We start from the raw sequence: 95,737 nt of genomic DNA, 5'->3' as shown, positions 1-95,737 counted from the left end.
TGGTCGTGGGGGATGACAAGATCATAAAGGGCGGCATAAGGACTGGGTTTCATGGACGGTCTGTCTGGCATCATGGTTATCCCTCCTTGAAGTTAAAACCAGTATACAACAAAAAAAGCACCAAATTTCTAAAATCAGAAATTTGATGCTTTTTCTTAGGGTTTTTCAGTGGCCTCAGAATCTCTCGACAGCCTTTTTTTATTTGTTATCGTACGCCCTTCATAAAGCGCTGGATTGTTGGAGAAGCAAAATACAAGACAATACTTAAAACGATAGAAGCTCCGCCGATCAATCCAAAATACATCATTTCATTTTCAGGCGTATAGAATTTCACCAGTTGCGCATTGATGGCCTGGGCAGCTGCATTTGACAGGAACCATAAGCTCATTGCTTGCGCTGAAAATGCAACAGGAGCCAATTTGGTTGTCGCAGATAAACCGACAGGCGATAAGCATAATTCGCCGAGAACAACAATCAAGTAACTAAGTACAAGCCATAAAGGATTGACTAATGTGTTTGAACCGCCAAAGTAAGCTGGCAGCAAAATGACCAGGAATGACAAACCGGCAAACAGCAACCCGAGTGAAAATTTTTGTGGAATGGACGGTTGGCGGCTGCCAAGTCGTACCCAAAGCCAAGCAAATACAGGAGCCAGTGTAATAATAAATAACGGATTCAATGATTGGAACCAAGCAGGGGAAATCGTAATGCCTGCGAATGATAAATCTGTCCGCGTGTCCGCATAAGCGGCAAGAATTGTTGACCCCTGCTCTTGGATCGCCCAGAACATCACTGATGCAATGAATAGCGGAATATACGCCAAGATGCGTGAGCGTTCAACTTCAGATGTCTTTTTGCTGCGGTACATAACAATAAAGTAAATAGTAGGGATTAAAATTCCCAGAACACCGACCGTGGCGATAAAGCTGTCAAATGTTAAAAAGCCGTATTGGATGCCAAAGTAAACGATGGCAGCAAGAGCAATAGCGCTGCTAATGAAGATTTTGATGAAGTTTTTCTTTTCAGCAGCAGACAAGGGACTGGCAATTACAGTGCCTGCAAGTCCAAGGTTTTTCTTTTTGGTAACAATAAACACGATAAGACCAAAGAGCATGCCGACTGCAGCAATGGCGAAACCGAGATGGAAATCGATATCCATACCTACTTTGCCGACAATTAATGGAGAAAGAAATGCGCCGAGATTGATTCCCATATAGAAAATGCTGAAGCCGGCATCGCGGCGTTCATCTTTTTCCGCGTAGACTTCACCAACAATACTGGAGACATTGGGTTTTAACAATCCTGTACCAAGGACTATCAACACCATTGAAACGAAAAACATGGACAGACTGCCTGGAATTGCCAATGCGATATGCCCAAGCATGATTAAAATACCACCATAGAAGACGGCCTTCGAAGTACCAAACACTCTATCGGCCAGCCAGCCTCCAATAATTCCGGACATATAAACCAAGGAACCGTAAATGGACATGATTGACAGTGCAAGCGTCTGGTCTAGTCCCAGTCCTCCCTGGGAAAGTTCGTAGTACATATAATATACAAGAATGGCTCTCATACCATAGTATGAAAACCGCTCCCAAAATTCTGTGAAGAATAATGTGAATAGTCCTTTAGGATGCCCGAAAAACCCTTTTTGCGGTACGCTGTTCACGATATCATGCTTTGTATAATGGTCAGACATTGTGCAACCTCCTTTTAATTTATATTAATATAATACTTTTTCTGGAATTGAAAATCAAAAATAATTTAAAAAATGAGTAAATAGTGGTTATTAAAGAGTAAATTTAAATTGTTTTAAAAATAGTAATTATTTAAAATGCTTTTTTAAAAAAGTTATAATCCATTTTACTTAACTTAAAGATAAAAAAAACGTTCTAAATTTAAGTCCAGCACAAGTAAAAAGAAAATAAATTGCAATATATATTATAAAAAAGTTAAATATTTACAATAAATTACATAATATAACTTTTTTTAACTAAATATTCACATTTTTTAAAAAGTATTATATAAATATATTGTGTTTATGCAGTGCATGCAGTATATTTTAAATAGTTAGAATTTTATAAAGAGAAAGCGGGAAAAGATATGGAATTATTAGCTGAAAAAATCAAAGGTCTTAGAGAACAGCAAGGGATGTCAGTGGAGGCTTTAGCTGAAGAATTAGGATTTGCGAAAAGTACAGTATGGGCATACGAGAGTGGCAAGAAACAAGTATCTGTCAGCCACCTTGCAATTATAGCTGATTATTTTAACGTCTCGGTCGATGGTTTGCTAGGACGTGTTGAACGAACTTTCAATGTAAATATACAAAATTCTTCTATATTAAATGAATATACTTTCTTATTAGATGACAAGCCATTAGATCAAGCAGAAATTGCAGAAGCCGCTTCTTATATCCAAGTCAAACGCCGGATGGGAAGCTATGGATCAACTTCGGTTTAAAGCGTCTCATTGCTTATTAGGAAAACGTGCCCGCCTCTGTTAATAGAGGCGGTTTTTTATTTATTTGATTCCTGTGTCCACCTGTATTAAGCAGGAGATTAGCAGGCGGATAAAGAAAACAATAAAACGACTATGCATAAAATTTCATGAGACAAATCCTATTAATTATTTTTATTTCTTCATTAAGAGCAGGTGATGTTATGGACAGATATGTATTATATGAAACTTATCGGTTGGGGATGTTAATTGGACATATCGAACCTGCAAAGTTTATAGAAGAAATCGATGAATTTATTGCTGCTACGGCGATTGAAGAAATTCCGCATGTTTTTTATGTGTTGTCACTGGCAAGCAATCGGAGGGTGATGATCGAGTTGTTGACGGATCTATCAAAAGGCGTGGACGAAGAATTGCCGAGCTTTATTGTTGCCGGGCTTTTGCATCGTGACCAGGACCGTTATACAGTCGAGGAACTTTACCATAAAATTGGGTTGCTGGCATCTTTGTTATCTGATCCTGATGGAGATGTGGCAGTGGAGTTCAGAGAGTTGAAGGAAGCATATGATGCAGCGCAAAAAGCCTACAGCCTCCGCTTCAAGCGGAAGAAAGCGAGAGAACGGATGCTTGCTAAAAATGAAAAAACTTTAAAAGATGCTTTGCAAAAATATGCGAGATATGCGGAAGAATTTGAAACAAGAGATTGGTGGCTCAGTTAACTCGGCATTGTTTAACTCGTCTGCCTAAGGGAAGTAAAGGGGGAGAAGTAATAAGTTAACAGGAGGCAGATTTGATGAGCAAAACGATTTTTATTACCGGAGCTGGAAGCGGTCTTGGAAAAGGTAAGGCAATCGGACTGGCCAAACAAGGGCATCGTGTGATTGCACCGGTGGAAATAGCATCGCAAGTCACGTCGTTAAGGGAATCGGCAAAGGCGGAAGGAGTGGAGCTTGAAGTATTCAAAATGGATATTACAAATCCGCGAGACCTTCTGCAGATGCTTGAATATGACTTTGACATATTTGTCGCAAACGCGGCAATCAATGAAGGCGGACCACTTGGAGAAGTGCCGATGGCCAATTTCCGGAAGTTGTTTGACGTAAATGTATTCGCGACACTTGAAACCGCTCAAATAGCCGCAAAGAAATTTGTGGAAAAGCGGAAAGGAAAAATCATATTCCTATCTTCAATGGCCGGAATTATGGCAACGCCTTATGTGGGTCCGTACACCGCCACAAAGCATGCCATTGAAGCAATTGCGACTACGATGCAAAAAGAGCTGGTTGAATTCGGTGTACAAGTCGCCACAATTAATCCAGGTGCTTTCGCTACAGGATTTAATGACCGAAGCGCCGAGGCAAAGTGGAAATGGTATGACGAAAACGTTCACTTCACGAAAAAAGATAGTATGGCTGAAGGGGATAAAGCACTTGAACAACAGTACGATCCTGCTGATATGATTGCGAAAATGGTTGAAATTATTCCGTTGGATTCCCATAAATTCCGGACGGCTTTTCCATCGGAAACGGAACAGCAGATGAAGGAAGAAGAAGCGAAACGCTGGGAAATGGAAATTTGAAGGAGTGGTTAAGGTGAACCGTGAAACAGAAATCCAACGCATCCTCGAGCAAGGAAAAACGGATTTGCACACGGCCTGCCGAATATTCGACGCATGTGAAACGACCGGTCTGGAAACGATGATTGGTACCTGGAGGGGGCGGGAGTTCCATACAGGCCATCCTTTAGACGGGGTATTAAAAAAACTGAACTGGTACGGCAAGGCATTTCACGATGCAGAAAATGTAGATCCTTTGTTATTTGAAGGGAAAAAAGGAAATGTGTTTGCGGTAGATCCGGTACCGCTGCTGGACAAGCGAAAGCTTATAAAAGCGGTTGGCGGGAAGGCACGCATGCGCATGATGGAATATCGCGGAGCCATGACTGCGACAATGATTTACGATAACTTGCCGATACATGACCATTTTCGGAAAGTGCACGACGGTTTGCTTTTTTGCATGATGGATTGGAAAACGGACAAACAGCCTTATTTCTTCCTACTGGAAAAAGTGGTATAAAAACTGCCCGACTCGTCGGGCGGTTTTTTAGTTTGAGTTGAATTTTGGAGAAAAGTTCGAAAGTCCTGAATTCCACTTTATCGGTTTTGGAGAAAGAAAAAGCAGGACAAAATGTGGTAAGCTGATGTATACGAAAGAAGTTTTAGGAGTGTTTAATTTTGTTGGAAGAAGCAAAAAAATTACTGCAGTCGTATTTCGGCTATGAAGCCTTCCGGACTGGCCAAGAACAAGCGATTTCGCAAGTTTTCGAGGGGCATAATTCGATTTGTGTGATGCCGACTGGCGGTGGAAAGTCAATGTGCTACCAAATTCCGGCTCTTGTAATGGAAGGGACGACAATCGTTATTTCCCCGCTTATCTCCTTGATGAAAGATCAAGTGGATGCACTAACGGCGGCTGGCATTCCGGCTGCTTATATCAACAGTTCGCTCGGTTTTGAAGAAGTCCGAGAAACTCTCCATAATGTGCAGCAAGGGACAGTCAAGTTGCTGTACATTGCTCCAGAACGGCTTGACTCCCAAATTTTTTTGGATGAATTACAGGGAGTTCATGTGCCGTTAATTGCAGTGGATGAAGCGCATTGTATTTCACAATGGGGCCATGATTTTCGTCCAAGCTACCGGTTGATTAGCCGGATGATGGAACTTTTCCCGAATAATCCAACGGTGCTGGCGCTTACTGCGACTGCGACACCGCAAGTCCGGGATGACATTTGCCGAATCTTAGGTATCGATAAAGAACATACGGTCATGACTGGATTCGAACGTGCGAACCTCACATTTTCGGTAGTGCGTGGACAAGACCGGGAACGATTTGTAAAAGATTATGTGGAAAAAAATAAAAAAGAAGCGGGCATCATTTATGCTGCGACCCGTAAGACCGTCGATTCGGTATATGAAATGCTGTTGAAAAAAGGCATTAAAGCGGCAAAGTACCATGCAGGTATGCCGGATGAAGAACGTAAAATCGGACAGGAACGCTTTTTGAATGATGAAGTGACGGTCATGGTCGCGACCAATGCTTTTGGCATGGGAATCGACAAATCGAATATTCGCTACGTCATTCATTACCAGTTGCCGAAAAACATGGAAAGTTATTATCAGGAAGCAGGACGTGCGGGGCGGGATGGGTTGCCAAGTGAATGTATTGTTTTATATGCCTCTCAGGATGTCCAGACCCAACGCTTTCTAATCGACCAAGCACAAGACCAAAGCCGTATTCCCGGTGAACTTGTAAAACTTCAAGGAATGATTGACTATTGCCATACGGAAAACTGTTTGCAGCAATTCATCATTTATTATTTCGGCGATACCGATGCTGAGCCGTGTGGACGGTGTGGAAACTGTCTGGATGAAAGGGAAAGCCTGGACGTTACAAAAGATGTCCAAATGGTATTATCCTGTGTTGTCCGGATGGGGCAAAAATTTGGCAAGATGCTGACGGCTCAAGTGCTGACTGGTTCACGCAATAAAAAAGTGATTGAATTCGGTTTTGATAAACTGTCGACGTACGGCATTTTGAAACATCAAAGCACGAAAGAAGTGTCTAACTTGATGGAATTTATGATTTCACAAGATTTGTTGGCTGTTGAGCAAGGGGCCTATCCAACGATTTATGTTCCGGATGGCGGGCGGGACGTGCTGCTTGGAAAAAGGCAGGTGCTCCGTAAAGGAGCGGTTGTCACCAAACAACTCTCGGAAAATGATCCGTTGTTTGAAGAGCTGCGGAAAGTTCGGAAGGAATTAGCGGACGAAGCGGGAGTGCCGCCGTTTGTCATTTTCTCGGATAAGACTTTGCAAGATATGTGTTTACGCAGGCCTCAAACACCTGCCAGCTTTTTGGAAGTCAATGGAGTAGGCGCCAATAAACTGGAGAAATACGGAGACGCCTTTTTAGAGGCGATCCGGTCATATGAAAAGTGAAACCTTAATAATTATGCATAAAAAACCCTATTTGCGAATAGGGTTTTTTTATTAAATAAAATACAGGGGATAGGACTTAGAAGCGCAATTAATCAAGGTTTTATTGAAAGCGTTTACATTAAATTTTTTATAAATTTTGTTATTTCACTTTTATATTTATTCAAAATCTGTGATATACTATTCAAAATTAAAATACTTTACTGAACTAAAGGAGGCGATTTGATGAAGAAGAAAGAGTATCCCGTCCGTCAGGGGCTTTACCATCCAGATCAAGAGCATGAAGCGTGTGGCATAGGAATGATTGCTAATATAAATGGTGAAAAATCGCATTCAATCGTACAAAACGCGATTAATATACTGTGTAATCTTGAACATCGAGGAGGCCAGTCTTCCGATACCAGTACAGGCGACGGGGCGGGAATTCTTACGCAAATCCCTCATCGTTTTTTCTTGAAACAATGTGAGAAAGAAGGCATCAAGCTTCCGGATGAAGGAAAGTATGGCGTCGGTATGGTCTTCATGCCGCAAGACTATGATCTGAGAATGAAAGCGAAAAAAATTGTTGAACGAATTACTGCCGAAGAAGGACAAGGTTGCTTGGGATGGCGTGCGGTTCCGGTAAATGATGCGTTTGTCGGTAAAGTGGCACAAAAAACCAAACCGGTTATACGCCAAATATTCATAAGCTCAGCGGAAGAACTTGCAGACCGAAAAGCTTTTGAGCGGAAACTGTATATCATCCGCAAGCGGATTGAGCAGGAAATGACAGGAAAAGAAGAATTTAAAGATGTGTATTTCAGCAGCTTGTCAGCTGGAACAATCGTTTATAAAGGAATGCTCATTCCAGAACAATTGGATTCATTTTATATCGATCTTAATCACCCTGAATTCAAATCAGCATTGGCACTCGTGCATTCCCGCTTTAGTACCAATACGTTCCCGAGCTGGCAGCGTTCCCACCCGAACCGCTACTCGATCCACAATGGGGAATTCAATACACTGCGCGGAAATGTAAACTGGATGAGAGCACGCCAAGCGATGTGCAGTTCACCATATTTCAACGAAAAAGATCTGCAGAAAGTTCTGCCGGTCATTGATGAAACAGGCAGCGATTCTTCGATGTTCGATAACTGTTTTGAATTTCTGCACTTGTCAGGACGCTCTCTTGCCCACACCGCCATGATGATGGTGCCTGAACCTTGGGTGAACGACCCGACAATCAAGCAGGAGAAAAAGGACTTCTATGAATTCCACAGCACTTTAATGGAACCTTGGGATGGTCCAGCCGCTTTGGTCTTTACAGACGGGAAGCAAATTGCTGCATGCCTTGACCGCAATGGTTTGCGGCCGGCACGTTATTATGTAACAAAAACAGGCATGATTGTCCTTGGTTCAGAAGTTGGAGCGTTGGATATTTTTGCGGACGATATTGTCTATAAAGACCGCCTGCAGCCAGGCAAGATGCTAGTGGTCGATTTAGAAGAAGGAAAAATCATTCCAGATGAGGAAATAAAATTGCAGATTGCTGCAGAATTCCCTTACAAAGACTGGGTTGAAAACAATATGGTCAACTTGGAAGATCTTCCGGAACCTGCATCAAAACTGAGTTATGACGTAACGGAAGAGTTGCTGGAACAGCAACAGGCTTTTGGTTATACCACAGAAGAATTGCAAAAAATCATCAAACCACTGGCAACCGAAGGGAAAGATCCGGTCGGTTCAATGGGCTATGACTCACCGCTTGCTGTACTGTCGAAAAAGCCGCAGCTTCTCTACAATTACTTCAAGCAATTGTTTGCTCAAGTTACGAATCCGCCGTTGGATGCCATAAGGGAGCATATCATTACTGCTGCGCGTACAACAATCGGCGCCGAAGGGAATCTGGTTCAGCCAGGACAGGAAAGCAGCTGCCATATTCGCTTGGAAACGCCAATCTTAACAAACCATCAATTAGAGGCAGTGCGCCAACAGAAGCTTAAAGAGTTCAAAGCCGTGACCTTGCCGATTTTGTTCCGGGCTGCTGGCGGACATGAAGCTATGGAACAGGAATTAGAGTTGCTGTTTGAGCAAGCGGACGCTGCACATAAGGATGGAGCGACTTTGATTATCTTGTCAGACCGTGGAGTGAACCGTGAATTTGCGGCCATTCCGGCACTGCTGGCTGTATCAGGCTTGCATCATCATTTGATCCGAAAAGGGGTACGGACAAAAGTCAGCCTGCTCCTTGAGTCGGCGGAACCGCGGGAAGTGCACCATTTTGCGGCACTTCTCGGCTATGGCGCTGAAGCCATTAATCCTTATTTGGCGTTCCGATCTATCGAAGATCTTGTTGCAATTGAAGATATCGTCGGTTTTACGTATGAAGAAGCGGAAAAAACCTACGTTAAGGGTGTCACCGATGGAATTGTGAAAGTATTATCGAAAATGGGGATATCCACAATCCAGAGTTATCGCGGCGCCCAGATTTTTGAAGCAGTCGGTATCCACATGGATGTTATCGACAAATACTTTACCCGTACGTCATCGCGTCTTGGCGGCATCGGCATTGATATCATTGCCAAAGAAGTACTGATGCGCCATGCACAAGCATACCCTGAACGGGACGGAGGAAACCGCGCGCTTTATGCGGGAGATGAATTCCAATACCGTGAAAAAGGCGAGGATCACCAATACAATCCAGTCACGATTCATACGCTTCAACAGGCTTGCCGCACCAATAATTACGAAGCGTTCCAAAAATACACGAAATTGCTGACGGATGAAAAAGCTAACCTGCAGTCGATCCGCGGCTTATTGTCCTTCAAAGAACGGACGCCTGTACCGATTGAAGAAGTGGAATCGATCGAGGAAATTTGCGCCCGCTTTAAAACAGGTGCCATGTCTTACGGATCCATCAGTTCGGAAGCTCATGAAGCACTGGCGATCGCCATGAACAGCATTGGCGGAAGAAGCAATTCCGGAGAAGGCGGCGAACAGCCATCGCGCTTTACGTTAGATGAAAATGGCGATAATCGCCGAAGCGCCATCAAGCAAGTGGCATCAGGCCGATTTGGGGTAACTAGCCACTATCTTGTTAATGCTGATGAAATCCAGATTAAAGTGGCACAAGGGGCAAAGCCGGGAGAAGGCGGTCATTTGCCGGGCAAAAAAGTTTATCCTTGGATTGCGGAAGTACGGGGGTCTACACCAGGAGTGGAATTGATCTCGCCGCCTCCTCACCACGATATCTATTCCATTGAGGATTTGGCGGAGCTGATTTTTAACTTGAAGAATGCCAATCCGTCCGCTCGTATCAGTGTCAAGCTTGTTTCAGCGGTGGGAGTCGGCACAATCGCTGCTGGTGTAGCAAAAGGCCGTGCAGATGTTGTATTGATCAGCGGCTATGACGGCGGAACCGGAGCAGCGCCTAAAACTAGTTTGAAACATACCGGCTTGCCTTGGGAAATCGGACTTGCGGAAACGCACCAGACACTGCTATTGAATGGTTTGCGCGACCGTATTGTTGTGGAAACGGATGGCAAGATGATGACCGGCCGCGACGTTGTGACAGCGGCTCTTCTTGGAGCGGAAGAATTCGGTTTTTCTACTGCGCCGCTTGTAGTGCTTGGCTGTGTCATGATGCGTGTCTGCCATTTGGATACTTGTCCGGTCGGCATTGCTACACAGAATCCGGAGCTGCGCAAAAAGTACATGGGTAATCCGGAACATGTTGCTAATTTCATGCGCTTTATCGCAAGGCAAACGCGCGAATTGATGGCGGAGCTTGGTTTCCGCACGATCAATGAAATGATTGGCAGAACGGATGTCCTTGAAGCGAATAAGGCTGTGAATCACTGGAAAGCTGGGGGTCTGGATTTGTCCGCGCTTCTTTATCAGCCGGATCTTCCGGAAAGTGTCGGCCGTTATGCCACCATCAAACAAGATCACGGCTTAAAACAGACGCTCGATTATCAAGAACTGTTGCCTCGCAGCAAAAAAGCGATCGAATCGGGCGAGCGGGTAGAAGTAACAACGGCCATTCGCAACATTCACCGGGCAACGGGAACCATTATCGGCAGTGCCATTTCCAAGCGATACGGGGCGGAAGGATTGCCTGAAGACACCATCAATTTCAACTTCCAAGGATCAGCAGGACAAGCATTTGGTGCTTTCATTCCAAAAGGGATGACATTGAAGCTGATTGGTGACGCCAATGACTTTGTGGGCAAGGGCTTGTCTGGAGGGAAAATCATTGTCTATCCGGCAAGTGATTCGACGTTCATTCCTGAGAAGAACACTATTATTGGAAACGTGGCCTTTTACGGGGCATCTTCTGGTGAAGCCTATATTTATGGAGTAGCTGGCGAGCGTTTTGCGGTCCGTAACAGCGGCGCCGATATTGTTGTTGAAGGCGTCGGCGATCACGGTTGTGAATATATGACGGGCGGCCGTGTTGCGATTCTTGGCAAAACCGGGAAAAACTTTGCGGCGGGTATGTCTGGCGGTGTTGCATATGTGCTTGACGAAGATGGAACATTCCCAGTACGCTGCAATCCGGAATTGGTTCATTTGCAGCCTCTTGCAGAACCTGCAGAAATCGAAGAGTTACGAAATATGATCGAAAAATACTCGCACTACACAAATAGCAAGAATGCTAAACGGATTTTGGAGCATTGGGAGATATTCTCTGCTAAATTCGTTCGGGTTATTCCAAAAGCGTATTTGAAAATCAATGACCGCATCAACAAACTGCAAAGCAGCGGCATGACAAAAATGGATGCTGAAATGGCAGCGTTCGAAGAAAGCAAAATGGCTGGAGCTGGGAAATAAAAGAACTTCTTTGGAGATTGCACTTTAGCTCTTTTAAAAGCTAGATTGAAATGGGGGGATATAATGGGAAAAGCGACTGGTTTTATGGAATACAATCGCCAGACATTCAAAGAGCGCAGTCCAGCAGAGCGGACTAAGGATTGGAACGATTACTCAGTGCCGTTGTCGGAGCAAGAAGTACAGGAACAGGGTGCCCGTTGTATGGATTGCGGCGTGCCAACGTGCCAATCAGGCATGGAAATAGACAGAACGACTACTGGCTGTCCGGTTTATCACCTGATTCCGGAATGGAATGACCTCGTATACCGTGGGCAATGGAAAGAAGCACTGCGCCGTGAACATGTAATGAACAATTTTCCTGAGTTCACGGGGCTTGCTTGTCCCGCCCCTTGTGAAAGTGCATGTGTTTTGGGAATTAATGAGCCGCCAGTAGCCATTAGAACGATTGAACGTTCAATTATCGAAAGAGGATTTGCAGAAGGCTGGGTTATTCCAGAACCACCGAAAACCCGAACTGGCAAAAAAGTTGCCGTCATCGGTTCAGGTCCTGCAGGTCTAGCAGCCGCCGCTCAATTGAATAAAGCTGGCCATTTGGTCACTGTTTTCGAAAGAAGCGATCGAGTGGGTGGATTGTTGACTTACGGAATTCCGGAGATGAAACTTTCTTATGACGTAGTCAAACGCCGTGTCGATATTTTAGAGCAAGAAGGCATCACTTTCCAAACAAATACGGAAGTAGGGAAAAACTATCCGGTCTCGGCATTACGCTCAGATTTTGATGCGGTTATTATGTGTACAGGCGCAACAGTCCATCGTGATATTAAAGTAGAAGGCCGAGAGCTTAAAGGCGTCGAATACGCAATGGATTTCCTTCATACAAGCACAAAAAGTTTGCTGGATTCGAATTTGGAAGATGGCAACTTTATTTCAGCGGAAGGAAAAGATGTTATTGTAATTGGAGGCGGAGATACAGGCACGGATTGCTTGGCAACTGCTGTACGCCAAAACTGCAAGAGTCTAGTCCAATTTGATGTCTATGATAAAAAAGGGGCAATCCGCGATGAAGTAGGAAACCCTTGGCCGCAATATCCGCAAATCCATCGGGTCGAATACGGCCAAAAAGAAGCAGCAGCTGTTTTTGGGGAAGATCCAAGAGCTTATGCCGTGATGACGAAGAAATTTGTCGGCGATGAAGATGGAAATGTAAAAGAAGTCCATACAGTCAATGTAAAATTGAAAATCGACGAACAGGGCAACCGCATCCGGGAAGAAATTCCTGGCACAGAAAAAGTATGGAAAGCGGACCTTGTGCTTTTAGCGATAGGATTCAGCGGTCCTCAACAACACCTTATTCAGCAATTGAATGTAGAAACTGAAGCTAATTCCACTGTTAAAGCGGAATACGGAAAATATACGACCAATGTGGAAGGGGTCTTCGCAGCGGGAGATATGCGCCGCGGCCAAAGCTTAATTGTCTGGGCGATAAACGAAGGACGCGAAGCTGCCCGTGAATGCGACCGTTTTCTCATGGGAGAAACTATACTGCCTTAAAGAGAACCAGGATAACTTCCTGGTTCTTTTTTAGAAAAACGGGATAAAACTATTATTCTGCTCTAAATTAAGAGAATATTTAGAAATAAGTTGTTCTTTATACCTAGTTCCTATATACTAATGATGAGTGAGGCAAGTTTTTGATATCCAAATAAAGACAATAAGGAAAATTTTGTTTTGATTCAAAAAAACATTGCATTCGCTACATCAAAGGAACTCAGGGAGGAAAAACATGTTTAAGAAAAGTTTTGTTGCTGTATTATTTTCTATTATTCTTGCTGTGATGGCCAGTACTTCAGTATTTGCAGAAGAACCAGCCAGTCCAGAGGTTGAAAAAACGTTAGTGAAGATTGAACAAACTAATAACAAGATTCATGCTGAAGTGGAAAAGACTCAAGTGAAAGCACAAGTTATGTACGAAAAATACCTTGAGAAATCAAATAACGAACAGGATGCTGCAAAGAAAAAGCAGTTGGCTAAAGAATACAATGAAGCTGCTAATGAGTTGATTGCCAAATTAGATGAAAAAACGCAAGAAATGACCCGTAAAGGAGTCGAAAAAGCAACTGCAGCTGGAATTAAAGTAGAAGTCGAGTGGGTTCTATTCCAATTTGCTGACCGTGAAGCTTACATTGATCCAATTATGGTAATTAGTTGGTAATTTCTTAGGAGCATTAGTTAGTGCGTATATAAATACTGTGCTAAAGTGAGTTTTTATATGCGCGTTGTTTTGGAAGGAAGTGCATTCATGAGAGGTTTAAGTATACTGAGAAAAGGATCTCTTGAAACAGTTAATAATGATTCAACGTCTCTAAGTTTACTTGGCCGTGGCAGCGGTATTGAAATGATGAAGCAATCTGTTCTCAAAGATACAATATTTATTCTATATCCAAGTGATGATGCTGACGTTCAGGAATTCTTTTATATATTAAATGGAGAAGTTGAAACGGAATTAGACGGAGAAAAAATTGAACTTGGTTCCGGTGATTTTTTTTCCGCTAATAATTTAGAATCTACTGTCCAGTTTATTGCAAAAACTGATGTAAATTTTTTATCTGTTTCTACTGCGCCTGTGTTTCATTATCTGAGCAGTGTAATTAATGCTTTACGAAAAATTGGAGAAGCTGTAGAAAGAAAAGATCCATATACCTTTCAACATAGTGCACGTGTTGCGCATTATGCTGTAAAAACTGCTTTAAATATGAAGTTGAGGAAAGAGCGAATGGATAATTTGTTTATTGCGTCTATCCTCCACGATATTGGAAAAGTTAACATCCCTGAAGAAGTTCTAAAAAAACCTTCAAAACTAACAGAAGAAGAATTTGCCTTAGTAAAAAAACATCCAGGAGATGGTGCTGCCATGATACGCGAAACCGCTTATGCTGATTTGGCAGATATTGTGGAGCAGCATCATGAGCGTATAAATGGCAGCGGTTATCCGTTCGGTCTAAAAGATGAAGACATTTTATTGGAAGCGAAAATCATTGGAGTAGCTGATACGTTTGATGCCATGACAGAAGACCGAGCTTATCGGAAAGCCTTTTCTCCTGAATATGCGATGGACGAGCTAAAACGGCTTGCTGGCATTCAATATGATGAAGAAGTTGTAAATGCTTTTGAGAAAGTTTTATACCAAGAAGGAAAACTCACCTAAGAATATCTTCACCTCAGACACCTTAACTTAATTTAAAGGTGTCTTTTATTTATACATGTTTAAAAACATCAACATTGGTCAATACTAAAACCATAGTGTAAACAAATTTGAGGAGGAGATTGGTATGGCTAGAAATAGCGGTGGTGGATTATTCAGCAAACTTGTGTTATTAGGTTTAGGTGCAGCAATTGGTGCAGCTATGACACAGCAAAAGACCAATACAGATGGAACTACAACTTCCCAAGCAAGCAACTTGAAAGAGAACGTTAAAAAAGGGTTGGATCGCTTTAACGAACAATCAGGCGGCATGGTTGATAAGGTGAAGCCAGGAGTATCAAAAGCGGTCGAAGCAGTTAAAAGCGCAATTGATAGCCAGCAAAAAATGATGGACAAAGAAAAAGATATGCTGGATAAAGCGAACCAGACGCTTCAAGATGATGTCGGCGGTTCTTCAAGCACAGATGCGAGCAGCTCAACTACCGGTACTTCAACTGGGACGTCTTCCACTTCCAAAACAGATACGACTACACCGAGTGGTGGAATCTACGGCGGCAGCACAGCATACACAGAGTCGTTGAAGAAAGATCTTTCGGATGATGATTCTTCAACTGGAAGCAATTCTTCTTCGAATAAATCTACATTTGATAAATAAAATAAGATATACTGAATATTAAGAAAAAGCTATCGCTCGTACGCTAAAGAGCTTTAGCTTTTTTCTCTATATACCGTTGTTTGAAAATTCCATAAACTACATAAGGAGGAATCACATGTTTAAAGGATATAAAACAAGTCCGTTTTTTGATGAAATGCTGACTTCGGAAGGAACACCAAAAACGCATTACCAAAAGTTCCATGAGATTCTCTCCCGGTTCAAAGAAGATGAATTGAAAGAAAAGCATGAAACAGCGCAACTCTCCTTTTTAAGGCAAGGCATTACTTTTACTGTTTATAACAACAATGTAGGGACGGAAAGGACCATGCCTTTTGATTTCGTGCCGATTATTATTCCTCCCGAGGAATGGAAGACGATCGAAAAAGGGATGATTCAACGTACGGAAGCCCTCAATCAATTTTTAGAAGATGTTTACCACGATCAGAATATCCTCAAAGATGGCATAATACCAAGAAGGCTCGTCGAAGAAAATCCATATTATTATGCGAAGCAAGTCCAAGGGGTCAACGTTCCGCTAAAAAACCATATTTTCTTGGCGGGAATTGATTTAATTCGAGACGAGTCCGGAAAATACCATGTTCTTGAAGATAATTTGCGGAATCCATCCGGGATGTCTTATGTTTACCAAAACCGCTATGTGATGCGCCAAGTATACCCTGAATTTTTCGCTAAGCATGCGGTGGAAACATTGGAACACCAATTGTCCTATCTATATGAAGCGATGCTCGACCATGCGCCTGAAGCAAAAAAAGATAAACCGTTCGCGGTGCTTTTGACGCCTGGCATGTACAATTCCGCTTATTACGATCATGTTTTTTTAGCCCAGCAGATGGGAGTCGATTTGGTCGAAGGCCGGGATCTGCTGGTCAGGGATAATATTGTTTATATGAAATCGATTCGCGGCTTAAAACGTGTTGATATAATTTATCGAAGAATAGATGATGACTTTCTGGACCCGGAAGCTTTTCGGGAAGATTCTGCTTTGGGAGTAGCAGGATTGCTGGAAGCTTATCGGCACGGAAACGTAGCTATTTTGAATGGCATCGGCAACGGAGTGGCTGATGACAAGGCTATCTATGCTTACGTTCCAGACATGATCCGATACTATTTGAACGAAGAGCCGATCATCAATAATGTGAAAACGTATCTGCTCAGCAAAGAAGAAGAGCGGGAGTGGGTGCTTGAGCACCTTGAAGAACTGGTGGTTAAAAATGTCGGAGCATCAGGCGGCTATGATATGCTGATTGGTCCTCATGCTTCTAAAGAACAAATAGAAGAGTTTCGCGAAAAAATCATTGAAATGCCCCATCAATACATTGCTCAGCCGACGATCAAATTGTCACGGGCACCCGCTTATCAAGGGGAAAAATTTTATCCTTGCCATGTTGATCTGCGTGTTTTCGTTATGAGAGGAAAAGAGACGCGCGTATTGCCTGGAGGATTATCGCGTGTCGCTCTGAAGGAAGGATCACTTGTTGTCAATTCTTCTCAAGGCGGCGGGGGCAAGGATACGTGGGTGTGTAAAGACGAGAGGGGGTCATTGTAATGTTAAGCCGTGTAGCCAATTCGTTGTACTGGATGTCTCGGAATGCGGAAAGAGCCGAGAACAATGCCCGTATTTTAGATGTACAACTGCTGCAGATGATTGAAGCTTCAGACGAGGAACTGGTCAGGGATCGGGACTGGAAGCTGATTTTCGAAATCTGTGCATCCACTGAAATGATGGAGCAAATTAAGTCTGAACCGTACTATGATGAAGAGAAACTTGTGCAATATTTAGCGTTAGCCGAAGAAAATTGGAACTCAACAGCGAATTGCGTGCGATTGGTGAGAGAAAATGCCAGAATCAGCCGCGACCATATTCCGGACGATTATTGGGAAGTTTGGAATGGCTGTTATTGGGTATTGCAAGAGATGGACGGGCAGCAAAGCGGTATGCGCAATGTCCGGAAGTTTTTAGAACAAGTTAAAATGACCTCCTTAACTTCCCAAGGAATTATTGAATCCGCTATGTCCCGCGGCGTTGCCTACCAGATTATTAAAATCGGCAAATGGCTGGAACGGGCAGAAAAAACAGCACGAATTCTGAACGTTGTATGTGAACGCACCCGCGAAAGGGAAATGGAGGAGCAGACAGAGGATTATTACTATTGGCTGGCAGCTCTTCGCATGACAAATGGTTACGAAGCTTATCTAAAAGCCAATCCGCCATTGATGGATGCAAAAGAAGTTCTTTGCTTTCTGACCTCCAATAGAGCTTTTCCGCGCTCCATCATTTATTGCCTGGATCATGTAAGGGAAGCGGTCGATGATCTTGAAGGAGGAAAGGTCTCCCATTACTCTTGGGAACTCTTTGCAAAACTTGATCAATTGCGCACCGACTTTGAACAGACGGATATAAGAGCATTGAATTCTGATGAAATGATGGAATTTTTAAATCAATTTCAGAACGGCTGCAATGAAATCGGAGAAATCTTTTCAAAAACATACTACTTAATCGATCCGACTTTGGAAAAAGAGGAAGCAAGTCAATCTCAGACGCAAAGGCAAACTCAGACGATTGGTACGAAAGGAATTACTTCTATGAAATATAAAATCGAACATACCAATATTTTTGAATACGAAACAATTGTTGACCAAAGCATGAATTCTATCCGTCTAAAGCCGAGAACCGACGAATGTCAGCGCCTTCTTACGTACCAGACGGAAATTACACCGGCTTCGGTCACGAAAGAGTATGTCGATATTTGGGGCAATAATGTTGAAACGTTCTTTATTGCCGAACACCATCAAGCGTTAACAGTGAAAACAACTTCGGTTGTCAGCATTCAAAAAAGTCCGTTTGTCCATCGGATCGATTATTCACCGGAAATGAACGCCATTTTCCATTCTCAATTATTTAGTGAACATTATTTGGCTTATTTGAGCAACACGGCCTACACTTATATCACACCGGAGCAGATGGAGCAGGTGGACAATCAGCTCGGTGAAATGACAAATCCAGTGCAATTTGCTATCGACGTCACTGAGTTTTTAAACAATCATTTCACATATGACGGCGAATCGACAAATGTCTCTACGGTGGCAGAAGAGTCGTTCGGCTTGATGAAAGGGGTTTGCCAGGATATCACGCATGTCATGCTCGGGATTTTGCGCAATAAAAACATACCAGCCCGATACGTCAGCGGCTATTTATACGTTGGTGAAAACTCGGCTTTAGTTGGGGATGCTGCAAGCCATGCCTGGGTGGAAGTGATGGTTCCAGGAATCGGTTGGGTAGGGCTCGATCCAACCAATAATGTAGAAGCGCTAGAACACCACATCCGTGTCGGAGTTGGCAGGGATTATAACGATGTTAGTCCAGTCCAAGGTGTATATAGAGGCGGAAGCCAATCGCTTGATGTAAAAGTATCGGTTAGTTTACTCGATTCATAAAAATAAATCATGCAGCAGGGAGAACGTCTCCTTGCTGCATATTTTTAATACTGCATAAAACTTAATAATTGTTTAATGACCGAATCTGCTGAACCGTGCCATAATAGAAGGACTGAAATACTTGTGGATGGAAAAGGAGCAAAAACGATGACTAAAAAGTTATTTACTGAATTCAATATAAGCGAACCTATTTTGCGAACTCTGGAAGGGTTAGGGTATACGGAACCGACAGAAGTGCAAGTGAAAGTAATTCCGGCGGCACTGGCCAAAAATGATGTAACGGTAAAGTCGCAGACTGGCAGCGGAAAAACCGCTGCATTCGGCATTCCGCTTTGCGAGCTGGTTGACTGGGATGAGAACAAGCCGCAAGCGCTTGTATTAACGCCAACACGTGAGTTGGCAGATCAAGTAAAAGAGGACATTACAAATATAGGCCGCTTCAAGCGCATAAAAGCAGCAGCTGTTTATGGCAAACAGCCTTTCGCCTATCAGCAAGCCGAGCTCAAGCAGAAATGCCATATTGTTGTCGGAACGCCAGGGCGTGTTTTAGATCATTTGGAGCGTGGCACACTTAACGTAGACCGTATCGAATATCTTGTTTTAGATGAAGCGGATGAAATGCTTAACATGGGGTTCATTGAACAAGTCGAAGCGATCATTGAAAAGTTGCCAAAGCAGCGGACAACCATGCTGTTTTCTGCAACACTGCCGGAAAATGTTGCCAAGCTGCAGCATAAATACATGGATAATCCGCAGCATATCGAAATCGAATCAACAGAAACGTTGACTGATCAGATTGATCATTCGTTATATGTAGTAAAAGAACAAAAGAAATTTTCGCTGCTCCAAGATGTGACGATAGTTGAAAATCCGGACAGCTGCATCATCTTTTGCCGGACAAAAGACAACGTCGACTATGTAGTAGATGAACTTGAAAAACATTACTATACTGTAGATAAATTGCATGGCGGCATGGTGCAAGAAGACCGTTTTGCTGTAATGAATGAATTCAAAAGAGGCGAATTCCGATATTTGGTCGCTACAGATGTAGCTGCGCGAGGAATCGATATTGACAACATAACTCATGTTATCAACTATGACATACCGTTAGAGAAAGAAAGCTATGTCCACAGGGCAGGCAGAACAGGCCGCGCTGGCAGAACAGGAAAAGCGATTACGTTCGTTACACCGAACGAAGACAAATTTCTTGCGGAAATCCAGTCTTATATCGGGTTTGAAATTCCTCAGCTAGAGACGCCGACAGAACAGGAAGTGAACGAGGCAAAAGATGTGTTCTTGGAAAAGCTAGAAAGCCGTCCTAAGCTTAAGAAAAACAAAAATGAACAATTGAACAAAGATATTATGAAGCTCTATTTTAATGGAGGAAAAAAGAAAAAGCTGCGGGCTTTTGATTTTGTCGGTACTTTAACAAGTATTCCAGGAGTAACTGCCGATGACATCGGTATCATCAAAATTCAAGATACAGTTACGTATATTGACATTTTAAACGGCAAAGGGCCTATGGTATTAAAGGCGATGAAGGATAAAACTGTTAAAGGAAAGTCACTAAAAGTCCATAAAGCAAATAAGTAGGAAAAAAGTAAGTCGCTGCAATGGCAGCGGCTTTTTTTATTGAAAATTAGTATTTCTCCTTTAATAATACAACAAATGGTCAATTAGTAATGATTATTAATATTTATATTAATTACATAATTTTATATATTTTAAGTCATCGTTGATTACAATGTCACAAAAAAGCATACAACTGTAACTGAAATGGCGCTTCTTTGTTACAGAACTGTAATGTTTACGTGTTATTTTGTTTGTACTTGATAAACACAAACAAAGGAGAGAACAGATTGAAAAAACTACTAGTTGTCTTGAGTTTTGCACTGATTTTATTCCTTGGCACATCAATTGAAAGTTCTGCAGCAGCAAGCACATACACAGTTAAAAGTGGAGATACATTATATAAAATTTCTAAAGCAAAAAAAGTGAGCGTATCAAACATTAAATCATGGAACGGGTTAAAGTCAGATAAGATTAAACCGAACCAAAAGTTAAAACTGAAAAAACCTGCCTCTAAAGCGAAAGCAAAATCAAAATCAAAAACGCCATCACGTTCTTCAGCAGGATCTGTTGTGAAGGAATTTACAGTTTCTTCTACAGCTTATACGGCTTCATGCAAAGGCTGTTCAGGCATTACGAGAACAGGAATAAATTTGAAAAAGAATCCTGGTCTGAAAGTTATCGCTGTTGATCCCAAAGTGATTAAACTTGGAACAAAAGTCCATGTTGAAGGCTATGGATATGCAGTTGCCGGTGATACTGGCGGTGCGATCAAAGGAAAGAAGATTGACGTATTCATCCCTACACAAAATGGAGCGCTAAAGTGGGGACGCAAAAACGTAAAAATAAAAATTCTAGAGTAATAGATTATGAAGGGCCGCTTGAGTTGTTAGTTCTCTAACAATTCAAGCGGCTTTTTATTTCTCCATTTAATGAATGTACAGTTTCTTATACCGTCTTATCTTCTATTTGTTGGGGTATCTCCAGAGAAGCCAAGGAAGAATGAAACATACATAATAGAAGAAAAAATGAAGTATAACAATTCTTTAAGAGTTATATCAGATCGATAAGTACAAAAAACGATTTTAATAGCTTATTTTTGAAGGTTTTTTATAATTTTTTGCTTGATTTGGTTTATTCGAAGGCTAAAACGTTTAATAGAGGAAGTTGTAGGGAATTCTTTTTTTAAGTCGGTCCTATATATATTTTTACATACCTGCCTTTTCCCCTAACAAATTGCGGCCTCTTACTCAAATCACTGGCTAAACTCCTAAGCAAATTAAAGCCTTTAGAACGAGAAAAGAACAACCTTTCCCCTTATCAGAGACATATCTTAAAAGAGGGAAGAAAATACAATACATATTCAAAAACATATAAATTTCCAATGTATTATTGCAGGTTTTCCTGCATTGCGATATAATTTTTATGAGGTATTAAGTATTTTTATAAGTTAGGGGAGTAATGAGTGCAGGATATACTTCGCGCTGTATCAAATTCATATAAGGATTTTAGTTCTGGCCAAAAAAAAGTTGGAGATCTTTTTTTTCAAGAACCTATTTTTTTGGCTTTTTCCTCTGCCTTAGAAGTTGGAAAGCGAGTCAATGTGAGTGAATCCACAGTGATCCGGTGGACACAAAAGTTAGGCTACAAAGGTTATGCTGAATTTCAGCAAATACTTCAGCGGAAATTAGCGGAAGAGCACTTCGGAAAAACAGAACTAAAAACAGCTGAACCTGCATCAGGATCTTTTATAGAAAATTTATTGGATGCTGATATTGCCAGTCTTATGAAGCTTAAAGAAACCATCGATGAAGAATTGCTTCTTCAAGTAGTAGACGCCATAAGATATTCAGATCGGTTGTACGTAACAAGCAACTTTCTCGATTATGGCTTAGCTCACTGGTTTGCAACTTGGTTGAATACGGCGCTTGGCCATACTGAAACGCTGATGTTGTCTGATGGCCAGTATTTTAACCGGTTAGCCAAACTGAAAACTGGAGATAGTATAGTTGCCTTTGTGTTTCTCCGTAATACAAAATCATTAATTGAAACATTGAAGCTAGCCAAGGAGCGGGGAGTAGAAATAATTGTCTTTACAGACTCTCAGGATTCTATTGCTGCTGGTTATGCCGATCTGGTGATTCCGGTTTCTCTCGATTCAAATTTGAATATCGATTCTTATACAGCTGTGCATGCTTTGTTAGCCTCAATTATGCGGTTTATCTATGTAAAGGAACATGAAAAAGTTAAGAAGAATTTTTCCCGGTTAGAAAGCATATATAAGGAAAAAGATATCTTTTTTGATGAGCAATTATAAATAAGGGCTTGTCCCAAAGCGCTTCGGTGTTTTGGTGAATAATATATAAAAAAAGGGGAGATTAACATGAAAAAGAAATTATCATTTTTAAGCGTTATATTATCAGCAGGGCTTATTGTTTCAGCGTGTGGAGGCGGCGGTTCTGAAGGCGAAAGCGGGGGCTTGAAATTGGTCGAAGAAGGTCAATTTACAACTGCTTCAAGTGGACTTTATAAACCTTTTAGCTTTGAAGAAGGCGGTAATCTGACTGGCTTTGATATTGAGGTAGGAAACGCCATAGCAGAAGAAATGGGCTTAGAGCCAAATCCGGTGACAACACCGTTCGAAACAATTATCCAAGGATTGACGACAAACCGTTATGATGCCATTATCGGGTCTTTGGCGATAACGAATGCGCGAGCAGAACAAGTAAGCTTCACAGATCCTTATTATTATTCTGGTGGCGTAATCTTTGTCCGTGAAGGAAACACGGAGATCAAGTCGGCAGAAGACTTAAAAGATAAGAAAATTGGAGTTGTCGGACAAAGTACGTATGAAACGGCTGCCAAAGAATATACTGAAGACATTCAGTACTATAACAGTGACGTTGTTGCTCTGCAGGATTTAGAAATTGAAGGCCGATTGGATGCTGTAATCACTGCAGATGTAGTCGGTTTTGAAGCGCAGAATACCGGTATTAAAATCGAGATGGTCGGGGAGCCGCTTTGGATCGAGAAAGTGGCAATTGCTGTCCGTAAAGATGATACAGAAATGCTTAATCAAATCAATGAAGCGTTAGCTGCTATCATAGAAAATGGAAAATACGAAGAAATTTCAAACAAATATTTTGGGCGTAACCTCCTAGAAACAGAAATTGAAGGCATCGAAGTTTTAGAATAGTCACGTGCTATAAGGAGGAGTGAAGAACGTATGCCAGAGATATTTGTAACAGTCTACGATGTATTCATGCGAACTTATCCTGGATTTTTAAGGGCGACGCTTGTTACTTTGCAATTGACCGCCGTTGGCGTCATTCTGGGAACAGTAATTGGTCTGATCTTTGCCCTTATGAAAATATCAGGATCTAAAATATTACGCGGCATTGCAAATACTTACATTACCATTATCCGCGGAACACCACTGATCGTTCAAATTATGTTTTTGTACTTTGGAATTGTTGAAATTTATACAATGGATAATTTTTGGGCCGGGTCTATCGCACTCGGCGTCCATAACGGTGCGTACATCGCGGAAATCTTCCGTGGCGCTATTCAAGGGGTTGACCCAGGCCAACGTGAAGCCAGTATGTCCCTTGGCATGAACAGAAAACAAACTATGAGCCGCATAGTGTTTCCGCAAGCTTTGCGCCGTTCTATTCCGCCTCTTGGCAACCAATTTATCATTACGCTTAAAGATTCATCACTTGTCTATGTAATTGGTGTATCTGAAATTTTTGCACTCGGCAACCGGGAAGCAGCGCAATCCTACCAGCCGTTTGAATCGTTCTTGGTAGTAGCGCTTTACTACCTGGTGCTAGTCATGATTTTCACATTCCTATTGCGTTTGTATGAAAACAGACTTAACGTGGACAGAGCATAGGAGGGGGGATATTAATGCTTACTGGAGAAAATATTCACAAATCGTTCGGAGATCTTGAAGTACTTAAAGGTGTCGATTTACATGTAAATCCTCGGGAAGTGGTGGTACTTGTCGGAGTCAGCGGTTCCGGAAAAAGTACACTGCTCCGCTGCTTCAACTTTCTGGAAATGATTAATGATGGAAAAATTATAATTGATGGACAGACGGTAAATCCAAAAAAAGACAACTTAACGAAAATTCGTGCAGAAGTTGGAATGGTGTTCCAGCATTTTAACCTATTCCCTCATAAAACGGTTTTAGAAAATATCATGGAAGCACCTATTACCGTAAAAAAGATGAAAAAAGAGGATGCAAAGAAACTTGGTCTGGAGCTTCTGGAGAAAGTTGGACTTCGCGATAAAGCGGATGTTTATCCAAGCAAGCTTTCAGGAGGCCAAAAGCAGCGTGTGGCCATTGCCCGTTCACTCGCAATGCAACCGAAAGTTATGCTGTTTGACGAACCGACTTCTGCTCTTGACCCGGAATTGGTGGGAGAAGTGCTTCAAGTTATGAAGCAGTTAGCTGAAGAAGGAATGACAATGGTGGTCGTGACGCATGAAATGAAATTTGCCAAAGAAGTTGCTGACCGAATTGTTATGCTTGATAAAGGCGTTGTGATCGAATCCGCTGATCCAAAAACATTCTTTGAAAATCCTAAAAACGAACGCACTCGGCAGTTTATCCAACTGGTTGAGTAAAAGGGCAACATTTATCAAAACAGCATCGGTTACCTAAACCGATGCTGTTTTTTCTTTTTCTCAAAGACGTTTTTTAATCGGAAAAACGGTTAAAGAATACTAGGAGAAAAAGAAGGGAGGCATGGCGAGACTAGGACAGGAAACGAACGGTTAATCGAGGCGGATGTATGCAGAGTGCAGGTATAATCTTTTGGGATGAAAAGTATTAAACTTACTGGGAGGCATAAAAATGAGAGTTACAGATATTATGACACCTGATGTAGATACTTGTTCACCACAAGCGACCATTCAAGAAGTGGCAACTAGAATGAGAGATTTGGATGTTGGTTCGATTCCTGTCGCTGAAGGAGATAATTTGATAGGAATTGTCACAGACCGGGATATTGTTATTCGAGCAATTGCAGAACAATTGTCTTTAGACCGGCCCATTTCTGAAATCTTATCTTCCGATCCTGTTACTGGCACTGTTGATATGTCCGTAGAAGACGCAGCCAACCTCATGTCCCAGAACCAAATCCGCCGTTTGCCTATAGTTGAAAATGATCGGCTTGTTGGCATTGTCTCTTTAGGGGATATTGCCGTGAAAGACGAAACTTATGATAACGCAGAAGTTGCACTGGACGATGTTTCAGAACCGGCAGAACCCGATAGATGAAGGGGAATATCAATAATTTAACCTAACCCATCTGCTGGCTGGTTCGCACCCTATGGCATAAAAGAAATAAAACCGGCTCCCGAGAGCCGGTTTTTGTTATTTGTTCTTATTGAGTTTCGATAATATCAACGGAAACAAGCGGCATGTTTTCTTCAGCCTGTCCTTCATAAATGCCTTTTACAGTGACAGAGTCTCCGACAGCGACGGCTTTTTCGGCCATATTTCGGATATATACTTGCTGTTCTCCATCAGTCAGTATAAAAGCGGGAAATGCATTGTCGTCTGTCAATTCTTCTACAGTACCTGCTAACATTACAGGTTCCCCATCAGGAATTTCGCCGTTTGCCAAAGCTGTAAATGTAGTCGGTTCTGCTTCATCAGCTTCTTCGGGTGAAGTTGGGTCAAGTTCTCCTTCGGGAGCTGAAACTTCTGTTTCGCTTTCTTGAGTCGGGCTAGGATTTTCGTCGTTGCCGCATGCCCCCAACAACAACGTGAGCGAAAACAAAATGAGCAATTTTTTCATCGGTTATCACTCCTAAGCATAATAAAAACCCTGTATTACCACATACCCGTAAAAAGTCGGGACTTAACCGAAAACTCCTGGGATCGTCAAATAAAGCAGCTATGAAAAAACACTCCAAATGTTCTAAAGAAAAAATCACCACGTAATGTTTTTCGGGTAGTCAGCTTGAATAGGTATTTCATGAATCGCTTTTTTGAAAGGGTTCGCTGCAGCCAATACTTGTTGGCGAAAAGATAGGTAATCCTGATCTTTCAAAGCGATTTTCAAGGCCACAGCAGGCAATGTCTTCTCGCGTTGGGAAACTGCCATGCCGATATATTGGAGGTTTAAAAAATCGATATACTGAATAACATATTCCTCTGTTGGAGACGCCTCACTAAATGCTTGGAGAATAGTTTGGTAATCTTTGTCGCTAATCCGGCCACGCAGGCAATCCAAAATCAATGACTGAAAATGCTGGATGTTGTAAAGATGGAAATCCCATTCCGGATTTTGGGCTTGATTTCGATGCATTCGGACAAAGTCCCTTAGAGCAAGAGATGTAAACAAAATTTCAGGCCAAAGAATTTCAACAGAAAAATAAATGTTTTTATCAGGTGCAATGAAATTATGTTGTTTCTTTACCTTTTCCTGTAGACCATTAAAGACCCTTTCAATATTGCGTCCACCTTGGGCCGCTTGGCGAATCTCATAAGAAACGCCGAGAATCCGCATTCGCGCGCCGGCATAATTGTAATATTTTTCTTCGGCGCCAATCACTTGATAGATAGATTGATTTAAACCGTCCAAGTCGAAATAATCGCCGCTGATTTTAACTCCTGTATGGTTCGGTGTATTGGTAATAGTCAGCAAAAGCTAATCCTCCTTAGCGTTTCGGTGTGTAATCCAATTGTTTGAACAATTCTTCTCTCTCTGAATCTGTTAAATCCCGCCATTGTCCGACAGCCGAATCGCCTAAATGGATATTCATGATCCGGATTCTTTTCAAGCTTTGCACTTCATAGCCAAGCGCCGTGCACATTCGCCGGATTTGGCGGTTCAGTCCTTGTCGGATGGTCAAGCGGAATGTGTATTTTGACAGTTTTTCCGCTTTTGCAGGAAGCGTTTTAGTGTCAAGAATCTCTACGCCTTCTTCCATTTTCTTTATGAAAGAATCGGTTACTGGCATATCCACTTTCACAATATACTCTTTTTCATGCTCATTTTCTGCCCGTAAAATTTCATTGACGATATCGCCGTCATTGGTCAGCAAGATCAAGCCCTCGGAATCTTTGTCCAAACGCCCGACATGGAAGATCCGCTCGGAGTGATTAACGAAATCAACAATATTGCCTTCGATATGGCGTTCTGTTGTACTGGTAATCCCAACCGGTTTGTTAAGTGCTATATAGACATACTGCTGTTTCGGCTGTTCAATGACTTTTCCGTCTACTTTGACTTCATCGCCAGGTTCAACTTTACTGCCAAGTTCGGCAATCTTACCGTTTATCGTCACCCGTTCGGCTTCTATGAATTTGTCTGCGCCGCGGCGGGATGTGATTCCCGTCTCGCTTAAAAATTTATTGATTCGCATTTGATATTCCCTTCGTTTCTGAATTTAGGTTTTATTTTTTCATTATACCCTGATTGGGCATTTAACAAAACGAACAGAGGGAGATGGAAATTTATTAGGAAATATTAGTTGCAATATTTCAATAAGTTTGACAATATGTAAGGGAAGCCGTTTATTTTTGTATGCTATCCAAAGAGAATGTAAGCGCATACTTTCCGGCAAACTAAATTAAAGGGAGGAAACAAAATGGTAATGGTTTACGCTTCACCGAACAGCGAAGGGGCAAAAAGTAAATTTAAAAGCAGATATGAAAACTTCATAAATGGTGAGTGGAAAGCGCCGGTGAAAGGGCAATACTTTGATAACATATCGCCTGTGACCGGCAAGAAGTTCACCGAAATTGCGCGTTCTACTGCAGAAGACGTGGAACTGGCGCTAGATGCTGCACATGCCGCAAAAGATGCCTGGGGAAGCTCCTCGGTCACAGAACGCTCCAACATCCTTTTGAAAATTGCCGACCGCATGGAAGAGAACCTGGAAATGTTGGCGGTAGCCGAAACATGGGATAACGGGAAAGCTGTCCGTGAAACGCTCAATGCCGACTTGCCTTTGGCAATCGACCATTTCCGCTATTTTGCGGGAGTTATTCGCGCACAAGAAGGCTCGATCAGCCAGATTGATGCAAATACGGTTGCGTACCACTTTCATGAACCGCTTGGCGTGGTGGGGCAAATCATTCCATGGAACTTTCCGCTGCTTATGGCTACCTGGAAACTGGCGCCTGCGCTGGCGGCAGGAAACTGTGTGGTATTGAAACCAGCTGAGCAAACACCTGCCAGCATACTGGTTTGGGCTGAATTGGTTGGAGATCTATTGCCGCCAGGCGTTATAAATATTGTGAACGGCTTTGGCTTAGAAGCTGGAAAACCGCTCGCGTCAAGCCCTCGAATTAGTAAAATCGCGTTTACCGGCGAAACAACAACGGGCAGATTGATCATGCAGTATGCTTCCCAGAACTTGATCCCGGTTACACTGGAGCTCGGCGGAAAATCGCCAAATATTTTCTTTAAAGACGTAATGGACCAAGATGATGCATTCTTGGATAAGGCGATTGAAGGTTTTGTCATGTTTGCCTTAAACCAAGGGGAAGTATGTACTTGTCCTTCACGCGTGCTTATTCAGGAAGATATCTATGAAGAATTCATGGAACGTGCGATTAAACGTGTAGAAGCGATTAAAATTGGTAACCCCTTAGATCCGGACACTATGATGGGTGCCCAAGCTTCACAAGAGCAGATGGAAAAAATCATGTCCTATCTGGATATCGGCAAGCAGGAAGGCGCTGAAGTATTGACCGGCGGTGACCGCAATGTACTTGAAGGAGACTTGGCGGAAGGCTATTATATCAAGCCAACGGTATTTAAAGGAAACAACAAGATGCGCATTTTCCAAGAAGAGATTTTCGGGCCGGTTGTATCGGTAACGACATTCAAGACGAAAGAAGAAGCCCTGGAACTTGCGAATGATACTTTGTATGGACTCGGTGCCGGCATTTGGACGCGCGATACAAATACTGCGTTCCGTTTCGGGCGTGGTATTCAAGCGGGTCGTGTCTGGACAAACTGTTACCATCAGTATCCTGCGCATGCAGCGTTCGGCGGTTATAAAATGTCCGGTATTGGCCGTGAAAACCACAAGATGATGCTTGAGCATTATCAGCAAACGAAAAACATGCTTGTCAGCTACAGTGAAGACAAGCAAGGGTTCTTTTGATTTAGAAAGAAGGTGAAGGCAATGGTCGAACGCGTTACGGCAACAGAATCAGCGCTGGAATTGATTGACCTATTAAAAGGCAAGCACGGACCGCTTATGTTTCATCAGTCGGGAGGTTGTTGTGATGGGAGTTCTCCAATGTGCTATCCAGAAGGGGACCTTTTTCTGGGGGATCAAGATGTGCTGCTCGGTGAAATCGGCGGCTGCAAATTCTACATGCATAAAAACCAATTCGACTACTGGAGCCATACGCAATTAATCATTGATGTGGTAGACGGGCGCGGCGGCATGTTCTCGCTTGAAGGTGTAGAAGGCAAACGCTTTTTAACGAGGTCACGCGCTTTCACTGCAGAAGAAACGAAAGAATTGCAACAGCAAGTTTAAGAAAACCGGATGCACTTGCATCCGGTTTTTTTGTGTGGCGAATCTCTTTTCGAATAGAAATGGAAAGTGTTTGAATCTTTCTTTCTCTTTCTGATTTTTTTAGTGAGAAACAGCAGCTAACCCTGCAAAATCACGGTTTCTGATGGGAAAAACGATAGAAAAATGCTATAATAATAGAATGAAAGGTGGTCGTAAAAACGATGAAATTAGCCAACGGGATTTCCCAAGAACAAGCTACTCATGCACTTTCCTATGCGTCACATTCTCTTATCACTGAGGGATTTGATGTGACAAATGAGGATCAGAAATTTGTTCTATCGGTATTGACTGGTGAACAAACGGAAGCTCAATTCCATCAGGCCATTAAATTGAAATTCAATGTCTAAATATCGGCATACTTCGATGTATTGTTATCCAGACACAGACGTCTTGATCAATGTTTTCGATGTAAGAGACGAAAACACATTGAAAGAAATTGAAAAGGTATATACGCTTTTCCGTTTGTCTGAAATGCAGATTCAAAAACCTCAAAATCCTTTGGACAAAGAGGCATTTCTGGCGATTCATCACGGTATTTTAAAAGATGTGTATCCATTTGCTGGTGAGTTGCGAAAAGAAATGATATCCAAGGGATCTTCATCTTTTGCGCATCCTGATTTTATTGAATCCCAACTAAACAAAATCTTTGATGAATTGGCAGAAGAAAATTATTTGAAGGGTTTGTCCCATGAGCAGTTGATTCCACGGCTTGCCTATTTTTTAGCCGAATTGAACGCACTTCATCCTTTTCGAGAGGGAAACGGGCGTACATTGAGGGAATTTGCCCGGCAGTTGCTGTTCAATGCTGGTTATCAATTAAGTTGGGAAAAAGTTCCTGAACCAGCTGAAATTATAAACGCATTCGTGGATTCTTTTAATTTAAACAACAACCGATTAGAAAAATTATTGACTGAAATAATTACACCGTAAAAAGCCGGCTCTTTCATGAGCCGGCTTTTTACGGTGTAATAGAGTGTTTTTTCAGCCAGTCAATACCGAATTCAATCAAAGGCCGCATAGCTGTAATTTTAACTTCTGCTTGCCCGAGTTTTCCAGTAGAAACCGGACCTGGATAATCTTTAACGAGTTCTGGAAACCGATCTGAATCCGTATCTACACTATTAAAAGTCTGCCAGACGCGTTTTCCGTGTTTAAGGACTGCGGCGCCTTGAGGAGAGGTTTTCCGATTCTCTTGTAAAAATTCAGCTAAATGAAGAGCCGTGCATGAATCAAATCCGACTCCGATCAGCATGATTTTTACATCGCTTTTGATCATCTTGCCAAGTGGCGAGTCTCTGCCAAACGAATCTTCAAGAGGATGTTCGCTCATCCATTCTTCAGCATTTTTGCCCCAAGCCATAAATGAGTGCGCCGGATGCGGGCTGCGTATCGTTAGCGGATGCCGATGGAAACACTCGGCGATTTTACCCATGCCTCTTAATCCGGTTAAATGTGGATCGTATGCTGGCAATGTATCCCGGAGCGGCTGATGCCAGTTTTCAGGAATTGGCGGTTCCATCCAGTAGCGAGGATCGGAATTATCCGCTGATTGGGAAGGCATGACGATAGTTCCTTCTTCGGTCACAGTATCAATCAGTGCTTCGACAACTGCTTGCGGACCTCCTGCAATCCAGCCCATGGCCTTTAAAGAAGAATGGACGATGACTGAGTCGCCGGCTTTTATCCCTAGTTGCTCAAGTTGTTGTTTTAATGAATCTTTTGATTGGAATTCGGGTGTATTTAAAATACGCAATAATTCTGTCATAAAAACCCTCCTTGAATATCAATATACCATAAGGAGAATTTGCCGTTTTACCAAAGACGCGTTAGCATTAAGGAGAGGAGTGATAGAATGGAAGCAATTCCGATGAGAGAATCGCGTACAATACAAACAAAATTAGTTTTGCCGCCGGATACAAACCACATGGACTCTATCTTTGGAGGGAAAGTATTGGCGTATATTGACGAAATTGCGGCCATTACAGCGATGAAGCATGCCCACCAGCAAGTGGTGGTCACCGCATCGATCGATTCAGTTGATTTTTTATCTTCAGCGCGTGTCGGGGATGTTCTCGAACTTGAAGCAAATGTTACATCAACTGGACGCACATCAATGGAAGTATATGTGCGGGTAAAATCGAAAAACCTGCAGACCGGTGTAGAAAAGCTGACGACAGAATCGTTTCTGACTATGGTAGCGATGGGGGAAGATGGGAAGCCGACCCCGGTGCCGCCTGTCTTGCCGGAGTCGGAAGGAGAAAAAATGTTTTTTGAAACAGCTCCAGCGCGCCGGGCATATCGGAAAAATCGGGTGAAAACGCCTAAAATGTAACCAATAAAAACAGTGTTCCGAAAAATTCCGGAACACTGTTTTTATTTTTGTGTTTTGACATTTTGCATTGCATCTTTAGGCTCGCTGCTTATAACCGACAAACTGCCGTCAGTTTCTAATACGACAGCTGTGGCTTCTGACGTAGAGCCTGAACCTGAAGAACGGATAGCCTGGAGAATCTCAATTTCCGTCATTCTTTCTTTTTTCATGGCACTGCGTAAAAATTCCCCATTTAGATAGAGCAATTTCGGTTCTGATTTGATCAGTTTGTTGAACCATCCCCAATGAATTGAACCAAAAGAAATGAGGTACTGAAGCACAAGAAGCAGGGCAAAAGCGGTCAAACCTTCAAACAGTGTTAGGCTGCTGTCCAATAAAACAGTTGAAAGGGTAGAACCTAAAGCAACAGTCACCACCAAGTCAAAAGCATTCAACTTCGACAAAGTCCGCTTTCCTGAAATGCGCAGGAAGAGAATAAGCCCGATATATGCCAATGTTCCAACCGTTACAATACGTACAAAACTGTCCCAAGTGATTTCGAACATTTTTCCGCCTCCTATCCATGTGGATAAGTTGAAAATATTTACTTATCCACAAGGTAATAATTGAGTTTTTTCTAAATTGTCCACACAATTACTGGACAACTTTTTGGGAATGTTGATAAATATTCTTTAAGATGCTTTTTTTTTCAAAAAAGTGGATAACTTGATAAAAAAAGACGAATCCAATGGATTCGTCTTATTATTAACTATTTTTTACTAACAACTCTTCAAAATAAGAATTGAATTCTTTTGAACGCTTCAAAATTGTGCTGGTTGCAACACCAAATTTTTCGCTTAAATCTTTTGAAGTCAACATAGGTCCGTTGATAAGCTCATGATCCTGCAAGAATCTCCAATACCCCGCTACAAGAGCTTCTGGTTTTTGGACAGCAGGTTGTTGGCTAGTAAGATAGCTGTTCATAATACTTGTGACGTTTTCCACAGTTTCTTCATCAAAGTTAGCAGTTTCGATATGTTTTGCCAGTTCAACCATCACATTATCGTGTTCGGGAGACAGTTGAATGTGCTTTTCTACAGTGCCTGTAGAGTACTTGACGATTTGTTCAACAACAGTCAAATAGTTATCCTTCAAATAGCGTTCACCGTCAGTTGCATCAGCTTCTGCCATTTTTGCTTGCAATTGCTCAAAGAACGGAGCGAATTCGCCGACAACTGTCAAATAACCGTTTAAGAATAAGACGCCATCAGTACCAACACGGGAATCAGGAAGCATGATTGCAAGAAGGCCTTGGCCATTTTCCATATCCGTTGGCGGCTGGTCAGTCATTGTATATTCATTACCGGAAAAAGCGTCTTTCAATGTGGCTTTTTCCAAATCGCCTTTGACCAATTGGCCAAGGAAGAACTTAACATTTTTCCAGTTTGCTAAAACATCTTTCGTGATTGGGCGTTGAGCCAGTTCAATCTGCTTCACTAAAAATTCCTGCCAAAGTTCCGGTTTTTTCATGAACAAGAAATTCTCGATCACAAATGCTTGCGCATCGTTTTCAGCCATTGATTGCATCAAGCGTGGCTGCCATTCTTGCTGAAGTTCGCGGAAGCTCGCTAGCTGCTGCTGGTTCGGATTTTCCGAGAAAAATAACTGACGGACTTTGAAAAGTTCGTCATTTACCAAATCATTAATGGATACCGCTTGCACGTTGCCGTGGCATTTCTTATATTTTTTGCCGCTGCCGCATGGGCATGGGTCGTTTCTTCCTACCATTTATAATCACCTACAATTTTTTCTTGAGTGTAACATAAAATTGAGCTTCACTCAAAAGTCGGATGATTCTGACGTTAGTAGGCCATAGAGATACATATCGAAACGTCTTCCATCCCGCTGCAAAAATTCCCGATATACACCTTCTTTTTGGAACCCTAATTTTTCATACATGGCAATCGCCGGTTTGTTGTATTCAAAGACAGTAAGCTGGATACGGTGAAGGTTAAGTTCATTCCAGGCATAGTTCAATAAAATCTGCATCGCCTCTGTGCCATAGCCTTTACCTTGATAATCGGTTGCAAGGGCGATGGAAATCCAGCCGACCCGATGAGTCCATTGAATATCCTCAATTGCGCATACTCCAAGAAAAGTGTCCAGTTTAACCGGGCGGATGGAAAACCGGAAGTCACGTTCGGAATCTTGGCGAAACCATTGTTCCGCCTGTTTTTCAGAAACTTCGCGGATCGGGCTGGAATTGTAATTGCGTCCAAACCCCATTTCGCTGTTCCATATGCGGTAGATAGGCAAATCTTCTTCTTTCATAGCGGTCAAGCAAATTTTTTCTCCCTTAAACACAAGAATTCCTCCTATGGAAACAATTTAATAGAGAGGGAGTCGAGTACATGCTGCGGTACAAAAAACCGGACAGTCACGAGCGGGTCAACCACTTGGCTGATTTGTGTCTCGCCAGCAGCACTCATCAGCATCGTGATTTCGCTGACAGTCAAATCAGTGTGTGGAAGCAGAAGATCGATCATTTCTTCTACGGCAATCTTTACCGCTTCGTCAAGCGTCATTGCGGAAACAAGCAATGCCACCCCTTCAGAGTTTTGTAGGACAGGGTATTTTGAATGTATGCCTTTGATAACATCGAATGTTACGGTTGCGCGTCCTGGCACTTCGATCCCTGAAACACTTATTTCACCGTCCCCCATTGCTGCATGGAAATCGCCTAAAGCAAAAAGTGCCCCTTCTGCGAATACAGGAAAATACAAGGTGGCGCCTTTAGTGATAAGCTTCGTATCCATATTGCCGCCATGAGCGCCAGGAGTTCCGCAAGAAACAGGTTCTCCTTCAGGAGCGACGCCGATAACGCCAATCATTGGATTTAACGGCAATTCCAACTGGCCATTAAATATGGCTTTACCTGCTTTGATTGGTATGATTTTAGATTCCATCTTTTCCATGCGATGCCCCATGACGCCGAGTTCCGGTCCGGTTACCATGACGCCTTGGTCACCGATTTCCAAATCATCAATTGTAACTTTCAAAAGATCGCCGTAGGCAGCCCCTTCAATAAAAATCGGTCCGGTCGCCGGATTGATTTCGTTCCAATCAATCGCCGCCACTTCTTGATCGGCGGAAGAGATTTGGTTTTTGAAACAATCGTACGTTTCGATAGTGACTGTATCACCCGGTTGAACATGCATTACTGGAGCATTCAAACGCGAAAATGCATAAATGACATCTTGAGTAGATAGAGTTTTCATAAAAAGTGAACTCCTTTTTTAATATTTTAATAATTGTAACAACTAGCTGAGAGAATAGTAAAGCTTAAAGTGCACACTAGGAAAAGCTGTAGTAACATAAGAGAAAAGAAATTTTGTTTAACAGGAGAGGGGGCTTTCCTTTGTACGGAGATCCGGTGAAATTACTGATTAATTGGATGAAAGTCATATTTCTTACAGCGTTGATCGTTGTTGCCACTAGGCAATTTCTGTTTGAACCGGTAGTAGTGCACGGCCATTCAATGATGCCGACCATTGAAGCGGATGATAAAGTGGTTCTGACTAAGATTAGCCATGTAACCAATTTTGATTTGGTTGTCTTTATGACTCCGGAAGGAAAAAATCTCATTAAACGTGTAATCGGGACGCCGGGTGATCGTATAAGAATGAAAGACGATCAACTTTTTCTTAATGGGCAGCGAGTAGAGGAACCCTACTTAAAAGAGAATATGGAGATAGCAAAACAAAAAGGCTACTTGCGGCTGACCGAAGACTTTCCGGAGTTCCAAGTTCCTTCCGGTTCTTACTACGTATTGGGGGATAACCGTTTGAACAGTATAGATTCACGAGTTTTCGGCTATATATTGGAACGATCAGTGATTGGGGAAGTAAAATTTAGAATTGCTCCCTCAAAGCATGTCGGTCTTCTCGAGTAAAACCAGAAATCTATAGGTTTTGTACACAAAAAAACTGCCTTTTGCTTAAAAGGCAGTTTTTTCTACATATCAAAACAAGTTTAACTTTTCGATGCGCTGAATCGCTTCAGCAATACGGGACTCGTCTACTAGAAGCCCAACGCGGATATATCCTTCACCGCTGGCGCCAAAACCGCTTCCTGCGGCAACGGAAATATCGGCATGGTCCATTAAATAATTGCTGAATTCTACGCTCGTAAAGCCTTTAGGAATTGGGAGCCAGGCAAAGAACGAGCCTTTAGGCGCTTTGATGTCCCAGCCGATGCGAGCACATTCAGCGATTAAGACTTCCCGGCGTTTCTCATAAGTTTCAACCAGTCTATCAACGCATTGTTGATCTCCGGATAAAGCTGCAGCTGCGGCAACTTGAAGGGCCGGGGAAAGCCCTGCAAACAAATGGTCTTGAATTAAATTCAAGGATTCGATCATCTTAGCATTGCCGACAGCAAAGCCGATGCGCCAGCCAGCCATATTATACGTTTTAGATAATGTATACATTTCGATGCCTACTTCTTTAGCTCCTTGTGTTTGAAGAAAGCTAGGGGGCTTTTGTCCATCAAAGCCGATTGCTCCGTACGCAAAATCGTGGACGACGCCAATGCCATGCTGTTTTGCAAAAGCAGCTGTTTCATCAAAAAATTCCTTAGAAGCCACACCGCCGGTAGGGTTGTTCGGATAATTCAAATACATCAATTTGGCCCGTTGCAGAACAGTTTCCTCGAGTTCTTTGTAATCAGGCAAAAAGCCATTAGCAGCTTTTAGCGGCATTAAAGAAAATTCGACGTCCGCAAGAGGGGCGCCAGATAAATAATCAGGGTATCCAGGGTCAGGCAATAGCAGTAAGTCACCAGGATTCATTAACGCGAGCGGCAGCTCTACCAGTCCGATTTTAGTCCCCCCAAGTATGGCCACTTCCGTATTGGGATCGATATGGACGCCGTACTCACGTTCATAAAAGTCTGCGGCAGCTTTCCGCAATTCAGGAATGCCGCGAAAAGGCGAGTATTTATGGTTTTTTGGATCGGCCACCGCTTCTTGCATGGCTTTGACGATATGAGCGGGTGTAGGCTGGTCAGGATTCCCTTGTCCTAAGTTGATAATGTCGCGGCCTTCCGCTATGGCATTATTTGTTTTTGAGGCAAGAGAAGCAAAAAATTGAGTAGGTAATTGTTGTAACCGGTTTGAAAATTCCATTAAAATGTCCCTCATTTTCTAAATAATTGCGCATCTACTTCAAATCTTATAGAGTTTAAAGTAACTTGTCTACTGGAGGAAAAACAAATGAAAATTGCTTGCATACAACTTGATATCGCATTTGGAAATCCGGAAACGAATTTCGCCCGTGTGGCAGAAAAAATGACCGAGGCAAAAGAAAACGGAGCGGATATTATTGTGCTGCCTGAGATGTGGAATACAGGCTACGCGTTGACCGAGCTGGAGGCATTGTCGGATAGTGAAGAACGGGCAAAATCATTCATTGCTGATTTTGCCAAGAAGAATCAAGTGCATGTGGTGGGCGGTTCTGTATCCACCCATAAAAACGGCGCTTTCTATAATACAATGCACATTGCTGATAAAAATGGTGAAGCTGTCGGAGAATACGACAAAGCCCATCTTTTTGGACTGATGGACGAACATGTATATTTAGAAGCGGGAAATTCGCTCAATCTTTTTGAATTGGACGGTGTTACATGCGGTGGAGTTATCTGCTATGATATCCGATTTCCGGAATGGATCCGCGCCCATGCGTTGAATGGCGCTAAAATCATGTTTGTGCCGGCAGAGTGGCCGGCAGCACGGATCGATCATTGGCGGGTATTGCTTCAAGCCCGGGCAATTGAAAATCAATGCTTTGTTGTCGCGGTCAATCGTGCCGGAAGTGATCCGAAAAACGAATTTGGTGGCAATTCGATGGTTATCGCACCTTGGGGCGAAGTCCGTATGCAGTTAGGCATGGAAGAAACCATCGGATATACAGAAATAGATTTAACTGAAGTGGACGAAGTACGTGGGCGCATTCCAGTTTTTGACGATCGCCGGGAAACACTATACAAAAAAACGGAGAAAAATTTGTAAATGATATAAAAATGCCTTCCGGAATGTTTTCCTTTTATCGTATGATAGAAAAGCCGTCCTAACCTCGCTTGGTTGCAGCCTTACTTTAGCGGGTCTAAGTGGTTTTTGTGATAGAATTATACGAAATAAGTAAAAAAAGATCTTTTGAAGCACACCTCAAGTGGGCTGAAAGAGTGGAGGCAAACCAATGACCAACTTGAAGCACGTCCTTACGTATGGGGATGCTTTTGTCGACTATATAGCAAATAATACAAATAACGATGCGTTTACACGCCATCTCGGCGGAGCAACGGTAAATGTAGCCGCAGGCGTAAGCCGGTTGGGTGTACCTTCCGCATTTATCACAGTGACAGGAGATGATGAAACATCTGCCTTTGTTCGCGGCGAACTTGAAAAAGAAGGCGTGATGCTTTATCCGTCGATCATTGTGCCGGAAAAACGGGTAAGCGGCGTTTTTATTCATTTAACCCCGGACTATGACCGGATTTTTGCGGACTATGTGAATGAGACGCCTGATATTCAAGTAACACCGAATGATCTTTTAACGGAAGCTTTCCAACGGGCCAGTGTTTTTCATGTCTGTTCCGGCACGATGTTTCATCCGGAAGCATTAAAAACAACGGAGAAAGCGGTAGAACTTGCAAAGGCAAACGGTGTGATTTGTACATTTGATGCCAACATTCGGCCGCTCCGTTGGGATAGCGAACAACGCAGCCGGGAGACAGCCTGCAAATTCTTGCAGACTACCGATGTGCTGAAAGTAACAACAGATGAACTGGCATTTTTAATGGAGACCGAGTCTATGGAAGAAGGGATTGCGCGCCTTTCAGCATTTAATATTCCGCTTGTTTTCTTGACAGATGGTAAAAACGGGACGTATGCTCTTTTTGAAGAAGATGTTTTTCATATACCGGTCATTCCGGTCCAGCCGGTTGACACGACCGGGGCCGGAGATGCATTTGTCGCTGGCACCATTCGCTATATTCATTTGAATGGCATGCCTAAGACGAAGCAGGAAGTCATCGAATGCGCTTCTTTCTCCAATAAGCTTGGAGCGCTGTGCGCAACAAAAGCGGGTGCCCTTACTGCAATGCCCCGCCTTGAAGAATTGGAACGGCTGAATCGATAAAGAAAAGAATGGCGATAGGAGAGAGATGAAAGTGGCAAAACACAGTTTTCACTTACAAGCTAATTGGCCAGGCCTCCGCAATGATGTCGGGGAAATTGAGGCCGGCAACTTAAAAACCCGGATTTCGATTCCTCCAGAAATGGACGGGCCTGGAGTCGGGACCAACCCAGATGAAATGCTGCTTGGTGCTGCCGCAACCTGCTATATTATTACACTGGCGGCCATGATGGAGCGCAGCAAGCTGGACAAAGACTCTTTGACGATGGAATCAGAAGGCATTGTCGATGTGACGAACGGCGTCATTACTTATGAGCGCATTATCCATAGACCCCGTATCGTGCTAAAAGCCGATGCTACCGAGCGCGATTTTTCGTTGGCACAGAAGCTTGCCGAAAAAGCGGAAAGTTCGTGCATGATCAGCCGGGCAATCCAAGGCAATGTGGAGATCGAACTGCAGGCGGATATCAAAGCTACAGAAAAAATCAATCATTGACTGCCTAACCAAGACAGCTGCAGTTTGCAGCTTCCAAAATGATTAATAGAATTACTAAAAAAGATGAGGCCGAATTTTCGGTCTCATCTTTTTGTTTCATGTATAGTTTGTTGATTAATTTTCTTGATTTGGTCAGAAGGATACGTATAGATGCCGGTTTGATTTATTTGAGCGATTGTATACATGGCGTTAGCGACGCTTCTAGCGCTTACAGGTTTGTATTTCTGTAAAGGACCGGTGAGGAAAAGGCTGAAAATTGGGCTTAACGCAATCGCCGTCTTCTCACCCAAACGGAATTCCTGGCGATTGCCGAGCAAAAGTGAAGGGCGGAAGATGTGCAGAGCAGGAAGTTCAAGTTTTTTCAACTGCTCTTCAAGTTCCCCTTTAGTTTTGCTGTAAAAAACTTTCGATTCTGCATCTGCTCCAAGGGCGGAAACGATAAGAAAGTTTTGGACGCCGTGCACACTCGCCATATTGGCAAGTCTCACTGGATATTCATAATCCACTTTCTTGAAGGCTTCCTGGGAACCCGCTTTTTTGATGGTGGTTCCCAAGCAGCAATAGACATCATGGACCTTAAAGTGAATTGAGTAGTTTTCAAGTTCTTCATAGTCGACAACAACTTGTTCTAATTTAGGATGCTTGGCATCCAAAGGTTTTCGGACCATTATCTTTACGTGTTCATAAACAGGGTTTTCGAGCAGTACATGCAGCAACTCAGTGCCGACTAAACCACTGGCTCCTGCAAGCAAAGCAGATCTGCTGTTTATTGTCATAGGGTTCTCTCCATTCTTTTCACTGGAACAATTCATCTTCTCCTATTATACTACGGAGTATTTCTTTTTCGGAGGATTTTAAACTTCAATTTACGGGAATATGCTCCATATAAGCAAGAATGGGGGAAAAAAATGGGAGAGTTTCTGTTTATCTTAATTTATTTATCCATCATGTTGCTGGTGATCGAAATTGCAACAATGTTGTTTGTCGCAACTGGTCTTAAAAAACAGATAGCGCGTTATCAAGTGATCTCCATGTTGACGGCAACCGGCTTCACCACGGATGAAGCTTCCCTGATTATTGATCATCCAATCCGCAGAAAAATCAGCGCAACGGTAATCTTATTTGGATATTTCTCGCTCGCGGTCATGATTTCATCAATTGCGTCGCTCCTTTCCAACGACTTGCGGATTAATAACATGCTTGTTTTTGTTGGGGCTCTTTTTGTTATATTAATGATTTTAAGAAGTGGAAAGGTCAAGAAGTTCCTGGTTGCTAAGTTTGAGCACGAACTGGACGAAGAGTACGATCTTGAAGACTGGCCGCTAAAAACAGCGTTAAGTTTAAAAGAAGAGGACATGGTGGCTCTCGTAGACATTAAAGAAGGTTCAAAGTACGATAGCCTTCGGGCAGAAGAACTCATTATGAAAGATGCTGATCTCCACCTGTTGTTCATTCGCAGAGGCGATGAGATTTTGCGCAAAGATTTGTTTAACGAAAAGTTGCAGGTTGGCGACAAAATCATGATATTCGGTGAAAAAGACCATATTAAGAAAGATTTTGCTGATATGCTGTCGGATAGTGCAAAATAGCGGATTGAATTTCTTTGCTTCTGTTGGGGAAAGAGTACAATAAAAGAAAGGAAATGCGTGAAAGGAAGTATAATATGAAACCAGTAATTGTGGCCGAAAAACCGAGCCAGGCAAAAGCCTACGCCGATGCGTTCAAGACAACAAAGCGCGATGGCTATATAGAAGTCGCCCCGAATGCCATTTTTCCTGAAGGCGCCTATATTACGTGGGGGATTGGCCACCTCGTCGAATTGAAGGAACCAAAAGCATATGATCCAAAATGGGGCAAGTGGTCGCTTGCCGCTTTGCCTATTTTGCCGGCGAATTATCAATTTCAAGTGGCCCGTGGCAAGGCCCAGCAATTTAATATCATCAAAAAACTCATACAGCAAACCGATACCGTCATCAACGCCTGCGACGTTGACCGGGAAGGTTCTAATATTTTTTACAGCATTTACTACCAAACGGGCGCAAAAGGAAAGACGATCAAGCGGCTATGGATCAACTCCCTTGAAGTGGATGAAGTGAGAAAAGGGTTTCAGGAACTTCGCGACAACCGACAGGACCTCTTATTGTATGAAGAGGCGAAGGCACGGCAAATCAGTGACTGGCTGGTAGGAATGAACGGTTCCCGCCTGTATTCACTATTGCTTCAGGCAAAAGGGATCCGAGAAGTTTTTGCCATCGGCCGGGTGCAAACGCCAACAGTCTTCCTGATTTACCAGCGTGAAAAAGAAATTGAAGCGTTTGTGCCGGAGCCGTTCTATGAGATCGAAGGGATATTTGACGCGGAAAAAGGAAGCTACAAAGGCAAAGCGAAATTAAAGTCAAAAGAGCGTAAGGAAGCGGAAGAGCTGCTTTCAAAGCACGGTATATCCGGTAAAGCGGACGGGACGGTCACCTCGGTGAAAACAACTGAAAAGCGGACGCCTCCTCCTCAACTGCACTCACTGTCAACATTGCAGGCAGCGGCTAACCGAAAGTGGAAATACAGCCCTTCAAAAGTACTGTCGGTCATGCAAGGGCTCTACGAAAAAAAACTTGTCAGTTACCCAAGAACGGATGCGCAGCACATTACAACAAGCGAATTCGCTTATTTGGCAAACCAAGTAGAAGCGTATCAGCAATTGATCGGTACTGCTTTTCCGATATTTTCAAAAGCTCCGAAGAAACGTTTTGTAGATAACGCAAAAGTACAGGAGCATTATGCCATCATTCCCACAAAAACTTTGCCCACGACTAAGAAACTTGATGGTTTAGCGCGTGATGAACGCAACTTGTATGAAGAAGTGCTTCGGACAACATTGGCGATGTTCCATAAGGATTACCGCTACGCGGAAACAAAAGTAACAACCAGTGTGAACGGATTGGATTTTTTCACAATTGGCAAGACTGAGCTTGAGCAAGGCTGGAAAGAGCTGTTTCCCTCAACCCGTGACGCCAAGGCAGAACCTTCTCTTCCGCAACTGCAGGAGCAAGAGCCGGTAAAAAGCAAAGTGGCCGTAAAAGAAGGCATGACCACACCGCCGAAGCCGTATACAGAGGGGCAATTGATTGCCATGATGAAGACGTGCGGTAAGTTTGTGGAAGATGTGGAAGATACCGAAATTTTAAAAGAAATCGAGGGGCTTGGCACCGAAGCGACCCGGAGTGGAATTATCGAAACAATTAAACGCCACGAATACATTGCGGTAAACAAAAATATTGTTTCAATCACCGACAAAGGGCGGATTTTATGCCAGTCGATTGAAGGAAACTTGCTTTCCAGCCCTTCCATGACTGCAAAATGGGAAACATACCTAAAGAAAATTGGCAATGGGGAGGGATCTTCAGAAGTATTCCTTGCCACCATCGGGAAGTTTATTCAGAAGCTGTTGGATGAAGTGCCAGCACAGATGCAAAAAAACGGCTTGCCGGACCAAATGGCAATGCCGACTGGAAAAGAAGAGATTGCCCCATGCCCAACATGCAAAAAAGGCATAATTATATCGAGTAAGGGCTATTACAATTGTACAGAATGTAAGCAATCGTTCCCCGCTGTATTCTTGAAAAAGAGGTTGACGGCCAAACAAATCGAGTATTTATGCACAAAAGGAAAAACGCCGGTGCTAAAAGGATTTGTCTCCAAAAACGGAAAGAAGTTCAATGCTAAGCTGCTGCTTGAAGACGGGAAATTAAAGATGGAATTCTGACAGTGGAGACTTTTGTCTCTGCTGTTTGTCTCTTTTCTTTTATTCCTTTCGGTTTCCGGGTATAGATAAGAAATCTATAGCGGGAAGGATGATTTTTTATGGAAACAATGACAATTCAAGTGCAAGAGGCGACAGAAGAAAAAACGTTGCAGTCATTAGAGTCTTTTCTGATTGAAATGGAGGAAGTTGAACGGGCTTTAGTAGATATTGAAGAAGGCGAAGTTGCGATCACTTTTGATCCAACTCAAATATCAGCGGATCAATTAACAAAAAGAATTCAACTTGAAGGTTATCATGTGACAGACCAATAGAAGGTAAACCCTTTACTTAGTGTTACGAAACAAGTATGCTTAGTATACTTGGAAAACAATAGTGTTTCCAATTTGGATGACTATACCTTCTCAATGAATATGATTTTGGTTTAATATAATTCAATATTTGGTTAGATGTAACAGACGTTAGAGCTGCCTACAAAACCGGAAAGAAGTTCTCTTTTGAGAGAGCTCTTTTCGGTTTTTTTGTAGAATAGAAAGGAAGAGAAATAGAGTTGAATTATTTTATTGACCATAAAAAAAAGCAAATCCATCAAAGGCAACATGCTGGAGATCGTTGCGGCTTTGTAGAAACTCCAGTAAACAAAAGGGAGTTTACTGATTCTGCTGCCTATATTGAGCAGCTGATTACCCAAAAGATGTATTCGATGTGTGTGTACTGCCGCTCTGTCCAGATTATTATTGAATAATGCTAAATTAGCCAGATATTCTGATGATAAAGACGGAAAGAAACTCAGTATGCAGAGCATTTGCATTAGAATGTAAGCATCGAGTACTGTGGCTGTCATCTATCGGCAACGGAAAAGAGCGAATGGAGATCCACCATGCAGGTGGTATTTTTCGTTCGCTCTTATTTTTTCGGCTCAAGGATGAAGACTGTGTAAGCCTTATCTGTATCAAAGTTCCACTCTACAAAGGTTTCGGCAATGTTCCTTTTCAAAACAGTTTCTAATTGAACTTCAGCCAATACCTTCCGTTCTAGTGGACGTTTAGCAAGTTTCAATTCTTCACTGAAGCCATTTTTGATCAGCTCTTTTTCGACTGCCACTAAAATTTCCGTTCGTTCTGCAAGGACAGTCCGGTCGTTTAGCCAATAGACATCTATGCCGCCTGGCGCTTTTTGCGCTTTTATGCTGGCTCTGACTATCTCTTCTTGAAAAGTTTTTTCATCAACGTCTTTTGGCCATTCAAAATTCTTTTGTTCTGTTTCTTCATTCAAAACCGCAATAATCATGCCGCTCTTGTTATCCAGATTCCAATCGGCATACACTTCTTTTACATCTAGTTCCCCTATTTTCCACAATCCGAGCTTGATCTCTAAAATCAAGTCTTTCATCAGTAAATCCCTGATTTTCAATACTTGGTTTGGCGCCTTCTGTTTTAAAAGGACTTTTTCGGTAGGTGTCAAAAATCCGCGAAGATGAATCGTGATAAATGGTCGCGCAAAAGCAACATACGCTGAGGTTGGGCCTTTCCCAAAATGATCGCGTATCAAAGTGGAAATATAGGATCCAATTTCTGTATGAATCGTTTTTTCCTTTGACATAAGTGTTCAGCTCCTCTATTGCGGAAGAAAAAACGTCCTTCATTAAAGAATCATTATACGGGAGAGCAATGGGGAGTGAAAGAATATTCTATCAGTTGAAGTGAAAAATCGATCCAGATATTAGTTTTTGGGTATATTCCTTTCTAGCACTTCTCAAATTTCGCAGTATTCAGCGATGAAATATTGTCGATTAGCTTGAACTATGAAATGTTTGAAGTACTGGGTAAAAGGGTATTTTTTACCAACTTAGAGCGGCTGATATTCTATTTTGAAAAAATACAAGTAAAAAAGTAGCAGTGAAAAAGGAGGGGGAGTTATGGCAATTACCAATGGCAATTCAATAGATCATACTACAGCAAAAAATCGTGTCGTTTACTCGTCATTCAATCTTTGGTCCGGGATATTATTCGGTATTGGCTTTGCCGCGTTCATCGATGAAGCCGTCTTTCATCAAATCCTGCATTGGCACCATTTCTACGATAAATCCACGACAGATATCGGGCTTGTTTCTGATGGCATCTTCCATGCGTTTAGTTGGTTCGCAACAGTAGGCTCTCTTTTCATGTATGCCAACCTTCGGCGCAGAAAAGGGCTATGGCCGAAAAGGTGGATTGGCGGCGCCTTCTTGGGAGCCGGGGCCTTTCAACTTTACGACGGCCTGATCCAGCATAAATTGATGAAGCTGCACCAGATCCGTTACGGTGTGGACATTTTTATGTACGACTTGGTTTGGAACATAATAGCCCTTGTATTTATGGCAATCGGAATTTATCTGTTGATGAAGACGCGGAAGACGTCCAATAAAATAAAAACGGAGCGGTGAGAGCATGGAGCATTCCGGACATGCAGAACAATCGGCCATTATGCTTTTGTATATGATTTTGCTGCTTACAGGATGGGTCCTTTATGTCACAGGCGTTTTTATATCCAATAAAAAGCGTCGGGCGTGGCCTTGGCACCGGACTGCATTATGGAGCATGGGAATCTTATGTATGGCATTCGCTTTAACGAGCCCATTGGCAATCCAGTCACATTCAAATTTTGTCGCTCACATGGTGGCGCATTTGCTGCTTGGTATGCTGGCTCCGCTCTTGATGGTGCTGTCAGCTCCAATGACATTGCTTTTAAGAACATTAAACGTGGCTTCCGCCCGGAACTTGACGCGCCTATTGAAAAGCAGATTTTTCCTCTTTCTCAGCCATCCGGTTACCGCTGTAATCCTCAATATCGGCGGCCTCTATTTGCTGTATACCACTAATCTGTATCAGGCCATGCACGATAGCCAATTAGTGGGAGTTATTATCCACGCACATCTTTTTTTAGCCGGCTATTTGTTTACGGCAGCAATCATTTATATCGATCCCGTACCGCACCGGTTCAGTCCTCTTTACCGCGCCATCCTGCTGACGCTGGCATTGGCTGGACACGGCATTTTGTCAAAATATATCTACGCCCATCCGCCAGCCGGCGTTCCAAGGCAAGAAGCGGAAGCTGGAGGCATGCTAATGTATTATGGAGGGGATGCTGTCGATTTGATGCTTATCGTGATTCTTTGCCATCAATGGTATAAAGCGTCACGGCCGCGCTTGGCAGAAGAATGCGGCAATCAGGTTAATTAAAAAAGGCCGCCTTCAAAGTCTTTAGCATTGAAGGACGGTCTCTTTATGTGCTATTCGTATTTTCCTTTTAATCGGACAAAGACTACTTGGTTTAATAGTTCGGAAGATAGTTTGCCATTACTGTCTTTGGCGATGAGCCGTAATTCCTGTACCATCGGCCCGCCAACCGGAATGATCATTTTCCCGCCATTTCCAAGCTGTTCAACCAGTTCTTGCGGAACTTCTGAAGCGGCGGCGGTCACCATGATTCGGTCATATGGTGCATGTTCTTCCCAACCCGAACTGCCATCCGCTAATTTAAATTGAATATTGGCATAACCAGCTTCCGCCAACCGCTCTTTTGCCCGGATGTGCAAAGCTTCTATCCGTTCAACAGTGTAGACGGTCCGTGAAAATTCAGCCAGAAGCGCTGTCTGAAATCCTGAGCCGGTCCCAATTTCCAAAACTTTGGAATTGGCTTGCAAATCCAAAGCAAGTGTCATTTCCAACACGAGTGAAGGCTGGGATATCGTCTGCTCGTAACCAATGGGCAACGCTTGGTCCAAGCGGGCAAATTCTTTATTGGTGTCCATAAAAAAGCTGCGGTCCATTGACTCAAAATAGGCGGTAATTTCCTTTCTTCGGCTATTCATACAATCACTACTTTCCTTAAGTTAAATTCTAAATAAAAGTAGGGTATACAATAGTTAGCGGGTGTTCCGAGTGCAGTTTTGATTATCGTGCGTTACTTTTATATTACCATTAAGTTGTTGGAAAATATCTAAAATAAAAAAGGGTTTTTACGTTAAAACAAAGTGGGCAGAGGAGTGAATACATATGGAAGAGGAGCCATTCACTATTCAATGGGCTGAACAAAAAATTGAGCACCATTCGAAAAAATATGAGACAGCCACGTTTGGCATGGGTTGCTTTTGGGGACCGGAAGCACGATTTGGCAGCTTGCCCGGAGTTGTTCGGACGCGTGTCGGTTTTGCTGGTGGCACAACTCTGAGTCCGACGTACCGGAATATGGGCGACCATACAGAAACGGTGGAAGTTGATTTTGATCCCGCCATTTTAAGCTACGAAGATATGCTCTTGCATTTCTGGCGAAACCACTATCCAAACCGTGATAATTACAAAGGGCGCCAATATATATCATTGCTGCGCTACCACAACAGCCGACAAAAAGCAGCGATAGACAAGATTAAAAAACAGATGGAAAAAGAACTGGGGGAAACAATCGAAACCGATATAGCCCCTTTCACCAGCTTCACCTTGGCTGAGGAGCGCCATCAGAAATATTACTTGAAACGTTATCCTAAAGCATTGGATCAACTTGAAGATTTGTATCCGACAGCAAACCTTCTGGTCAATTCCACTTTTGCTGCGCGGCTGAACGGCTTTGTCAAAGGCTATGGAACAAGAGAAGAACTAAAGGAGGAAATAGCCGGCTGGCCGATTGATGAACAGCATAGGCAATTTCTGATTGAAGTTTTATTTCGGATAAAATGGTGAAACGAGTTGCCGGAACTTGAAATGGCAGGCTAGATAACGGGTTTTATGGGTAAACTGTTGGCAAGCGTTGAAGAAAAACCGGGAGGAAAACAGCATGGGCTTTGTACCCGAAGACTATATCGACATCATTATTCGCTTGTTGTTGACTGCGGTATTAAGCGGTTTGATCGGGATTGAAAGAGAATCTAAACAGCAGCCGGCTGGACTCCGGACACATGTTCTTGTTGGAACAGGCTCTTGCCTGATGATGATTTTATCAGTGACAGGATTTGATTTGTTTTTGAGTATGGGCAGTGATGCCATCCGCTTCGACCCAGGACGAATTCCTTCCTATGTTATAAGCGGAATCGGATTTCTAGGAGCAGGAACCATCATCGTCCAAAGAGGGTCGGTAAAAGGATTAACAACGGCAGCATCCATTTGGGTAGCTGCCGGCATTGGCTTGGTTGTAGGCATTGATATGTATTTTGTAGCAGTTTTGACTACAGCAATTGTGCTGGTGACGCTGCACTTTCTTGAAAAACTTGAACGAAAATATTTGGCGATTGGAAACCAGAAAATTGTAGTAGTGATTGCAGAAGACCGGGATGACAGCTTTGCAATTATCACTAAAATTTTTGAGGAAAACCAATTAGAGATTTTAAGATTCGAAATCGACAACGAAGGCGTTTATAGCGAAAAGAACGTTTCGAAATATATTTTCACTGTAAAAGGAGGAAATGTCCAAAAAGAAACTGAATTGGTTAAAAATCTCTGGAACTTCAAAGCTGTTCATAAAGTCATAATTTAGCCACTCTTAAGTTTTAACGCTGTTATAAAAATATTTGTAATGCGATAGAAGGGGGCCAATTTCTTGGCCGCTTCTTTTTTTGTTCAATACTGGTAAAATAGAAAAGCCGGTAATTTTGTTGTCTTATAACGAAATACTAGATAGAAAATTTTTTGAGGAACAGGAGCAGACTTTATGAAAAAACTAATACTCCTGCTTGCGCTTGTTATATTTGCATGTGGCTTTGTATGGGTAAACAATAAGTGGGTTCAAACCACTGAATATACGGTAGCTTCAGATAAGTTGCCTGAAGCATTCGAAGGGACGAAAATCGTCCAAATTTCAGATTTGCACAATGCTACTTTTGGCAAAAACCAATCTTTTCTTATTAAGAAAGTGAAGGCCGCTAAGCCGGATGCGATTTTTCTGACTGGGGATTTGGTGGACAGCAATCGTTATGATTTGCAAGAGAGTCTGACACTAGTAGAAGCTTTGGTAAAAATGAGTACAGTGTATTTTGTGATCGGAAATCACGAAGTGGCTACAAATGAAATCAGCCAAATTACAGAAGCCCTTGAAAAAAGAGGGGTTATTGTTCTGATGAATGAAACAATTGAATGGGAACAGGATGGGGATGTTATTCAGATCGCCGGTCTAAACGATCCGCTTCTCAGCAATACACTTTTAGAAGAAGATTATATTCGGCAAGCGATTGAGGAAGCGGAATTGACGGATGCGTTCACGCTGATGTTGTCGCACCGGCCGGAAGTGTTCAATGTTTATGTTGAAGACGCGATTGATGTTGTTTTTTCTGGGCATGCCCACGGCGGACAAATCCGGATTCCTGGAATTGGCGGAGTACTTGCACCAGGACAAGGATGGTTTCCGGAAATGACCAAAGGCGTTTTTAAGAAACAGGGAACGCAACTTGTTCTGAGCAGAGGATTGGGAAACAGCGGTTTCCCATTGCGGGTGTTCAATTTGCCTGAAATCGTTGTCGTGACTTTAGAAAAAGAATAGGATGTGCTGTTGAATGGACACAACATTTACATTGAAAGACAATGTGTTTAATTATCGTGTGGCCGGGATTTGGGTGGAAAATGGTTATGTCTTGCTTCATAAACAGGCAAATGATAGCCATTGGGCGTTGCCGGGAGGCCGCGCACGCATGCTTGAAGATTCTAAATCGTGTCTCGTGCGGGAAATGAAAGAGGAGCTGGATGTTGTAATTGAAATCGAACGGCTGCTTTGGTCAGTAGAAAACTTCTTCTCGTACGCAGGTAAAAATTTTCATGAGATTGGATTTTATTACTTGATACGGGGAGTCGAGCCTCCATCATTTTACCAGACTGCGCCATTTTTCGGGCCTGAAGGCGATCGGTTGATCTACCAATGGGTTCCAGTACCGGAAATTTGCAATGTCGCTCTCTATCCAGAGTTTTTGCGTAAAGCGTTAATAGAATTGCCAAAAGAGACTCAGCACTTGATTGTTTCAAACAAATAAGGAGACTAGTGACATGATCCATAAAAAAGACGTTTCCCTTCGTGCCTACACTTCAAAAGTTTCAGTCAAATACGATTTGCCTTCCGACCAATTGCAATTTACAGGCCTGCCTCAAGATATTATTCAGCGGGACGCTGAAAATCCATTAAAGCATTTGGTGGTTATTCACGCCGGTGATGAAGTGGCCGGATTTTTCGAACTGGACGAATCGGAAGACCGGAAACTTTATTCGAATAATCCAAAAGCGATGTTGTTGCGAGCCTATTCAGTGAATCCGAAATTCCAGGGGCGGGGCATTGCAACGGGTTCGATTTACGCGCTTCCTAAATTCATCAAGGAAGAATACCCGGCATTCAATGAAGTGGTGTTGGGCGTCAATGCGAATAATATAGCTGCCCAGCATGTGTACAAACGGGCGGGTTTTGAAGACACCGGCCGCCGCTTGATGCGTCCGAAAGGCGAGCAGATAGTTATGTGCATGCGCATCGATTAAAAGAGCCGAAGGCTCTTTTTTATTTATTGTTCGAAATACAAATGCTTATGCAAGCTGCACCCAGGATTGAAAGAAGCTGAACAGGCGGAGCAAGTGGATGCACACTCCAAATATTCATTTACAGTCAGTTCATGGCCGCAAGCGCCGCATAAAACCGCCTTTTCATCAAACTGTTCTTTTGGCCAAACCTTGTTTGTCCCGCAGCCAACAGCTTCATGGCATTCATAGCAGGGATAATAAATGCCGCAGCAGAAAAACTTGATTGCGATCCGGTCAATTTCTGAGTGATAATGGATGCAGCGGGTTTCTGTATCAACTTCTATGCCTTTTATTACTGAATTGTGTGCCACGTAAATGCCTCCATTTCATCAAACGTTTAAATTAGGAGAATTGCTTTTCTTTTTATGCTACTATGGAATGGACAATAAATCGAATCAAATTCTTCGGGGCAAGGTGAAATTCCTTACCGGCGGTGAGCAGGAAACTGTAAGTCCGTGACCCGTCTCTGAAAGTTGCATACGTATGTATGCTGCTTCTCGGAGCCGGTGGAGCTGGTGTAAATCCGGCACCGACAGTTAAAGTCTGGATGGGAGAAGAATTTGGAGTGAGATTTGTCAGCATGCGTTCTTTCCGGCTTGAAAACCGAAAAGGGGATTTTTGCATACAAAAAAAGCGATTGAAGCAATTGCTTACTTTTTATATCGTGCGCAGCGCGGCCGTTATCCTCAATGGCTGCCATTATAGCGGTCGTTTTCTGCAGAAGAGGAAGCCGTCTCTTTGAGACATAGGCGAAATCCTTGCCACTGCCCTTTTAACGATTTTATTTAAGCGATATCAATACAGCGCACCCATCCTTTATCCACCATCCAACGCCCCTTGGTGGAAATATTTCATTCTTGAAAACCTGGCATTCTTAGTACCTTAATTGATTTTTTTTATTTTGTGCAAGGCATTCGTCTGCCGAAAGGTTGCTATTGTTCTACCGCAATTATGAAGGAGGCCCATGCATGTTTACGGGAATTGTTGAAGAAGTCGGGAAAATTACCGCTGTCCGTGCAAAACCTCAGGCTATGGAGTTAACTGTCGCCTGCTCAGTTGTTCTGGAAGACGTGAAGCGGGGAGATAGCATCTCCATTAATGGCGTCTGTTTAACGGTATCGACGTTTACCGGCAATACCTTCACTGTAGACGTTATACCTGAGACAGTTAAGTCATCTACAATGGCCGGATTAAAAAACGGTTCCCGTGTTAATTTGGAACGGGCTATGCCGGCGAATGGCCGATTTGGCGGCCATTTTGTCAGTGGCCATATTGATGGCGTCGGCGTCATCCGCGCCGAGAAAAAAGAGGCAAATGCCATCACCAAAACAATCGAACTGGAGCCTCATCTTATGAAATATATGATGCTGAAAGGTTCAATCGCTGTTGATGGAACATCGCTCACCGTTTTTGGAGTTGGACATAATACAGTGACGATCTCACTAATTCCAACCACTCAGCAAGATTCTCTCCTGGGAGAAAAAGGGATTGGCTCACGCGTCAACATTGAATGCGATTTGCTTGCAAAGTATACAGAACGCATTCAGACAGCAGAACCGAAAATGACCAAAAACTGGCTTTCGGAACATGGATTTTAATTGGAGGCGTTGTATATGTTCTATACAGTGGAAGAAGCTGTCCGCGATTTGAAAAACGGCAAAGCCGTTATTGTTATTGATGATGAAAATCGTGAGAACGAAGGAGATTTTGTCGCGTTAGCAGAATTTACCACGCCTGAAGTGGTCAATTTGATGGCAACAGAAGGAAGAGGGCTTATTTGTGTTCCTGTCGATGAAACCATTGCATCCCGTTTGAAAATCGGTTTGATGACCGACAACAACACAGATGAATATGGTACTGCCTTTACAATCAGTGTTGATCATAAAGATTCAACGACAGGCATCAGCGCATTTGAGCGTTCGCATACAATCAAAAGTATGATCGACCCAAATTCCAAAGCGTCAGATTTCAAACGGCCTGGCCATGTATTTCCGTTAATTGCAAAAGCAGGAGGAGTACTGCGCCGCGCTGGTCATACAGAAGCTGCAGTCGATTTGGCTAAGCTTGCTGGATCTGCCCCGGCGGGAGTCATTTGTGAAATCATGAATGCAGATGGAACGATGGCCCGTGTCGATGACTTGCAAAAAGTGGCCGAACGGCTGGGCCTAGGCATCTTGACGATTCAGGATTTGATATCTTATAAACAAAAAAATGAAAAGCTCATCAAAAAGGAAGTAGAAGTGGATCTGCCGACTGAATATGGCGTATTCCGTGCGGTTGGCTATACGGAAGTGCTGACTGGCCAAGACCATGTTGCCCTTGTAAAAGGGGATATTGATCCGGAAAAAGCCGTACTGATCCGAGTCCATTCCGAATGTTTGACTGGAGATGTTTTCGGCTCTAATAAATGCGATTGCGGACCTCAATTGCACGCGGCCCTCAAGCAAATAAATGAAGCCGGTTCCGGCATCTTGCTTTATATGCGTCAAGAAGGCCGGGGGATAGGCTTGATAAACAAGCTGAAAGCTTATGAACTTCAAGCACAGGGTTATGATACGGTGGAAGCCAATCAGAAACTTGGTTTTGCCGATGACCTGCGCGATTATGGAATCGGTGCACAGATTTTGCGGGACCTTGGCGTGAAAAAGATGAAGCTGTTGACCAACAATCCACGCAAAATTGCTGGAATCGGCGGTTATGGCCTGGAAGTGGTTGAGCGGCTGCCGATTGAAATGCCGACAAAAGAAGAAAATGAAGCCTATATGAAAACTAAAAAATCAAAGCTCGGCCACATGCTGAACTTTTAAAGGAGAATGGATTATGGCAGTTTTATATGAAGGATATTTAAATGGTGAAGGTCTGCGGATCGGTATCGTAGTAGGACGTTTCAACGAATTTATCACAAGCAAATTGTTAGGCGGAGCAGAAGATGCATTGAAACGCCACGGCGTAGAAGCAGAAAACGTTTCAATCGCTTGGGTTCCTGGCGCATTCGAAATTCCGCTTGTAGCAAAGAAAATGGCCATGAGCGGCAATTACGATGCAGTCATTACACTTGGCACTGTTATTCGCGGCGCGACTCCTCACTTCGATTATGTCTGCAGCGAAGTAGCTAAAGGAGTATCGAGAGCAATGGACCAAGCAAACATTCCAGTTATTTTCGGCGTATTGACAACTGACTCGATCGAGCAGGCAATCGAACGCGCGGGCACAAAAGCGGGCAATAAAGGCTGGGAGTCTGCAGCAGGCGCAATTGAAATGGCTAACTTGATGAAAAAACTATAATTACAAACGAGGCCGGCGCATTTATTGCGCCGGCTTTTTTTGCTTAAAAAGACTGAGATAGGGGAAAAGGAATTGTGACGGGAAATTATGTACATACGAATGCTGCAAGCGGCTTGGAACACTTTTAGTGCTGTGCCTTAGATAAAATCTGCTTTTTCAACCCAAGCTATAGCTTACTTGAATGAAGAATTGGCACAGAAAGGGTATACTAAAGTTAGAGATGTTATTATGTTACATGCGTAAAAGGTTGCAGGTTTAGATAAAGATTTACCGGGAACTTAACCTTAGGGAATCGAAATATTGAAAAATAGGAGAATGTGATATGGAGAAAACTGTATATTTGGTCCGGCATTGCAAGGCTACTGGGCAGTCGCCAGATGCACCTTTGACCAAAGAAGGAAAGGAACAGGCACATGCTTTGGTCCGTTTTTTTACGGGAAGAGAAATTCACCACATTATTTCAAGCCCATTCGTTCGGGCAGTTCAATCAGTCGAGCCTTTAGCGGAATATTTGGAAATGCCCGTAGAGATTGACGACCGTCTAGCCGAGAGAGTTTTAAGCACGCAGGATTTACCAGATTGGCTGGAACGGCTTGAAGAATCGTTTGGAAATCTGGACTTGAAACTAGCAGATGGAGAATCTGGGAAAGAAGCGATGCAAAGAGGAGCGGCTGTACTGGAAACTGCACCCGATCAGTGCATTTTAGTGACGCATGGAAATATGATGGGTCTTTTGCTCAAGCAGATTGATATTGATTTCGGTTTTGAAGAGTGGATGAAACTTTCAAATCCGGATGTTTACGAAGTGAAAATAACTGGAGAAAACAAAAAAATAAACCGCTTATGGACCTGATTTGCTAGCTGAAACATTCTATTAAATTTAATCGTTCCTATAGTAAGGAGGTGATTCCAATGAAAAAAACGACTGGTTTTCCTGTTGCGTATTTGTTTTTATTCTTGCTGATCAAAGTGATCGCTTTTAGGGTGCTAATTTTTGACACGAAATCTTTAGCAACTATTGCATTTATCGAATTTCCGATGTGGGCCTTGCTGCTTGCTTTAGTTTTGATAGGGGTTAAAAAGCGGACGTGGCTTGCTGTATGGATTTACAATTTTATAGTATCGGTTATTTTCTTCACAGTTACTCTTTATATTCGCTATTATTCTACTATACCTTCTTATTATGACCTTCAACAAGCAACGCAATCGAGCTCTGTCGGAAATACCATTGCAATGTTAGCCAATCCATTCGATTTCCTCTTTTTCCTAGATGCAATTTTAGTGGCAATTTTTGCAAGAAAATGGAGAATCCATGCAAAGCCGCAGAAACTTAAATATATGGCAGTTGCTGCTGCTGCACTATGTATAGCTACAACCGTTTATGCACTGAAACAGCCACTGATTGACGTGTCTTATTTTGCTAAAGAAAACGGCTATCTTCAGTCCCAAGCGGTTCAACTGTATCTTAGATCCAATGAAACAGCCCATGCTTCGAGTACAAAGTTGTCGCTAAAACAACTGGAAGCCTTAAAAGGAAATGAATACGTGGAATTAGAGCAGCAAAAGGGATTCGGTTTAGCGAAAGACCGGCATTTATTTGTTATTCAAGTAGAGTCGCTGCAAGATTTTGTAATTGGGAAATCGGTGAACGGACAGGAAATTACGCCGAATTTGAACAAGCTCTTGGGCGAGAGTGCATATTTTTCCAACGTATTTCAGCAAATCGGCGCCGGGACCACTTCAGACGCCGAGTGGATAGCGAACACCGGTTTATATCCGCAAGGGATGATTCCCACAGTCAATAGCCTGAATGGGAAGGCCGTCCCGTCTCTTCCGCGCACATTACAAAAATACGGTTATGGTTCTGCGACTTATCACGCGGACGACGTAACATTCTGGAACCGGGATGTGTTATATCCGGTTCTTGGTTATGATGAAGTTTACTCGACTGAAGAAATACCAAACATTAAGCCAGTGGGATTCGGGCCGGCGGATGAAGTCGTATTCGATTTCGCTGCAGAAAAATTGCCGAAGCAGCTGGATAGATATGACCGGATCTATGCCAATATTGTTACGGTTACCAGCCATACTCCTTTCATCATGCCAGAAGATATGCAGGGGCTCGATTTGCCGGCTGAGTACGAGGAAATGTATGTCGGCAATTATCTGCAATCTGTCCACTACGCAGATGAACAGATCGGGGTGTTTATCGAGGAGTTGAAAGATCAAGGTCTCTATGATGACTCGCTTGTTGTGATTTTCGGGGATCATTCAGGAATGCATGGTTCACTTGTTACAGAAGAAGACAAAGCCCTGCTCGATAAGTTTATCGGCCATCCGTATACCATAAAAGATCAGTTTACTGTTCCTCTTCTGTTTACCGGGGGCAATTTGTTCCACGGAATCCAGATGGATCGGTTAGGTGGGCAAGTGGATATAATGCCAACCATTCTGGCGTTGCTTGGCATTGATCATGAAGATCCGATGATGGGCCATAATTTATTCCAGTATAAGAAAAACCTTCTTGGTATGAGGTATTACCTGCCGGGTGGTTCATTTATCCAATCCGAGCAGCTATACAAAGCTCCGGGCGCGAAATTCCCAGAGGTGCTATACGACTTGAAATCGATGGAGACCCGCGGAAAAAACAGTGAAGCTAAAAAGCATATCCGGGATACGGATACATTATTAAACTATGGAGACTTGTTGCTGAAGCCTTACCTGAAAAATTGAATCATTATACGGAAAAACGAGAGTTGTATATAATAAAAAGAAATCATTGAATTAGGGGGCGTCCAGTAGATGGTAAAAGAATTTGAAGAAGAAGTTATGCGTGTTATGGACAATATGTTCGAAAGCGAAATGAAAAAAGTCAACGACATGCTCGAACAAGAGTTGCTGATTTCGCTTATCGGGGAAGTGAACGCTGGAAAATCCTCGACAGTCAATAAAATCATTGGCGAAAACATTGCCAGCACGAACCCGATGCCTGGTGAAACGGTTAGCGTAGATCCTTATAATATTCGTGGGCTTGAAAACATCAAATTTATGGATACTCCAGGATTGAATGACCCAAATGATGAAAATCCGAAAAAGACACTTGAGTTCGTACAAAGCTCAGATGTAGTATTATTTTTCTTGAACGCTGCAGGCACGGTATTTTCCGATAGCGAAAAAGAGAAATTTACAGAAATCGAAAAACATAATAAAGACATTCTGATTGTTTTAAATAAAATCGATGCTGCTGAAGATATCCCTTCGCTTATCCAGTTCATCAAAAAACACACAAACAATAAATACAAAATAGTTCCGATTTCTTCGAAGACTGGGGAAAACTTGGAAATCCTAAAGAAGGACATCCTTTTTTTGCTCGAAAAGAAAGGGAAAGACCTCCTTTTCGCTAAAAGCATGAAAGAGAAATCAGCGGCTGCAAATCGTTGGATCCTTGGTGCCGGCGTTTCTGCCGGTATTATCGGCGCTTCTCCAATTCCCGGATCAGATGTTATTCCGCTCACTTCGCTGCAAGTAGGATTAATCATCCGGCTATCGAAACTGTATGACAAACCATTGACGAAAAAAGCGGCACGGGACATGATTGTCATTACTGCCACTCAAACTTTGGGCCATACCCTGTATCGCCAAGCTTTAAAATTTATCCCGGGGGCAGGTTCTATTATCGGAGGTACTGTTGCTTCAGCAATGACGCTGGCTCTTGGATATGGCGTAAAATACGCGTTTGAGAATAATATAGCGATCGATTATGACATGATTGTCGATTTGTTTGAGAAGTATAAAAAGCGTGAGAAAAACGCATAGTTAAACACTAGCTGCCCTTTCATATGAAAAGGCGGCTTTTTTAATGAACTTGCTTCTTTGCGGAATGTGAATTACGTTTATTGGAAGTGGATCAATAGGCAAATGATTTTTTTATACGGTTTTAAGCATTATAGAGTAAAGTGAAAAGTGAGTATACAGTGAACTGGAGAGGAAAGAGATGAAAATTTTAGTAGTTGAAGACAATCCGAGCGTACGTTCCATGCTCGAAATGTTTTTTTCAAAAGAAGGGATTTCCGGTGACTTTGAAGCGGATGGACTCGACGGATACAAGTCATATAAAGCCAAGGAATATGACTTGCTTGTTCTGGATTGGATGTTGCCGGGCATGGATGGCATGGCCTTATGCCGCAAGATTCGGGAAGAAGGGGATTCGATTCCGATCATCATGCTGACAGCAAAAGACAGCGAGTCGGACCAAGTGATCGGCTTTGAGATGGGGGCTGACGATTATGTTACCAAGCCATTCAGCCCCTTGGCTCTGATGGCCCGCATTAAAGCAGTGGCGCGCCGGACACAGAAAGCAGAGCATGTCTCACAGGTGATCCAAACAAAGCACTTTCAGGTCAATAAAGAAATGCGCGCTGTTCAAAAGGACGGAGAAAAAATACCGGACTTGACACCGAAAGAATTTGACCTGCTCGTTTTTTTTCTGCAGCACCCAAAGCAGGTGTTCAGCCGGGACCAACTGCTGGAGCATGTATGGGGCTATCAGTTTTATGGAGACGAGCGCACAGTGGATGTCCATATTAAACGGCTGCGCAAGAAAATAACCGGCGGCGACAAACTGTTCCATACGGTTTGGGGAGTAGGTTACAAATTTGAAGAATCCGAGAATTAAGTACTTTTATCAACTGATTGGCAGCCATCTAAGCATTCTCCTGATCGCCTTATTGGTACTAAGCATTCTTTTTGTCCGCTATGTCGAGGACTTTGCCTACAAAGACAAAGCAGCAGAACTGGAACGTTATGGTCAGCAGATTCTGAGGGAACTGGAGCGCCCGCGTCCGGGTACCGATCTTCAGACGTATGTGTCGCTGCTAAAAGCACAAAACATCGACTTTATCGTTTTTGACCAGCAAAGCCGAGTGCTTTATCCTTTTTCCGAAGCCTTTCCACCAGTTGACTTAACCCAGGAAGAATGGGGGGTCATTGAACAAGGAGAGACACTCGTAGTAAACAGGGATGTAGAACGTTTTGAAAATACGATGACGTTTGTTGCATTGCCATATGTTGCTAATGGGCAATTGATTGGCGGGGTGCTCCTTGCTTCGCCTGTCAGCGGCACAAGGGAAATGATTTCAGAGCTTAACCAAACGCTGGTGACCACCATTCTGATTGCTTTTGCAGTAGCTTTGCTGCTTAGCCTATTATTGGCAAAATTACATGTCAGCCGCATTCAGCGGATGCAAAAAGCGACATCAATGATTTCGGATGGGCATTACGAAGTTGATTTGCCCCAATCAAATTTTGATGAAATCGGTGATTTAGCAAGGGACTTCAACAAAATGGCGAACAAGCTCCGGCAATCGAATGAAGAAATTGACCGGCTTGAAAACCGCAGGCGCCAATTTATGGCGGACGTGTCGCATGAAATGCGAACGCCATTAACTACCATTGCTGGAGTCATTGAAGGCTTGCGCAATAACATGTTTGAGGAAGACCAGCGGGAAAAAGGCATTCGCTTAGTAAGTGATGAAACCAAACGCCTTATCCGTTTGGTCAACGAAAACCTGGATTACGAAAAAATCCGCTCAAATCAAGTAACACTCACGAAAGAAGAAATAGAAGCAGAGGAACTGCTGGAAATCATACAGGAACAACTTCACCTTCAAGCGGCTGATAAAGGCAACCATATAAATATTGAAGCAGAAGCAGGTACAGTCATCTATGGGGATATGGACAGGCTCATTCAAATTTTGACGAACATTGTGAAAAACAGCATTCAGTTTACCGAGCAAGGCCAGATTTATTTGCGGGCTTTCAAGGAGCCTGCGCATATGGTGATCGAAGTGGAAGACACCGGAACTGGTATCAATGTAGAGGAGATTGATTTGATTTGGCGACGGTTCTATAAATCCGACTTTTCCCGGGGCATCGGGCAATTTGGACTTGGCTTATCCATTGTAAAACAGCTGATAGCTCTCCATGACGGAGACGTCCAAGTGGAAAGCAAAAAAGGTGAAGGGACAAAATTCACCATCCAGTTGCCGCATAAAAAAGACCAGGAAGCATAAGCTTCCTGGTCTTAGCTTGCAGTCAAAAGATTAGTTATCTGTTTAAGGGAATAAACATAAATACCTTACTGAAAAAGCAGCGGCACCTTCACTTGAGGCGGACGCGTTCCGCGGGCTTGCACGAGTTAGTTCGGCACTTCGCTGTCCCGCTGGAGTCGCCGCCGCCTTGCGCTCCGGTCTCTGAAGCAAGAAGGCATGGCCAGGCTTCTTGGGCCTGCTTTGCTGCGTCATGGAACATGAATGGAAGCATTCGCTCTGATTCACGGCTATTGCCCAACCGGACCGGTTTGGTTTATACATCCCCATTCATCCATCATAGACTTTGACTACAGTCTGAGATCAGGAAGCATAAGCTTCCTGGTCTTTTTCTTTTGCGAAAGTTTACATATCTATTAATAGTTTGGCCATAGTTTATTCATAATTGGTTGATAATATGAGTTTATCGAATTGAAGAAAGAGGGCTGAAGATGAAAAAAGCTATGTATATCGCAATAGGGGCTGCCTTGGCGGCTGCAATATTTTTAATGACAGGTTTTATTCAAAAAGATGCTGTAGCAACCGTGAACGGAACGGATATCGATAAAGAATCGCTGTATGAAAAGCTGGTAGCTGCAAATGGCGTGGCAACACTCGATGCAATGATTTCCGACGAACTTGTCAAACAGGAAGCCCAAAAAGCGAATGTCAAAGTGACGAAAGAAGAAATTGATGCGGAGATGAAAAAATACGAGGAACAATATGGCGGAGCCGAAGCGCTGCAATCGGCAATTGAGTCAAGCGGCATGACTGTAGATCAGCTGGAAAATGAAATGAAAAATTACTTGTTGATCGAAAAATTGGTCGGACCGGATATTGAAATAACTGACGAACAAATTGACGCATATTTTGAAGAGAACAAAGCATCATTTGCGCAAGCGGAACAAGTTGAAGCAAGCCATATTTTAGTGGCGACGAAAGAAGAAGCAGAGGAAGTATCGAAGAAATTGGAATACGGTGAAGATTTTGCAGAACTGGCAGCTGAATATTCAACCGACACAGCAACCGCGGAGGCTGGCGGCGAACTTGGATCGTTTGGCAAAGGAGAAATGGCTGCGGAATTTGAAGAAGCGGCTTTCGGAATGAAAGCGGATGAAATCAGTGAACCTGTAGAAACGGATTATGGTTTCCATATCATCAAAGTAACAGGCAAAACAGAAGCGGCGGAAGCAGATTTAGCGGACAACAAGGAGCAGATAAAAGAAATCTTATTTGATGAGGCACTGAATACGCAGTACGCTTCTTGGATGGCAGAGAAAAAAGAAGCGGCTGACATCAAGAACAAACTTGAGTAGGAGGAAATAAAATGGGTTATTACAATTCACCAGAGCCACAGAAAAAACAAAAAGGGTATTTTGCTTCAAGCTTTACCGGGCTAATCGCTGGTGCTCTCCTTGTCGGGGTGGTGTTTCCAGGGTTCACGGATTCCGACGCTGCGATGCAAGAAACTTCAACTTCAGCAGCAGAGTCAACCCCAAACAATATCCAGAACGTCTCAGCTGTCGTCACAACGGATGTAACGAAAATTGTTGATAAAAATTCAGCGACAGTAGTAGGCGTGATCAATCTGCAGACTGCAGCACAAAATCCATTCGCTCCAACAGCACAAACGGAATCCCAAGAAGCGGGAACAGGATCTGGCGTCATTTATAAGCAAGAAGGAAACGCAGCCTATATCGTCACGAACAATCATGTGGTTAAAGGTGCTGAAAAAGTAAAAGTGACGTTGTCAGATGGAACAGAGCTTGATGCGGAAGTGCTTGGCGCAGACGTTTGGACTGACTTGGCTGTATTGAAAGTGGCGGCTGATTCTGTTACCGCTGTGGCAGAATTCGGTGATTCCTCCGTCTTGAAACCGGGAGAGCCGGTTGTTGCCATCGGCAATCCGCTGGGCCTTCAATTTTCCGGTTCTGTAACAACTGGGGTAATTTCTGGAACAGAACGGGCGATTCCAATTGATATCAATGAAGATGGCACAGAAGATTGGGAATCGGAAGTTATTCAAACAGATGCAGCGATCAACCCTGGCAATAGCGGCGGTGCGCTTATCAATAGCCAAGGACAAGTCATTGGCATCAATTCAATGAAAATTGCCCAAGACGCTGTAGAAGGAATTGGGCTTGCCATTCCAATCAATACGGCAGTTCCGATTATTGAGGATTTAGAAACAAAAGGGGCAGTTGAGCGGCCGACAATGGGTGTTTCTATTATGGATCTGCAAAGAGTGCCTATGCAGTACCGTCAAAGCCAACTGAAGTTGCCTGAAGAGATTGAAGGCGGCATAGTCGTTCAATCGGTATCACCGGGATCCGGTGCAGCAGAAGCCGGACTTGAAGCTTATGATGTGATTGTTGAGCTGGATGGAAAAGCAATCACCACAGTGCTTGACCTTCGCCGGCATTTATACAACGAAACAAAGGTAGGCGATACAGTAGCCATCAAAGTATACCGTAATGGGAAAGCGGTGAACCTTGAAGTGGAATTAGCTGAAAGCTTGTGATTTTTCAACCCATTTGCTGTATGGCAAATGGGTTTTTTATCCGAGAAAAGAGTTTTATTGAAGATGCAAAAAACTGATTGCTCAAGAGCAATCAGTTTAAAAGTCCAAACATATCAGTGCTGAACAAAACAATGATGATAATAATTACCAATATTACGAAAGCGACAATTCCGCCTTGAACTTTATTGTATTCTTTGACCTTCGGCTCTTCCAAACCTTCTTTTTCCACCGGTGGCTGTTGCATCGTTTCTTTGTTTTCTTTCATGTATTCTTGTTCGCTATCTTTTTTATCCATTGCTGTTCCTCCTCACTCTTTCTATACCTTTCGGTAATCCTTATGCTTAAGGGTTACTGAAAAATGCATCTTCCTTTTCTTGTTCGCGCTGTGTCAGCCTAGTCGCAAGTTCTCTTCCAAATAACGCTGAAGAATGCGGGTCACGGCCTGTTAAAATTTGCTTGCTGCCCCATACAACATGTTCTTTTTCTCCGGAACCCTCAGAGTAATTCGCGATTCTGCGCATTTCATCTTCTAAGCTGAAAGGCAGCAATCCGACAACTTCTTTCGGTTCTTGGTCATTGGGATATCCCGTCACGTTCAATCCTTCCAAAATTCCGCGTCCCTCTTTTGTTTTTGTATAGATGAGCGGAGCGGGTCCGTGGCATACTGCGGCAACAATTCCGCCATGTTCGTATACGATATTGATAATGGCATGAAGATCTTTGTTATGCGCCAGGTCAAACATAGCACCATGCCCCCCGACGATAAAGATAGCATCATAGTCACTAGCTTTCACATCAACAATCGGCGTTGTTTTGTCCGCTATTCCCGATTCATACAATTTTTTGTATTTGCCTTCCGGATCATATTCTTCAGACAAGCTTATTGGGTCAACAACCGGTTTGCCGCCTTCTGGTGAAGCAAGGCCCACCATATGCCCTTCATCTTGTAAAGCGAGCACAGGTTCAAAAAGCTCCTCTGCCCACCATCCTGTAACGTAATCATTTTCTTCATCCACATATCCGCCCGATAGAACGGCCATTACTTTTGCCATAATCTTTCCCTCCCCGGAGTATATTGCCTATGCCTTCTTTTACCCTTTCATCACATCCTGAAACGTACCAGGGATTCGCTTCGCAAAAGCGGAAAAACATAAAGCGGGGAGATTCAAAACCATATCGATTGACTCTTGACGGCAAAACAAGTACGTTTTAATTGTTTAGAATTTTTAAAAATTAAAAAGGGAAGAGGTTGAAAAAATGTCAGCATTGTTTACGACTTCTGTATTAGCAACCGGTGGACGCTCAGGAAGAGTAGTATCAGAGGACAATATCATCGATTTCCAATTAATTTCTCCAAAAGAGCTTGGCGGACCAGGAGGGGAAGGCACAAATCCTGAACAGCTTTTTGCAGCAGGATATGCCTCTTGTTTTGATGGGGCGCTTAATTTGGTCATCCGAAAAGAAAAAGCAGATGTCAGCAGCACTTCTGTGAAAGCAGATGTCCATTTCTTAAAAGATGAAGAGGATAACGGCTATAAAATTGGCGTTACGCTTAATGTGTCTGTTCAAGGTGTAGATGAAGAACAAGCGAGAGAACTTGTCGAAAAAGCCCATCAAGTTTGCCCATATTCTAAAGCCACAAGAGGCAATATTGATGTAGAACTGAAATTGACTTAACTTCTGAAAGCTGAAGGCTGGCGCTAACTGCCAGCCTTCAGCTTTTTTTGATAGTTGATGCCAATAAGCCTTTTGTATTGGTTTTGTGAATAGTTTGATATTTGGTTTTAAACAAAAATGGCAGGGTATTCAATTAATGCACAAAGATTACCAGTTAGGAGGAGGTCATATGGGAAGAGAGGAAGATCGCAAAATGGAACTGGAAGAAGAGAAATCGAACAAAAAAGATTTTAATGCCGGTGGAAATGATTCCGATTACGATGGAGGCCATCCGCAAGATGGTTCTCCCCACAGCGATAGCCAAATCAATTCCAGTGAAGAACGTTTAAACCGCGAAGAAGAGGACCGCAGCGAAGATGCCGCGAATTCCTTTAATGCCGGCGGAAACGATTCTGATTATGACGGAGGCCATCCAAACGATGTTTCTCCAGACAGCAAGGGGAGCATCAACTCCGAACACGCTAACTCCGAAGAAGAATAATAAATTATCAGGAGGTTATGTCTATGTTCTTTCACAGAAGCGAGCTTCAATACGAATCAAAACCAGATGCACCAAATGCAGTATTTGCCAAGAAAGTTCAAGAACTGATTGGCGGACAGTTTGGTGAAATGTCTGTAGCAATGCAATACTTATTCCAAGGGTGGAGTACCCGCGGAAACGAAAAATATAGAGATTTACTGATGGATACAGGAACGCAGGAACTTGGCCATATTGAATTGCTTGCAACAATGGTTGCGCGCCTGTTAGAAGGAGCACCTGTCTATGAACAGGAAAAAGCGGCCGCTGACCCGATTATCGGAGCCATCATGGGCGGGATGAATCCGCAGCATGCCATTGTCCACGGATTAGGAGCGTCTCCAAAAGACAGCAACGGTGTTCCATGGAATGCCGGCTATATCGTTGCAAGCGGAAACTTGTTGGCTGACTTCCGCGCTAACGTCAATGCAGAATCTCAAGGGCGTCTGCAAGTTGCGCGTCTTTACAGCATGACAGATGACAGAGGCGTAAAAGACTTGTTCTCTTTCCTTATTGCGCGGGACACAATGCACCAAAACCAATGGCTTGCAGCGATTAAAGATCTTGAAGCGAAAGAAGGTCCGATTGTGCCGTCCACTATTCCGCCGGAATGGGAAGCGACACAATACTCGCATATTCTTTACACAAATACAGAAACAAGCACAGCTTCACAATTGCCGTGGGTAAGCCAACCGGCTCCAGACGGCCATTCAATTACAGTAGAGCCGCCAACACCGCTGGCAGGAAGACCGGTATTAAAACCAGGCCCGCCAGAGGCGCATGATACGTTGCCTGCTGAAGATGCAAAATAATATAAGGTATAGCCTCTTTTAAAAGAGGCTATTTTTTGTGGGAACGAAAGGAGATTGCCATGGAAAAGCCATGGGTCATGACGCAGGAATGGCACGATGTTTTATTTTTGCATTGGCGGATTGCACCTCAGCTGGTTCAACCGCATATCCCTAAAGAACTTCAATTAGACTTATACGAAGGACAGGCATGGATGAGCATCGTCTTATTTAAAGCGAAACATACGCGCCTCCGTCTTCTGCCGCCTATTCCAATAGCGGGTACGTATTTGGAGTTGAATGTCCGCACTTATGTTAAATACAAAGGGAAATCCGGCGTCTTCTTTTTTAGTCTGGATGCCGATAGCCGTTTGGCGGTAAAAACCGCATCTGCCGGTAACTTCTTGCCTTATCTCCATGCCCGAATGGCGATGGTCGACCAAGGGGAAACGTATAAATTCAAAAGCAAAAGAACCAATAGAAATTCATTTCCTGAAACGCTGGATTTATCTTTTAGAGTAACTTCATCGATGCCTAAAAAAAGCAGACTTGAAGATTGGTTGACGGAACGTTATTGTTTATGGACAAAACCGAAAAAACAGCTTTTTCGAGTAGATATTGAACATTCGCCTTGGCAGCTTTTTTACGTAAAGGGAACCATCTACAAAAATACAATGGCAAGTTTTCTGGCTTTTTCTTTTCCTCAGAACTTGGCGGTCACGCATTATTCTGTAAAGAAGAAAGTTCGTTTTTTTCCTCCAGTTCCAGAGTATTGAGTAACCTTTTGGTATCAGGAAAGAACTTGTTTTCTTATCAAAAGAAGAAAACTTCCGGTTTTTTTCAATGAACGAAAAATTTATCAAGGCATCAATGGTCCAAAGAAAATGGGCTTCTGGTACAAGTTCATTAATGATGACGGTCATGTATTCATGGCAGTGGTTCTTGACGGGACCAATCATGGGACATCGCTCCTTCGTCTTCTTTCAGTATACGGCCGGCACCTATGGATGAGCATCTTCAAAAAGTAGGAAATGAAGCGGAAGACGGCGACCCCTGCGGGAGAGCGAAGTGCCGAGACCCTGCAGGAACTTAGCGACGAAGCGGCTCGGCGCAAGCCCGTGGAAAGCGTACGTCTGAAGCGAAATAAAAAAGCTGCCGAGAGTTCCTCGACAGCCTGAAAAAATCGGAGCTAATGCTCCGGTTTTTTAATATCTTTTTGGTTCATTCTTCAAAGTATGAGATGTTTCTTTGTTGCCAAAAACCCGTTTCGACAGATAGATATGGAAGAACCATTCACCTACTGCGATCAATACTGCAGAAGAAAGAGCGGCCCAAAATGGTGAGAAGTCAGGATTTTCAACTAGTGCCATCAACAATAGCCATACGACGACAAATGAGAGTACTAAATCGCCGCCGACAGCAAGTTTGTTGGACGTTCTCGGATAGAGAATCAGATCCCCGACAAAACCGAGTGTACTTACGGCGAGGGCAATCAGGGCAATATCACCGACTTGTACACCAAAAGCGAGCCCAAGCACAATGAATAACACGACAAATGTCATCAAGTATTTCATGATAAAAGCTTCAAGATGCCTCAATACTTCCACCTCCTCCTTCAACAACTTGTAGTAATTGTATACCCGGATTTCTATGCAAAACTCCAAAAGTCAAAAGAGAATGGGATCGTTTTAAATTTAAGAAGAAGTAAAGTCGCCACCATTAATATGGATTGCTTGTCCAGTAACGTAAGTGCCATCTTTTGATGCCAAGTAAACATAGGCCGGAGCTACTTCAGATGGTTGTCCGCGGCGCTCTAAAGCCGTATCACTGCCATGTTTGTCCACTTTTTCTTCACCAAACGTAGAAGGAATGAGCGGCGTCCAGATTGGGCCGGGAGCTACCGAGTTCACGCGGATTCCTTTTTCTGCCAAGTTTTGTGAAAGGGAGCGGGTAAAAGCAGTAATCGCTCCTTTTGTAGATGAGTAGTCGATCAATTCAGAAGATCCGCGGTAAGCTGTGACGGATGATGTATTAATGATCGAGTCGCCTTTTTGCAGATGGGGAAGAGCGGCTTGGGATAAATAAAACATAGAGAAAATATTAGTTTCAAATGTCTCTCTTAATTGATCAGGCGTAATCGCTAAAAAATCGTCTTGAGGAAATTGTTTAGCAGCATTGTTGACTAGAATGTTCAATTGTCCAAACTCGCCAATTACATCCACAATCAATTGGTTGCAGTTCTCAACTTTGCTGATATCTGTAGCGGATTTGAAACAGCGTACACCATACGACTCCACAACTTCAGCTGTTTTATCAGCATCTTCGTGTTCATCCAAATAAGCGATGGCGACATGAGCGCCTTCTTTTGCGAACGCTACAGCTACTGCACGGCCTATTCCGCTATCTCCTCCAGTGATCAATGCGACTTTTCCTTCAAGTTTGCCGGAACCTTTGTAATCTTCATCATCATATATAGGTTCAGGGTCCATCTCGCTTTCCAGCCCCGGTTGTTTGGATTGGACTTGGGGTTCTACCTCTTCATCAATTTTTTCGAACTTGTCGTTTGTCATCAGCAATTCCTCCTTGAAAATTAGGTTTATGGTAGTTATTCCCGAATGGACTTTGCATAAACGTAGAAAGGGATTCGAATAGAGGGACAGCTACTCAAATTGCCCTCTTTTTAAAGGTGTCTGGAAACCGTAAAGTCAACCCATAAAATAAAAGAAGAGCGGACATTATTATCCGCTCTTCCTAAATCACTTATTGAGTTTCTCCAGTCACTATGCCACATGCGATGCACTCTGACGCATCATCTCCAGCGTAGACCACCAAAGCTGTACCTCCTGGTTTCAATAAAGAATTCTCTTCATCGGTTTTCATCGTGGCATCATTAACAACAAATTCGTCCTTTGAAGTCCCGTCATTTCCGACTTCGATTGTCTGCATTGTGCCAGCAAACGGTTCACCGGCCGATTCAAAATCAGGTACTTCATATTTTCCGGCATCATGAAACTGGATGCCGTGCATACCGGATTCCAGATTTTCCAAATTCAGCGCTAGCCCGACTCCATCGCTTTCAGCAGTCAATTCAGCTGTCCCGATGGCATCTCCATCCGTATCGAGCATTTCCACTGTAGCCATCAAAAGATCTTCACTGGAACCTTCATCCTGATTATCTTCTGCTTCTTCGCCGTTTGGAGGGTTTTCTTCGCCTTCATCCATTTTTTCATCTTCCACTTCGGTCGCTTCATCTGTTTCGGTTGTCGGTTCGGAACTGCCCGTATTAGTGCTTCCGTTACCACAAGCAGAAAGAACCAATAGAAAGGCTAGGGCGATAGAAAGCATTGGCCAACGCTTCATTGGTGTGATCATCTCCTCTTCGAATAACGTGCTACTCTTCATTACGCGAATTTATCAGAAAATAAACGCAATTTAACTAAAGTGCACCTTTTGCAGGAGATGAAATTATAAAAGAAAAATCATTGTTCAATTTTATTTTTACGGCGCTTTGGAAAGAAGATGAACCATGCTGCTGCAATGGCAGAAAGAATGCTGACAATGAGTGTCAGGAAAAAGAATGGCGGCCAGTAAGTAAGCACCACTGTGTTTTTCCCTTCTTCAAGCGGAACCGCGATAAAAGCGTAGTTTGCTTTTAGTACATCAGTTTTTTGACCATTAACAGAAGCGCTCCAGCCCCTTTCATAAGGAATGCTGACTGTTAAATAAGCATCGTTTTTCGTGTTCTCATAATCTAATGCTACTTTATTGCCATTGAAATCTAAATCGGCAAGATCAGTATATTGTTCTTTTTGGGACTTTAATATTTCATAGGATTCTGCAAAAACTTTGATTTCAGACAAAGTATATTTGCCTTTAGGCATACGGATTTTGATGCGTTCAGCAGCAGGGACCCGTATTGTAATATCATCGACATACGTTTTATAGACAGATCGATTTGATTTTCTGGAAGTTAAATAATTATTCACTGCCAAGTTGAAACCTTTATTAGGGGCGTGGTTTTCCAAATGGAAAGAAACATAAAAGTCTCCTTCAGGAATATTGGATTCAGGGATCAAGTCAATTCCGCCAATTTTTTCTTTTACTTCTAAAATATCGTTCTGATAAGTGGCATCAATGGGTTCGATTGCAAATTCCGTTGCTTGTTCTTCAATATCCGGAAGTGGATCTGTTTGGTTGGAATCATCCAGCACGACCCCTTCTAACATGGCGTGTTCACGTGCTAAAGAATGAACGTTTTCCAACTGCCGTTCTTGGAAAACGGTGGAAGTGGAGCGTGCAAAAGGCAAAAGATGCTCGTTCTCGTAAACCGCAAAGTTCTGAGACTCAAGAATCTTCATAAATCCGAACGGGACGTTATCCATGCCTTCAGCAGTCGGCAAAACATCCGCAGTCGGCGCATCTTTTGGAATAATGGTGTACTTGCCTTGCATTAAACTGAACAGGTTTGCACGATTGCCCAGTGTGGCATAGCGGCTTACGCTCTCGCGCGCCATATCAATTTCCAAATCGTATAAATAGAAATACAACAAGTTTTTGTTCAGGATACTCGAATATGCGCTAAGCCCCCTAAAGTCCTGGACAAGAGGGGTGTTGTTGCGAACTCCCTCCATCCAGTCAATCCGGTAAGTGAGTCCCGTGTCGCGCTGTTCAATTTTTTCCAGCAATCCACGAATCTCAGGGTCATCGTATTCTGAACCTGTCATCAGTTCTTCGTTTACTTTGGAAAGTTCCCCGGCCTTGAGGAGTTTTTCCTCTTGGTAAATGTTAGCTGACACAATCAGCCAAATAAATAAATAAGCAATCAAAGTAATTTTAAAAATAGGTTTCTTGAATTTTACAAAAACCAATATTAAAAGCAACATAATCGGCAAACTGACCGCCATAAAAGCCGGATATTGCTTGCTGAAATCCAATTGTTCGTCGCCGAGGGCCCAAACTATGTAGAGGGAAACTGTAAAGAATGCAGCTACAGAAAACCCGAAGAGCGTTAACTTGTGCAGGTTCGCTAGTCCGACAGCAATAATACCGCCAATCATCAATGATAAAAAGTATTCCCAGCGATTTTGCGGTGCAGATAACCCATTAAAAAAGCTTCCAGCCATAGGGCTGTGATGAAGGGCGATAGCGACTAAACCGAGTGCCGCAAATAAACGATAAAGCTTATTACGATACAGGAATGCAGAAAATAGCAGAAAAACAAACAATGGCGGCAAGACCACAATCCGGCTCATATACAAAATATTTTCTGGGATTTCCAGTAAAGGGATATTCTGAGAAAAAGTTGGCCGGTGATTGTTCAGATAAGCATATACTGCGGGTATGAAAGCTGCTGCGCTGATGCCAAAACCGATGATTCCTGTAAGTAGAAACAGGCCGATCGCTTTCTTTTTTTCTGTTTCTTGTAACGTTAATGGAACGAATAGGCGAACCAAAATATAAATTCCGGCAAGAATGAAATTGATATAGGAAAAATAGAAATTATTAACGAGGGAAATCGCTACTGCAAATAAGAACCAGCCAGGCTTTGCTTCGCGGAATATTTTCTCTATGCCCAGAATGAGAAGCGGGAGCCAAAGAAAAGCGTCTGCGAAAAATTCCCAGTAAGCCGTATGCCGGAAAAACATGCCCGAAACACCGTAAAAAGCTGCGCCGATAAATGCATATCGGCGGGCAATGTTCATATATATGAACAAGCGGGAGGCAATATACAAGACAAAACTCAAGCGGACTACGCTAATGAAAACCGCTGCATTCGCCCAAAAAAGAACATTGGGCGGATCTATCATGCCGACTTTTTCTAGTGCGAAAACAATAACAACCGTCACCCAAAAGACAGTAGAGGTGGAAAAATAATAAGACAAGCCGCTATAGATTCCGGCACCTAGGCCAAAAGAATACGAATAGAAAAATTCTCCATTCGTATATTGTTCATATAGTAAGTGTTTAAATGGCATCATCTGTGCAAGGCCGTCATTGATGCCTATCATGAAATGATTCTGGGTCCATTGATAAAGAAAGACAGCATGGCTCAAAATTGCCAATGCGAAACAGCAGATGAAAAGTATAAGGTTCGGGTATTTCTTTCGCATGGATTCACCGTCTTTTTCTTAATTTGGGCGAGCCGTACCTTTTAAGATTTTCGAAGAAACAACAAAGGTAATCGGCACAGTAAATAGGACCGCTGCAAAAGGCGCTATGTTGCTGTTAAGATGCAAGAATTCCACGAAAATGAAAATCAGAATTGTGGACACCGACATATTAACAACTTGAGTCAGCGGAAAGTACAGATATTTCTTTAAAGTGGGCTTGATTTTGTAAGTGACGTAACAGTTCAAGAAAAAGGAAACGTTCAAGCTAATGACAAAACCCACAAGATGCGACCACATGTAAGGGAGGGAAAAAACATTATGCAGAACGAGGTAGATCGAATAATAAGTTAGCGTATTGATGACTCCGACAACTACAAAGCGTGTAAATTCTGTATTCAGCCGTTTAATGTTCATCGTATTCGTCCACATTGCTGATATCGACTAAATAATTTGGGCGCCTTTTTGTTTCATTATAGATGCGTCCGATATATTCTCCTATGACACCAAGACTAATCAATTGAATTCCCCCTAATACAAGGATGGCGGTGATCGTGGTAAAGTACCCGGGTGCACCGACTCCTGCTTTCGTAATTTGATAAAACGTCATGCCGATATAAAGGAGGGATAAGAACAAAACAAGGAAGCCTGTGTAAAAACAAATGCGCAACGGTTTTGTATTGAACGAAATAATGCCGTCTATCCCGTAGTTTATAAGCCCGCCAAAAGACCATTTGGACTCTTGGCCGTCTGCCCTCAAAACATTTTCGTAATTGATGATTTTTTTGCTCAAACCGATCCATGAATACAATCCTTTAGAGAACCGGTTGGTTTCGCTAAGCGCCAAGAGTGAGCTGATTGCTTTTCTGCTCAATAAACGGAAATCGCCTTCACCATCCACAAAGTCGACATCCGTAATGGAATTGATTACTCGGTAGTAGAGGGAAGAAAAGAGGCTTCGGAGTTTTGAGTCACCGGTTCTTGAACGCTTAGCCACTACTTGATGAAATCCTTCGTTAAAACCTTGGACAAGCTCGCCGATCAGATGCGGCGGATGCTGCAGATCGCTGTCCATTAAAATAGCCGCATCTCCCTTGCACCGTTTTAGCCCAGCAAGCATTGCCGACTCTTTTCCGAAATTGCGCGTCAAAGAAATATATTTTACGTTATCATGCGCTTCTGAGAGCGCTAAAATTTCTTGAAGTGTTCCGTCACGGCTGCCATCGTTGATGAATATGATTTCGTAGCGGTATGGTAGCGGCTCGAGTTCCTGCACCAACTTCGTGTACATGGAAGAAATGTTTTCTTCTTCGTTGTATGCTGGAACAACAATGGAAATCAGCTTCATTAGTATTTCTCCTTTCACACCTTATCTAAGCTTGGTTCTTTCTATTCTTCTGCCGGTTTTCTTTTGAAGAATCCGCCGGTAACGAATAGAAAGAGAAAAGCATTTTCTCGCTGTCCAATATGAAACTTCTTTCTGTATGGATACGTATAGTATACATAAGCTGTTTTAAGATAGCATCTTTCTGAAAATTCCACTTGGCTTTGCTTTTGCGACGAAAGGAGAATGCGCCAATCGTTAGTTGAAGACCCCTGGCTTTTTGCTGCGCCTCTTAAAAATTGAAATTTTCTGTTACTAGCTCTACTATAAAAGTATATGCATATTGATGAATGGAGAGTGTGAAGATGGCTATAAATCTTGTAAAAGGTCAAAAGATCGATTTAACAAAAGGACGTTCATCTCTTTCAAGCATCATGGTCGGCCTTGGCTGGGACCCCGTTGCTGCTAAAAAAAGCGGCGGCTTTTTGAGTGGGCTGCTAGGTGGAGGCGGCGGAGGTGGCGCAGATGTTGATTGTGACGCTTCCGTCATCATGTTGGATGAAAGCGGCAAGTTAAAAAGCAAGGAAAACCTGATTTACTTTGGCAATAAGAAAAGCAAAGATGACAGCGTTGTCCACTCAGGCGATAACTTGACTGGAGCCGGGGAGGGCGATGATGAAACGATTCAAATCGACCTAAAACGCATTTCCCCATCAGTCCACCGCTTGGTGTTTGTAGTCAACATCTATAACGCTAAACAAAAGAAACAAGATTTCGGCATGATTCAAAATGCTTTTATCCGTTTGGTCGACAATCAATCAAAAGAAGAATTGGTGCACTACAACTTAACTGAAAACTATTCAGGGAAGATGTCGCTTATTCTTGGTGAAATTTACCGCCAAGGAAGCGAATGGAAGTTTTCAGCAGTCGGTGAAGGAACAATTGACCCGGATATCGGGTCAATTGCAAACAAATACGCTTAAGGAGTGAAGGGAAAAATGGGAATCAATTTATCTAAGGGTCAAAAAGTGGATTTAACAAAATCAAATCCAGGTTTATCGAATGTAATCGTAGGGCTTGGATGGGATACAAATAAATACGATGGCGGACAGGACTTTGACTTGGACTCATCCATCTTTTTATTAGGTGCAAACGGCAAATGCTCTTCTGAAAAAGATTTTGTCTTCTACAACAATACGGTTGGCGCAGGTGGAGCGGTGGAACACACGGGCGATAACAAAACTGGAGAAGGTGAAGGAGACGATGAGCAAGTAAAAGTAAACTTATCCTCTGTACCATCTTCGATTGAACGCGTAACTTTTGCCATAACGATTCATGATGCAGAGTCGCGTGGCCAGAATTTCGGGCAAGTAAGCAATTCGTACGTACGGATTGTCAATGGAGATACAAACCAAGAGTTGATCCGTTATGATTTAGGAGAGGATTTCTCGATCGAAACAGCTATTGTAGTCGGAGAACTATACCGCCACAACAACGAATGGAAATTCAATGCCATTGGCAGTGGATACCAAGGCGGCCTCGCATCTCTCGTTCGGGATTTTGGATTAGACAGCTAATCAGCGATTACAAAAAGCAAGGGGCTAGCCTCCTTGCTTTTTTTCTCCATTTTTCCTATTGGAAAGGGAGGAAATGACAACTGCTGATGTGCAGCTTGGGGGAGTTAGATGAGACATTTCAATATGTTGACAGATTCTGATTTAAAAACTTTTTTTAAATATTCTCCAGCAGAATTTTCCCGTGATTCGGAACGGGAAACGTTGGGACTTGCTCTTGGCGCTGCACTTTATACCCCGGGTTCCCGGCCTGATTTTGCTGCTAAAATCTTAGCAGGTGATTACACTCAAGGGGCATTTGCAGGACTGGCCACATTGATTGTTTGTTTGGAAGATGCAGTGGCCGACTCAGATTTATCTTGGGCAGAAAAGAACGTTGCAACACAATTGAAAAAGATTAGAAAAGGAAATGACGGCCTGGAAAATAACGGTCTTGCTTTATTTTTGCGCGTCCGAAATGCGGATCAGCTTGATCGGTTGATTCGCACCACCGGATCGGCTTTAAGTGTTTTGACCGGAATTGTTTTTCCGAAATGCCTGCCTGGGAACCTCGCGGAATTTTTCCGTGCGCTTGATCGTGCCAGTGAAGCGGCTGGACGCATTTTATATGCATTGCCGCTGCTGGAGACAAAAGAAGTTCTTTACTCTGAAACACGGGAACAGACATTAGAAGAAATTTACGGAATTTTGCGTTCGGAAATTGACCGGGTACTGACCGTCCGTGTTGGCGCCACTGATTTTTCCAGCCTTTACGGCTTGCGGCGTCCGGTAGAACGCACTATTTACGACGTGCATATCATCAGGGATTGTTTGGTCTCTGTCTTGAATCGTTTCAATAGAGCTGAAGACGGATTTATCGTATCAGGCCCGGTATACGAGTATTTTTCACAGCCTACTGGCGGATGGATGGCAACCAAGCAGGAGCAAGTATTATGGGAAGAAGTTCAATTGGATGTGTTGAATGGATTCAAAGGGAAAACATGCATTCATCCATCCCAAATTTCCATTGTGAACGCCGGTCATATTGTATCTTTGGAAAGTTTTGAAGATGCGTTGCTGATCCTTTCCGAGAACCAAAAAAGAAACGGTGTCTTGCAAAGCCCGAAGCGAAACAAGATGAATGAAGTAAAACCACATTTGAACTGGGCAAAAAGAATTGCCGCTCAAGCGGAAGTCTATGGGGTGCTTAATGAAAACTACCAACCGATCGATGTGCTCAACCATATCCGAGCCTGCCAATTCTCGAACCAACTACTATAAGCTGTGGGAACAGTTGGAGTTGTCCGTTACAATTCACCAGACTTATAAAGGGCTGTCGCCAGACGCCCTTTTCTCGATGGCTTTGCGGGTCAATAAGAAAAGGCAGTTTCTTTTCGTCAGCCATTTGCTGGCTAAGCATTTGGCGGTCCATCCAGCTCTTGCGCTCGGCACAGGTACTTTGTTGGCTTCAGTATTAATGGAAGATGCTGGATTGCTTCCTTTTCCCCACACATCAGAAGTTGTACACATGATTGAAACGGGTGTGCCTGACAAGGAAATAGGAGAAAAAGCATCGGCTCACAAATCAACTTTGCCCCAAAAAACTGTTTTTATCGGAATGGCGGAAACGGCTACGGGCCTTGGGCATGCTGTTTTTCATCATTTTGATAAAGCGGTCTATTTGCATACGACCCGGGAAGAAATAGCGAAGCTTACGCCGTCTTTCGTATTTGAAGAAGAGCATTCGCATGCGACTTCCCATAAAGTATATGCGCCCGAAGGGGTGCTTGAGACAGCGGATACCATTGTTCTCATTGATGATGAAATTTCAACCGGCAATACGCTACTTAATTTAGTCAGTGCCTTGGATGAACAATTTCCAGGAAAAACGTATAAATCGCTGTCAATTTTGGACTGGCGGAACAAAAAACAACAGCAGAAATTGGCCGAAATGGCAGAGGAGCGGAACATCCAACTGGATGTATTGGCGCTGATGTCTGGAGAATTCGAATTGATCCATGGTTCGTCGCCTGACGAGCCGGAACTTCCCTATCTGAACAGCAGTGCTTCAGAAGCACCGGAAAGTCTAGGAATACCTGGTATTTTGCCATATCACTCTGAAACTGGCCAAAACTATGTGCCTCTTACCGGAAGGTTCGGATTAACAAGTGAGGAGCACCGGAACATCGACGCTTGGACGGGGGAACTGGCGGCATCGCTTCAGCCTGATAGCACAAGCAAGCGTCCGCTTGTAATTGGAATCGGCGAAAATATGTACTTGCCGTTGCGCTTTGCTTTAGCTTTAGACGGAGACCCGCTGGTGCAAACTACAACACGAAGCCCGATTTTTGCAGCTGATACAGAGGGCTATCCAATAAAAGAAAAAGTTAAATTCAATTTGCCGGATGCAAATGGCATTGACCAGTTTCTTTATAATATCAATAGCTTAGCTATTGATAAGATTTATCTGATTTCAGAGTCGGTGGTTGATCCTGCTCTTTGGCAGCCCTTAATTGCCTATTTGAAAGAAAAGGCGCCGGTTGTGTGGATTTCACTGACGGAAACAGAAGGAGAGATCCGATGATTGCAACAGGACTAGTTCAAACGAGTTATTCGGAAGAAGATATCCGTTTTCTGTTAAAAGACGTAACAGGGGACTTTACAGAAAGCCCACTCGAAGAACGGGAAAAAGCGGTGCAAACGGGTGCCCATTACGCGGAACGCCTGCCGGTAGAACATCGGCCTTCTGAAAAATATACGAAACTGTATCAGGAATCGGTAGAACAAATGAAAGAACAATTAAGTTATTTTATTGGCCTTGTCTCTATCCGCATCCACTTAAATGCAAAAAGCGATGATATTGTACTGGTTTCGCTTGCGCGCGCCGGAAGCCCTGTCGGCATTTTGATACGCCGGTTTGCAAAGCAAAAGTTGGGCTTGGATTGGCCGCATTACAGTGTTTCAATTTTACGGGGAAAAGGCATCGATGAAAACGCTTTGCGTGCCATCCGAAAATGGCATCCGACTAGCAGAATTCAGTTTGTGGACGGGTGGACCGGTAAAGGAGCAATCCAAACCGAACTTACAAAGTCGGTTCAATTGTTAAATCAAAAAGAAGGGTTAAGGCTGTACGATGATTTGGCAGTTCTGGCCGATCCTGGAGCATGCTCGGTATTGTTCGGCACTAGAGAAGATATGCTGATTCCGAGCGCTTGTTTAAACGCGACTGTATCCGGCCTTGTCAGCCGTACCATTTTAAATAAGCAATATATCGGAGAAGATGATTTTCATGGTGCCAAGTTTTATGGAGAGCTTAAAGATGAAGATGTCTCGGTAGATTTTGTGGACCGGATTGCGGCATGTTTTGACCAAACAGCAGAAGAAGCTAAACGAGAAGCTTACTGCACACCGGTTACCGCTGAACAGACTTGGCAAGGGCAAAAGGAAGTAGAAGATATTAGCAGAAAACTATATAATGGAACTGATTTCCAGTTGATTAAACCTGGAGTCGGCGAAACCACTCGTGTGCTGCTTCGGCGAGACCCATGGAAAGTTCTGGTGCGCAGTTTGGAACATCCGGACGTCCAGCATCTTCTTGTACTGGCCGAAGAAAAGAATACACCGGTTGAAGTTGTTCCGGATCTGTTTTACCGGGCAATTGGCCTAATCAAATCGGGGCAAGAAATATGAAGATATTATTTGCGAGCGATTTGGATCGAACTTTGATTTATTCAAGGAATTCGATGGGCAGTAATGTAAGAGAAGAAGAGCTTGTCGAAGTCGAGAAGCTAAAGGGCGAGCCATATTCCTTTATGACAAAAAACAGTCATAAGGCCTTGATGGATATCGGCTCTACTGCTTTCTTTTTGCCGGTCACCACCAGAACTGAGGTGCAATACAACCGGGTAATGAACATTTTTTCCGGCACTGTGCCTCCGCAATTTGCAGTTATATCAAATGGTGCAGTCGTTCTGGAGAACGGAGAACCGGTAAAAGAATGGTCTGCTGAAATCCGGAGGAAATGCATTGACCAAAAAACTGTACTGGAAACATTGTTGCCTTTGATAGAACGTTATTTTTCCGAAGAATGGGTATTGAATATAAAACAGGCAGATGATTGGTTTGTCTATTTGATTATTGACCGGGCACGTTTTCCGGCAGAACAGCTGGCGTCTTTTTCCCGTATATTCCGGGAAATGGGCTGGTCGATATCGCTTCAAGGAAGAAAGCTGTATTTTATGCCGGAAAGCATTACTAAAGCAAGAGCAATGGAGTATGTTAAACAGCGTTTACAGGCTGACTATGTTGTGGCGGCAGGAGATTCATTGCTGGATTTGGATTTGCTGGAAAGTGCAGATGAAGGCTTGTTGGCTGCACATGGTGAAGCGGTTCAAAACGATAGAGCGCTTTCCTCACATATTCGAGTTACAAAACATACTGGCATAAAAGCAGGGGAAGAAATTTTGGCGCATGTCGCTAACATAGCACAGCATCGGTAAGCAAGGAGGAATACCCATGGTTCAACTGCATCCGGTCCGCGTGAGAACGTGGGATCCGGAAAATATCGGGAAATGGCTTTTACAGCCCATTGTTAATCATCCCGAAACAAAAATAGAGGAAGAAAAGATCACCTATCCGCAATTACTTGGGCAATTTATCGGCATGCCGCTTGATAAGGATGACTATTTTGCGTCAATCTACGATTTGCTCGAGGAATCGGAAGGCCGGCTAATTCAGCTTTCTGACAAACTGAACAAGCAAATTACGCCTGAAAGGCTAAAAGCCTTACAAGATCTGTTTGAGATGAACACGAAAGAACACGGCTTATCGCCTAATCGGATTGTTGCATTTCTGGACGGCAAAGGCTTGCTGCCAAGATTAAAAGATGCCGGATTGAACCGGCGTCTTCGGTTAACGCTCATTGATATTTTGAAAGCGTTTAAAGAAGAGTCTGGCGGCAGTACAACACATTCTTCTTTCCGGCGCATTGTTACGGATTTGGTTAAATGGACGTTCAATCATATCGAACCGGAACTCGAAAAGCTTGTTTTCGATAGAGGGCTGCCCGGTTTTCTATGGTATGGCAGCGTTACAGAAAGCCAGAAATGGTTTTTGAAGTTTTCTGGAATGTTCGGTTTTCATCTTATTGTTTTTGATCCGACAGGTGAACGTTGGTTCAGCAAAACGATAGGCGATCAAGAGGTGCTGACTTACAGTTTTCAAGTAAATGCCGAATCCGCCATGCCGTTTCCGGCGGTAAAGCCGCAGCGTGTCGGGACAGTTGCCTACCGAGCTACTAAAGAAGTAGACCGGCTTTTGCACCATGATGATTCCGGTCTCTATAAACCTTTTCAATTCAAATCTTATTTGACCCGTTCAATTCTGCTTAAGACCACCCTTGATGAAGCTTTTATGCTGGCAAAAGAACGGGCATTAGTCCGCCCTTCGTTTGCGGTGGAAAACGGCCACGTAGTCATTCCTGTTGTCTTTGCCAAAGTTATGGGCATCGAAAAAGAGCGGAAACGCTTTTGGGACAACATCCACAATCTGACGGAACGGGAGGACACTAAACTGGTCCGCAGTTTTCCTTTTATCGAAGAACGGAAAGGAAATCAGCAATTTCATTACCGGGCGGCGCTGGGGAAAGACGGAAGACTGGATCCTGAAAAAATGAAAACGGCCCATTGGTGGAAATACAGCAAACTGCCGACTGGTCTGCAGACTGCGATTGGCGAAGCTATTGCGCGGCACGTGGAAAAACCGCTTCTCTTTCCGCAACCAGGCGAATCATTCGAGGATTTGCAGCTTTATGCCTTCTCGCAGTCGATGTCGCTTCCCGATTCTGTTATCCAATTGATTCAGCTGTTTGACTATCCGCAATATGTGCCGACGATGCTTTTCTACAATGAAGAAAAAGATGGTGAACTGAGCCGAGCGGATGCTAACGCAATTGCATTGATCCATACATTTGGATTGGATGTCATCATCATTAATCCGCAAGGGCACCAAGACATCGAACGGTGGGTCACCCAGGAAGCAATCGATACTCACTGGCTGGACGAAAGAAGCTTTAATGAACCATTTCGTGAGCCTTCAGTAGTCAAAAAAATCTTCAGAAAATGGCTCTGAACACTGATGGATTCTGCCGGCGAAGCAGCAAAGGATGGAAAGGTGGAAGCATATCGTTTTTTTGCAATAGTTTTACCTGAGCATTAGCAAGAAAGTTTAATGAAGTTTAAACATTAAAAGGGGGCTTACCGATGAATACTTTGCCAAAAGGGATGGAACAGCAGGAACTGGTAATGAAAGAAGATACGGAATTATTAGCAAAACTAAAGCAGGACCCGGAAGTGCTCAAACTTGCCGCAAGCATTGATGTGAAAAATCAAGTAGAACTGTTGGAATTCGGCCGTGAACCGGCAAACGAGATTTCTGCATTTACCGGAAAGGTATTAAGTTCTGTTCAAGCAAATAGCATGGAAGAGTCCAGTGTGTTGCTGAACCAGCTTGGCAAAGTAATGGACAAGTTTGACCGGAAGGATTTTGTCGAAAAGAAAGGCCTTATCAACAAAGTCTTTAACAGAGGGAATAAAATTATTGAAAAGCTCTTTAATAAATACCAGACAATGGGTACGGAAATCGATAAAATTTATGTCGAGATTACAAAGTATGAATCCGAAATGAAAAAATCCACCACCACGTTAGAAGAATTATATGACCAAAACTTCAGATATTTTATGGAATTGGAAAAATACATCGCAGCTGGAGATGTCAGAATCCAGGAATTGAAAGCGGAAGAGCCGGTTATGCGCTTAAAGGCGGAAACTGGCGATCAAATGGCGATGATGCAATTGACTTCTTTGCAGAATGCGATTGAACTTTTGGAACAGCGCGTTTATGACTTGGAAATGGCGAAACAGGTTTCCTATCAGGCAGCGCCACAAATCCGTATGTTGCAGCGCGGAAATACAAAACTGATTGGAAAGATCAATTCCGCTTTCGTCACGACCATTCCCATTTTCAAAACCGGCCTAATCAACGCCATTGCGGCCAAACGGCAAAATTTGGTTGCCCAATCCATGAATGAATTGGACCGTCGCACAAATGAAATGCTGCTTAAAAACGCCAATGACATTTCCCGACAAAGCGTGGATATTGCACGCATGTCTGGCCAGCCGAGCATAAGAATCGAAACGATTGAACAAACATGGGAGACCATCATGCAAGGCATGAATGATACACGGGAAATCGAACAGGAAAACCGCAGAATGCGTGAAGAAGGACGCATTCGTATTGAAGAATTGCAAAAGCGGTACGAAGATACCCAAAGAAAAGCCCAATGATTTTTTAGCGAAAAAGCCGGCTAATTAGAACTAGCCGGTTTTTTGTTATGCAATACCTCTACGGAGAGGAGTAACATTGTCCCTAAGCAGAACCAATTTAGAATAATAGCTGAATTCAAAAAACAATTATAAAAAATTTAACTGCGGGCTATCAATGTTGTAATCGGTTTCAACTATACAGAATATTTTTTATAGATTGACAACTCGTTTTGGTCTGATATGATAAGTTCAATCCAATTATATAAGCAACTATTTTGATGGAGACAGGCTTATGCAAAGAAATCTTAAGAGAGCTGATGGGTGGTGGAAATCAGCGGTTTCAGCAGAAGGCAGCACTCCGGAATAGGTGGACTGAAATCAAGTAGGTCCATCCGCTTCGTGCCCGTTACGCATGAGACCAATGAGGCTGTTTGCTCTGTCAAGCAGTGAATTAGGGTGGTACCGCGAATAAGACTCTTCGCCCCTTGCATTTTTATGTAGGGAGCGGAGGGTCTTTTTGCCGTTTCACTTGAAAGGGGAAGATTGACGATGTTAGCAGACCAACAAATTTTACGAATTCCTGGGCCGACGCCCATTCCGCCTAGTGTTCAGCGTGCCATGGCACAGCCGATGATCGGCCATCGGGGCCAAAGCACTTCCGATTTGCTTGCACGGATCCGTCCGAAATTAAAGCGTGTTTTTGGAACCGAACAAGAAGTGATCATCTTGACTGGCAGCGGTACGGCAGGGCTGGAAACAGCCGTCGTCAATGCAGTCGCTCCTGGCGAGGAAGTATTGGTAATTGTGACAGGCGCGTTTGGCGACCGATTTGTGAAAATTTGCAAAGCCTATCAGATACCAACCCATGTTCTTCAAGTGGAATGGGGAAAAGCGCTCGATCCGGAACTTGTTAAAGTGTTTCTTCAAGAACACCCTGGCATAACGGCTGTGTTTTCTACCTATTGTGAAACATCAACAGGTGTCTTGAATCCGATACAGCAATTAGCAGCGGCAATCAAAGAAGTATCAGAGGCACTTGTCATTGTGGATGGCGTTTCTTGTGTAGGCGGAGTCGAGACGAAAATGGACGGATGGGGCATAGATATTCTGGTTACCGGATCGCAGAAGGCATTTATGCTTCCGGCTGGTCTGTCATTCGTTGCAGCAAGCGAGCGGGCATGGCGGAAAATTGAAGCCAACCCGCAGCCGCGATTTTATTTGGATTTGAAAAGCCATCGAAATAACTTGGAAAAAAACACCACTCCTTTTACACCGGCGCTCTCGATTTTATTCGGCTTGGAGCAGGCGCTTGAACTAATGGAAGAGGAAGGGTTAGAAGAAGTTTACTCACGCCATACTTTAATGATGAAAATGACAAGAGCGGCATTTGCTGCGCACGGGATTCCCTTATTGACAGCAGAAGCGGATGCTTCTCCGACTGTTACTGCTGTAAAACCGGCTGATTTCGATGCCGAAGCTTTCCGGAAAGTGATGAAAGCGGAATTCGGAATTTCCATGGCGGGCGGCCAGCAGCAATTGACGGGCCAGATTTTCCGTATCGGACACATGGGTTATTGCTCGGCAGCGGATGTTCTTCAGATCGTTTCGGCGATAGAAATCGGGTTGATGAAAATTGGGAAAATGATCGAACTTGGAAAAGGAACAGGCGCGGCACAACAAGTTTACCTGGATGAAAGGGTGGGACAGCAATGACATTTCATATACTAATTAGCGATCCATTAAGCGAAGAAGGCATCTATCCGTTACGGCAGGCAGAAGGAATGAATATTGTCATAGAAACAAATTTATCGCCGGAGCAATTGGCCGAGCGCATTGGCGATTTTGACGCACTGCTTGTCCGGAGCCAGACGCAGGTGACCCGAACCATCATTGAAAAAGCGAAAAACTTAAAAATCATTGGCCGAGCAGGTGTAGGCGTCGACAACATCGACCTTGAAGCGGCAACTGAACACGGCATTATTGTGGTCAATGCACCGGATGGCAACACCAATTCAGCGGCTGAGCATACAATGGCCATGCTCATGTCAATGGCACGGAAAATCCCCCAAGCTTTTCATGCACTGCGCAATAAAAACTGGGACCGCAAATCGTATGTGGGTGTAGAATTGAAAAACAAAACCTTAGGGGTGATCGGCCTTGGGCGTATTGGTGCTGAAGTAGCAGCAAGAGCAAAAGGGCAGCGTATGAACGTCATGGCTTACGATCCATTCTTGACAGCAGAGAAAGCAGAGAAACTCGGAATCAATTTCGGTACGGTTGAAGAGGTGCTGAGGGTTGCCGACTTTGTAACGGTCCATACGCCGCTCTTAAAAGAGACACGCCACCTTATCAATGCTGAAGCGTTTGCAATCATGAAAGAAGGCGTACAAATTGTCAATTGTGCACGCGGCGGCATCATTGACGAAAATGCATTGTATGATGCAATCTTATCTAAAAAGGTGGCTGGCGCAGCGCTCGATGTATTTGAGCAGGAACCGATTGTTGATTTCCGGCTGCTCGACTTGCCGGAAGTAGTGGCCACGCCTCATTTAGGGGCGAGCACAATAGAAGCGCAGGAAAGCGTCGCAGTAGATGTCAGCATGGATGTAGTCAGCTATTTCACAACCGGGACAGTCCGCAACTCCGTCAACTTGCCTTCGGTGCCGAAAGAACTGATGGCGAAGATAGAGCCATACTTTGATTTGGCGGAGCGTCTTGGCGCTTTCTTAACGGATTTAGCGGAAAGTGCAGTGGAAGAAGTGAATATTTATTATTCAGGTGAGTTGGCGGGGATGGAAGTCGGGCCGCTGACGCGCAATATGTTGAAAGGCTTGCTGAAGCGCCACCTCGGTGAACGGGTCAACGTGGTCAATGCCTGGTATTGGGCCGAGCAAAAAGGCATAGTAGTCAACGAACACAAGTCTTCGGTAACAAGAGGATTCACAAACTTGATATCCATTGAAATCAAAACGGCAACAGGCATCAGAAAAGCGGCAGGCACCTTGTTGAATGGCCAAGGAGCCCGCATCGTGAAAGTGGATGAATATTTAGTGGATGTCGTGCCAAAAGGGCATTTACTGTTCATTCGCCATAACGACCGGCCAGGAGTGATAGGCCGTGTAGGGACATTGCTCGGCAAGGAAGACGTGAATATCGCAACAATGCAGGTCGGGCGTTCAAATGCCGGGGGAGACGCTATCATGATGTTGTCCATCGACAAATACGCCGGTCCAGGAAGTTTGGACCAATTAAAAGAACTAGCTGAAATCCAATACGTCCGAGCGATCGATCTATAGAAGGAAATAAATTCAAAAGAATAAAACGTTTTTTATGGAATAAAAATCTATAATTGAAAAAGGAGGCTCGCATCGAGTCTCCTTTTTTGCTTACGGAACATGGAGCATCACAGCTCTTCAAGAATGGGAAAAAGATCTTCTAAATGGCGAATCTCATAGCTTGGAACAATGGTTTCATGCGGCGCCTTTTCTTCCCGGTTGATCCAAACCGAACGGATGCCTGCTTGTTCGGCTCCTATGATATCAGTTAATAGATTATCGCCGACCATCAGCACTTCTTCAGCCGCATAACCGAATTTCGACAACGCATAATGGAAAATTTCCGGGTCGGGCTTGCCTTTGCCAAATGCGCCGGAAATAACAACATGGTCAAAATAAGGAGCGATTTCCGGTGTGATTTTAAGCTTGGTGTTCTGCAATTGCGGTGAACCGTTCGTCAGCAACAGTAATTGGTAATGGGGTTTTAACCGATCAAGCACACGATACGTTTCTTCATAGACAAAAGGGCTGCTTTTCCGTGCTTCAACAAAATAAGCAGCCAGTTGGTTGCCGAGTGCCGGATTGTCAATGCCGATCCGCTGCAATCCACCTGTCCAGGATCTTTGCTGATAAGCGGGGGCGAGCATCTTCATTTTCTTGAAATCTTCGCCTTCATCATCAAACGTTCCCCATAATCCTTCGAACGGGTTAATGCCAATCATTTGAGTGAACGGATAGGTTTCATAGCTGCTGTATAAAGTACTCGCTTCCAAGCGGACGGCTTCTTCCAACTCTCTGCAATTTACGCCGCTCGTTTGTTCAGCAAATCGGCACGTTTTCTCAAATGACGTTTTAATACTCTTTTTATCCCATAATAAGGTGTCGTCCAAATCAAAAAATATCGCTTTCAGCATTCAATAAACTCCTTTTTACGCTTTTGTTCATTTTACTGTAACTATCTGCGTAAAACAAAGGAAGATTTTATGCGGACCCAGACCCTGTAGTTAATAAATAGCGGAATAGGTGCTATTATATTTCGTAAGGAGTGAAGGAAATGACGGCTATTGAAACAACCACTGTGTCTATCGGAGAAGCGATGGAATTTATTTATACATGTTACTCGGAATTAGGGAAATCGGAAGAGGAAACGGCGCAGCGGCTTTTGCATATACAAAATGAGATTATTGAAACCGGATCATATACACATACATTTGAGGAGCTAGAGCACGGCGCACGCCTGGCTTGGCGCAACAACAACCGGTGCATCGGACGCCTTTTCTGGAATACGCTGTCGGTTTTTGATGAACGGCAGCAACAGACTGCAGATGGCGCTTTTGCGGCTTTGCTCGCACACATCGATTTTGCTACAAATAAAGGGAAAATTCGCCCTGCCATCACCATCTTTCCGCCGAATCGAAACGGACAGGACGCTATGCGAATCTGGAATCATCAATTGATCCGCTATGCCGGTTATAAAAAAGATGGAGAAGTGATCGGAGACTCCACTTCGATCGAATTTACAAAAGCATGCGAAAAGCTTGGATGGAAAGGGGCAGGTACAGCTTATGACATTTTGCCGATTGTTATAGAAGTGGCTGGCGAAACACCACGGTTTTTTGAGTTGCCAAAAAAAGCGGTCATTGAAGTTGAAATTGAACATCCTGAAATTCCAAACTTTACGGATTTGAAAGCAAAATGGTATGCCGTTCCGATCATTTCGGAGATGAGACTGGATATAGGTGGCATCTCCTATAGTATGGCGCCTTTTAACGGCTGGTATATGGGGACTGAAATTGGCGCAAGAAACCTGGCCGATGAACATCGCTATAATTTGTTGCCGGCAGTAGCAAAAGTGATGGGGTTGAATACAGATTCCAGCCGATCTTTATGGAAAGACAAGGCGCTTGTGGAGTTGAATATTGCGGTGCTCGATTCTTTTCACCGGGCGGGGGTTACCATAGTCGACCACCATACAGCCGCCAAACAGTTCAAAAGCTTCGAAAAAACAGAAGAAAAAGCTGGAAGGGATTTAACCGGCAATTGGGCTTGGCTGATACCACCGATGTCTCCGGCAACCACACATATCTTTCATAAGCCTTATAATAACGCCATTGTGAAACCGAATTTTTTCTATCAAAATTCAGCTGTAAAGTAGGCTGAAATGCTTTTAAGGAAGAAAAAGGGCCTAGAATTCTAAGCTTACTTTTTGTATTTTTTTTAGTTGCTTGCCATTTTTCAGTAGTCGGACAAGAGAATAAGGTTTTAAAATGCAGTTAGGGATTTTTTTGAGGCCATGGATTGTAAAAATCTGCCCTTCCATTCTTCTTGATTCAACGTATACTTAAAAACAGTGTGATTGTAAAAAAACGTGTTTCTGTGCACGCCGAAAATGGAGATGTTTACTATGGAAAACATAGCTGCAGTCGATTTAGTTGATAGTGAAAACTACAAAAATGCTTCACGCCAGAAAAATAAATTAGATGAAATGACTTTGGTGCTATTTGGGGCCACTGGCGATTTAGCACAGCGAAAATTATTTCCGGCTTTGTATAATTTGTATTTGGATGGAAAGTTGCCGAACGCTATTTCAATCATAGGATTAGGCAGAACCAATTATTCGAATCGTGTTTTTCAAATGAACGTCGAAACATCCCTCCGGGAATTTTCAAGAAGACCTGTACAACCTGAAAACGTGGAAGAGTTTGTGAGCAAGTTTCGATATTGTGTCTTGGATGTATTTAATGAAGCTTCGTATAGCGGCTTATTGGAGCTTATTCAATCGCGGGAACAAGAAATGGGAATTGCGGAAAACCGTTTGTTCTACTTGTCTGTTGCACCGAATCTAGTTGAAATCATCACAGCAAATCTGCAGGCAAGCAAAATCAGCGAGACGAAAGGCTGGAAGCGTTTGATCGTTGAAAAGCCATTTGGAACTGACTTGCAAACTGCACGGGAACTAAATGAGAAACTTAGCAAAGCATTCAACGAAGAAGAAATTTATCGTATTGACCACTATTTAGGGAAACCGATGGTTCAAAATCTTGAAACGCTGAAATTTGCTAATCCCATTCTCGAATTGTTGTGGAATCACGATCAAATTGCGAACGTGCAAATTACAGCAAGTGAAACAGTAGGCATTGAAAAGAGAGCTGGATATTACGATCAGGCTGGGGCAATCCGGGATATGGCCCAAAATCACCTTCTTCAATTGCTCATGATGACGGCTCTCGACATTCCTGTAAATTTGACTGCTAAAGAAGTGCAACAGGAGAAGCGGGAAATCGTTGAGGCGCTGCGGCCGATTCTTAAAGAAGAAGCTTCAAAACATATCATCCGAGGCCAATACACAGCAGGTGAAGTGCTAGGAAAACCGGTGATCGGCTATCAAGAAGAGCCGGGAGTCATAGAGGAATCAAAAAACGATACGTATTTCGCCGCACGTTTATATATTGAAACTTCAGCATGGAGAAATATTCCTTTCTATATTCGTACAGGAAAGCGCTTGGAGCAAAAATCTACGCGCATCGTCATCGAATTCAAAAACAAGTGGAAAGATAATCCTGCTTTTAAAGATGAAGGCATCAATCCAAATCTTCTTATTTTTGAAATCAATCCGAATGAAAGTGTATCGCTGTTGGTAAACTTAAAAAATCCTTCAACGGAAAAATATGAACCGACAAACATCACTTTTTCGGTGAATTCGAATATTCAGCCTGAATCTTATGAACTTCTGTTATCGGATGCATTAGAAGGCGATAAGACGTTCTTTGCGCACTGGAAAGAAGTCGAACTTTCATGGGCATGGATCCAGCCGGTGCTCGAAGCATTCCAGGAGGATGCTTTGCCGCTGCATCCATATTCCGCAGGTTCTTCAGGTCCGGAAGCCGCTGACCGTTTGTTGGAGAAAGATGGCTTCTGCTGGTGGTAATCAACAGGCATACAGAATGTCGTTGAACAAAAATGGTATACTTTTGAAGAGATAAGATGATTAATAGACATTAAATTCGCATGGAATGAGGTAATAGTATGGCTAAGCAGCAGATGGGCGTTATTGGTCTAGGTGTCATGGGGAAGAATTTGGCACTGAATATTGAAAGCAGAGGCTATTCGGTATCGGTATACGATTACTGGACAGACCGGACAAAAGAATTTGCAAACAACGAAGTTCAAGATAAAAATATTGTCGGAGCCGATACGCTCGAGAAATTTGTGGGATCGCTCGAAATTCCCCGCAAGATTTTGATGATGGTAAAAGCTGGTGAAACTACGGATGACGTCATTCAATCGCTAATACCGCATCTTCAAGAAGGCGATGTAATCATCGATGGCGGAAATACATTTTTCAGAGACACTAACCGCCGTACAGCGGAGCTTCAAGAATTAGGCATCCATTTTATTGGTGCTGGTATTTCTGGCGGCGAAGAAGGCGCACGCTTTGGCCCTTCTATCATGTCAGGCGGCTTGAAAGAAGCATATGAAAAAGTCGCGCCGATTTTTGCTGACATTTCGGCAAAAGTGGACGGTGTTCCATGCAGCGCCTACATGGGTGCTGAAGGAGCCGGCCACTATGTGAAGATGGTGCATAATGGCATCGAATACGGGGACATGCAACTAATTTCAGAATCCTACTTTATCTTAAAACATGCGCTTGGGCTGAACGCTCAAGAACTGCACGAAATTTTCACCGAATGGAATAAAGGCGAATTGGACAGCTATCTGATCGAAATCACGGCTGATATTTTCACAAAAGTTGATGAGGAGACCGGCAATCCACTGGTCGATCAAATTCTGGACAAAGCCGGACAAAAAGGCACAGGAAAATGGACAAGCCAAAACGCATTGGATTTAGGTGTTTCCTTGCCGATTGTAACGGAATCTGTTTTTGCCCGCTTTATTTCGGCAATAAAAGAAGAGCGCGTAGCAGCAAGCCAATTGCTGTCAGGACCTGAAGCAGAACCATTTGCCGGCGACCGCAAAGAACTGATTGAAGCAATCCGCAAAGCTCTGTACATGAGTAAAATCTGTTCATATGCCCAGGGGTTCGCCCAGCTTCGTGCCGCTTCTGCAGAATATAACTGGGAAATCCCATACGGCGACATCGCAATGATTTTCCGCGGCGGCTGCATCATCCGTGCCCGCTTCCTGCAGGAAATCAAAGAAGCATTCGACCGCCAAGCGGATTTGCCGAATCTGCTTATTGACCCGTATTTCCAATCCGTAGTGGGCGAATACCAGTCGTCGCTTCGTAAAGTGCTGTCGATTGCAATCGAACAGGGCATTCCGGTACCAGCATTCTCGAGCGCGCTTGCTTACTACGACAGCTACCGTTCTGAGACTTTGCCAGCAAATCTAATCCAAGCACAACGGGATTACTTTGGCGCGCATACATATCAGCGCACGGACAAAGAAGGAACTTTTCATACAAAATGGCAATAAAAAAGCATGGCTTCCGCGGAAGCCATGCTTTTTCAAACTATCAAGAAAGTTTGGCAGCGGTTCATTGCACTTCAGCCGGACGCTTTCCGCTTCATTCACCCCGAGCTCTTTGAACAAGTGGCGCGTTCTTGCTTTTTTGTTCCTGGACTTCCTTAACAAGCTGAATAAAAAGAATGGCTTCCTAGGAAGCCATTCTTTTTATTCGTTTTCGATTAAAATAACACGTGCCGGAGAAGCGTCAATGCCGATCAATTTAAGCGGCGCTGCAACCATCAAATAGCTTTTTGGTTCAACTTCCTTCAATTGCAAACCTTCGATAACAATGATATCTGCCTTGAATAGAGCTTTATGGGTAGGGTGGTTCGGCTGGCTGCGCTCTACGCCAAGCGCGTCAATGCCCACACCTCTGATGCCGATTTCAGCCAAATAATTAGCGCCGTCCTCTTTTAAGAAGATGAATTCAGGATTGAATTCCTTATCGAATGAGTTGCTTGTTTTAAACAAGATAAAATCATTTTTTTCGATGGAAAGGGTTTCTAGATCTGACTTGGCAATGCCGTCTTTGACGTGAGTCAAATCAACAACTTTTGCTTGGCCAACCAACTTTTCCAGTGAAATGGATTCAAAAGTGTCGCCGTCGTTAATCATATGTAATGGTGCGTCGATGTGAGTTCCTGTATGCGCATCGATTTCGATGCGGGATTCCGTTACATGCCCGTTTGTGTTTGTATGGAATTTCGGTTGTTTTTCTTCTTTGTTTTTGTAAACCGGCATTCCTTCGTAGATAGGGGATGAAATATCATAAATTTTCATGTTCTCGCTCCTTTAGTTGCGTTCATTTGATTGCCTTTTCTATTTTCTCATTTAATCAATTGTGCATCAACTTTAAGGAAACGCTTTTGGCGAAGGAAGTTGAACAGACTGGTGAAAAGCTATAAAATAAAGAATGCGGAAACTCCAGAGCACGTATAGAAGGGGGATGAAGAAGATGAAGGAATTCAAAGTAACATACTTCTTTGATGAAGAGCATTACATTCGCCGGTTTATACATGTGGAATCGCAGGAAAAAGCGGAAGCCCTTATCCAAAGCGAACGGGAGCAATTTGTCTCATTCACTGACAGCCGCGGCATTTACCACGAACTGCATACAGGTAAAGTGCGTGTTATCCAGATTTCCGAGTATCACCGAGTGGATAAAACGAAAAAATAGCGGCAATATCCTCCATGGATTGCGTTGCTTTTTCGCTGCATAACTCGAAAAAAAGCAGAGGTTTATTATATAATAGAACGGGTGAACGTTCTTCATATTTAAAGATGAAAGAAAGTGGGAAATACAATGGGCCGCAAGTGGAATAATATTAAAGAAAAGAAAGCTTCAAAAGACGCGAATACAAGCCGTATTTACGCAAAATTCGGACGTGAAATTTATGTTGCCGCCAAGCAAGGCGAGCCGGATCCGGAATCGAACCAAGCGTTGAAAGTCGTGCTTGAACGCGCGAAAACATATAGTGTTCCAAGAGCGATCATTGACCGGGCAATTGAAAAAGCCAAAGGCGGCTCTGAAGAAAGTTACGACGAGCTTCGTTACGAAGGTTTTGGGCCGAACGGTTCAATGGTCATCGTGGATACATTAACGAATAATGTAAACCGGACAGCTTCAGATGTCCGCGCTGCTTTCGGCAAAAATGGTGGAAACATGGGCGTTAGCGGATCGGTTGCTTACATGTTCGATCCGACGGCGGTTATCGGTGTTGAAGATAAAACGGCGGACGATGTGCTGGAACTACTGATGGAAGCGGATGTTGATGTTCGCGATATTCTTGAAGAGGAAGATTCCGTCATCGTTTATGCTGAACCAGATCAATTCCATGCGGTGCAAGAAGCATTCAAAACAGCTGGCATCACCGATTTTACAGTCGCGGAATTGACAATGCTGGCGCAAAATGAATTAGAGCTTCCGGAAGACGCGCAAGCACAATTTGAAAAAATGATTGATGCAATCGAAGACCTTGAAGACGTTCAGCAAGTTTATCATAACGTCGACTTGGGGGAATAAGATTTCAAAACAGCCCTCGCACTGGAGCGAGGGCTGTTTTTCTATTTAGAAGTTAGTACGGGACAATCCGTTTCCGATTTTCCGACCAATATGTGCTGCAAAAGAAGAAATGACTAATTGATTCTTTTCTCTTTCTGAACTATAAAGTTATATTAAAATTACTTCTTTCTTGCGTATTCCTGTAATTTTCTGTTTTGTTCCTTTAAACTTAAGGGTATGTCTTAAAAAAAGAAGGAGACTCGATGAATGAAGAAAAACAATATGACAGTGAAAATACTCACCGGTCTCATCTTAGGAGCGATTGTCGGTCTGCTTATTAATTTATTTGCCCCCGGCTCTTTTAACAATTTAAATACATACTTGTTTGTGCCGCTTGGCCAAATTTTTCTCAGTTTGATCAGCATGCTAGTTGTGCCGCTTGTGCTCTTTTCCATCATTTTAGGGACTGCCGGGCTTGGCGATCCAGCCAAATTAGGCAGAATTGGATTGAAAACAATCAGCTTTTTTTTAATAACGACTTCTATTGCGATAGTGATAGGCCTGGGATTAGCTGCAGTTATTCAACCCGGACTTGCGGGTGACTTCGATTTGGAAAGCACCACATTCGAGTCTGAAAAAGCCCCTTCAGTGGCCGACACCTTACTAAATGTTATCCCGAAAAATCCATTGGCTGCCTTAACGGAAGGCAATATGCTTCAAATTATCGTCTTTGCCGTTTTTATCGGATTGGCGTTGACTGCTCTCGGCGAAAGAACGAAAGGCATTGTCAACCTTATTGAACAAGGCAACGAAGTTATGATGTATTTAGTCGGCATCGTCATGAAATTTGCGCCCTTCGGCACATTTGGGTTGATTGCTACGGCTATTGGTTCCCAAGGATTGTCTGCAATCAAGGCAATGGCTTCCTATATGTTCGTGGTGCTCGCGGCTCTTGCGATTCATGCAGCATTTACGTACGGCGGCACCGTTGGACTGTTAGCAAAGAAAAACCCGATTTGGTTCTTCAAGAAATTTGCGCCGGCCATGAGTGTAGCATTCAGTACTTCAAGCAGTACTGCAACCTTGCCAGTATCAATGGAAGCTGCGCAAAAAGAGCTTGGAGTTCCAAAATCGATCAGTTCATTTGTCCAGCCGCTAGGCGCTACCATCAACATGGATGGAACTGCAATCATGCAAGGTGTGGCCACTATGTTCATCGCCCAAGCCTATGGTGTGGATTTGACAATGACACAGCTTTTAACAGTCGTGTTGACTGCAGTACTGGCTAGCATTGGTACAGCCGGAGTCCCGGGCGTTGGCTTAATCATGTTAGCGATGGTGCTTTCGAGTGTTAACTTGCCGGTCGCTGGCATCGGCCTCGTTCTTGGGATTGACCGTTTGCTTGATATGACAAGAACGGCGATCAATATTTCCGGAGATGCCGCATGTGCAATGTATGTATCTGAAACGGAAAAAAAGCGCGGTTTAGAGGCAGAAGAAGTTACAGTAGGATAAGCTATAGCATATTTAAAAACAGGCTGTTAAAAACGGCTTGTTTTTTTTACATTATAAGACTATTGACAACTTTTATTCCTTTTTGTATAGTTGTGTAACCGGTTACACATACTAGAAGATCGGAGCACTTGATATGACTACAATTAGAGATGTAGCAAAAAAAGCAGGAGTATCAGTTGCCACAGTTTCGCGATTTTTAAATTCTACTGGTTATGTAAGCCAAGAAGCAGCTGAAGCAGTTTCAGCTGCAGTAGCAGAATTAAAGTACGAATTGAACCCAGTGGCCCGCTCTCTAAATACAAAAAAATCCAATCTGATTGGTCTTATATTGCCCGACATAACCAATCCCTTTTTTCCGGAACTAGCCAGAGCGGTAGAAGATATAGCCTTAACTTATGGCTACACGGTAATTTTATGCAATTCGGACGAAAAGCCGGAGAAAGAAAAGAATTATATTGAAACCTTGAAGAAAAAATATATTGCAGGTTTTATTGTAACGTCCAATCAATCGGACGCTCCACATTACGCTAATGCAAACTTGCCAATTGTGGCACTAGATCGCATAATCAACGAAAAAATACCGACTATATCCTCCAATAATAAGGAAGGTGCCAGCTTAGGGACAAAAGCGTTACTGGACCGAGGCTGCAAAAATATTCTGTTCCTGCGCGGGCCGGAAGATTTGAATCCGGCAAATGACCGTTATGAAGGGTTTATGGAGACCATTCAGCAAGTCGACGCCAACTATCATGTTGTTTCTTGTCCTTTCCATTTCGCAGACTCTCAGAAAATCGTTGAACAAATGCTGAGAGACCATCCAGAAATTGATGGAATATTTGCAAGCAGCGACGTTTCAGCAGCCGGAGCGTTAAAAGCTGCCGCCTTATTAGGAATAGCAGTACCCGAGAAGCTTCAGATTGTAGGATTTGATGGAGTGGCTCTAGGTGAGATGTTGACACCTGGTTTGACCACTGTTGCACAAGATGTTTATAAGATGGGCGCAATTGCAACGCGCGTCTTAATCAAAAGAATAGAAAATCAGGAAATTGATCATCAATTTTATGAAGTTCCAGTAAAGCTCGTTTTACGTGGAACTACAAGGAGCGGGATAGAATGATTACAGTGGTAGGAAGCATAAATATGGATCTGGTTGTAAGTACGGATATCTTCCCAAAACAAGGAGAAACAGTTTTGGGAAATTTATATACAACAGTGCCGGGTGGAAAGGGTGCTAACCAAGCAGTTGCTGCTGCAAGACTGGGCGGTGAAGTGCAAATGGTCGGAGCTGTAGGCCTTGATGCATTTGGAGA

96 protein-coding genes, 1 riboswitch and 1 other annotated feature (1 of these 98 cut by a window edge) are annotated in these 95,737 nt (G+C 43.3%); of the genes, 72 read left to right on the top strand and 24 right to left on the bottom strand.

All coding sequences use genetic code 11. The annotated features are described in order from the left end of the window. Nucleotides 1-205: 205 nt before the first annotated feature. The gene (locus B0H99_RS12785; protein WP_106534070.1) at nt 206-1,702 is read right to left on the bottom strand and encodes a peptide MFS transporter; all 1,497 of its coding nucleotides are present in this window, start codon (nt 1,700-1,702) and stop codon (nt 206-208) included. A 404-nt stretch (nt 1,703-2,106) separates the two neighbouring features. Between B0H99_RS12785 and B0H99_RS12780 the strand changes: the two genes are divergently transcribed. The 19 genes from B0H99_RS12780 to B0H99_RS12690 all read left to right on the top strand — a co-directional run bounded on the left by B0H99_RS12780 (nt 2,107) and on the right by B0H99_RS12690 (nt 25,435). Then, nucleotides 2,107-2,463 carry a helix-turn-helix domain-containing protein gene (locus B0H99_RS12780; RefSeq protein ID WP_106534069.1) on the top strand — a complete coding sequence of 119 codons (357 nt, stop codon included), beginning with the start codon at nt 2,107-2,109 and terminating at the stop codon, nt 2,461-2,463. A 200-nt stretch (nt 2,464-2,663) separates the two neighbouring features. Then, entirely contained in the window at nt 2,664-3,179 is a 516-nt protein-coding gene (locus tag B0H99_RS12775; RefSeq protein ID WP_106534068.1) for a hypothetical protein, read from the top strand. 74 nt (nt 3,180-3,253) lie between these two features. Continuing rightward, the gene (locus B0H99_RS12770) at nt 3,254-4,039 is read left to right on the top strand and encodes an SDR family oxidoreductase (protein ID WP_106534067.1); all 786 of its coding nucleotides are present in this window, start codon (nt 3,254-3,256) and stop codon (nt 4,037-4,039) included. Nucleotides 4,040-4,052: 13 nt separating this feature from the next. Beyond that, complete coding sequence (locus B0H99_RS12765; RefSeq protein ID WP_219905824.1) at nt 4,053-4,535, top strand: DUF4334 domain-containing protein; 483 nt, start codon at nt 4,053-4,055, stop codon at nt 4,533-4,535. 158 nt (nt 4,536-4,693) lie between these two features. Continuing rightward, entirely contained in the window at nt 4,694-6,457 is a 1,764-nt protein-coding gene (gene recQ, locus B0H99_RS12760) for a DNA helicase RecQ (protein ID WP_106534066.1), read from the top strand. Nucleotides 6,458-6,679: 222 nt separating this feature from the next. Beyond that, the gene (gene gltB, locus B0H99_RS12755; RefSeq protein WP_106534065.1) at nt 6,680-11,266 is read left to right on the top strand and encodes a glutamate synthase large subunit; all 4,587 of its coding nucleotides are present in this window, start codon (nt 6,680-6,682) and stop codon (nt 11,264-11,266) included. Nucleotides 11,267-11,329: 63 nt separating this feature from the next. Further along, a complete protein-coding gene (locus tag B0H99_RS12750; RefSeq protein WP_106534064.1) occupies nt 11,330-12,817 on the top strand; it encodes a glutamate synthase subunit beta in 1,488 nt (495 codons plus the stop codon). A gap of 232 nt (nt 12,818-13,049) precedes the next feature. Continuing rightward, the gene (locus B0H99_RS12745) at nt 13,050-13,478 is read left to right on the top strand and encodes a hypothetical protein (protein ID WP_106534063.1); all 429 of its coding nucleotides are present in this window, start codon (nt 13,050-13,052) and stop codon (nt 13,476-13,478) included. 87 nt (nt 13,479-13,565) lie between these two features. Continuing rightward, nucleotides 13,566-14,471 carry an HD domain-containing phosphohydrolase gene (locus tag B0H99_RS12740; protein WP_106534078.1) on the top strand — a complete coding sequence of 302 codons (906 nt, stop codon included), beginning with the start codon at nt 13,566-13,568 and terminating at the stop codon, nt 14,469-14,471. A gap of 124 nt (nt 14,472-14,595) precedes the next feature. Next, entirely contained in the window at nt 14,596-15,123 is a 528-nt protein-coding gene (locus B0H99_RS12735) for a hypothetical protein (protein ID WP_106534062.1), read from the top strand. A 115-nt stretch (nt 15,124-15,238) separates the two neighbouring features. Beyond that, entirely contained in the window at nt 15,239-16,690 is a 1,452-nt protein-coding gene (locus tag B0H99_RS12730; RefSeq protein WP_106534061.1) for a circularly permuted type 2 ATP-grasp protein, read from the top strand. Further along, nucleotides 16,690-18,579 (top strand): alpha-E domain-containing protein, encoded by a 1,890-nt coding sequence (locus B0H99_RS12725; RefSeq protein WP_106534060.1) that lies wholly within the window; start codon nt 16,690-16,692, stop codon nt 18,577-18,579. The genes B0H99_RS12730 and B0H99_RS12725 overlap by 1 nt, the downstream gene beginning before the upstream one ends. 147 nt (nt 18,580-18,726) lie before the next feature. Continuing rightward, a complete protein-coding gene (locus B0H99_RS12720) occupies nt 18,727-20,172 on the top strand; it encodes a DEAD/DEAH box helicase (RefSeq protein ID WP_106534059.1) in 1,446 nt (481 codons plus the stop codon). Nucleotides 20,173-20,438: 266 nt separating this feature from the next. Beyond that, nucleotides 20,439-21,011: a 3D domain-containing protein gene (locus tag B0H99_RS12715; protein ID WP_106534058.1), complete on the top strand. Its 573-nt coding sequence runs from the start codon at nt 20,439-20,441 to the stop codon at nt 21,009-21,011. Between the two features lie 602 nt (nt 21,012-21,613). Next, the gene (locus B0H99_RS12710; RefSeq protein ID WP_106534057.1) at nt 21,614-22,465 is read left to right on the top strand and encodes a MurR/RpiR family transcriptional regulator; all 852 of its coding nucleotides are present in this window, start codon (nt 21,614-21,616) and stop codon (nt 22,463-22,465) included. Nucleotides 22,466-22,531: 66 nt separating this feature from the next. Beyond that, the gene (locus B0H99_RS12705) at nt 22,532-23,344 is read left to right on the top strand and encodes a transporter substrate-binding domain-containing protein (RefSeq protein ID WP_106534056.1); all 813 of its coding nucleotides are present in this window, start codon (nt 22,532-22,534) and stop codon (nt 23,342-23,344) included. A gap of 30 nt (nt 23,345-23,374) precedes the next feature. Further along, entirely contained in the window at nt 23,375-24,043 is a 669-nt protein-coding gene (locus tag B0H99_RS12700) for an amino acid ABC transporter permease (protein ID WP_106534055.1), read from the top strand. Nucleotides 24,044-24,057: 14 nt separating this feature from the next. After that, nucleotides 24,058-24,780, top strand: a complete 723-nt coding sequence (locus B0H99_RS12695) for an amino acid ABC transporter ATP-binding protein (protein WP_106534054.1) — start codon at nt 24,058-24,060, stop codon at nt 24,778-24,780. 229 nt (nt 24,781-25,009) lie between these two features. Further along, on the top strand, nt 25,010-25,435 hold the full coding sequence (locus B0H99_RS12690; protein ID WP_106534053.1) for a CBS domain-containing protein: 426 nt from the start codon (nt 25,010-25,012) through the stop codon (nt 25,433-25,435). Nucleotides 25,436-25,541: 106 nt separating this feature from the next. Here the strand turns inward: B0H99_RS12690 and B0H99_RS12685 are convergent, their stop codons facing one another. From B0H99_RS12685 to rluF, 3 genes are all read right to left on the bottom strand, one after another. Beyond that, nucleotides 25,542-25,958 (bottom strand): hypothetical protein, encoded by a 417-nt coding sequence (locus tag B0H99_RS12685; RefSeq protein ID WP_106534052.1) that lies wholly within the window; start codon nt 25,956-25,958, stop codon nt 25,542-25,544. A gap of 135 nt (nt 25,959-26,093) precedes the next feature. Further along, complete coding sequence (locus B0H99_RS12680; protein WP_106534051.1) at nt 26,094-26,810, bottom strand: DUF6904 family protein; 717 nt, start codon at nt 26,808-26,810, stop codon at nt 26,094-26,096. 13 nt (nt 26,811-26,823) lie between these two features. Beyond that, nucleotides 26,824-27,531 (bottom strand): 23S rRNA pseudouridine(2604) synthase RluF, encoded by a 708-nt coding sequence (rluF, locus tag B0H99_RS12675; RefSeq protein WP_106534050.1) that lies wholly within the window; start codon nt 27,529-27,531, stop codon nt 26,824-26,826. Nucleotides 27,532-27,762: 231 nt separating this feature from the next. Between rluF and adh the strand changes: the two genes are divergently transcribed. The 4 genes from adh (at nt 27,763) to B0H99_RS12655 (ending at nt 30,636) form a co-directional block, all read left to right on the top strand. Next, complete coding sequence (adh, locus tag B0H99_RS12670; protein WP_106534077.1) at nt 27,763-29,283, top strand: aldehyde dehydrogenase; 1,521 nt, start codon at nt 27,763-27,765, stop codon at nt 29,281-29,283. Nucleotides 29,284-29,304: 21 nt separating this feature from the next. Next, complete coding sequence (locus B0H99_RS12665; protein WP_106534049.1) at nt 29,305-29,667, top strand: DUF779 domain-containing protein; 363 nt, start codon at nt 29,305-29,307, stop codon at nt 29,665-29,667. 200 nt (nt 29,668-29,867) lie between these two features. After that, the gene (locus B0H99_RS12660) at nt 29,868-30,053 is read left to right on the top strand and encodes a hypothetical protein (protein ID WP_106534048.1); all 186 of its coding nucleotides are present in this window, start codon (nt 29,868-29,870) and stop codon (nt 30,051-30,053) included. 79 nt (nt 30,054-30,132) lie between these two features. Continuing rightward, entirely contained in the window at nt 30,133-30,636 is a 504-nt protein-coding gene (locus B0H99_RS12655; protein WP_245894528.1) for a Fic/DOC family protein, read from the top strand. A 28-nt stretch (nt 30,637-30,664) separates the two neighbouring features. Here the strand turns inward: B0H99_RS12655 and B0H99_RS12650 are convergent, their stop codons facing one another. Beyond that, complete coding sequence (locus B0H99_RS12650; RefSeq protein WP_106534046.1) at nt 30,665-31,471, bottom strand: AAC(3) family N-acetyltransferase; 807 nt, start codon at nt 31,469-31,471, stop codon at nt 30,665-30,667. A gap of 87 nt (nt 31,472-31,558) precedes the next feature. On the opposite strand from B0H99_RS12650, the gene B0H99_RS12645 reads away from it, so the two are divergent. After that, on the top strand, nt 31,559-32,038 hold the full coding sequence (locus B0H99_RS12645; protein ID WP_106534045.1) for an acyl-CoA thioesterase: 480 nt from the start codon (nt 31,559-31,561) through the stop codon (nt 32,036-32,038). Nucleotides 32,039-32,079: 41 nt separating this feature from the next. On the opposite strand, the gene B0H99_RS12640 is transcribed toward B0H99_RS12645, so the two are convergent. From B0H99_RS12640 to B0H99_RS12625, 4 genes are all read right to left on the bottom strand, one after another. Then, nucleotides 32,080-32,583 (bottom strand): DUF421 domain-containing protein, encoded by a 504-nt coding sequence (locus B0H99_RS12640; RefSeq protein WP_106534044.1) that lies wholly within the window; start codon nt 32,581-32,583, stop codon nt 32,080-32,082. 199 nt (nt 32,584-32,782) lie between these two features. Further along, a complete protein-coding gene (locus B0H99_RS12635; RefSeq protein WP_106534043.1) occupies nt 32,783-33,805 on the bottom strand; it encodes an SEC-C metal-binding domain-containing protein in 1,023 nt (340 codons plus the stop codon). Nucleotides 33,806-33,856: 51 nt separating this feature from the next. After that, nucleotides 33,857-34,381 (bottom strand): GNAT family N-acetyltransferase, encoded by a 525-nt coding sequence (locus tag B0H99_RS12630; protein ID WP_106534042.1) that lies wholly within the window; start codon nt 34,379-34,381, stop codon nt 33,857-33,859. Between the two features lie 11 nt (nt 34,382-34,392). Then, the gene (locus B0H99_RS12625; RefSeq protein ID WP_106534041.1) at nt 34,393-35,295 is read right to left on the bottom strand and encodes an acetamidase/formamidase family protein; all 903 of its coding nucleotides are present in this window, start codon (nt 35,293-35,295) and stop codon (nt 34,393-34,395) included. Nucleotides 35,296-35,435: 140 nt separating this feature from the next. Between B0H99_RS12625 and lepB the strand changes: the two genes are divergently transcribed. Next, nucleotides 35,436-35,969 carry a signal peptidase I gene (gene lepB, locus B0H99_RS12620; protein ID WP_106534040.1) on the top strand — a complete coding sequence of 178 codons (534 nt, stop codon included), beginning with the start codon at nt 35,436-35,438 and terminating at the stop codon, nt 35,967-35,969. Between the two features lie 69 nt (nt 35,970-36,038). On the opposite strand, the gene B0H99_RS12615 is transcribed toward lepB, so the two are convergent. Further along, nucleotides 36,039-37,202, bottom strand: coding sequence for a pyridoxal phosphate-dependent aminotransferase (locus B0H99_RS12615; RefSeq protein WP_106534039.1), 1,164 nt, complete (start codon nt 37,200-37,202; stop codon nt 36,039-36,041). Between the two features lie 87 nt (nt 37,203-37,289). Between B0H99_RS12615 and B0H99_RS12610 the strand changes: the two genes are divergently transcribed. From B0H99_RS12610 to B0H99_RS12600, 3 genes are all read left to right on the top strand, one after another. Beyond that, nucleotides 37,290-38,084: a carbon-nitrogen family hydrolase gene (locus tag B0H99_RS12610; RefSeq protein ID WP_106534038.1), complete on the top strand. Its 795-nt coding sequence runs from the start codon at nt 37,290-37,292 to the stop codon at nt 38,082-38,084. Between the two features lie 187 nt (nt 38,085-38,271). Beyond that, nucleotides 38,272-39,213: a carbohydrate kinase family protein gene (locus tag B0H99_RS12605; RefSeq protein WP_106534037.1), complete on the top strand. Its 942-nt coding sequence runs from the start codon at nt 38,272-38,274 to the stop codon at nt 39,211-39,213. A 31-nt stretch (nt 39,214-39,244) separates the two neighbouring features. Beyond that, on the top strand, nt 39,245-39,706 hold the full coding sequence (locus B0H99_RS12600; RefSeq protein WP_106534076.1) for an OsmC family protein: 462 nt from the start codon (nt 39,245-39,247) through the stop codon (nt 39,704-39,706). Between the two features lie 83 nt (nt 39,707-39,789). Here the strand turns inward: B0H99_RS12600 and B0H99_RS12595 are convergent, their stop codons facing one another. Beyond that, a complete protein-coding gene (locus B0H99_RS12595; protein WP_106534075.1) occupies nt 39,790-40,476 on the bottom strand; it encodes an oxidoreductase in 687 nt (228 codons plus the stop codon). Nucleotides 40,477-40,614: 138 nt separating this feature from the next. Here B0H99_RS12595 and B0H99_RS12590 point away from each other — a divergent pair, with 138 nt between their 5' ends. From B0H99_RS12590 to B0H99_RS12575, 4 genes are all read left to right on the top strand, one after another. Continuing rightward, nucleotides 40,615-41,295: a hypothetical protein gene (locus B0H99_RS12590; protein ID WP_106534036.1), complete on the top strand. Its 681-nt coding sequence runs from the start codon at nt 40,615-40,617 to the stop codon at nt 41,293-41,295. Nucleotides 41,296-41,369: 74 nt separating this feature from the next. Then, on the top strand, nt 41,370-43,466 hold the full coding sequence (locus B0H99_RS12585) for a type IA DNA topoisomerase (RefSeq protein ID WP_106534035.1): 2,097 nt from the start codon (nt 41,370-41,372) through the stop codon (nt 43,464-43,466). Nucleotides 43,467-43,564: 98 nt separating this feature from the next. After that, a complete protein-coding gene (locus B0H99_RS12580) occupies nt 43,565-43,777 on the top strand; it encodes a heavy-metal-associated domain-containing protein (protein ID WP_106534034.1) in 213 nt (70 codons plus the stop codon). A 236-nt stretch (nt 43,778-44,013) separates the two neighbouring features. Continuing rightward, nucleotides 44,014-44,208 carry a hypothetical protein gene (locus B0H99_RS12575; RefSeq protein WP_181313665.1) on the top strand — a complete coding sequence of 65 codons (195 nt, stop codon included), beginning with the start codon at nt 44,014-44,016 and terminating at the stop codon, nt 44,206-44,208. A gap of 161 nt (nt 44,209-44,369) precedes the next feature. Here the strand turns inward: B0H99_RS12575 and B0H99_RS12570 are convergent, their stop codons facing one another. Then, a complete protein-coding gene (locus B0H99_RS12570) occupies nt 44,370-45,065 on the bottom strand; it encodes a Na-translocating system protein MpsC family protein (protein WP_106534032.1) in 696 nt (231 codons plus the stop codon). Nucleotides 45,066-45,381: 316 nt separating this feature from the next. Here B0H99_RS12570 and B0H99_RS12565 point away from each other — a divergent pair, with 316 nt between their 5' ends. After that, a complete protein-coding gene (locus B0H99_RS12565) occupies nt 45,382-45,888 on the top strand; it encodes a DUF2243 domain-containing protein (RefSeq protein WP_106534031.1) in 507 nt (168 codons plus the stop codon). 4 nt (nt 45,889-45,892) lie between these two features. Further along, a complete protein-coding gene (locus B0H99_RS12560) occupies nt 45,893-46,684 on the top strand; it encodes a cytochrome c oxidase assembly protein (protein ID WP_106534030.1) in 792 nt (263 codons plus the stop codon). 50 nt (nt 46,685-46,734) lie between these two features. Here the strand turns inward: B0H99_RS12560 and B0H99_RS12555 are convergent, their stop codons facing one another. Continuing rightward, on the bottom strand, nt 46,735-47,316 hold the full coding sequence (locus B0H99_RS12555) for a protein-L-isoaspartate(D-aspartate) O-methyltransferase (protein ID WP_106534029.1): 582 nt from the start codon (nt 47,314-47,316) through the stop codon (nt 46,735-46,737). A 184-nt stretch (nt 47,317-47,500) separates the two neighbouring features. Between B0H99_RS12555 and msrA the strand changes: the two genes are divergently transcribed. The 5 genes from msrA (at nt 47,501) to B0H99_RS12530 (ending at nt 50,947) form a co-directional block, all read left to right on the top strand. Further along, nucleotides 47,501-48,181: a peptide-methionine (S)-S-oxide reductase MsrA gene (gene msrA / locus B0H99_RS12550; RefSeq protein WP_106534028.1), complete on the top strand. Its 681-nt coding sequence runs from the start codon at nt 47,501-47,503 to the stop codon at nt 48,179-48,181. A gap of 94 nt (nt 48,182-48,275) precedes the next feature. After that, nucleotides 48,276-48,971, top strand: coding sequence for an MgtC/SapB family protein (locus B0H99_RS12545; protein WP_106534027.1), 696 nt, complete (start codon nt 48,276-48,278; stop codon nt 48,969-48,971). Nucleotides 48,972-49,145: 174 nt separating this feature from the next. Then, nucleotides 49,146-49,970, top strand: a complete 825-nt coding sequence (locus tag B0H99_RS12540) for a metallophosphoesterase (RefSeq protein ID WP_106534026.1) — start codon at nt 49,146-49,148, stop codon at nt 49,968-49,970. A 13-nt stretch (nt 49,971-49,983) separates the two neighbouring features. Next, nucleotides 49,984-50,454 carry an NUDIX hydrolase gene (locus B0H99_RS12535; protein WP_106534025.1) on the top strand — a complete coding sequence of 157 codons (471 nt, stop codon included), beginning with the start codon at nt 49,984-49,986 and terminating at the stop codon, nt 50,452-50,454. Between the two features lie 13 nt (nt 50,455-50,467). Next, nucleotides 50,468-50,947, top strand: coding sequence for a GNAT family N-acetyltransferase (locus B0H99_RS12530; RefSeq protein ID WP_106534024.1), 480 nt, complete (start codon nt 50,468-50,470; stop codon nt 50,945-50,947). Nucleotides 50,948-50,970: 23 nt separating this feature from the next. Here the strand turns inward: B0H99_RS12530 and B0H99_RS12525 are convergent, their stop codons facing one another. After that, nucleotides 50,971-51,297: a CHY zinc finger protein gene (locus B0H99_RS12525; RefSeq protein WP_106534023.1), complete on the bottom strand. Its 327-nt coding sequence runs from the start codon at nt 51,295-51,297 to the stop codon at nt 50,971-50,973. Between the two features lie 85 nt (nt 51,298-51,382). Continuing rightward, nucleotides 51,383-51,549: riboswitch (FMN riboswitch) on the top strand. A gap of 405 nt (nt 51,550-51,954) precedes the next feature. Here B0H99_RS12525 and ribE point away from each other — a divergent pair. The 10 genes from ribE (at nt 51,955) to B0H99_RS12475 (ending at nt 62,878) form a co-directional block, all read left to right on the top strand. Continuing rightward, a complete protein-coding gene (gene ribE / locus B0H99_RS12520) occupies nt 51,955-52,584 on the top strand; it encodes a riboflavin synthase (protein WP_106534022.1) in 630 nt (209 codons plus the stop codon). 15 nt (nt 52,585-52,599) lie between these two features. Further along, complete coding sequence (locus B0H99_RS12515) at nt 52,600-53,793, top strand: bifunctional 3,4-dihydroxy-2-butanone-4-phosphate synthase/GTP cyclohydrolase II (protein WP_106534021.1); 1,194 nt, start codon at nt 52,600-52,602, stop codon at nt 53,791-53,793. 13 nt (nt 53,794-53,806) lie between these two features. Then, entirely contained in the window at nt 53,807-54,271 is a 465-nt protein-coding gene (gene ribH, locus B0H99_RS12510; protein ID WP_106534020.1) for a 6,7-dimethyl-8-ribityllumazine synthase, read from the top strand. A 322-nt stretch (nt 54,272-54,593) separates the two neighbouring features. Continuing rightward, a complete protein-coding gene (locus tag B0H99_RS12505) occupies nt 54,594-55,124 on the top strand; it encodes a histidine phosphatase family protein (protein ID WP_106534019.1) in 531 nt (176 codons plus the stop codon). Nucleotides 55,125-55,183: 59 nt separating this feature from the next. Then, the gene (locus B0H99_RS12500) at nt 55,184-57,004 is read left to right on the top strand and encodes an LTA synthase family protein (protein ID WP_106534018.1); all 1,821 of its coding nucleotides are present in this window, start codon (nt 55,184-55,186) and stop codon (nt 57,002-57,004) included. Between the two features lie 69 nt (nt 57,005-57,073). Further along, complete coding sequence (locus tag B0H99_RS12495) at nt 57,074-58,087, top strand: GTPase (RefSeq protein ID WP_106534017.1); 1,014 nt, start codon at nt 57,074-57,076, stop codon at nt 58,085-58,087. A 178-nt stretch (nt 58,088-58,265) separates the two neighbouring features. Beyond that, on the top strand, nt 58,266-58,946 hold the full coding sequence (locus tag B0H99_RS12490; protein ID WP_106534016.1) for a response regulator transcription factor: 681 nt from the start codon (nt 58,266-58,268) through the stop codon (nt 58,944-58,946). Continuing rightward, nucleotides 58,927-60,342 carry a sensor histidine kinase gene (locus B0H99_RS12485; RefSeq protein ID WP_106534015.1) on the top strand — a complete coding sequence of 472 codons (1,416 nt, stop codon included), beginning with the start codon at nt 58,927-58,929 and terminating at the stop codon, nt 60,340-60,342. The genes B0H99_RS12490 and B0H99_RS12485 overlap by 20 nt, the downstream gene beginning before the upstream one ends. A gap of 467 nt (nt 60,343-60,809) precedes the next feature. Continuing rightward, entirely contained in the window at nt 60,810-61,673 is an 864-nt protein-coding gene (locus B0H99_RS12480; protein WP_181313664.1) for a peptidylprolyl isomerase, read from the top strand. A gap of 11 nt (nt 61,674-61,684) precedes the next feature. Continuing rightward, a complete protein-coding gene (locus B0H99_RS12475; protein WP_106534013.1) occupies nt 61,685-62,878 on the top strand; it encodes a S1C family serine protease in 1,194 nt (397 codons plus the stop codon). Between the two features lie 91 nt (nt 62,879-62,969). Here the strand turns inward: B0H99_RS12475 and B0H99_RS12470 are convergent, their stop codons facing one another. Beyond that, nucleotides 62,970-63,173 (bottom strand): hypothetical protein, encoded by a 204-nt coding sequence (locus B0H99_RS12470; RefSeq protein WP_106534012.1) that lies wholly within the window; start codon nt 63,171-63,173, stop codon nt 62,970-62,972. Between the two features lie 46 nt (nt 63,174-63,219). Further along, nucleotides 63,220-63,930, bottom strand: coding sequence for a type 1 glutamine amidotransferase domain-containing protein (locus B0H99_RS12465; RefSeq protein ID WP_106534011.1), 711 nt, complete (start codon nt 63,928-63,930; stop codon nt 63,220-63,222). A gap of 205 nt (nt 63,931-64,135) precedes the next feature. Between B0H99_RS12465 and B0H99_RS12460 the strand changes: the two genes are divergently transcribed. The 5 genes from B0H99_RS12460 (at nt 64,136) to B0H99_RS17865 (ending at nt 66,871) form a co-directional block, all read left to right on the top strand. After that, nucleotides 64,136-64,555: an organic hydroperoxide resistance protein gene (locus tag B0H99_RS12460; RefSeq protein ID WP_106534010.1), complete on the top strand. Its 420-nt coding sequence runs from the start codon at nt 64,136-64,138 to the stop codon at nt 64,553-64,555. Nucleotides 64,556-64,724: 169 nt separating this feature from the next. Continuing rightward, nucleotides 64,725-65,036: a hypothetical protein gene (locus B0H99_RS12455; protein WP_106534009.1), complete on the top strand. Its 312-nt coding sequence runs from the start codon at nt 64,725-64,727 to the stop codon at nt 65,034-65,036. A gap of 23 nt (nt 65,037-65,059) precedes the next feature. Next, nucleotides 65,060-65,884, top strand: coding sequence for a manganese catalase (locus B0H99_RS12450; protein WP_106534008.1), 825 nt, complete (start codon nt 65,060-65,062; stop codon nt 65,882-65,884). Nucleotides 65,885-65,919: 35 nt separating this feature from the next. Then, nucleotides 65,920-66,636, top strand: coding sequence for a YqjF family protein (locus B0H99_RS12445; protein ID WP_106534007.1), 717 nt, complete (start codon nt 65,920-65,922; stop codon nt 66,634-66,636). 67 nt (nt 66,637-66,703) lie between these two features. Then, nucleotides 66,704-66,871, top strand: coding sequence for a hypothetical protein (locus tag B0H99_RS17865; RefSeq protein ID WP_181313663.1), 168 nt, complete (start codon nt 66,704-66,706; stop codon nt 66,869-66,871). 194 nt (nt 66,872-67,065) lie between these two features. Here the strand turns inward: B0H99_RS17865 and B0H99_RS12440 are convergent, their stop codons facing one another. The 6 genes from B0H99_RS12440 to B0H99_RS12415 all read right to left on the bottom strand — a co-directional run bounded on the left by B0H99_RS12440 (nt 67,066) and on the right by B0H99_RS12415 (nt 73,315). Further along, entirely contained in the window at nt 67,066-67,458 is a 393-nt protein-coding gene (locus tag B0H99_RS12440; protein WP_106534006.1) for a DUF2512 family protein, read from the bottom strand. Nucleotides 67,459-67,554: 96 nt separating this feature from the next. Beyond that, nucleotides 67,555-68,430 (bottom strand): SDR family oxidoreductase, encoded by an 876-nt coding sequence (locus tag B0H99_RS12435; RefSeq protein ID WP_106534005.1) that lies wholly within the window; start codon nt 68,428-68,430, stop codon nt 67,555-67,557. A gap of 190 nt (nt 68,431-68,620) precedes the next feature. Continuing rightward, nucleotides 68,621-69,220 (bottom strand): superoxide dismutase family protein, encoded by a 600-nt coding sequence (locus tag B0H99_RS12430; protein WP_106534004.1) that lies wholly within the window; start codon nt 69,218-69,220, stop codon nt 68,621-68,623. Nucleotides 69,221-69,339: 119 nt separating this feature from the next. Then, entirely contained in the window at nt 69,340-71,970 is a 2,631-nt protein-coding gene (locus B0H99_RS12425) for a YfhO family protein (protein ID WP_106534003.1), read from the bottom strand. 18 nt (nt 71,971-71,988) lie between these two features. Further along, entirely contained in the window at nt 71,989-72,384 is a 396-nt protein-coding gene (locus tag B0H99_RS12420; protein WP_106534002.1) for a GtrA family protein, read from the bottom strand. Beyond that, on the bottom strand, nt 72,374-73,315 hold the full coding sequence (locus B0H99_RS12415) for a glycosyltransferase family 2 protein (RefSeq protein WP_106534001.1): 942 nt from the start codon (nt 73,313-73,315) through the stop codon (nt 72,374-72,376). The genes B0H99_RS12420 and B0H99_RS12415 overlap by 11 nt, the downstream gene beginning before the upstream one ends. A gap of 341 nt (nt 73,316-73,656) precedes the next feature. On the opposite strand from B0H99_RS12415, the gene B0H99_RS12410 reads away from it, so the two are divergent. From B0H99_RS12410 to serA, 10 genes are all read left to right on the top strand, one after another. Continuing rightward, a complete protein-coding gene (locus B0H99_RS12410) occupies nt 73,657-74,274 on the top strand; it encodes a TerD family protein (protein ID WP_106534000.1) in 618 nt (205 codons plus the stop codon). 15 nt (nt 74,275-74,289) lie between these two features. Then, nucleotides 74,290-74,868 (top strand): TerD family protein, encoded by a 579-nt coding sequence (locus B0H99_RS12405; RefSeq protein ID WP_106533999.1) that lies wholly within the window; start codon nt 74,290-74,292, stop codon nt 74,866-74,868. Between the two features lie 108 nt (nt 74,869-74,976). After that, on the top strand, nt 74,977-76,125 hold the full coding sequence (locus B0H99_RS12400; RefSeq protein ID WP_106533998.1) for an HpcH/HpaI aldolase/citrate lyase family protein: 1,149 nt from the start codon (nt 74,977-74,979) through the stop codon (nt 76,123-76,125). Continuing rightward, entirely contained in the window at nt 76,055-77,428 is a 1,374-nt protein-coding gene (locus tag B0H99_RS12395; protein WP_106533997.1) for a phosphoribosyltransferase family protein, read from the top strand. Before B0H99_RS12400 ends, B0H99_RS12395 begins: the two co-directional genes overlap by 71 nt. Further along, nucleotides 77,425-78,534: a cysteine protease StiP family protein gene (locus B0H99_RS12390; RefSeq protein ID WP_106533996.1), complete on the top strand. Its 1,110-nt coding sequence runs from the start codon at nt 77,425-77,427 to the stop codon at nt 78,532-78,534. The genes B0H99_RS12395 and B0H99_RS12390 overlap by 4 nt, the downstream gene beginning before the upstream one ends. Continuing rightward, the gene (locus tag B0H99_RS12385; protein ID WP_106533995.1) at nt 78,531-79,343 is read left to right on the top strand and encodes an HAD family hydrolase; all 813 of its coding nucleotides are present in this window, start codon (nt 78,531-78,533) and stop codon (nt 79,341-79,343) included. Before B0H99_RS12390 ends, B0H99_RS12385 begins: the two co-directional genes overlap by 4 nt. 16 nt (nt 79,344-79,359) lie before the next feature. Next, complete coding sequence (locus tag B0H99_RS12380; protein ID WP_106533994.1) at nt 79,360-80,973, top strand: YceG family protein; 1,614 nt, start codon at nt 79,360-79,362, stop codon at nt 80,971-80,973. 131 nt (nt 80,974-81,104) lie between these two features. Then, entirely contained in the window at nt 81,105-82,187 is a 1,083-nt protein-coding gene (locus B0H99_RS12375) for a toxic anion resistance protein (protein ID WP_106533993.1), read from the top strand. A 245-nt stretch (nt 82,188-82,432) separates the two neighbouring features. Next, nucleotides 82,433-82,655: a binding site (T-box leader), on the top strand. A gap of 60 nt (nt 82,656-82,715) precedes the next feature. Further along, complete coding sequence (locus tag B0H99_RS12370) at nt 82,716-83,879, top strand: pyridoxal-phosphate-dependent aminotransferase family protein (RefSeq protein WP_106533992.1); 1,164 nt, start codon at nt 82,716-82,718, stop codon at nt 83,877-83,879. Beyond that, entirely contained in the window at nt 83,876-85,462 is a 1,587-nt protein-coding gene (serA, locus tag B0H99_RS12365) for a phosphoglycerate dehydrogenase (RefSeq protein ID WP_106533991.1), read from the top strand. The genes B0H99_RS12370 and serA overlap by 4 nt, the downstream gene beginning before the upstream one ends. Nucleotides 85,463-85,569: 107 nt before the next feature. Here serA and B0H99_RS12360 read toward each other — a convergent pair whose 3' ends face one another. Beyond that, entirely contained in the window at nt 85,570-86,355 is a 786-nt protein-coding gene (locus tag B0H99_RS12360; RefSeq protein ID WP_106533990.1) for an HAD family hydrolase, read from the bottom strand. A 140-nt stretch (nt 86,356-86,495) separates the two neighbouring features. Between B0H99_RS12360 and B0H99_RS12355 the strand changes: the two genes are divergently transcribed. From B0H99_RS12355 to gndA, 3 genes are all read left to right on the top strand, one after another. Then, complete coding sequence (locus tag B0H99_RS12355; protein ID WP_106533989.1) at nt 86,496-87,596, top strand: nitric oxide synthase oxygenase; 1,101 nt, start codon at nt 86,496-86,498, stop codon at nt 87,594-87,596. A 330-nt stretch (nt 87,597-87,926) separates the two neighbouring features. Further along, nucleotides 87,927-89,369, top strand: coding sequence for a glucose-6-phosphate dehydrogenase (gene zwf / locus B0H99_RS12350; protein WP_245894530.1), 1,443 nt, complete (start codon nt 87,927-87,929; stop codon nt 89,367-89,369). 98 nt (nt 89,370-89,467) lie between these two features. Beyond that, a complete protein-coding gene (gndA, locus tag B0H99_RS12345) occupies nt 89,468-90,877 on the top strand; it encodes an NADP-dependent phosphogluconate dehydrogenase (RefSeq protein WP_106533987.1) in 1,410 nt (469 codons plus the stop codon). Nucleotides 90,878-91,075: 198 nt separating this feature from the next. Here gndA and B0H99_RS12340 read toward each other — a convergent pair whose 3' ends face one another. Then, the gene (locus B0H99_RS12340; protein WP_106533986.1) at nt 91,076-91,690 is read right to left on the bottom strand and encodes a cyclase family protein; all 615 of its coding nucleotides are present in this window, start codon (nt 91,688-91,690) and stop codon (nt 91,076-91,078) included. A 175-nt stretch (nt 91,691-91,865) separates the two neighbouring features. On the opposite strand from B0H99_RS12340, the gene B0H99_RS12335 reads away from it, so the two are divergent. The 5 genes from B0H99_RS12335 to rbsK all read left to right on the top strand — a co-directional run. After that, a complete protein-coding gene (locus B0H99_RS12335; protein ID WP_106533985.1) occupies nt 91,866-92,087 on the top strand; it encodes a hypothetical protein in 222 nt (73 codons plus the stop codon). A gap of 126 nt (nt 92,088-92,213) precedes the next feature. Further along, nucleotides 92,214-92,933 (top strand): YebC/PmpR family DNA-binding transcriptional regulator, encoded by a 720-nt coding sequence (locus B0H99_RS12330; RefSeq protein WP_106533984.1) that lies wholly within the window; start codon nt 92,214-92,216, stop codon nt 92,931-92,933. Between the two features lie 246 nt (nt 92,934-93,179). Then, nucleotides 93,180-94,427 carry a dicarboxylate/amino acid:cation symporter gene (locus B0H99_RS12325; protein ID WP_106533983.1) on the top strand — a complete coding sequence of 416 codons (1,248 nt, stop codon included), beginning with the start codon at nt 93,180-93,182 and terminating at the stop codon, nt 94,425-94,427. Between the two features lie 133 nt (nt 94,428-94,560). Continuing rightward, nucleotides 94,561-95,544, top strand: coding sequence for a LacI family DNA-binding transcriptional regulator (locus tag B0H99_RS12320; protein ID WP_106533982.1), 984 nt, complete (start codon nt 94,561-94,563; stop codon nt 95,542-95,544). Further along, nucleotides 95,541-95,737: the 5' portion of a ribokinase gene (gene rbsK / locus B0H99_RS12315; protein ID WP_106533981.1), read on the top strand. It continues 685 nt past the right edge of the window; only the first 197 of its 882 coding nucleotides appear in the window; its start codon is at nt 95,541-95,543; its stop codon lies beyond the right edge, outside the window. Before B0H99_RS12320 ends, rbsK begins: the two co-directional genes overlap by 4 nt.

The organism is Planomicrobium soli (assembly GCF_003014655.1).
Lineage (GTDB): Bacteria > Bacillota > Bacilli > Bacillales_A > Planococcaceae > Planococcus > Planococcus soli_B.
Note: the sequence above shows the minus strand (reverse complement) of the source record. Positions and strands in the feature narration are given on the sequence as shown.

Coding starts and splice junctions, on each gene's coding strand:
- ribH (WP_106534020.1), top strand. CDS start 53,807: ATGGCAGTTTTATATGAAGGATATTTAAATGGTGAAGGTCTGCGGATC.
- B0H99_RS17865 (WP_181313663.1), top strand. CDS start 66,704: ATGAACGAAAAATTTATCAAGGCATCAATGGTCCAAAGAAAATGGGCT.
- B0H99_RS12490 (WP_106534016.1), top strand. CDS start 58,266: ATGAAAATTTTAGTAGTTGAAGACAATCCGAGCGTACGTTCCATGCTC.
- B0H99_RS12410 (WP_106534000.1), top strand. CDS start 73,657: ATGGCTATAAATCTTGTAAAAGGTCAAAAGATCGATTTAACAAAAGGA.
- B0H99_RS12720 (WP_106534059.1), top strand. CDS start 18,727: ATGACTAAAAAGTTATTTACTGAATTCAATATAAGCGAACCTATTTTG.
- ribE (WP_106534022.1), top strand. CDS start 51,955: ATGTTTACGGGAATTGTTGAAGAAGTCGGGAAAATTACCGCTGTCCGT.
- B0H99_RS12330 (WP_106533984.1), top strand. CDS start 92,214: ATGGGCCGCAAGTGGAATAATATTAAAGAAAAGAAAGCTTCAAAAGAC.
- B0H99_RS12500 (WP_106534018.1), top strand. CDS start 55,184: ATGAAAAAAACGACTGGTTTTCCTGTTGCGTATTTGTTTTTATTCTTG.
- B0H99_RS12785 (WP_106534070.1), bottom strand. CDS start 1,702: ATGTCTGACCATTATACAAAGCATGATATCGTGAACAGCGTACCGCAA.
- B0H99_RS12495 (WP_106534017.1), top strand. CDS start 57,074: ATGGTAAAAGAATTTGAAGAAGAAGTTATGCGTGTTATGGACAATATG.
- B0H99_RS12325 (WP_106533983.1), top strand. CDS start 93,180: ATGAAGAAAAACAATATGACAGTGAAAATACTCACCGGTCTCATCTTA.
- B0H99_RS12480 (WP_181313664.1), top strand. CDS start 60,810: ATGAAAAAAGCTATGTATATCGCAATAGGGGCTGCCTTGGCGGCTGCA.
- B0H99_RS12665 (WP_106534049.1), top strand. CDS start 29,305: ATGGTCGAACGCGTTACGGCAACAGAATCAGCGCTGGAATTGATTGAC.
- B0H99_RS12700 (WP_106534055.1), top strand. CDS start 23,375: ATGCCAGAGATATTTGTAACAGTCTACGATGTATTCATGCGAACTTAT.
- B0H99_RS12625 (WP_106534041.1), bottom strand. CDS start 35,295: ATGAAAACTCTATCTACTCAAGATGTCATTTATGCATTTTCGCGTTTG.
- B0H99_RS12450 (WP_106534008.1), top strand. CDS start 65,060: ATGTTCTTTCACAGAAGCGAGCTTCAATACGAATCAAAACCAGATGCA.
- B0H99_RS12775 (WP_106534068.1), top strand. CDS start 2,664: ATGGACAGATATGTATTATATGAAACTTATCGGTTGGGGATGTTAATT.
- B0H99_RS12515 (WP_106534021.1), top strand. CDS start 52,600: ATGTTCTATACAGTGGAAGAAGCTGTCCGCGATTTGAAAAACGGCAAA.
- B0H99_RS12435 (WP_106534005.1), bottom strand. CDS start 68,430: ATGACAAACGACAAGTTCGAAAAAATTGATGAAGAGGTAGAACCCCAA.
- B0H99_RS12455 (WP_106534009.1), top strand. CDS start 64,725: ATGGGAAGAGAGGAAGATCGCAAAATGGAACTGGAAGAAGAGAAATCG.
- B0H99_RS12580 (WP_106534034.1), top strand. CDS start 43,565: ATGGAAACAATGACAATTCAAGTGCAAGAGGCGACAGAAGAAAAAACG.
- B0H99_RS12385 (WP_106533995.1), top strand. CDS start 78,531: ATGAAGATATTATTTGCGAGCGATTTGGATCGAACTTTGATTTATTCA.
- B0H99_RS12705 (WP_106534056.1), top strand. CDS start 22,532: ATGAAAAAGAAATTATCATTTTTAAGCGTTATATTATCAGCAGGGCTT.
- B0H99_RS12565 (WP_106534031.1), top strand. CDS start 45,382: ATGGCAATTACCAATGGCAATTCAATAGATCATACTACAGCAAAAAAT.
- B0H99_RS12380 (WP_106533994.1), top strand. CDS start 79,360: ATGGTTCAACTGCATCCGGTCCGCGTGAGAACGTGGGATCCGGAAAAT.
- zwf (WP_245894530.1), top strand. CDS start 87,927: ATGACTTTGGTGCTATTTGGGGCCACTGGCGATTTAGCACAGCGAAAA.
- B0H99_RS12585 (WP_106534035.1), top strand. CDS start 41,370: ATGAAACCAGTAATTGTGGCCGAAAAACCGAGCCAGGCAAAAGCCTAC.
- B0H99_RS12780 (WP_106534069.1), top strand. CDS start 2,107: ATGGAATTATTAGCTGAAAAAATCAAAGGTCTTAGAGAACAGCAAGGG.
- B0H99_RS12730 (WP_106534061.1), top strand. CDS start 15,239: ATGTTTAAAGGATATAAAACAAGTCCGTTTTTTGATGAAATGCTGACT.
- B0H99_RS12400 (WP_106533998.1), top strand. CDS start 74,977: ATGAGACATTTCAATATGTTGACAGATTCTGATTTAAAAACTTTTTTT.
- B0H99_RS12610 (WP_106534038.1), top strand. CDS start 37,290: ATGAAAATTGCTTGCATACAACTTGATATCGCATTTGGAAATCCGGAA.
- B0H99_RS12740 (WP_106534078.1), top strand. CDS start 13,566: ATGAGAGGTTTAAGTATACTGAGAAAAGGATCTCTTGAAACAGTTAAT.
- B0H99_RS12540 (WP_106534026.1), top strand. CDS start 49,146: ATGAAAAAACTAATACTCCTGCTTGCGCTTGTTATATTTGCATGTGGC.
- B0H99_RS12590 (WP_106534036.1), top strand. CDS start 40,615: ATGGGAGAGTTTCTGTTTATCTTAATTTATTTATCCATCATGTTGCTG.
- B0H99_RS12360 (WP_106533990.1), bottom strand. CDS start 86,355: ATGCTGAAAGCGATATTTTTTGATTTGGACGACACCTTATTATGGGAT.
- B0H99_RS12475 (WP_106534013.1), top strand. CDS start 61,685: ATGGGTTATTACAATTCACCAGAGCCACAGAAAAAACAAAAAGGGTAT.
- B0H99_RS12570 (WP_106534032.1), bottom strand. CDS start 45,065: ATGTCAAAGGAAAAAACGATTCATACAGAAATTGGATCCTATATTTCC.
- B0H99_RS12370 (WP_106533992.1), top strand. CDS start 82,716: ATGTTAGCAGACCAACAAATTTTACGAATTCCTGGGCCGACGCCCATT.
- B0H99_RS12355 (WP_106533989.1), top strand. CDS start 86,496: ATGACGGCTATTGAAACAACCACTGTGTCTATCGGAGAAGCGATGGAA.
- serA (WP_106533991.1), top strand. CDS start 83,876: ATGACATTTCATATACTAATTAGCGATCCATTAAGCGAAGAAGGCATC.
- rluF (WP_106534050.1), bottom strand. CDS start 27,531: ATGCGAATCAATAAATTTTTAAGCGAGACGGGAATCACATCCCGCCGC.
- gndA (WP_106533987.1), top strand. CDS start 89,468: ATGGCTAAGCAGCAGATGGGCGTTATTGGTCTAGGTGTCATGGGGAAG.
- B0H99_RS12340 (WP_106533986.1), bottom strand. CDS start 91,690: ATGAAAATTTATGATATTTCATCCCCTATCTACGAAGGAATGCCGGTT.
- B0H99_RS12750 (WP_106534064.1), top strand. CDS start 11,330: ATGGGAAAAGCGACTGGTTTTATGGAATACAATCGCCAGACATTCAAA.
- B0H99_RS12650 (WP_106534046.1), bottom strand. CDS start 31,471: ATGACAGAATTATTGCGTATTTTAAATACACCCGAATTCCAATCAAAA.
- B0H99_RS12320 (WP_106533982.1), top strand. CDS start 94,561: ATGACTACAATTAGAGATGTAGCAAAAAAAGCAGGAGTATCAGTTGCC.
- B0H99_RS12505 (WP_106534019.1), top strand. CDS start 54,594: ATGGAGAAAACTGTATATTTGGTCCGGCATTGCAAGGCTACTGGGCAG.
- B0H99_RS12530 (WP_106534024.1), top strand. CDS start 50,468: ATGATCCATAAAAAAGACGTTTCCCTTCGTGCCTACACTTCAAAAGTT.
- B0H99_RS12635 (WP_106534043.1), bottom strand. CDS start 33,805: ATGGTAGGAAGAAACGACCCATGCCCATGCGGCAGCGGCAAAAAATAT.
- B0H99_RS12545 (WP_106534027.1), top strand. CDS start 48,276: ATGGGCTTTGTACCCGAAGACTATATCGACATCATTATTCGCTTGTTG.
- B0H99_RS12615 (WP_106534039.1), bottom strand. CDS start 37,202: ATGGAATTTTCAAACCGGTTACAACAATTACCTACTCAATTTTTTGCT.
- B0H99_RS12660 (WP_106534048.1), top strand. CDS start 29,868: ATGAAATTAGCCAACGGGATTTCCCAAGAACAAGCTACTCATGCACTT.
- B0H99_RS12770 (WP_106534067.1), top strand. CDS start 3,254: ATGAGCAAAACGATTTTTATTACCGGAGCTGGAAGCGGTCTTGGAAAA.
- B0H99_RS12405 (WP_106533999.1), top strand. CDS start 74,290: ATGGGAATCAATTTATCTAAGGGTCAAAAAGTGGATTTAACAAAATCA.
- B0H99_RS12685 (WP_106534052.1), bottom strand. CDS start 25,958: ATGAAAAAATTGCTCATTTTGTTTTCGCTCACGTTGTTGTTGGGGGCA.
- B0H99_RS12420 (WP_106534002.1), bottom strand. CDS start 72,384: ATGAACATTAAACGGCTGAATACAGAATTTACACGCTTTGTAGTTGTC.
- adh (WP_106534077.1), top strand. CDS start 27,763: ATGGTTTACGCTTCACCGAACAGCGAAGGGGCAAAAAGTAAATTTAAA.
- B0H99_RS12460 (WP_106534010.1), top strand. CDS start 64,136: ATGTCAGCATTGTTTACGACTTCTGTATTAGCAACCGGTGGACGCTCA.
- B0H99_RS12335 (WP_106533985.1), top strand. CDS start 91,866: ATGAAGGAATTCAAAGTAACATACTTCTTTGATGAAGAGCATTACATT.
- B0H99_RS12395 (WP_106533997.1), top strand. CDS start 76,055: ATGAAAACTACCAACCGATCGATGTGCTCAACCATATCCGAGCCTGCC.
- B0H99_RS12725 (WP_106534060.1), top strand. CDS start 16,690: ATGTTAAGCCGTGTAGCCAATTCGTTGTACTGGATGTCTCGGAATGCG.
- B0H99_RS12425 (WP_106534003.1), bottom strand. CDS start 71,970: ATGCGAAAGAAATACCCGAACCTTATACTTTTCATCTGCTGTTTCGCA.
- B0H99_RS12690 (WP_106534053.1), top strand. CDS start 25,010: ATGAGAGTTACAGATATTATGACACCTGATGTAGATACTTGTTCACCA.
- B0H99_RS12390 (WP_106533996.1), top strand. CDS start 77,425: ATGATTGCAACAGGACTAGTTCAAACGAGTTATTCGGAAGAAGATATC.
- B0H99_RS12555 (WP_106534029.1), bottom strand. CDS start 47,316: ATGAATAGCCGAAGAAAGGAAATTACCGCCTATTTTGAGTCAATGGAC.
- B0H99_RS12645 (WP_106534045.1), top strand. CDS start 31,559: ATGGAAGCAATTCCGATGAGAGAATCGCGTACAATACAAACAAAATTA.
- B0H99_RS12465 (WP_106534011.1), bottom strand. CDS start 63,930: ATGGCAAAAGTAATGGCCGTTCTATCGGGCGGATATGTGGATGAAGAA.
- B0H99_RS12560 (WP_106534030.1), top strand. CDS start 45,893: ATGGAGCATTCCGGACATGCAGAACAATCGGCCATTATGCTTTTGTAT.
- B0H99_RS12470 (WP_106534012.1), bottom strand. CDS start 63,173: ATGGATAAAAAAGATAGCGAACAAGAATACATGAAAGAAAACAAAGAA.
- B0H99_RS12695 (WP_106534054.1), top strand. CDS start 24,058: ATGCTTACTGGAGAAAATATTCACAAATCGTTCGGAGATCTTGAAGTA.
- B0H99_RS12430 (WP_106534004.1), bottom strand. CDS start 69,220: ATGAAGCGTTGGCCAATGCTTTCTATCGCCCTAGCCTTTCTATTGGTT.
- msrA (WP_106534028.1), top strand. CDS start 47,501: ATGGAAGAGGAGCCATTCACTATTCAATGGGCTGAACAAAAAATTGAG.
- B0H99_RS12745 (WP_106534063.1), top strand. CDS start 13,050: ATGTTTAAGAAAAGTTTTGTTGCTGTATTATTTTCTATTATTCTTGCT.
- gltB (WP_106534065.1), top strand. CDS start 6,680: ATGAAGAAGAAAGAGTATCCCGTCCGTCAGGGGCTTTACCATCCAGAT.
- B0H99_RS12415 (WP_106534001.1), bottom strand. CDS start 73,315: ATGAAGCTGATTTCCATTGTTGTTCCAGCATACAACGAAGAAGAAAAC.
- B0H99_RS12640 (WP_106534044.1), bottom strand. CDS start 32,583: ATGTTCGAAATCACTTGGGACAGTTTTGTACGTATTGTAACGGTTGGA.
- B0H99_RS12605 (WP_106534037.1), top strand. CDS start 38,272: ATGACCAACTTGAAGCACGTCCTTACGTATGGGGATGCTTTTGTCGAC.
- B0H99_RS12375 (WP_106533993.1), top strand. CDS start 81,105: ATGAATACTTTGCCAAAAGGGATGGAACAGCAGGAACTGGTAATGAAA.
- B0H99_RS12735 (WP_106534062.1), top strand. CDS start 14,596: ATGGCTAGAAATAGCGGTGGTGGATTATTCAGCAAACTTGTGTTATTA.
- B0H99_RS12535 (WP_106534025.1), top strand. CDS start 49,984: ATGGACACAACATTTACATTGAAAGACAATGTGTTTAATTATCGTGTG.